Annotated in this window: 97 protein-coding genes and 1 pseudogene (2 of these 98 running past the window's edge); 74 read left to right on the plus strand and 24 right to left on the minus strand. The window is 43.3% G+C overall.

Going from position 1 to position 115343, the window contains the following annotated elements; translation table 11 throughout:
- A protein-coding gene (folK, locus tag RHO15_02880) for a 2-amino-4-hydroxy-6-hydroxymethyldihydropteridine diphosphokinase (GenBank protein ID WVD64473.1) crosses the window boundary here: on the minus strand, positions 1–285 show its 5' portion. The gene continues 201 nt to the left of window position 1, outside the view; the window shows 285 of its 486 coding nt (coding positions 1–285); it begins with the start codon at positions 283–285; its stop codon lies beyond the left edge, outside the window.
- A 190-nt stretch (positions 286–475) separates the two neighbouring features.
- On the opposite strand from folK, the gene RHO15_02885 reads away from it, so the two are divergent.
- The 5 genes from RHO15_02885 (at position 476) to thrC (ending at position 6767) form a co-directional block, all read left to right on the plus strand.
- Positions 476–1228 (plus strand): SDR family NAD(P)-dependent oxidoreductase, encoded by a 753-nt coding sequence (locus RHO15_02885; GenBank protein WVD64474.1) that lies wholly within the window; start codon positions 476–478, stop codon positions 1226–1228.
- Positions 1229–1359: 131 nt separating this feature from the next.
- A complete protein-coding gene (locus tag RHO15_02890) occupies positions 1360–1689 on the plus strand; it encodes a hypothetical protein (protein ID WVD64475.1) in 330 nt (109 codons plus the stop codon).
- A gap of 361 nt (positions 1690–2050) precedes the next feature.
- Complete coding sequence (gene thrA / locus RHO15_02895; GenBank protein ID WVD64476.1) at positions 2051–4507, plus strand: bifunctional aspartate kinase/homoserine dehydrogenase I; 2457 nt, start codon at positions 2051–2053, stop codon at positions 4505–4507.
- Positions 4507–5466 carry a homoserine kinase gene (gene thrB, locus RHO15_02900; protein ID WVD64477.1) on the plus strand — a complete coding sequence of 320 codons (960 nt, stop codon included), beginning with the start codon at positions 4507–4509 and terminating at the stop codon, positions 5464–5466. The genes thrA and thrB overlap by 1 nt, the downstream gene beginning before the upstream one ends.
- An 11-nt stretch (positions 5467–5477) precedes the next feature.
- On the plus strand, positions 5478–6767 hold the full coding sequence (thrC, locus tag RHO15_02905; protein ID WVD64478.1) for a threonine synthase: 1290 nt from the start codon (positions 5478–5480) through the stop codon (positions 6765–6767).
- Between the two features lie 227 nt (positions 6768–6994).
- Here the strand turns inward: thrC and RHO15_02910 are convergent, their stop codons facing one another.
- Together RHO15_02910 and RHO15_02915 are read right to left on the minus strand one after the other, a co-directional pair.
- Positions 6995–7363 (minus strand): hypothetical protein, encoded by a 369-nt coding sequence (locus RHO15_02910; protein WVD64479.1) that lies wholly within the window; start codon positions 7361–7363, stop codon positions 6995–6997.
- 95 nt (positions 7364–7458) lie between these two features.
- Positions 7459–8340 carry a DMT family transporter gene (locus tag RHO15_02915; GenBank protein ID WVD64480.1) on the minus strand — a complete coding sequence of 294 codons (882 nt, stop codon included), beginning with the start codon at positions 8338–8340 and terminating at the stop codon, positions 7459–7461.
- 315 nt (positions 8341–8655) lie between these two features.
- On the opposite strand from RHO15_02915, the gene nfsA reads away from it, so the two are divergent.
- The 4 genes from nfsA to RHO15_02935 all read left to right on the plus strand — a co-directional run bounded on the left by nfsA (position 8656) and on the right by RHO15_02935 (position 13644).
- The gene (gene nfsA, locus RHO15_02920; GenBank protein ID WVD64481.1) at positions 8656–9381 is read left to right on the plus strand and encodes an oxygen-insensitive NADPH nitroreductase; all 726 of its coding nucleotides are present in this window, start codon (positions 8656–8658) and stop codon (positions 9379–9381) included.
- Positions 9382–9602: 221 nt separating this feature from the next.
- Complete coding sequence (locus RHO15_02925; protein WVD64482.1) at positions 9603–10511, plus strand: SPFH domain-containing protein; 909 nt, start codon at positions 9603–9605, stop codon at positions 10509–10511.
- Positions 10512–10519: 8 nt separating this feature from the next.
- Complete coding sequence (locus RHO15_02930; protein ID WVD64483.1) at positions 10520–10984, plus strand: NfeD family protein; 465 nt, start codon at positions 10520–10522, stop codon at positions 10982–10984.
- A gap of 281 nt (positions 10985–11265) precedes the next feature.
- The gene (locus RHO15_02935) at positions 11266–13644 is read left to right on the plus strand and encodes a glucose/quinate/shikimate family membrane-bound PQQ-dependent dehydrogenase (protein ID WVD64484.1); all 2379 of its coding nucleotides are present in this window, start codon (positions 11266–11268) and stop codon (positions 13642–13644) included.
- Positions 13645–13927: 283 nt separating this feature from the next.
- Here RHO15_02935 and RHO15_02940 read toward each other — a convergent pair whose 3' ends face one another.
- Entirely contained in the window at positions 13928–14419 is a 492-nt protein-coding gene (locus RHO15_02940) for a YajQ family cyclic di-GMP-binding protein (protein WVD64485.1), read from the minus strand.
- A gap of 83 nt (positions 14420–14502) precedes the next feature.
- A complete protein-coding gene (gene dapD, locus RHO15_02945) occupies positions 14503–15327 on the minus strand; it encodes a 2,3,4,5-tetrahydropyridine-2,6-dicarboxylate N-succinyltransferase (protein WVD64486.1) in 825 nt (274 codons plus the stop codon).
- A gap of 172 nt (positions 15328–15499) precedes the next feature.
- On the opposite strand from dapD, the gene prmB reads away from it, so the two are divergent.
- The 4 genes from prmB (at position 15500) to RHO15_02965 (ending at position 18905) form a co-directional block, all read left to right on the plus strand.
- On the plus strand, positions 15500–16420 hold the full coding sequence (prmB, locus tag RHO15_02950) for a 50S ribosomal protein L3 N(5)-glutamine methyltransferase (GenBank protein WVD64487.1): 921 nt from the start codon (positions 15500–15502) through the stop codon (positions 16418–16420).
- A 112-nt stretch (positions 16421–16532) separates the two neighbouring features.
- On the plus strand, positions 16533–17624 hold the full coding sequence (gene aroC, locus RHO15_02955; GenBank protein ID WVD64488.1) for a chorismate synthase: 1092 nt from the start codon (positions 16533–16535) through the stop codon (positions 17622–17624).
- A 24-nt stretch (positions 17625–17648) separates the two neighbouring features.
- The gene (locus RHO15_02960; protein ID WVD64489.1) at positions 17649–18404 is read left to right on the plus strand and encodes a TSUP family transporter; all 756 of its coding nucleotides are present in this window, start codon (positions 17649–17651) and stop codon (positions 18402–18404) included.
- Between the two features lie 72 nt (positions 18405–18476).
- A complete protein-coding gene (locus tag RHO15_02965; GenBank protein ID WVD64490.1) occupies positions 18477–18905 on the plus strand; it encodes a universal stress protein in 429 nt (142 codons plus the stop codon).
- Positions 18906–19203: 298 nt separating this feature from the next.
- Here RHO15_02965 and RHO15_02970 read toward each other — a convergent pair whose 3' ends face one another.
- Positions 19204–19896 carry a pirin family protein gene (locus RHO15_02970; GenBank protein WVD64961.1) on the minus strand — a complete coding sequence of 231 codons (693 nt, stop codon included), beginning with the start codon at positions 19894–19896 and terminating at the stop codon, positions 19204–19206.
- A gap of 528 nt (positions 19897–20424) precedes the next feature.
- On the opposite strand from RHO15_02970, the gene glyA reads away from it, so the two are divergent.
- The 24 genes and pseudogenes from glyA (at position 20425) to ispH (ending at position 47652) form a co-directional block, all read left to right on the plus strand.
- Positions 20425–21678 (plus strand): serine hydroxymethyltransferase, encoded by a 1254-nt coding sequence (gene glyA, locus RHO15_02975; protein WVD64491.1) that lies wholly within the window; start codon positions 20425–20427, stop codon positions 21676–21678.
- 234 nt (positions 21679–21912) lie between these two features.
- Positions 21913–22869, plus strand: a complete 957-nt coding sequence (locus tag RHO15_02980) for a CYTH domain-containing protein (GenBank protein WVD64492.1) — start codon at positions 21913–21915, stop codon at positions 22867–22869.
- 84 nt (positions 22870–22953) lie between these two features.
- A complete protein-coding gene (gene glnE, locus RHO15_02985; protein ID WVD64493.1) occupies positions 22954–25761 on the plus strand; it encodes a bifunctional [glutamate--ammonia ligase]-adenylyl-L-tyrosine phosphorylase/[glutamate--ammonia-ligase] adenylyltransferase in 2808 nt (935 codons plus the stop codon).
- A 233-nt stretch (positions 25762–25994) separates the two neighbouring features.
- Entirely contained in the window at positions 25995–26237 is a 243-nt protein-coding gene (locus RHO15_02990; protein ID WVD64494.1) for a FeoA family protein, read from the plus strand.
- Positions 26234–28555, plus strand: a complete 2322-nt coding sequence (feoB, locus tag RHO15_02995; protein ID WVD64495.1) for a Fe(2+) transporter permease subunit FeoB — start codon at positions 26234–26236, stop codon at positions 28553–28555. Before RHO15_02990 ends, feoB begins: the two co-directional genes overlap by 4 nt.
- Before the next feature lie 59 nt (positions 28556–28614).
- Entirely contained in the window at positions 28615–28851 is a 237-nt protein-coding gene (locus RHO15_03000) for a FeoC-like transcriptional regulator (GenBank protein ID WVD64496.1), read from the plus strand.
- A gap of 126 nt (positions 28852–28977) precedes the next feature.
- Positions 28978–29442 (plus strand): transcriptional regulator NrdR, encoded by a 465-nt coding sequence (gene nrdR, locus RHO15_03005; protein WVD64497.1) that lies wholly within the window; start codon positions 28978–28980, stop codon positions 29440–29442.
- 42 nt (positions 29443–29484) lie between these two features.
- Positions 29485–30606, plus strand: coding sequence for a bifunctional diaminohydroxyphosphoribosylaminopyrimidine deaminase/5-amino-6-(5-phosphoribosylamino)uracil reductase RibD (gene ribD, locus RHO15_03010; GenBank protein WVD64498.1), 1122 nt, complete (start codon positions 29485–29487; stop codon positions 30604–30606).
- A 252-nt stretch (positions 30607–30858) separates the two neighbouring features.
- Entirely contained in the window at positions 30859–31335 is a 477-nt protein-coding gene (ribE, locus tag RHO15_03015; GenBank protein ID WVD64962.1) for a 6,7-dimethyl-8-ribityllumazine synthase, read from the plus strand.
- Between the two features lie 3 nt (positions 31336–31338).
- On the plus strand, positions 31339–31755 hold the full coding sequence (gene nusB / locus RHO15_03020) for a transcription antitermination factor NusB (protein ID WVD64499.1): 417 nt from the start codon (positions 31339–31341) through the stop codon (positions 31753–31755).
- Between the two features lie 240 nt (positions 31756–31995).
- Positions 31996–33102 carry a tRNA/rRNA methyltransferase gene (locus RHO15_03025; protein WVD64500.1) on the plus strand — a complete coding sequence of 369 codons (1107 nt, stop codon included), beginning with the start codon at positions 31996–31998 and terminating at the stop codon, positions 33100–33102.
- Between the two features lie 239 nt (positions 33103–33341).
- Positions 33342–34310, plus strand: coding sequence for a multifunctional transcriptional regulator/nicotinamide-nucleotide adenylyltransferase/ribosylnicotinamide kinase NadR (gene nadR, locus RHO15_03030; GenBank protein ID WVD64963.1), 969 nt, complete (start codon positions 33342–33344; stop codon positions 34308–34310).
- 254 nt (positions 34311–34564) lie between these two features.
- On the plus strand, positions 34565–35332 hold the full coding sequence (gene ubiE, locus RHO15_03035; GenBank protein ID WVD64501.1) for a bifunctional demethylmenaquinone methyltransferase/2-methoxy-6-polyprenyl-1,4-benzoquinol methylase UbiE: 768 nt from the start codon (positions 34565–34567) through the stop codon (positions 35330–35332).
- 12 nt (positions 35333–35344) lie between these two features.
- Complete coding sequence (gene ubiB, locus RHO15_03040; GenBank protein WVD64502.1) at positions 35345–36886, plus strand: ubiquinone biosynthesis regulatory protein kinase UbiB; 1542 nt, start codon at positions 35345–35347, stop codon at positions 36884–36886.
- Between the two features lie 18 nt (positions 36887–36904).
- Positions 36905–37108, plus strand: a complete 204-nt coding sequence (tatA, locus tag RHO15_03045) for a twin-arginine translocase TatA/TatE family subunit (GenBank protein WVD64503.1) — start codon at positions 36905–36907, stop codon at positions 37106–37108.
- A 3-nt stretch (positions 37109–37111) separates the two neighbouring features.
- Positions 37112–37399: pseudogene (gene tatB, locus RHO15_03050) on the plus strand (Sec-independent protein translocase protein TatB).
- A gap of 98 nt (positions 37400–37497) precedes the next feature.
- Positions 37498–38253 (plus strand): twin-arginine translocase subunit TatC, encoded by a 756-nt coding sequence (tatC, locus tag RHO15_03055; GenBank protein ID WVD64504.1) that lies wholly within the window; start codon positions 37498–37500, stop codon positions 38251–38253.
- A gap of 202 nt (positions 38254–38455) precedes the next feature.
- On the plus strand, positions 38456–39883 hold the full coding sequence (gene hldE / locus RHO15_03060; protein ID WVD64505.1) for a bifunctional D-glycero-beta-D-manno-heptose-7-phosphate kinase/D-glycero-beta-D-manno-heptose 1-phosphate adenylyltransferase HldE: 1428 nt from the start codon (positions 38456–38458) through the stop codon (positions 39881–39883).
- A gap of 130 nt (positions 39884–40013) precedes the next feature.
- The gene (gene yjeH / locus RHO15_03065; protein WVD64506.1) at positions 40014–41255 is read left to right on the plus strand and encodes an L-methionine/branched-chain amino acid transporter; all 1242 of its coding nucleotides are present in this window, start codon (positions 40014–40016) and stop codon (positions 41253–41255) included.
- A gap of 84 nt (positions 41256–41339) precedes the next feature.
- The gene (folE, locus tag RHO15_03070; GenBank protein ID WVD64507.1) at positions 41340–41996 is read left to right on the plus strand and encodes a GTP cyclohydrolase I FolE; all 657 of its coding nucleotides are present in this window, start codon (positions 41340–41342) and stop codon (positions 41994–41996) included.
- Positions 41997–42198: 202 nt separating this feature from the next.
- Positions 42199–43131, plus strand: coding sequence for a bifunctional riboflavin kinase/FAD synthetase (gene ribF, locus RHO15_03075; GenBank protein ID WVD64508.1), 933 nt, complete (start codon positions 42199–42201; stop codon positions 43129–43131).
- 246 nt (positions 43132–43377) lie between these two features.
- The gene (gene ileS / locus RHO15_03080; GenBank protein WVD64509.1) at positions 43378–46179 is read left to right on the plus strand and encodes an isoleucine--tRNA ligase; all 2802 of its coding nucleotides are present in this window, start codon (positions 43378–43380) and stop codon (positions 46177–46179) included.
- Between the two features lie 27 nt (positions 46180–46206).
- The gene (lspA, locus tag RHO15_03085) at positions 46207–46689 is read left to right on the plus strand and encodes a signal peptidase II (GenBank protein ID WVD64510.1); all 483 of its coding nucleotides are present in this window, start codon (positions 46207–46209) and stop codon (positions 46687–46689) included.
- Between the two features lie 9 nt (positions 46690–46698).
- On the plus strand, positions 46699–47652 hold the full coding sequence (gene ispH / locus RHO15_03090; GenBank protein ID WVD64511.1) for a 4-hydroxy-3-methylbut-2-enyl diphosphate reductase: 954 nt from the start codon (positions 46699–46701) through the stop codon (positions 47650–47652).
- Here ispH and RHO15_03095 read toward each other — a convergent pair whose 3' ends face one another.
- Positions 47653–47907, minus strand: coding sequence for a YfhL family 4Fe-4S dicluster ferredoxin (locus tag RHO15_03095; GenBank protein WVD64512.1), 255 nt, complete (start codon positions 47905–47907; stop codon positions 47653–47655).
- 397 nt (positions 47908–48304) lie between these two features.
- Here RHO15_03095 and tadA point away from each other — a divergent pair, with 397 nt between their 5' ends.
- The gene (tadA, locus tag RHO15_03100) at positions 48305–48802 is read left to right on the plus strand and encodes a tRNA adenosine(34) deaminase TadA (GenBank protein ID WVD64964.1); all 498 of its coding nucleotides are present in this window, start codon (positions 48305–48307) and stop codon (positions 48800–48802) included.
- A gap of 19 nt (positions 48803–48821) precedes the next feature.
- Here tadA and mltF read toward each other — a convergent pair whose 3' ends face one another.
- The 4 genes from mltF to RHO15_03120 all read right to left on the minus strand — a co-directional run bounded on the left by mltF (position 48822) and on the right by RHO15_03120 (position 55791).
- On the minus strand, positions 48822–50357 hold the full coding sequence (gene mltF / locus RHO15_03105) for a membrane-bound lytic murein transglycosylase MltF (GenBank protein WVD64513.1): 1536 nt from the start codon (positions 50355–50357) through the stop codon (positions 48822–48824).
- 221 nt (positions 50358–50578) lie between these two features.
- Positions 50579–51334: a MipA/OmpV family protein gene (locus tag RHO15_03110; protein ID WVD64514.1), complete on the minus strand. Its 756-nt coding sequence runs from the start codon at positions 51332–51334 to the stop codon at positions 50579–50581.
- Positions 51335–51423: 89 nt separating this feature from the next.
- The gene (locus RHO15_03115; protein WVD64515.1) at positions 51424–52881 is read right to left on the minus strand and encodes a hypothetical protein; all 1458 of its coding nucleotides are present in this window, start codon (positions 52879–52881) and stop codon (positions 51424–51426) included.
- A gap of 342 nt (positions 52882–53223) precedes the next feature.
- On the minus strand, positions 53224–55791 hold the full coding sequence (locus RHO15_03120) for a heavy metal translocating P-type ATPase (GenBank protein WVD64516.1): 2568 nt from the start codon (positions 55789–55791) through the stop codon (positions 53224–53226).
- Positions 55792–56255: 464 nt separating this feature from the next.
- Here RHO15_03120 and RHO15_03125 point away from each other — a divergent pair, with 464 nt between their 5' ends.
- From RHO15_03125 to RHO15_03185, 13 genes are all read left to right on the plus strand, one after another.
- Positions 56256–57533 (plus strand): MFS transporter, encoded by a 1278-nt coding sequence (locus RHO15_03125; protein ID WVD64517.1) that lies wholly within the window; start codon positions 56256–56258, stop codon positions 57531–57533.
- A gap of 270 nt (positions 57534–57803) precedes the next feature.
- Entirely contained in the window at positions 57804–58724 is a 921-nt protein-coding gene (locus RHO15_03130) for a GntR family transcriptional regulator (GenBank protein WVD64518.1), read from the plus strand.
- A 160-nt stretch (positions 58725–58884) separates the two neighbouring features.
- Complete coding sequence (locus tag RHO15_03135; protein WVD64519.1) at positions 58885–60327, plus strand: tagaturonate reductase; 1443 nt, start codon at positions 58885–58887, stop codon at positions 60325–60327.
- A 17-nt stretch (positions 60328–60344) separates the two neighbouring features.
- Entirely contained in the window at positions 60345–61364 is a 1020-nt protein-coding gene (locus RHO15_03140; GenBank protein WVD64520.1) for a zinc-binding alcohol dehydrogenase family protein, read from the plus strand.
- Between the two features lie 112 nt (positions 61365–61476).
- Positions 61477–62970: an altronate dehydratase family protein gene (locus RHO15_03145; GenBank protein WVD64521.1), complete on the plus strand. Its 1494-nt coding sequence runs from the start codon at positions 61477–61479 to the stop codon at positions 62968–62970.
- 89 nt (positions 62971–63059) lie between these two features.
- Positions 63060–64007 carry a sugar kinase gene (locus tag RHO15_03150; GenBank protein ID WVD64522.1) on the plus strand — a complete coding sequence of 316 codons (948 nt, stop codon included), beginning with the start codon at positions 63060–63062 and terminating at the stop codon, positions 64005–64007.
- 669 nt (positions 64008–64676) lie between these two features.
- The gene (locus RHO15_03155; protein ID WVD64523.1) at positions 64677–66332 is read left to right on the plus strand and encodes a ShlB/FhaC/HecB family hemolysin secretion/activation protein; all 1656 of its coding nucleotides are present in this window, start codon (positions 64677–64679) and stop codon (positions 66330–66332) included.
- Positions 66333–66334: 2 nt separating this feature from the next.
- Positions 66335–66850, plus strand: coding sequence for a toxin-activating lysine-acyltransferase (locus RHO15_03160; protein WVD64524.1), 516 nt, complete (start codon positions 66335–66337; stop codon positions 66848–66850).
- A gap of 140 nt (positions 66851–66990) precedes the next feature.
- A complete protein-coding gene (locus RHO15_03165) occupies positions 66991–73548 on the plus strand; it encodes a hemagglutinin repeat-containing protein (protein ID WVD64525.1) in 6558 nt (2185 codons plus the stop codon).
- Positions 73549–73556: 8 nt separating this feature from the next.
- Entirely contained in the window at positions 73557–73811 is a 255-nt protein-coding gene (locus tag RHO15_03170; GenBank protein ID WVD64526.1) for a MafI family immunity protein, read from the plus strand.
- A gap of 639 nt (positions 73812–74450) precedes the next feature.
- Positions 74451–76046 carry a VENN motif pre-toxin domain-containing protein gene (locus tag RHO15_03175; GenBank protein WVD64527.1) on the plus strand — a complete coding sequence of 532 codons (1596 nt, stop codon included), beginning with the start codon at positions 74451–74453 and terminating at the stop codon, positions 76044–76046.
- The gene (locus RHO15_03180) at positions 76046–76309 is read left to right on the plus strand and encodes a hypothetical protein (protein ID WVD64528.1); all 264 of its coding nucleotides are present in this window, start codon (positions 76046–76048) and stop codon (positions 76307–76309) included. Before RHO15_03175 ends, RHO15_03180 begins: the two co-directional genes overlap by 1 nt.
- Before the next feature lie 756 nt (positions 76310–77065).
- A complete protein-coding gene (locus RHO15_03185; protein WVD64529.1) occupies positions 77066–77518 on the plus strand; it encodes a hypothetical protein in 453 nt (150 codons plus the stop codon).
- Between the two features lie 127 nt (positions 77519–77645).
- On the opposite strand, the gene RHO15_03190 is transcribed toward RHO15_03185, so the two are convergent.
- Together RHO15_03190 and RHO15_03195 are read right to left on the minus strand one after the other, a co-directional pair.
- Positions 77646–77804 (minus strand): hypothetical protein, encoded by a 159-nt coding sequence (locus tag RHO15_03190; GenBank protein WVD64530.1) that lies wholly within the window; start codon positions 77802–77804, stop codon positions 77646–77648.
- Between the two features lie 714 nt (positions 77805–78518).
- Positions 78519–79217, minus strand: a complete 699-nt coding sequence (locus RHO15_03195; protein ID WVD64531.1) for an outer membrane beta-barrel protein — start codon at positions 79215–79217, stop codon at positions 78519–78521.
- 604 nt (positions 79218–79821) lie between these two features.
- On the opposite strand from RHO15_03195, the gene RHO15_03200 reads away from it, so the two are divergent.
- From RHO15_03200 to RHO15_03240, 9 genes are all read left to right on the plus strand, one after another.
- Positions 79822–80211, plus strand: a complete 390-nt coding sequence (locus RHO15_03200) for an alkaline phosphatase (GenBank protein WVD64965.1) — start codon at positions 79822–79824, stop codon at positions 80209–80211.
- A 325-nt stretch (positions 80212–80536) separates the two neighbouring features.
- Entirely contained in the window at positions 80537–80686 is a 150-nt protein-coding gene (locus RHO15_03205; protein ID WVD64532.1) for a hypothetical protein, read from the plus strand.
- Positions 80687–81636: 950 nt separating this feature from the next.
- Positions 81637–82164 carry a fimbrial protein gene (locus tag RHO15_03210; GenBank protein ID WVD64533.1) on the plus strand — a complete coding sequence of 176 codons (528 nt, stop codon included), beginning with the start codon at positions 81637–81639 and terminating at the stop codon, positions 82162–82164.
- Positions 82165–82440: 276 nt separating this feature from the next.
- Complete coding sequence (locus RHO15_03215; GenBank protein ID WVD64534.1) at positions 82441–83109, plus strand: molecular chaperone; 669 nt, start codon at positions 82441–82443, stop codon at positions 83107–83109.
- Positions 83110–83132: 23 nt separating this feature from the next.
- Entirely contained in the window at positions 83133–85751 is a 2619-nt protein-coding gene (locus RHO15_03220; protein ID WVD64535.1) for a fimbria/pilus outer membrane usher protein, read from the plus strand.
- 29 nt (positions 85752–85780) lie between these two features.
- The gene (locus RHO15_03225) at positions 85781–87109 is read left to right on the plus strand and encodes a fimbrial protein (protein WVD64536.1); all 1329 of its coding nucleotides are present in this window, start codon (positions 85781–85783) and stop codon (positions 87107–87109) included.
- A gap of 23 nt (positions 87110–87132) precedes the next feature.
- On the plus strand, positions 87133–87888 hold the full coding sequence (locus tag RHO15_03230) for a molecular chaperone (GenBank protein WVD64537.1): 756 nt from the start codon (positions 87133–87135) through the stop codon (positions 87886–87888).
- 237 nt (positions 87889–88125) lie between these two features.
- A complete protein-coding gene (locus RHO15_03235; protein ID WVD64538.1) occupies positions 88126–89442 on the plus strand; it encodes a fimbrial protein in 1317 nt (438 codons plus the stop codon).
- A gap of 17 nt (positions 89443–89459) precedes the next feature.
- Entirely contained in the window at positions 89460–90218 is a 759-nt protein-coding gene (locus RHO15_03240) for a molecular chaperone (GenBank protein WVD64539.1), read from the plus strand.
- 284 nt (positions 90219–90502) lie between these two features.
- Here the strand turns inward: RHO15_03240 and RHO15_03245 are convergent, their stop codons facing one another.
- Positions 90503–91603 carry a hypothetical protein gene (locus RHO15_03245; protein ID WVD64540.1) on the minus strand — a complete coding sequence of 367 codons (1101 nt, stop codon included), beginning with the start codon at positions 91601–91603 and terminating at the stop codon, positions 90503–90505.
- Positions 91604–92064: 461 nt separating this feature from the next.
- Between RHO15_03245 and RHO15_03250 the strand changes: the two genes are divergently transcribed.
- Positions 92065–92997: a LysR family transcriptional regulator gene (locus RHO15_03250; protein WVD64541.1), complete on the plus strand. Its 933-nt coding sequence runs from the start codon at positions 92065–92067 to the stop codon at positions 92995–92997.
- Here the strand turns inward: RHO15_03250 and mdcH are convergent.
- From mdcH to mdcA, 8 genes are all read right to left on the minus strand, one after another.
- On the minus strand, positions 92981–93913 hold the full coding sequence (gene mdcH / locus RHO15_03255; protein WVD64542.1) for a malonate decarboxylase subunit epsilon: 933 nt from the start codon (positions 93911–93913) through the stop codon (positions 92981–92983). The genes RHO15_03250 and mdcH overlap by 17 nt on opposite strands.
- 10 nt (positions 93914–93923) lie before the next feature.
- A complete protein-coding gene (locus tag RHO15_03260) occupies positions 93924–94529 on the minus strand; it encodes a malonate decarboxylase holo-ACP synthase (protein ID WVD64543.1) in 606 nt (201 codons plus the stop codon).
- A 9-nt stretch (positions 94530–94538) separates the two neighbouring features.
- Positions 94539–95498: an AEC family transporter gene (locus RHO15_03265; protein WVD64544.1), complete on the minus strand. Its 960-nt coding sequence runs from the start codon at positions 95496–95498 to the stop codon at positions 94539–94541.
- Positions 95499–95617: 119 nt separating this feature from the next.
- Positions 95618–96424 carry a biotin-independent malonate decarboxylase subunit gamma gene (gene mdcE, locus RHO15_03270; protein WVD64545.1) on the minus strand — a complete coding sequence of 269 codons (807 nt, stop codon included), beginning with the start codon at positions 96422–96424 and terminating at the stop codon, positions 95618–95620.
- Positions 96421–97260, minus strand: a complete 840-nt coding sequence (locus RHO15_03275; GenBank protein ID WVD64546.1) for a biotin-independent malonate decarboxylase subunit beta — start codon at positions 97258–97260, stop codon at positions 96421–96423. Before RHO15_03275 ends, mdcE begins: the two co-directional genes overlap by 4 nt.
- The gene (gene mdcC, locus RHO15_03280; GenBank protein WVD64547.1) at positions 97250–97552 is read right to left on the minus strand and encodes a malonate decarboxylase acyl carrier protein; all 303 of its coding nucleotides are present in this window, start codon (positions 97550–97552) and stop codon (positions 97250–97252) included. The genes RHO15_03275 and mdcC overlap by 11 nt, the downstream gene beginning before the upstream one ends.
- Positions 97553–97581: 29 nt before the next feature.
- Positions 97582–98442, minus strand: a complete 861-nt coding sequence (locus RHO15_03285) for a triphosphoribosyl-dephospho-CoA synthase (protein ID WVD64548.1) — start codon at positions 98440–98442, stop codon at positions 97582–97584.
- A complete protein-coding gene (gene mdcA / locus RHO15_03290) occupies positions 98442–100103 on the minus strand; it encodes a malonate decarboxylase subunit alpha (GenBank protein ID WVD64549.1) in 1662 nt (553 codons plus the stop codon). The genes RHO15_03285 and mdcA overlap by 1 nt, the downstream gene beginning before the upstream one ends.
- Before the next feature lie 278 nt (positions 100104–100381).
- Between mdcA and RHO15_03295 the strand changes: the two genes are divergently transcribed.
- The 7 genes from RHO15_03295 (at position 100382) to RHO15_03325 (ending at position 108777) form a co-directional block, all read left to right on the plus strand.
- Positions 100382–100810, plus strand: a complete 429-nt coding sequence (locus RHO15_03295; protein ID WVD64550.1) for an EamA family transporter — start codon at positions 100382–100384, stop codon at positions 100808–100810.
- A gap of 281 nt (positions 100811–101091) precedes the next feature.
- Positions 101092–103116 (plus strand): protease modulator HflK, encoded by a 2025-nt coding sequence (locus tag RHO15_03300; protein WVD64551.1) that lies wholly within the window; start codon positions 101092–101094, stop codon positions 103114–103116.
- A gap of 2 nt (positions 103117–103118) precedes the next feature.
- The gene (locus RHO15_03305) at positions 103119–104153 is read left to right on the plus strand and encodes a protease modulator HflC (GenBank protein WVD64552.1); all 1035 of its coding nucleotides are present in this window, start codon (positions 103119–103121) and stop codon (positions 104151–104153) included.
- A complete protein-coding gene (locus tag RHO15_03310; GenBank protein WVD64553.1) occupies positions 104146–105195 on the plus strand; it encodes a protease modulator HflK in 1050 nt (349 codons plus the stop codon). The genes RHO15_03305 and RHO15_03310 overlap by 8 nt, the downstream gene beginning before the upstream one ends.
- Positions 105195–107165 carry a cation-translocating P-type ATPase gene (locus RHO15_03315; GenBank protein ID WVD64554.1) on the plus strand — a complete coding sequence of 657 codons (1971 nt, stop codon included), beginning with the start codon at positions 105195–105197 and terminating at the stop codon, positions 107163–107165. The genes RHO15_03310 and RHO15_03315 overlap by 1 nt, the downstream gene beginning before the upstream one ends.
- A 110-nt stretch (positions 107166–107275) precedes the next feature.
- Complete coding sequence (locus tag RHO15_03320) at positions 107276–108325, plus strand: hypothetical protein (protein WVD64555.1); 1050 nt, start codon at positions 107276–107278, stop codon at positions 108323–108325.
- A 266-nt stretch (positions 108326–108591) separates the two neighbouring features.
- Positions 108592–108777 carry a hypothetical protein gene (locus RHO15_03325; protein ID WVD64556.1) on the plus strand — a complete coding sequence of 62 codons (186 nt, stop codon included), beginning with the start codon at positions 108592–108594 and terminating at the stop codon, positions 108775–108777.
- Positions 108778–108859: 82 nt separating this feature from the next.
- On the opposite strand, the gene RHO15_03330 is transcribed toward RHO15_03325, so the two are convergent.
- Together RHO15_03330 and RHO15_03335 are read right to left on the minus strand one after the other, a co-directional pair.
- Positions 108860–109096 (minus strand): hypothetical protein, encoded by a 237-nt coding sequence (locus tag RHO15_03330; GenBank protein WVD64557.1) that lies wholly within the window; start codon positions 109094–109096, stop codon positions 108860–108862.
- A 4-nt stretch (positions 109097–109100) separates the two neighbouring features.
- Positions 109101–109817 carry a 4'-phosphopantetheinyl transferase superfamily protein gene (locus RHO15_03335; protein WVD64558.1) on the minus strand — a complete coding sequence of 239 codons (717 nt, stop codon included), beginning with the start codon at positions 109815–109817 and terminating at the stop codon, positions 109101–109103.
- A 163-nt stretch (positions 109818–109980) separates the two neighbouring features.
- On the opposite strand from RHO15_03335, the gene RHO15_03340 reads away from it, so the two are divergent.
- The 6 genes in view from RHO15_03340 to RHO15_03365 are tightly spaced (at most 54 nt apart) and all read left to right on the plus strand, a layout consistent with a single transcriptional unit that may run on beyond the window.
- On the plus strand, positions 109981–110265 hold the full coding sequence (locus RHO15_03340; protein ID WVD64559.1) for an acyl carrier protein: 285 nt from the start codon (positions 109981–109983) through the stop codon (positions 110263–110265).
- The gene (locus RHO15_03345; protein ID WVD64560.1) at positions 110265–111518 is read left to right on the plus strand and encodes a beta-ketoacyl-[acyl-carrier-protein] synthase family protein; all 1254 of its coding nucleotides are present in this window, start codon (positions 110265–110267) and stop codon (positions 111516–111518) included. The genes RHO15_03340 and RHO15_03345 overlap by 1 nt, the downstream gene beginning before the upstream one ends.
- Positions 111515–112276, plus strand: a complete 762-nt coding sequence (locus RHO15_03350; protein ID WVD64561.1) for a MaoC/PaaZ C-terminal domain-containing protein — start codon at positions 111515–111517, stop codon at positions 112274–112276. The genes RHO15_03345 and RHO15_03350 overlap by 4 nt, the downstream gene beginning before the upstream one ends.
- A gap of 23 nt (positions 112277–112299) precedes the next feature.
- On the plus strand, positions 112300–113037 hold the full coding sequence (locus tag RHO15_03355; GenBank protein ID WVD64562.1) for an SDR family NAD(P)-dependent oxidoreductase: 738 nt from the start codon (positions 112300–112302) through the stop codon (positions 113035–113037).
- Positions 113038–113074: 37 nt separating this feature from the next.
- On the plus strand, positions 113075–114004 hold the full coding sequence (locus tag RHO15_03360; GenBank protein ID WVD64563.1) for a metal-dependent hydrolase: 930 nt from the start codon (positions 113075–113077) through the stop codon (positions 114002–114004).
- 54 nt (positions 114005–114058) lie between these two features.
- On the plus strand, positions 114059–115343 hold the 5' portion of the coding sequence (locus RHO15_03365; GenBank protein ID WVD64564.1) for a class I SAM-dependent methyltransferase family protein. 404 nt of this gene lie beyond the right edge of the window; only the first 1285 of its 1689 coding nucleotides appear in the window; its start codon is at positions 114059–114061; the stop codon falls past the right edge of the window.

Below are 115343 nucleotides of genomic sequence, written 5' to 3' on the forward strand. Positions count from 1 at the left end.
TAACGTTCTTGGCCCCCAGCGATGCGCTTTTCTCTCTCGTCCTTGCTCTTGTTCAATTTGCTGGGTGATATTGAGCAGCGCCTCAGGCGATAAACTGGTCTCGACAGCAATAACCGCATTGAGATAATCGGGTTGATCTGCCGGTCCCAAAGGTTTGCTTCTATAAAAAGGTGAAACTGCAGTCACCTGGACTTCGTTCATTTGCGAAAGTGCCAGTATAGCGGCATTGGCTTGTTGAAGTGGATGTTTTAAATTACTACCGATTGCAATATAAACTTTAGCCATCTATTTTTCCTTATGATCATCCTAATTAATATAGTCTCAAATTCTATTTTACAAGTCTATTTTAATCAGACTTTGAAAACGCTTTTTTGCTAAAAAGCTGACATTTAGGTTAAAAGAATGACTTGATATCTCAATATCTTTGCAGTAAAACAGTAGATAAGCGAGATTCACAAGAACAAAGGAGATGAAAATGAAGATTGTATTAGTCACTGGCGCATCATCTGGGTTTGGTGAAGCTATCTGCCAAAAGCTGGTTGCTGATGGGTTTAAAGTTATTGGCACGGCGAGACGTTTTGACAAATTAAAACAGTTACAACAAACGTTGGGCGACGCATTTTTACCGATCCAGTTAGATGTGACAGATAAAAGCGCGATTGATCATCTTAATCAACTCATTCCAGATAACTTTAAACCCATTGACGTTTTAATCAATAATGCTGGACTGGCATTAGGGTTAGAGCCTGCTTATGCTGCCGATTTTTCCGATTGGGAGATGATGGTAAATACCAACGTGATGGGGCTTATTTATTTAACTAGACAGGTTTTACCTGAAATGGTGACAAGAAATAGTGGTTATATTATCAATATTGGTTCGATAGCGGGGACTTATGCTTATAAAGGCGGTAATGTTTATGGTGCGACCAAAGCCTTTGTAAGGCAATTTAGCCTTAACTTACGAACCGATTTAGCTGGAAAAGCGGTTAGGGTGACTAATCTTGAACCTGGCCTATGTGGTGGGACAGAGTTTTCGAATGTTCGTTTTCATGGTGACAATGATAAAGCGTCCAGTGTTTATCAAGATATAAACTATATTACACCGCAGGATATTGCCAATACGATCAGTTGGTTATTGAGTATGCCGGCACATTTTAATGTGAATACGATGGAGATGATGCCGGTCGCACAAACACCTGCGGGGCTTAGTGTGGCAAAGCATGTTTAGTTTATATTGCGAATCGTTAACAAGATGATTCGCGATTTAAGGCTATTTATCATTTTAACATAAATTACACTTGCACTTCTCTTTTTCCATTGTTATGCTTCTTGCTTGTAATTTTACGAGGACTGATGGACATGACATTTTCAAATGCAATGACGGAATTTGCGGGAAGTTTACCCGGCACTGATGCTTATGTGAAGCTTCGTCAAGCGATGCAATTACTGATTAAGGAAGATGCAGAGAATGCAGTCGTTTATTTCTTAATTTTTGGTTTTGCGCGTGCTTATGTCATGTTATATGAAGACCAAGAGGTGAGTCCTCAGTTTGCTGAAGACAATCAAAAAGTGATGCTCGGTTATTTAAACATTCTGGGCGACGCGCTGAAGCAACATGATAAAGCCCATGTTTACAATGCGATGAATCTAGTTGTAAACCAGTATGAAAATAGTAAGAAAGTATTTTGATTTTATTCAGCCTGACTTTATGTTGGGCTGAATTGTTTTTAAGCTAACAAAAATAAAGACGGTTTATGAATGAGGTTGACTTTATACCCGATTTCATTTAAAACCATAGGCAATATAGGTTAATTTGAGTTAAGCCAATGAGAGCAAATTTCGATTTAGGGACAACGATTACCACCACCTCTAGCATTATTAGGCGTAGAGCGGGTTAGTATTCTCTGATATAGAATCGAAAACAGAACCCGCCAAATAAGCGGGTTTTTTTGTGTTTAACTTTTATTATTTCGTCAATTGATTAACGGTAATTTTAATTAGATAACTGTTATTAAATAATTGTTATTAAATAACTACAGAAAGGTGCAATATGAGAGTACTAAAGTTTGGAGGAACCTCTGTCGCTAATGCCGAACGTTTTCTTCGGGTAGCTGATATTATTGAAAGCAATCTAACACAAGAGCAAACGGCAACAGTGCTCTCTGCACCAGCAAAAATTACCAATCACTTAGTGGCTATGGTCGAGAAGACGGTTGCTGGTTTGGATGTTGAGAGTAATATCTTGGATGCCGAGCGAATCTTTGCCGATCTGCTACATGGCTTAGCCCAGTGCCAACCCGGTTTTGCTTATGACGAAATGAAAAAATTTGCTTTAAATGAGCTCGCTCACTTAAAACAGTTATTACATGGTATTCGGTTATTAGGTCAGTGCCCAGATAGTGTTAATGCTGCGATTATCTGCCGTGGTGAAAAATTATCGATTGAGATTATGGCTGCAGTATTGAATGCACGAGGTCATGATGTGACGGTGATTAACCCGGTGAGTATGCTGCTTGCACATGGTGATTATTTAGAATCGACAGTTGATATTACTGAATCGACTAAACGTATTGCGAATATGCAGATTCCGCCACATCATGTGATTTTGATGGCCGGATTTACCGCTGGTAATGAGAAAGGTGAGTTAGTTGTGCTTGGGCGTAATGGTTCTGACTATTCAGCGGCTGTTTTAGCAGCTTGTTTACGTGCTGACTGCTGTGAAATTTGGACTGATGTCGATGGTGTTTATACCTGTGATCCACGTATTGTGCCTGATGCTAAGCTCTTAAAATCAATGTCTTATCAGGAGGCGATGGAGCTCTCTTATTTTGGTGCGAAAGTGTTACATCCTCGAACCATCTCCCCGATTGCTCAGTTTCAAATTCCATGCTTAATCAAAAATACGACTAATCCTCAAGCGCCTGGAACACTGATTGGCGGTGATAATTTCGATACGCAGTATCCAGTAAAAGGGATCACTAATCTGAATAATATGGCGATGATTAATGTTTCCGGGCCGGGATTAAAAGGGATGGTTGGTATGTCGGCACGCGTATTTTCAGCCATGAGTTATGCGGGCGTGTCTGTTGTTCTGATCACCCAATCCTCTTCTGAATATAGTATCAGTTTTTGTGTACCACAATCAGAATTATCTTGTGCAGAGCAAGCATTAAACGATGAGTTCTATCTTGAACTGAAAGATGGTCTATTGGAGCCAGTTGATGTGATCTCTGGCTTAGCGATTATCTCTGTTGTTGGCGACGGCATGCGGACTTATAAAGGCTTATCGGCGCGATTTTTTACAGCATTAGCCAGTGCCAATATTAATATTATTGCTATTGCTCAAGGTTCTTCTGAACGCTCTATTTCAGTGGTTGTTGAGAATGATATTGCAGTGATGGGGGTACGGGTTGCACATCAGATGTTATTTGGTACGGATCAAGTCATGGATGTATTTGTGGTTGGTTCTGGTGGTGTGGGCGGTGCTTTGATTGATCAAATCCATCGTCAACAGGCTTGGTTAAGAAATAAACAAATTGATTTACGTGTTTGCGGTCTGGCAAATTCTCGCCATCTTTTACTCAATATGGATGGTCTACATTTAGATGCGTGGCGTGATCAGTTAGCCTCATCTCAAATACCCTTCGATCTTGATAGTATTATCCGGTTTGCGAAAGATAATCGTTTACTCAATCCTATTCTGGTTGATTGTACTTCAAGTGAAAATGTGGCGGAAAAATACGCCGATTTTTTAGCGCATGGTTTTCATGTGGTGACACCGAACAAAAAGGCCAACACGAGCTCGATGGCCTATTATCATCGTTTACGCCAAGAAGCGACTAAAAACAAACGTAAATTCTTATATGATACTAATGTCGGTGCAGGTTTACCGGTGATTGAAAATTTACAAAATTTATTTAGTGCGGGTGATGAACTCATTCGTTTCAATGGAATTTTATCCGGATCATTATCTTTTATTTTCGGTAAGCTCGATGAAGGTCTGTCTCTATCACAGGCGACGATATTAGCCAAGGAAAAAGGTTTTACTGAACCCGATCCGCGCGATGATTTATCGGGTATGGATGTCGCGCGTAAATTATTGATTCTCGCTCGTGAAGCTGAATATCAGCTTGAGCTTGATCAAATCGACGTTGAATCTGTCTTACCGGCAAGCTACAGTGACGGAGATGTCGCCTCGTTTATGCAACGTTTACCTGAACTCGATAGTGAATTTGCAATGCGCGTTGCACTGGCACAGAAAGAGGGTAAAGTATTACGATATGTTGGCTCAATTGAAGATAATCGCTGTGTGGTAAAAATCATGGCTGTTGATAGCGACAATCCACTCTATAAAGTCAAAAACGGTGAAAATGCATTAGCATTCTATACTCGTTATTATCAGCCGATTCCACTGGTACTACGTGGGTATGGTGCCGGTAATGACGTGACTGCTGCGGGTGTATTTGCTGATATTTTACGGACTAATTCAGGAAAAGTGAGTAGCTAATGGCAAACAAACAAGTAAAAATCTATGCGCCAGCCTCGATGGCGAATATCAGTGTCGGCTTTGATATTTTAGGGGCCGCAGTCAGTCCGATTGATGGTCAGTTACTCGGTGACTGTATTACAGTGACATCGGCAACTGAATTTAATCTAGAGAGCACCGGCCATTTTGTTAAAAAATTACCACAAAATCCAAAATACAATATCGTATATCAATGTTGGCAACGTTTTTGTCTAGCGATGCGCAAAACATTACCGGTTGCGATGACGCTTGAGAAAAATATGCCGATTGGCTCCGGATTAGGCTCAAGTGCCTGCTCGGTTGTGGGGGCTTTTGTTGCGCTGAATGAGTTTTTTGAACAACCTTTTAATCAAACAGAATTATTACTCATGATGGGAGAAATGGAAGGGCGCATTTCTGGTAGTGTGCATTATGATAATGTTGCGCCATGTTATTTGGGGGGGATGCAGCTTATTCTTGATGAAGCGGGTATTGTCAGCCAGTCACTGCCTTGTTTCGATAATTGGTATTGGGTTATGGCCTATCCGGGCATTAAAGTCTCTACGGCAGAAGCTCGTGCTATTTTACCTGCGCAGTATAAGAAGCAAGATTGTGTTGATCATGGTCGTCATGTTGGTGGTTTTATCCATGCTTGCTATACTAAACAGCCCGCGCTGGCGGCTCTCTTCATGCAAGATGTGGTTGCAGAGCCTTATCGACAACAGTTGCTTCCTGGTTTTGCACACGCCAGAGCTTCATTAGCGCAGTTAGGGGTGATTGCTAGTGGTATTTCTGGTTCAGGTCCAACGATGTTTGCTGTCGCAGATAATCTGGATATTGCAAAACAGGCTGCTGACTGGCTACAAAGTCACTATGTTCAAAATAGTGAAGGATTTGTGCATATTTGTAAAATTGATATGCAAGGTGCCAGACAGATTGATAACGCATTAATACAAAGGTAATGGAAAAAATTATGAGATTATATAACCTGAAAGATCACACTGAAGTGGTTAATTTTGGCCAAGCTGTTCGACAGGGCTTAGGTCGTGAACAAGGACTATTTTTTCCTGGTACGATTCCAGCATTCAGCGCATCAGAGATTGATGAACTACTGAAACTTGATTTTGTTTCACGGAGTGCCAAACTATTATCCGCATTTATTGGCAGTGAGATTGCCTCAGAAGATGTGCTGCGCTGTGTGCGCAATGCTTTTCAGTTTCCGGCACCGGTCAAGGCAGTTGAGGATGATATTGGTACCTTAGAACTTTTTCATGGTCCAACGCTAGCCTTTAAAGACTTTGGTGGCCGTTTTATGGCTCAAGCGTTAGTCCAGGTCGCCGCAAATGATCGTATTACTATTTTGACGGCGACCTCGGGCGATACCGGGGCGGCTGTCGCACACGCTTTTTATCACTTGCCGAATATTCGCGTGGTTATTTTATATCCCAAAGGTAAGATTAGTCCGTTACAAGAAAAACTCTTTTGTACGTTAGGCGATAATATTCATACCATTGCCATTGAGGGTGATTTTGATGACTGTCAGTCATTAGTCAAAAAGGCTTTTGATGATGAGTTATTGAAAAAGACAATTGGTTTAAACTCAGCAAACTCGATTAATATCAGCCGGTTACTCGCGCAAATTTGTTATTATTTTGAAGCTTTTGCTCAGCTTAATGAAGCGCAGCGTCGCGAATTAGTTATTTCCGTGCCGAGTGGTAATTTTGGTGATTTGACAGCTGGCTTACTGGCTAAAGCGATGGGACTGCCGATTAAACGCTTTATTGCCGCAACCAACAGTAATGATACCGTACCTCGCTATTTAGATAGTGGTTTATGGCAGCCACATACTACTGTTGCAACCATATCGAATGCAATGGATGTAAGTCAGCCTAATAACTGGCCGCGTATTGAAGAGATCTTTAAACGTGAAAATTGGCCATTAACCTCATTAGCACACGGCGCGGTAAGTGATGAAGTGACTAAACAAACGGTTTTAGCGCTTAATCAAAAAGGTTATTTATCCGAGCCACATGGTGCGATTGCTTATCGTGTTTTACGTGATCAGTTACAGTCAGGTGAATATGGCCTATTTTTAGGTACGGCGCATCCTGCTAAATTCCGTGAAGTGGTTGAGGGTATTTTAGGTCATGACATTACTTTACCGAAAGAGTTAGCCGAAAGAGCGGATATGACATTACTCTCTCACAACATGAAATCTGATTTTACGGTGTTGCGTGATTTCTTAATGACACTTCAGTGGTAACTCAGGTTTTATTCGATCTAAACCGTCTTTAAGGCGGTTTTTTTATAACGATGGTGAGCGATAAAGGATAAAAATGGTCTGATTTTATCTGCAGTGCAGATTTTGCCGCGCTTGATTGAATAAATATGGCTTATGCTGCATCAAAAAAACCGCCGGACTAGGGCGGTTTGAGATGAATGTAAGACAACTGAATTTTAAAGGCTTGTCCGTCGAGCGCTAAATTAACATTATTTCGGGGATTGTATGCTTGTTTTATCCATCGCAGGATGTTCGATGGATGGTTTTCCTTGTGGAATCGGATAGACTTTTACTTCAACATTATATTTTTCATATTTACCGGCGGGCATTAATGAAGAAATATCGTTAATGGTTTTGACCGGATCATCGGTCACCATTTTGATTTCGAAATAGGCCGGTTTACCGGCGTGTGGTTGCATAAAATGGGCACCATTTTTGTCTTGCACTGGTTTTACGCGTAACATCTGCGCTGATGGTGTTGGCTGAACATTTTGTGGGGCTTGTGTGATCGAATTTGCCGCTGCTAGTGTTGAGTAGGATAAAAGGAATCCAGACACAATCACAATAAACTTTTTCATCATTAATCTCCTTCAAATTAAATAGTATGATGCTATTAAACGCGAAGAAGATTAAGACAATATTAATTTGGCGCTTTTTTAATTAAATTAATCCATTACGACTGATGACTCTCTGTTTTAGCAAAACGAGTCAAGATAACCGCCAGAATAATGATGCTCACGCCAAGCAGTTGCGCGAGATTGATCTGTTCATTTAAGAATATGAGTGCAAACAAAATAGCAGCGGGTAGCTCTAGTGATGAAATAATTTCACCGATACCGGGTGCCGTTTTGGGCATACCTATCGAGAGACAGGCAAGTGGTAACACCATTGCAAAGATAGATATCAACGCCCCCCATTTGAGTTCAATCACTATATGGGCGGTAGAAACCTCTCTTCCCCAAATAATCGCAATAAAAATAAAGGCACCAATACTCATTAAGCTGGCTCTTTTTATCGCGGGTAATTCGGTACATAATTTGCTGGTAAACTGAATCGTCAAGGCATAACAAAACGCCGCCAGAAAGCCTAGTGTTAAACCGATAATTGAAACAGATTGATTAATATTCAGGACGTCAGTAGCCAGTACCGTACCAAACAGAATTAAGATAACAATACCTAATTGCAGTTTAGAAGGATAACGACGATTGATTAAACAGCCTAGCAAGATAGCGAGCCAAACTGATTGCATTAACATCACCGCGGCAACGGCGACAGGCACATAAGAGAGAGATAAAAAATAACAGGTATTGGTTAAGGCAATGGAGGTGCCAGATAAGATCATTAATCCTTTTTTTGTCCATGGTAGCGTGACTGGCTTTGCTTTGGCTGAAGTGATCAAACTCAATATCTGTAAGAATAACATGGAACAGAGAAACAGAAAAAAGAGTACGCTGGCGATATAACTGGTTTGTTGATTGGCTAATTTCATTAATGTTGCCGGCATACCATAACTAATAGCGCCAATTGCAACGAACAGGGGACCGTACGATTTCATCATTACCTTTATTTTTAAATTAAGTCAGTGCAGATGCCTGTCTACGACACGACACGGCGATAATTATTTTGGTCGCTTCACGTGATAATATTTTATGCGATGCTCATTATCATACTGAACCGACTTTGTTTTTGGCTATTATATGGGAATTCTTTGAATATGGGTATGATAAACATCATCTCTTTGATCCGGTAAATACATGTCAAATGCAGGATCAATTATCAGTGATATAAATGGCAACAATAGCTTGAATTTTTTCAGGCAAAGCGTAACCTTAGTAGGTTAGATTTTAAAATAAATATAAAGGTACAAACTATGACAACTTCGACAATTGATCTTTTATGTCAACATCGTTCAATTCGTGCTTATACTGATCAGCTAGTTTCAAATGAGCAGATTAATGCTATTTTACAGTCTGCTCAAGCCGTTTCAAGTTCGAATTTCCTGCAATGTTCAACGATTATTCGTATTACCGATCCCGATTTACGTAAAAAGTTAGCCGAATTATCGGGCGGTCAACCTTATATTTTTGGCGCGCCTGAGTTCTGGGTTTTTTGTGCCGATTTAAATCGTCATAAACAAATAGCGCCAGAGCTGGAGCTGGGTAAAGCCGAGCATCTCTTATTAGGCGCTGTAGATACCTCAATTATGGCACAAAATGCCGTTGTTGCAGCTGAATCTTTAGGACTGGGCTGTGTTTATATCGGAGGTATTCGTAACAAAATTGATGAAGTCACGACATTATTAGGTTTACCTCAATTTGTATTACCGCTGTTTGGTCTGTGCATTGGTTATCCTGCGCAAGATCCTGAATTAAAACCGCGTTTACCGAAAGCGCTGGTGTTTTTTGAGAATCACTATCAACCTATCGATAAGCCTTTATTGGCGCAGTATGACGAAACAATGGCGCACTATTATCAAGCCCGTTCTAGCAATCAAAAATTCAATGGCTGGAGTGATAACGTCGCCAATATCCTCAGCGCTGAAAATCGCGACTTTATGCTGGACTATTTGCATAAGCAAGGTTGGATCAAAAAATAGCATTAACGCTATCATTCACGCTAATCAACCAGAAATGCTACTCGGCTTTTCTGGTTTTTTATGCTCGCTATATTTGAACTGCGCATTAAACAGCGACGAGGCTGTCTTTAATTTAAATCACAATCAGATATCGATAAAATAACATTAGGTAATTTGGTCTTTTCTGCATAATATACTGGTACATAAAAAAATAGATAAAACAAATCATTACGGAGTTTAAAATGGAACTTATTGTCATCGGTGTTATTGTTCTTTTAGCTTTAGTTACTTTAATTAAAAGTATCTCAATTATCCCACAAGGTTATGAATATACCGTTGAACGTTTTGGACGATATACCAAAACATTAAGACCGGGTCTGAATTTAATCGTTCCTTATATGGATAGTATTGGCCGTAAAATTAATATGATGGAACAAGTCTTAGATATTCCATCACAAGAGGTGATTTCGAAAGATAATGCGAATGTCACAATTGATGCTATCTGTTTTATTCAAGTACAAGACGCCGCTAAAGCTGCTTATCAAGTCAATAATCTTGAACGTTCAGTCGTTAATTTGACCATGACCAATATCCGTACGGTACTGGGTTCGATGGAGCTTGATGAGATGTTATCTCAGCGCGATCATATTAACTCTAGATTGTTAGGCATTGTGGATGAAGCAACCGGAGTTTGGGGATTGAAAATTACCCGTATTGAAATTCGTGATGTTCGTCCACCAGCAGAACTGATTGCGGCGATGAATGCGCAAATGAAAGCTGAACGTAATAAGCGTGCGGATATCCTTGAAGCTGAAGGGGTACGTCAGGCCGCGATTTTACGCGCAGAAGGTGAAAAACAGTCTGAAATTTTGAAAGCGGAAGGGGACCGACAATCCGCTTTCTTACAAGCCGAAGCGCGAGAACGTGCTGCTGAAGCGGAAGCCAGAGCAACGCAAATGGTTTCTGATGCAATTGCCAGTGGTAATATCAATGCGATTAACTATTTTGTGGCGCAAAAATATACTGATGCATTACAACAGATTGGCTCGGCCGACAATAGTAAGGTGATAATGATGCCATTAGATGCGACTAGCTTAATGGGCAGCATTGGTGGGATTACTTCACTGATTAATGAAATTAAGAAGAATTGAGATAGAAAATGAGTGAATTAATGTCATCTTTCTTATTTACGCCAGGCTGGGCGTTTATTACTATGGGATCAGTTTTACTGATCGTTGAACTGTTAGGTGTCGGTGGTTATGCGTTATGGTGTGGTATTTCAGCCATTATTGTTGGACTGGTTGCGTTAATTTTGCCTTTTATTCCCTGGCCAGCACTTTGGATTTTGTTTGCGATTTTTGCTTTAGTGACCGTCTATTTATGGTCATTATGGCTTAAAAAACGACATCAAGATGTCTCTGATGCCACTGAACTTAATGTTCCACAAAATGAGCTGCTTGGTGTGAGAACGGTGATTATTGAATCTATTATTAATGGTCATGGTCGGGTAAAAATTAAAGATGGTAGTTGGCGCGCGACTTGTCATGAGGATTTGCCGCTTGGCACTAAAGTAAAAGTTGTAGGGGTGGACGGCTTAGTTTTAACGGTTGAGAAAATTCATTAAATCCGATTATTGCTAATAGTTAATTCAAAAAGGGACATGAGTCCCTTTTTTTATAAAGAGATAGTCTATTGTTTATTTATTCTGCTAGTAAAATTGATCGTGTCTTCAGTTTGTTTCAGCGGTATTTATCGGTAACGATAATACTGTTATGTCAACAATGTAAGTGAATTATTACTTAGGTTATTGAGATTAAATAATTTTTACTCTTGATGTACTGTTTATTTTATGATGTTTATGCAAAACTAAATAGCGTAATACTTTCATTAAAAAGGAATATTTTTATGGATAAAAATAACAAGTTATTTAGAGTAACTGCAATCATTATGGGATTAATAGGACTATTTTTTCTCGTCGGTGGTTTCTGGCTCGTGACGCTAAATGGTTCATGGTATTATCTGATTTTGAGCTGGTTTTTACTGCTAACTGCGCTATTTTTATGGAACCAAGATGGTTTTGCTTATCTCATTTTTGCTTGTATTTTAGTGGCCTCAGGGCTCTGGTCATTATGGGAAGTTGGCCTAAGATGGTGGTTATTGGTACCGCGTTTATGGGTATGGTTTGTGATTGGCCTGATCCTATTGCTGCCTTACTGGCGTAAAGCGATATCGAAACCGATTACTGCTTATTTTCTGATGTTTTCACTGCTTTTTGTTGCGATTATTGGTTTTACGTCGCTGTTTTTTTCTCCCGATTCAAAGCAAGGTAAAATTGCTAATACGGTTAAACTGGATATTGATCTTGATGATGTTGCAGGTGCTGATTGGACTGCTTATGGGGGGAGTAACGCCGGTTTACATTACTCATCGCTGACCCAAATTACGCCTGATAATATTAATCAATTACAAGAAGTCTGGCGCGTACGGACTGGTGATATGCCCACATCAGGCGATCCGGTTGAATTAACCAATGAAAATACGCCATTAAAAGTCAATAACAGGTTATATACCTGTACCGCCCACGGTTGGGTTTTAGCATTAAAACCCGAAACCGGTGAAACGCTGTGGAAATTTGAACCACAAATCAGCCTTGAAGGTGCGGCCGATTTTCGTGGCTGGGCACATATGACCTGTCGAGGCGTGTCCTATTATGATGCTGATCACTATCTTGCGCGGGATGCTAAGGCGAGCGCAGCCCAGAGAGTGAAAGCAAGCGAATGTCCAAGACGTCTTTACTTACCTACTGCAGATGCGCGTCTTATTGCGTTAAATGCTGATACTGGACAGTTATGTGAAGATTTTGGTGAACATGGTGCAGTTGATCTTAAAAGAGGACTCGGTGAGTTTGCGCCAGGGGGCTATTACTCGACTTCACCCGCGCTAATTACCCAGAATCTGGTTATTGTCGGTGGGCATGTTACTGATGACGCTTCAACTAATGAACCTTCTGGTGTTGTACGTGCTTTTGATATTCAAAATGGACGATTAATCTGGAACTGGGATAGTGGTAATCCTGAGCAGACTACGCCGTTACCGGAAGGGAAGACCTACACCCGCAACTCACCAAACGTCTGGTCAATCATGAGTGCCGATGAAGATTTAGGGCTTATCTATCTGCCGCTGGGTAACCAAACCCCCGATCAATATGGTGCAGATAGGACACTGGCTTCTGAGAAATACTCAGCCGGTATTGTCGCTTTAGCCATTGATTCGGGCAAAGTTCGTTGGCATTATCAGTTAACCCACCATGATCTTTGGGATATGGATGTACCAAGTCAACCTATTTTAGTCGATTTAAACACGGCTAGTGGTATGCAGCCCGCAGTGATTCAGCCGACCAAACAAGGAAGCTTGTATGTGCTCAATCGTGAGACCGGCCAGCCGATTATTGCCATCGATGAAGTCGCGGCACCACAAGACGTTATTAAGGGGGATTGGGTTTCCAAAACACAGCCGCGTTCACAACTGAATCTATTACCTCAGCCCCTGACTGAGCAGAGTATGTGGGGAGCGACACCATTTGATCAGCTCGTCTGTCGTATTAATTTTAAATCATTACGCTATGAGGGCCAATATACCGCGCCGTCGTTACAAGGTAGTCTTATCTATCCTGGCAACGTGGGAGTGATGAACTGGGGCGGGGTTGCTGTCGATCCGCAGAAACAACTGATTTTTGCCAGTCCAAACTATATGGCGTTTGTCTCAAAATTAGTCCCTCAAGAGGAGGCCGCTAAAATGAGTACCCATGCATCAGAAGGGCAAGGATTGCAGCCAAATAAAGGTGCATCTTACGCGGTTGAATTGCATCCATTCTTATCTTTTGTGGGTTTCCCTTGTCAGGCTCCATCATGGGGCGATATAGCCGGTATTGATTTGCGTGATGCTAACGTTGTCTGGCAACACCCTAATGGTACTTCGTATGATAGTACACCGATAGTCCATCTGCCATTCCCTGTCGGTGTCCCGGCAATGGGCGGGCCGATGATAACAGCCGGCGGAGTCGCCTTTTTAAGTGGCACATTAGATCAGTATATTCGCGGTTATGATGTTACCACTGGTCAGGAGATTTGGAAAACCCGCTTACCCGCTGGGGGACAGGCTACGCCGATGACTTTCGCTGGTGATGATGGACGACAATATGTTGTTTTAGTGGTGGGTGGCCACGGCTCTTTTGGTACTAAGATGGGCGATTATATTATTGGCTATGCATTGCCTGATCAATAAACGAGTTTTAATCAATAAAAAGTGCGGCTTTGACCGCGCTTTTTTATGATGTAATCAATGAGCCAAACGGGGCATATTAATGCCGAATTGACGGCGCTTTAGCTAAGCTGACCGAGATAATTAAGTGAAAATGAGCTTATTTAGGCATTGAATTGATTTATATAGAAGATTCACTGTATTTAAACAAGCAGAACACACTACGGCGGGTTATCAATGTGAGATAAATATCCTGTTATGTTTGTCGCCAGCATAGCAACACGTAGCATAGCAGGATATTGAATCTCTAATCACGAAAGTTATTAAACTGGAATGGCTGACCGAGTTCAGCATTTCGTACTAGTGCCATTGTCGCTTGTAAATCATCGCGAGATTTCGCCGTGACACGAACTTGTTCGCCTTGAATTTGTGCTTGTACTTTTAGCTTGGCATCTTTGATCAATTTAACGATTTTTTTCGCCATCTCTTTGTCAATACCTTGCTTCAATTTCACTAAGATACTGTAGGTTTTACCGGTATGCTCAAACTCTTTGGGAATCTCGAGTGCGCTACCATCGATACCGCGTTTAGCCAGTTTATCGCGCAAGATGTCGAGAAGTTGGTTAACCTGGAAATCAGATTCACTGGCTACTTTTATGGTTTCATTCTTCTCATTCAGTTCAAACTCAGCCGGAATATTACGAAAGTCAAATCGTGTCGCAAGCTCACGTGTGGCGTTTTCAACACTGTTGCGTACTTCTGGCATATCAATTTCAGACACTATGTCAAATGAAGGCATCGTCTATGTTCCTTTATTCAGTAAAATAAAAAGCGGAGCTAGGCTCCGCTTCATAGTATAACTTAGAATCGCTATACAGGGAATTAGTCGATAGTACGCAGTAGTTCATTGATCCCGACTTTTCCACGTGTCTTAGCATCGACTTTTTTCACAATCACCGCACAATATAAACTGTAACTACCATCTTTGGATGGCAAGTTGCCCGATACGACAACGGAACCCGCTGGCACGCGGCCATAATGAATTTCGCCCGTGGCGCGATCATAAATTCGGGTACTTTGGCCAATAAATACCCCCATAGAGATCACACTGCCTTCTTCAACAATCACCCCTTCGACAATCTCACTGCGCGCACCAATAAAGCAATTATCCTCAATAATAGTTGGATTCGCTTGTAATGGTTCAAGTACTCCACCAATGCCCACGCCACCGGATAAATGAACGTTTTTACCAATTTGCGCACAAGATCCTACGGTAACCCAGGTATCCACCATGGTGCCTTCATCAACGTAAGCGCCGATATTGACATAAGAGGGCATTAATACCGTATTACGTGCGATATAAGCACCTTGGCGTGCGATGGCAGAAGGGACAACGCGAAAACCTTCTTGGGCAAAGCGAGCTTCATCATAATCGGCAAATTTTAACGGCACTTTATCATAATATTTTGCTTCACCGGCATCGATGAGACGATTTTCATTAATACGGAAAGAGAGTAACACCGCTTTTTTCAACCACTGGTGAGTAATCCATTGACCATTGATCTTTTCTGCCACGCGCATCTTACCGCTATCGAGCAAAGCGATAACCTGATTAACGGCATCGCGCGTGACTTTATCAGCATTCGCTGGCGTGATTTCGGCACGACGCTCAAATGCCGTCTCAATAATGGTTTGTAATTGTTGCATTGTTAAATCCTTATATTAATTGTATTTTATCTTGAAATAGAACAATTTGTGTAATGAGTATAATATAAAGTTTAGCGAGTTTTAAGGGATTAATTGCGGTTATAACGTTGTTTTCTAACTGCAATCAACCTAAAATAAATACTTATATTTCTTTACAATAATTGGAGAGACCATGGATAGATTAATAAGCGCGCAAGTCATTACCGAATTAAAGACGATTCAGGATTTTATTCGTTGGACTGTTTCGGAGTTCAATCGATCTGATATCTACTATGGTCATGGCACCGACAATCCTTGGGATGAGGCTATTCAATTAGTCTTACCTTCTCTCTATTTACCGATTGATATTCCGGTAGAGTTTTATAACACCAATTTGACGACACAAGAGAAACAGTGTTTGTTAGAGCGTGTGATAGCGAGAGTCGAACAGCATATTCCAACCCCCTATTTAACTAACCGAGCTTGGTTTTGTGAGCATGAATTTTTTGTTGATGAGCGTGTATTGATTCCACGTTCACCGATTGGTGAACTCATCTCATCGCATTTTGCTGACGTGATTGATTTTGAACCCGAGAATATTTTAGACCTCTGTACTGGTAGTGGTTGCATTGGGATTGCTTGCGCTTATGCATTTCCTGATGCCGAGGTCGATATTGCCGATATCTCCGTTGAAGCCTTAGAGGTCGCTGAAATCAATATCGAAATGCACCAGATGCAGCAGCAAGTATTGCCAGTCTGCTCAGACGTTTTCAATGATATTCCAGAAGTGAAATATGACTTAATCATCTCAAACCCACCTTATGTTGATGCCGAAGATATGGGAGATTTACCGGCAGAATATACCGTCGAGCCTGCAATGGCGTTAGCGGCGGGTTTTGATGGACTCGATATTGTCAAACGTATTCTAAACCAAGCGGCTGATTATCTTTCTGATCGCGGCGTGCTGGTTTGTGAAGTCGGCAATAGCAGCGTTGCGCTGATTGAACAGTATCCGCATTTACCTTTTAACTGGCTTAGTTTTGAACACGGTGGAGATGGAGTATTTACACTGACTAAAGCTGATCTATTAGCATGGCGAAATACGCAGGTTTAACTGATATCAGGACCCTATCATTGATGGCGATATTGATCTACATTGGGGTATGATGATGAGTCATGATAAGATGAAAGATAAACAAATATAAATGAGATGAATAGGAATAAACATGGCGGGGAATAGTATAGGGCAACTGTTTAGGGTCACTACTTTTGGCGAATCACACGGAATTGCGTTAGGCTGTATTGTTGATGGTGTGCCACCTGGACTGGCATTAACTGAAGCTGATTTACAGCATGATCTCGATCGTCGTCGTCCTGGCGCTTCTCGTTATACTACGCCTCGTCGTGAAGCGGATGAAGTTAAAATTTTATCCGGCGTATTTGAGGGTGTGACCACCGGAACCAGTATTGGACTGATGATTGAGAATACCGATCAACGCTCAAAAGATTATGGTTCTATTCAGGATATTTTTAGACCGGGTCATGCTGATTATACTTATCAACAAAAATATGGTATTCGTGATTATCGTGGTGGTGGCCGGTCATCGGCCCGCGAAACCGCGATGCGTGTTGCCGCGGGTGGCATTGCAAAAAAATTTCTTAAACAACATTTAGGGATTGAGATTCGTGGCTATTTAGCGCAAATGGGCTCAGTCACTTGTGAACTAAAAGATTGGCGGCAGGTTGAACAAAATCCCTTCTTCTGTCCTGATGAAGCCAAATTATCGGCACTTGATGAATTGATGCGAACGCTAAAGAAACAGGGTGATTCGGTTGGCGCAAAAGTGACCCTCGTTGCTGAACACGTACCAGTCGGATTCGGTGAACCGGTTTTTGATCGCTTAGATGCAGATCTGGCCCATGCACTGATGAGCATCAATGCCGTCAAAGGGGTTGAAATTGGCGATGGTTTTGCTGTTGTCAGTAAATTAGGCAGTGAAAATCGTGACGAGATGGATCAGCAAGGTTTCTTATCTAATCATGCCGGCGGGATTTTAGGTGGTATCAGTTCAGGTCAATCCATCATTGCCAATATTGCCTTAAAACCCACCCCCAGTATTGCAACTGCAGGACAGACCGTCAATAAGTACGGTGAAGCAGTGACGATTGAAACACATGGTCGTCATGATCCTTGTGTCGGTATTCGCGCGGTGCCAATTGCCGAGGCGATGATGGCGATAGTTCTGATGGATCACTATCTGCGTTATCGAGCTCAGTGTGCTGATATCAAGCCAACATTAACCTTTAATCCACGTTAAACAGGGACGCCTCCTATGGATTGGATGAATACTTATTATCTGCTGATAATGCTTTTTGGTATTGCAATCTTGGCCGGATTTATTGATTCGATTGCCGGTGGTGGCGGTTTACTGACATTACCGATGCTTCTCGCCGTCGGCTTGCCGCCGGCGCAAGCGCTGGCCACCAATAAATTACAGAGTTGTGGCGGTTCATTTTCAGCCAGCCTCTATTTTGTGCAAAAGCGGGTGGTCAAGTTGAGTGAACATAAGTTTTCCATTTTGATGACCTTTATCGGCGCCAGTCTCGGCTCTCTGTTAATCTTATTTCTGCAAGCTGACTTCTTACGTTTATTACTTCCGATCTTAACGATTTGTGTTGGACTCTATTTTTTATTAACGCCAACCGTTGGAGAACAAGATCGTGAACGTCGTTTGTCGGCTAAGAAGTTTGCGATTTTCGCCGCGATGGGCATTGGCTTTTATGATGGTTTTTTTGGTCCCGGTGCCGGCTCTTTTTATGCGCTTATTTATGTGACGTTAGCTGGATTTAATCTGGCCAAAGCAACGGCGCATGCAAAGGTATTAAATTTCACTTCAAATCTGGCTTCTTTAATCTTTTTTATTATCGGCGGTAAAGTTATTTGGAGTATTGGTTTTGTGATGTTAATCGGCCAGTTTATTGGCGCGCGTATCGGCGCCCGATTGGTTATCTCAAAAGGAAAAAAATTGATCCGTCCAATGCTGATCATTGTCTCAATGATCATGAGCACTAAACTCATTATAGAGAACTACTTTTAATCAAATCGTCCTATGATGGACAATCTGGTTAGCGAGTCAGTGATATACACCAATGAATCTCAGAGGGATGCTATGTATAAGTCTATTTTAGTACCTATTGATATATTAGAAAAAGTGTTAACCGCTAAAGTGATCCCACATATTGAATATTTGGCTAAGCAGTCTAATGCCAAAGTCCATTTTTTTCATGTATTACCGGTTGCATCTGCTATCGTCAATGCTTATTCATTTGGTTTTGAAGAGTTTGAAGATCAGGCAACCAAAAAAACTGAGCAGTGGCTCGCTGAGATTATTGCTTCTGTCAACATTCCCAAAGAACAACTCTCCTATTCGGTCGCTTTTGGTAGTCCGCGTGATGAGATTATCAATATTGCCCAGGAGCTAGATGTTGATTTGATTGTGATTGGTTCTCGTCGTCCCAATATCAGCACACATTTGCTGGGTTCAAATGCGGCCAGTGTCGTCCGTTATGCCAAAATGTCAGTTTTAGTGGTCAGGTAATCCGATTTAACAGACAGAACTGAACCGCAAAAGTGGCATAATAAAAATCAATCATTGATCACTACAGATATAAGATGAATTATCAGTATCAAATGTAACTGAACTTAACGCTTGTATTGCATGTGAGTACTATGACATAAATGAATATTCTAAAGCGCTTTCGACCGGGCAGCTCGATTGTGTAGGAAAAGCGATAGCCACGGTTGTGGCTAACGATCAGATCTGTCTGATTCAGTCATAACAGATTATGATGAAGCGTTTAATCAGAACTGTTTAGTTCGATATTTTAATAAAATATTTATAATAGTTCGAACAGGAGCAATTCTGTTGCTTGGCTTGCTTCAATCGTTATCTTTTGTTTTCCAGTAATAGCGATACCGTCACTGGTTTTTGCTTGAATATCATTGACCGTCATCTCACCAGAGACAACCTGTATCCAAACATGATGATATTGTTCTGGGATAATATATTCTTGCAGCTCACCTTGCGCTAATGTCCAATTCCATAATTGCATATCTTGGAAAACTTTAAGCGACCCCTCTCTGGCATCTGGAGATAAAATAAGCTGTTTACCTGTTTTTTTAGCAAATGTTCGACTCTCATAGCGAGGTGGTAAATTTTTTCGATCTGGCATAATCCAGATTTGATAAAAATGCAATAATTGATCATTTTGCGGATTATATTCTGAATGCCTTATACCTGTCCCTGCACTCATGATCTGAAACTCTCCCGCTTTAACTCGCTCTGTATGCCCCATACTGTCTTTATGTTCAATCGTACCGGATAAAACATAAGAAAGAATTTCCATATCTTTATGAGGATGTTCCCCAAAGCCTTGACCCGCTTGTACACGATCTTCATTAATGACTCTTAATGATGAAAGCCCCATAAAGTCAGGATCATAATAATCAGCAAATGAGAAAGTATGGTAAGATTCTAACCATCCGTGATTAGCGAATCCTCTATCCTCGGCCTTGCGTAAATAAATCATCATTGTTTCCTCTTGTATTTTTAACAGATTAAGATTCATTGATTGATTCTAACAGAGGGAAAAGTTGATTAATATCCTACTTTTATAAGATAGATTGTTCCAATTTTAACGACTAATTCAATATGAAAAGCGTCTTTATGCCTGACTTGTGCCGAGAGAACTTGTTAAATATTACATAATAATGTGTCACTAATTATTCATGATAAATATAAATCTCATTGCGCACAGTGACGCTATTTATGTCAAATGTTTAGCCGGTTTTTGTTCTTTTCATTCATATAAATAATATTTTATGGAGGCTAAGTTTAGTACTGAAAGAGAAGATGTTTACTCATCAAGGTACTGTATTTATCTTCTACTCTGTGTTGTCTTACCGCTGATTGGGATTGATTTTATGGGGATTCATGCTCACCCAAAAGAGACAGCAATGATTAAAAAAAATCATTTTGAACTTGAAATAACTGACTAATTAGATAGGATATAAGAAAACGATTTGATCAATAACATTGTGCGTGAGTGAGGATGAGTATGTTTGAAAAACAGATGAATATTGCTGATTACGATCCGGCGTTATGGGATGCTATTCAGGGTGAAGTGAAGCGACAGGAAGATCATATTGAATTAATTGCTTCGGAAAATTATACCAGTCCTCGCGTTATGCAAGCACAAGGTTCGCAGCTGACCAATAAATATGCGGAAGGTTATCCAGGCAAACGTTATTATGGTGGTTGCGAGTATGTCGATATTGTCGAACAGTTGGCGATTGACCGCGCTAAAGCGCTATTTGGGGCTGATTTTGCCAATGTTCAGCCGCATTCAGGCTCACAGGCTAATTTCGCCGTTTATACCGCTTTATTGAAACCAGGTGATACGGTGCTGGGCATGAATCTATCACAAGGTGGACATTTAACCCATGGTTCACCGGTTAACTTCTCCGGGAAGCTCTATAATGTTGTGCCTTACGGTTTAGATGAAACCGGCCATATTGATTACAATGATATCAAAGCCCAGGCGGAAAAGTATCGACCTAAAATGATTATCGGCGGTTTTTCTGCTTACTCTGGTGTGGTTGACTGGGCGAAAATGCGCGAAATCGCCGATAGTATTGGCGCTTACTTAATGGTTGATATGGCGCATGTTGCCGGTCTGGTTGCCGCAGGTGTCTATCCTAATCCCGTACCTCATGCGCATGTCACCACCACCACCACTCATAAAACCTTAGGTGGACCGCGTGGTGGTCTGATTATGGCTAAAGATGGCAGTGAAGATCTGTATAAAAAAATCAATTCTGCTGTTTTCCCAGGCGCTCAGGGCGGACCATTAATGCATGTGATTGCAGCTAAAGCGGTCGCTTTAAAAGAAGCGATGGAGCCCTCTTTTAAAACCTATCAGCAGCAAGTGGTTAAAAATGCTCAGGCCATGGTCGAGGTGATGAAGCAAAGAGGCTATAACATTGTATCGGGCAGCACAGAAAATCATCTATTTTTAGTCGATTTAGTCAATAAAGGCATTACCGGTAAACAGGCAGATGCTGCACTCGGTTTAGCCAATATTACCGTCAATAAAAATAGTGTACCTAACGATCCGCAAAGTCCATTTATCACTTCTGGTATTCGAATTGGTTCGCCGGCGATTACTCGTCGAGGCTTTAAAGAAACAGAGGCGCGTGAGTTAGCGGGCTGGATTTGTGATATTTTAGATGATGTTGAGAATCAACAAAATATTCAGGATATTAAACAAAAAGTCTTAGCAATTACGCGTACTTTCCCTGTTTACCAATAGCGATAATTAGATTTCTTTCATGAAAGGCGGATTTATCCGCCTGTTTTCGGTTAATTTTACGGTTTTTTCCTGCTGGTTCATCTGTTTCTCATCGTCGGGCATAAATTGATGATTTCGTTTATTGTGCCGATGATCATTCCTCTATATCATAGATTATAAGTGTAGAAGCATTAACGACGATTCATCTTCGTATTGATATCGTGTTAATCGAATTATTGATGGATAGGCAAAATCATGGCAATAGAAATTGAATTAAAATTTGGGCTAACGCCTGACGGGGTCAACCGGTTGGCTAACTTTCTCACCAATTATACGATTCTGGAACAAAAGAAATTAGATTTAACCAATACTTATTATGATACCCCCGATTTCCAGTTGCAGAAAAATCATTGTGGACTGCGTGTACGAGGGATTCAGGAAACCGACCAGTTAGCGCAATATGAGATCACGGTAAAGCATAGTAGTACTGGTGTCGCAGGATTACATGCTCGTCAAGAGTTTAATGTCACGGTTGATACGCCAACACTGGATTTACAGCTGCTCCCGAAAGATGCCCTATCGCCACAATGTGATCGTCAACAACTCGCCTTACAGATTAAGCCACAATTTACCACCCATTTTTTAAGACACGCCTATTTGATCCGGTACCATGATAGCGAAATTGAGCTGGCTTTCGATCAAGGGTCGATTAGCCATGATACGCACCAAATGCCGATTGATGAGCTTGAATTAGAACTAAAACAAGGTGATGTTAGCCGGCTGTTTGAATTTGCCGCAGAGCTATCGATACTGGGATTAAGATTATTGTCACAAAGTAAAGCGGCACGTGGCTATCGCTTGATGAATCAAACGCCTTTACTGCCGCCCTTGGTACCAGAGCTGAAGACAAAACACGCACCACATAAGACATTATCAGCCATGTTGAAATATTGGCAAAAGTGTGAAGAATTTGCTGATGAACAGCAGCAAGTGACATTATTATATGATAGTTTAGCAAGATTATTGCCGATGCTGACGTTGCTGCTCGATTCGTTGACACCAACATCATTAATGCAAACGGCACAAGCTGAACTCAGTAAGGTCAATAACTTGCTCAAGTCTCGCCCTGACTGGTCAGTCTGGCTTTATGATGCAAGAGTGACCAAACTCAAGTTGCACTTAACGCAGATCGTGCTCGACCTTCAGGATTGATGGGATACACTAGGGCAGATTAAGCGGCGTGTGTTAAGTTTCTCCGTTTTGGATAGAAAAAGGCATAATGATAGAGGTGAGGGGATGTTAGTACTTGAGCAGCAGAAACAGAAAATTCGTGCAAATGCCCCTTTGATGCGGCCATCATCTATTGATATTCTAGCTCAGAGTGATTTTATCTATGAAGCGGTGACACGCTACCCTGACTGGCTGGTTGAAATCGAAACCGCACCGCCTAACGTGAATGAGTACTTACAATATCAAGTCTGGCTTGATGACGCACTCAGCCAGATTACTGATGAGCGTGAATTGATGCGCGTGCTGCGTATTTTTCGGCGTAAAATGCTCTGCCGTATTGCCTGGTTACATCTACAATCTTCTCCGGCTGAGACCGATATCTTAAAGCTGCTGAGTATGTTGGCGGAAGTCATTATCGTGAATGCCAATCACTGGTTATACGAATCGGCTTGCCGTGAGTTTGGTGTGCCGAGTGATGGACAGGGTAATCCACAACCTTTGCTGGTATTAGGGATGGGTAAACTGGGTGGTGGTGAGCTCAATTTTTCATCCGATATTGATCTTATTTTTACCTACCCGGAGCATGGTGTGACGCGCGGTGGGCGGCGAGAGCTAGCGAATGAAGTATTTTTCACCCGTTTGGGTCAACGTTTAATTAAAGTGTTAGATCAAGCCAGTGTGGATGGTTTTGTTTATCGGGTGGATATGCGTTTAAGACCATTGGGCGATGGTGGGCCTTTGGTGCTGAGTTTTTCAGCCATGGAGGATTATTATCAAGAACAGGGGCGAGACTGGGAGCGTTACGCGATGGTCAAGGCTAAGGTGCTGGGTGACGATAACCAGCCTTACGCCCAAATACTCTATAAAATGCTGAAACCTTTTGTTTACCGGCGTTATATCGATTTTAGTGTTTTACAGTCTCTGCGTAATATGAAAGGCATGATTGAACGTGAAGTTCGGCGCCGTAATTTAAACAATAATATTAAACTCGGTGCCGGTGGTATTCGGGAAATCGAATTTATTGTTCAGGTCTTTCAATTGATTCGTGGTGGCCGCGAAATTATGTTGCAAACCAGCTCGCTGCTTAGCGGACTAAACTATATTGATAGATTAGGTTTGCTACCCCATGATGCGGTCAATACGTTACGTGAAAATTATCTCTTTTTAAGACGACTGGAAAATCTACTGCAAGCCATTAACGACGAGCAAACCCAGACCTTACCAGAAGATGCCCTGAATCAAGCGCGACTTGTGGTAGCGATGAATTTTCCTGATTGGCATGAACTCGATAGTGATTTACAGCGACGGCTGCGTGATAATCGGCAGATTTTTAACGCCTTGATCGGTGAGGTCGATGAATCTAGTCAATCGGATAATAAGGCAACGCGATTGGATGATCTCTGGGTGGATAACTTAGAACTGGTTGATATTCAGAGTGTACTCCCCACGCTGTCTACTGAGATATCTCAAGCCTTACACGCGATTATCACACAATTTCAACTGGATATGAGTAAAAAAACCATTGGTGTGCGTGGTCGCGATATCCTTGATCAACTGATGCCCCGACTGTTTGCCGATATTTGCGAACATTACGATATTACTGTGGTGCTGCCTCGTTTAACCCGTCTATTGCTACATATTGTCAGTCGAACCACCTATCTTGAGTTATTGATTGAGTATCCGGTCGCCTTAAAACAGTTAGTTAAATTGTGCAGTGTCTCGCCGATGATTAGTGAACAGCTTTCGCGTTATCCGATTTTGCTTGATGAACTGATTGATCTTAACTCACTCTATCAGACGACCGCCCTGGCTAACTATAAAAGTGAGCTCTATCAATATCTACTTCGAGTACAAACTGATGATGAGGAGCAGCAGCTTGAGGCACTCAGACAATTTAAACAGATGCAGCTGTTACATATTGCCGCTGCCGATGTTGCGGGCGTTTTGCCGATTATGAAAGTGAGTGATCACTTAACATTTTTAGCCGAAGCGATGATTGAGATGGTGGTGCAGCTGGCCTGGAATCAGATGACTGCACGTTATGGTAAACCCGATTATTTAACTGATGAGCAGCAAAAAGGCTTTGTTGTTATCGGTTACGGTAAATTAGGTGGCTGGGAGCTCGGTTATAGCTCGGATTTAGATCTGATTTTTTTACATGATTGTTCTGCTGATAGTATGACTAATGGCCTAAAATCGATAGATAGCCGACAATTTTATTTAAGATTAGTCCAGCGCATTATTCATCTCTTTAGTGTGCATACCAGCTCAGGCGTTTTGTATGAGGTGGACGTTCGTTTACGACCCCAAGGCAATGCCGGCTTACTGGCGGTTACGCTGGCGGCATTTGCTGATTATCAACGCAATGAGGCTTGGACTTGGGAACATCAAGCGCTGGTTCGCGCCCGTCCGGTCAGTGGCGATGTATCGCTTTATCACCGTTTTAATGCGATTCGCCATGGCACGCTTTGTCAACCTCGAGATGAGCTGGAACTTAAAACAGTTGTCCGCGAAATGCGTGAGAAGATGCGAGCACATCTCGGCAATAAGCATCAGGCTCAATTTGATTTAAAAATCGATGAAGGCAGTATTGGCGATATTGAATTTATTTCACAATATCTGGTCTTGAATTATGCGCATACACAACCTAAATTAACCCAGTGGTCAGATAATGTGAGAATTTTAGCGTTGATGGCCGACTATGACATCATGCCCTTAACTGAAGCCCAATTATTAACGGATGCTTATACGCAAATGCGTGAAGAGATGCATCGTTTATCCTTACAGCTGCTTCCGGCGGTGGTTGCCGATGATCGCTTTGTCATCCAGCGTGAGCGGGTGAAACAGAGCTGGCAAAAGTGGTTAGCAACCTGAAAGTAAGTCATGTTGTTCAACCAAATCATACTGATTTCATCGACCTGATCAATCTCTTGTCGTGACTATTATTCACGCCTATAAACTAAAATTCAGCTATTGTTTTTCACCTCTACAACTAAAATTTTATATTTAGGCCTGTTCACATTATGGATTAACTGTAATAATATTGATAATCATTATTATTAACAATAATATCACACTATCTATTCATCATATTGGGGTGACAAAATATGTCTATGCTGACATTAGATAAATTGGCTTTTGGGCAAGAGGCTGTGATTACCAAGCTATTACCTGCCGCACTGCCATTTCGCCGTCGTTTACTGGCCATGGGCATCACGCCAGGTTGTAAGGTTTCTGTCGTCAGGGTAGCACCATTGGGTGATCCGATGGAAATCAAAACGCGCGGATTTTTGCTCTGTTTACGCCGAAGTGAAGCTGCAGCCATTGGCGTTGTCGGGGTAGCCGAATGAATATCTCTTTAATTGGTAATCCGAATAGTGGCAAAAGTACACTCTTTAATGCTTTAACCGGAGCCCGTCAGCATGTGGGTAACTGGCCTGGTGTCACTGTTGAACGAAAAACCGGGATCCTTAATATTGATGGTCACAGTTTTGAAATTGTTGATTTACCTGGTACTTATGCGATAGAGAATCTCGATGTCTCGGTGTCTCAGGATGAGATGATTGCCCGTGAGTTTGTTATCAATGAAAAAGATAATTTAATCATTAATATTATTGATGCCACGAATTTACAACGAAGCTTATATCTCACTTTTCAGCTGATTGATTTAAAACGTCCGATGATCGTGGTACTCAATATGATGGATGCTTTACATGAAATGGGTGAGCACATCAATATTGAACAGTTATCGGTACTGCTCGGTTGTCCGGTCGTCGGCGTTTCTGCGGCTAAAAAAACCGGTTTAGCACCGCTGCGTGAGCAGATTATTGAGTCAATGCAGCAGGTACAATTACCACAACCTAAGATATCGACCTTAGGCACGTCCCAAGAACAGATTATTGCCGAGTATTTATTATCTTTGGATGAGAGTAGTCGGCTAAAACAGTTAGATCGTTGGTCATTGATTGAGTTATTACTCGATGACAGTAAAGCCCAATTGAGTGAGCCTGAAAAAGTAGCCTTAAGTCAATGTAGAGAACAGTTGTCGGCATGGTGTGATTACGAAATTGACGTCGCTATTGCCAGTGCACGATATGATGCGATTGATCAATTGACTACCGAAGTGATTGAAAAGCCGCGCGAAGCGACAGCCTCGTTATCAGATAAACTCGATAATATTACCTTAGGACGAATAACCGGTATTCCACTATTTTTATTGGTGATGTATTTGATGTTTATTGTTGCCGTTAAATTTGGCTCAGTTTTCATTGATTTCTTTGATCAATTGTTTGATACCATTTTTGTTCAAGGTCTCACCCATGTGCTTGATAGTTTAGGATCACCAGCGTGGTTAACGGTTATTTTAGCGGATGGGATTGGCAGTGGTATCCAAACGGTGGCAACCTTCATTCCAGTGATTGCCGCCATGTTTTTCTGTTTATCCTTCTTAGAAGACTCTGGCTATTTAGCGAGAGCGGCGATGGTGGTTGATCGCGGTATGCGTGCAATTGGTTTACCCGGTAAGGCATTTGTGCCGATGTTAGTGGGGTTTGGATGTGGTGTTCCAGCTATTATGGGCACGCGAACCTTAGACAGTGCAAGGGATAGATTAATGTCTATCTGTATGATTCCTTTTATGTCTTGTGGCGCCAGACTACCGGTTTATGCACTATTTGCCGTCATTTTTTTCCCACACCATGCTTCAACGGTGGTGTTTATTCTCTATCTGTTAGGCATTTTGGTGGCTATTATCACCGGTTTAGTCCTGAAATATACACTATTACCGGGAAAAATTACGCCATTTATTATGGAGTTACCCGCTTACCGCATACCCACAGTGCGCGGTATGCTACATTTGACCTGGTCGCGTTTAAAGTTATTTATTATTAGAGCGGGTAAAGCCATTGTTTTGATGGTGACGGTATTGAGTTTATTGAATTCACTTGGTACTGATGGTTCATTTGGGCATAGCGATTCCAATGAATCGGTCCTATCCGTCGCCAGTCAGAAGATCACCCCGGTATTTGAACCGATGGGGATTACCGAGCAGAATTGGCCAGCCACAGTCGGTATTTTTACCGGGATTTTTGCCAAAGAGGCGGTGATTGCTACGCTCAATTCACTGTATTCGATGGAAGAAGATAGTCAGGATGATGAGGCGTTTGATTTTGTCGGTGGCATTATTGGTGCTTTTGACACTATTCCTGAGAATCTAATCGCGCTAAAAGATTCATTCCTTGATCCTTTAGGGCTCAGCGCAGTAGATGAGGATATTGATGCATTACAAACTGAGCTTGATGTGTCAGCGAAAGCGGTCTCAACAATTCAAGTCTCGTTTGGTAGTGCTGCCGCGGCAATGGCTTATCTGATCTTTATTCTACTTTATACACCTTGCGCAGCAGCATTGGGCTCAATCTATCGTGAAGCCGGTTGGCGTTGGGCACTGTTTGTCGCACTTTGGACATTCTTTATTGGTTGGGTTTGTGCCACCGTTTATTATCAATATGCAACGATAGCCCAATCAGAGCACGCTGCCGGCTGGTTAATTGGTGTCGGAGTGGCTTTTGTTATGGTTATCATCGCCATGAAGATTGTCGGGAAAACCTGTAATATGGCGCATTTACAGATGAAAAAACCGCAGGCGTGTAGTAAAGATTGTTGTCATTAGGATTGAACCGATAGTGGATAGCTCCGCTATCGGACTACAATGACTGAAACAGGAGTACGATGATGCTGATGACCGATATTCGTGATTATTTACAGCTAGTAGGTCGCGCTAATTTACAGGATCTTTCCCGGCATTTTGGTATTCAAGAGAGTGCGATGCAACATATGCTCTCTTTTTGGGTAAAAAAAGGCCAGATTAGCTTTTATTATCTCGACAATCAAGGGTGTGGCAGCGGTAAATGCAGTGACTGTTTTGAGTGCAGTGAAAGCACCAAACAAATTTATGTCTGGCGTTAACTTTATCGACATAACCGTTTATAATCGTCAAATAGTTGACTATCTGTACGAATAAAATAGGATAAGTTGAGTTTTTAGGTTGGTATATGATAAGACCAATTAAATAATGCCGCAGCTGGAGAGTTTATGCATTGCCCATTTTGTAATACTGAAGATACTAAAGTCATCGACTCACGCTTAGTGGGTGATGGTTTGCAGGTGCGCCGCCGTCGTCAGTGTACGGTCTGTAATGAACGTTTTACGACGTTTGAAGTGGCTGAGTTAATTATGCCTGGCGTGATTAAAAATGGCCATCTTAGAGAGCCATTTAACGAAGACAAACTGCGTAGAGGCTTACAAAAAGCGCTAGAAAAAAGGCCTGTCAGCACCGATGATATCGAAATGGCGATCAGTCAGATTAAATCGAGAATCAGAGCGACTGGCGAACGTGAGATACCTTCAAAAATGATTGGCAACTTAGTGATGGATGAGTTAAAAAAATTAGATAAAGTCGCCTATATTCGCTTTGCCTCAGTCTATTTCAGCTTTGATGATATTGAACAGTTCGGTTCAGAAATTGCCAAGTTACAGGCCAAAGAGACACAGAATTAAGCCATCCTTCTGGTATGAAGTTAACAATATAAGATAGAGACTATGATGTTTGAATCCGATGATATCGGTTATATGCAGCGAGCCATTATGCTGGCTAAGCGCGGGATATATACTACAACACCGAATCCTAATGTGGGCTGTGTGATTGTGCAGCACGGCAATATTGTCGGTGAAGGTTTTCATTATCAGGCCGGATTACCGCACGCGGAGGTCTATGCTCTCGATATGGCAGGGCAACAAGCCAAGGGTGCAACGGCCTATGTGACGTTGGAACCTTGTAGTCATCATGGTAAAACACCGCCTTGTGCGGATGCATTGATTCGTGCTGGTATTGCACGTGTGGTCATAGCGATGCTCGACCCTAATCCGCTGGTTGCCGGCCAAGGGGTTGCCCGTTTAATGTCTGCAGGTATTGCGGTTGAATCAGGTCTCTTAGCCGAGCAAGCCGAGGAGATTAATCGCGGTTTTTTAAAAAGAATGCGCACGGGTCTGCCTTATGTCCGTTTGAAAATGGCAGCTTCCCTCGATGGGCGGACCGCGATGGCTTCGGGTGAAAGCAAATGGATTACTTCGGCACTATCACGCCAAGATGTGCAACAATTTCGGGCACAAAGCAGTGCTATTTTGAGTAGTAGTGCGACCATCCTTGCTGATGATCCGAGCTTAACTGTAAGGTGGTCAGAGCTTGCTGATGAGGTTAAACAGAACTATCCTCAAACAGAAGTCAGACAACCGATTCGTGTGGTACTCGATAGTCAACATCGTTTGACCTTACAGGAACAGGTTTTTAAACAGCCTGGTTGTACCTGGCTGGTACGTAAAATAGGGGCGAAGTTGCCCGCAGATGTGGCGCCGCAGATTGAACTGTTGATTGATGACGCCACCACCGGGCCACAGGTCGATCTTCAATATCTGTTACAGCGGTTAGGCCAAAAACAGATTAACACGTTGTGGGTTGAGGCCGGTGCGACACTAGCGGGTGCGCTGATCGCGCAAGATCTGGTCGATGAGTTAATTATTTATATGGCGCCGAAAATATTGGGTGATAAGGCGCGTGCATTATGTATGATACCTGAATTGATGACGTTATCACAAGTCCCGCAATTTCAATTTTCTGATATCACCTCAATCGGTTCAGATATTCGGATGATTTTAAAAAAATAGCTTCAGTTAAATAGCTAATTTTATCCTCGTTTGATATCGTTATGAAAAGCGATATCAAACGATAATTTCTGGATAATTCATACAAAGAGATAACACGATTTATCTCATCGTCACTGATCAGGCAGAAGGATCTATAGGCTATTTTGGTATTTTTATCGCCAAGACTATTTTTCGCTATTCGCCATGTTTTGCATAGATTCAATCAGCCCATTATGATAAAATCCCCGCCTATTTATCCGATTTATCTGAGGAATTTCCATGAGAACGATTGAAGGTTCGGTTGCTGCACCTGCTGCACGCGTTGCAATTATTGTTGCTCGTTTTAACCACTTTATTAATGATAGCTTAGTAACGGGTGCTGTTGATGCATTAAAACGTATTGGCCAGGTAAAAGATGACAATATTTCGGTTATTTGGGTACCGGGTGCTTATGAAATTCCTTTAGCCGCACAAGCAGCAGCGAAAAGTGGTAAATATGATGGGGTTGTGGCATTAGGTACGGTTATTCGTGGCAGCACAGCCCATTTTGATTTTGTTGCTGGCGAGTCAAGTTCAGGCCTGTTAGGGACTTCTCTTGCTTTTGATATTCCGGTTGGTTTTGGTATTTTAACAACAGAGAACCTTGAACAGTCTATCGAACGCGCAGGGACTAAAGCGGGTAATAAAGGTTCAGAAGCCGCCTTAACGGTGCTTGAAATGTTAAATGTTCTTAAAGCGATCAAGGAGTAGTGTGTGAAGCCAAATGCAAGGCGCCGAGCACGTGAATGTGCTGTACAAGCAATTTATTCATGGCAGTTATCACAAAATAGTATCACAGATATTGAAGCAGAGTTTTTAGCTGAACAAGATATGAAAGGGGTAGACACTAAATATTTTCGTGAATTAATTCATGGTGTTGTGCGTAATCATACGCAGTTAGATGAATTAATGACTCCATATTTAACCGAGCGTTCTATCGATGAGCTTGGCCCCATTGAACGATCGATTCTCAGAATTGCGCTTTACGAGCTGACTAAGCGTGAAGATGTGCCTTACAAAGTTGTGATTAATGAAGCGATTGAACTCACCAAAGCCTTTGGTGCTGAAGATAGTCACAAATTTGTTAATGGTGTGGTTGATAAAATCGCACCGACCATCCGAACTCGTTAAACGTTGAAAGCTTAAGCGAATTTGCTTGAGCTTTTTTCTGCTGAAAATACAACACTCTTTTCTTAATCTTGCGTCTGGTAATCAGTATTAAATTGAATAATATTAATGAGTTAATTTAATCTTTGTACTGATTATTTTGAGTATGATTTATTCTATACAGTGATATACTAGACGGAATTATCTATGCGTATATTAAAATGATTTAATATACAGATTCCGCTTATTCGATACGAGAACATCATGAACGACAACGAGAATACGACTAAAAATAAACCCTCTGTTTATTATGCACAAAAGAAAGCTGAACCAGAACGTCGCACCGATCATAAGCGAAGTGGTGATTCAAGAAAAGGCGACGGTTTTGCTTATAAAAAGGATGGCTATAAAAAAGAGGCTTATAAAGATAAACCTACCGCAAGAGGCCGTTCTGATGAACGTACAAGTCGAATTGAAACCTTTGAGCCTAAAAAAGGGCGCGTGGCGGTAAGAAAACCGACCGAAAATAGCGATTCGCCATGGCAAACCAAAATCCGTAAAGAGCCTCAGCAACCCTCTTATGCTCAAAAAGAGAGCGAGCCTGCTTTGGCTGCGCCGCAACGAAAACTGGCTCACGATGAGGTTTTTGTTTATAGTGAAAACAGCTGTAAGGCCGTATTTAAACAGCGTGCAAGCTCGATTATCAAAGCTTTTTTAACTGAAGAGATGACCACTAAATTTCGTGATCTAGTCATGAGTTTAGCTGAAAAACATCTTGGTTATGATGTCGTTTCCGATGAATACATGACCAAGTTAACCGGTACACCTCATCATGGTGGTGTCTGTTTGATCGTTAAGAAACGAACGCCCTTAACTGCACTCGATTATCTCGACCAAACTAAAAAACAGGCTCATGATTGTGTACTGGCGATTGATGATATTAATAATCCACATAATCTCGGTGCACTCATCCGCTCAGCGGCGTTTTTCTCTGCTCAAGGGGTGATATTGCGCCACGTGGATACATTGGAATCGGGGGCAGCGCTGCGTGTTGCTGAGGGCGGTGCTGAGTATGTCCAGCCTATTCGCGCTGATGATATGGCGGCAACATTATCGCAATTTAAACAACAAGGATATCGCGTCGTGGCTTTATTGCCTTGTAAAATGAAAAATGTGCCAGCACAATCACTTTTTGATGTCAAATTTGCCGATAAAACGGTGGTTGTTTTGTTCCAACAAATGAATAAAGCGTTGATTCAGGTTGCTGATCAAATTGTGTATGTGTCTGGATCTGACGTGATGCCGGCACTGAATATTTCTGTGGCAACCGGCCTTATTTTGGCTCAGTGGCAGCAGCGTAATCAAGAATAATCACAATGTCGCTTAATTATTGCGCATATCATTCACTCTTTTGTCTGGCGTTTTAATGGATGAAGTCGTTCATTAAAACGCCGATATCACGATTCCCTTTTGTAGCTTGTCATCTCTCAATTCTGATTTTCATCATCCGGTTTTCGTTATATTAACTGTTTTTAAAACAAAATTTTAGATATCAAAACGATTAACTGCGTAATAGCATCTTTTGATTAGAAAAATTCTACCAAATGATTATGTTAGTAAAAAATCATAAAGAGAGCAGAATCACGATGAAATCGAAACCGACTCGCCAGATAGGCCTTATTTTTGGAAAATTCTATCCACTTCATCGTGGACATCTTTATATGATTGAAAAAGCCAGTAGTGAAGTCGATGAACTTCATGTGATGCTTGGCTGTGAATCTTCTCGCGATGCTGCGTTATTTGAGCAAAGTCAGATGCCCAAACAGCCACAAGTTAAAGATCGTTTAGCGTGGCTTAAAAATAGTTTTGAGGGCAGGCCAAATATTCATTTTCATGTATTAGATGAATCTGGCATTGCTTCTTATCCAAATGGCTGGAAAGACTGGAGTGACCGAGTTAAATCGATTTTATCCTTACAAGCGATTGCGCCAACGCTGATTTTTACCAGTGAACTGCAAGATGTTGCGTTACATCAGGAATATTTCGGTTGTCAGGTACGCTTAATTGACGAAACGCGGCATTTTATGAATATCAGTGCGACACAAATTCGTCAGAATCCTTACCTCCATTGGTCTTATATTGCCAAAGCAGCGCAACCTTTTTTTGTTAAAAGAGTGTATATCATCAGTAATTCAAGATCCGGCAATCTGGCCAAACAGTTTGCCAATATTTACAACACCTCATTTGTCAGTAATGGTTATATCAACTACATTGAACGAGAGGTGTGTAAAAAACTATCTAAATTACAAGAGCAAAATTATATTGATATTGCTTTATTGCACGCTAAACGTATTGAACAGGCATCATTACATGCCGATCGCTATATTTTTACTGATTTAGATTTTTGTGCACTCTGCGATCATTTTGAGCGTGCTTTTGGTCATCCGCATCGAACACTTGAAGAGTTATGCGAAATCTATCCTTTTGATATCATGATTAATGTGAATGATTTTAAAGATGCTGAAACAGCCGCGGATTATTTTGCTCAAGCATTAACGTTACTTAAAGCGCAGCTTTAAAGATAACCGTCTATTATTAGGCTTTATCCATCACCTCTGCCAAAATATAGATGAAAAGCCCCTGTCTGTTACGCTTTTCATTTATTGCCATCAGCCATCTCTTTTGACCTTTTTGGCTTAATCGCTTCATAACCTGACCGATGATAAAATTGAAGTGATGCTTTGTTATCGAAGGTTTTTAATAATATCTTTTGTCTTTCTTATAAATATTTATGCTAGAATAACTCAAAATTCGATAACATGACGGTATGATTATGTCCAACTCAGATAATAAAAATAATCGAGAGACGATTGATTTTGGTTTTGAACAGATTCCGACACAAGAGAAAGAGCAGCGAGTTGCTGGTGTGTTCCACTCTGTGGCAGATAAATACGATGTAATGAATGATTTAATGTCGTTTGGTATCCATCGGTTATGGAAGAAGTTCACTATCGATCACTGTCATGTACGTAAAGGTCAAAAAATTCTCGATCTTGCTGGTGGTACCGGTGATTTAACCGCAAAATTTTCTCAGTTAGTTGGTGAAACAGGTCAGGTGATATTAGCCGACATCAATGATTCGATGCTCAAAGTTGGTCGTAGCAAATTAAGAGACAAAGGGCTAATCAATAATATTGAATACGTACAAGCTAACGCTGAAGCCTTACCTTTCCCTGATAACTATTTTGACTGCATTACCATCTCATTTGGTCTACGCAATGTGACCGATAAAGCGAAAGCACTACGTTCTATGTGGCGTGTGCTCAAGCCAGGTGGACGTTTGCTAGTTCTAGAGTTCTCAAAACCTCAGCATCAAATTCTCAATAAAGCCTATGATCTTTACTCTTTCCATGTTTTACCCCTGATGGGTAAAGTCGTGGCTAATGATTCCGAGAGTTATCGTTATTTAGCTGAATCAATCCGCATGCATCCTGATCAGGATAAGCTGAAACAGATGATGTTTGACGCTGGTTTTGGTGATGTCAAATATTACAATATGACCGGTGGTATTGTTGCACTGCATCGTGGATTTAAATTTTAGTTTTGGTATAGCATGAAATATACACGGATCTATAAAATATTGGCGGTGATGCGCGCCTACAGGCTCAGTGAGTTATTACCTCATCATCGCCTCTCATTTTGGTTAAAAGTGGTTATCGCCAGCCTGTTTTGGGTCAAAAATCGTGCCAAAGGTCAACTTCCCGAAGAGCGGTTACGTTTAGCCCTGCAAGCACTCGGTCCAATCTGGATTAAACTTGGCCAGATGCTGTCTACGCGCCGTGACTTGCTACCTGCCGATATCGCCAATCAATTAGCACTATTACAAGATAAAGTGGCCCCTTTTGAGGGGAAATTAGCCATTGAAATGATTGAGGACGCCTTAGGGCAGCCGATTAGTGAACATTTTGATGAGTTTGATATTATCCCACTCGCTTCAGCCTCTATCGCTCAGGTCCATACTGCCACGATGAAAGGTAGTCGAATTCCGGTTGTCATTAAAGTGCTCAGGCCTAATTTATTTCCCACCATACAAGCCGATCTTAGTCTGATGTATTTTGTGGCCGATAAACTACCGAATTGGATACAAGATGGTGAACGTCTCAAAGCCCGAGATATTGTTCGGGACTACGAAAATACGATTTTAAAAGAGCTCAATTTACAGCAAGAAGCGGATAATACGCTACGTTTGCGGGCAAACTTTATCGATAGTGATATTTTATATATTCCTTATGTTTATCGAGATTTATGTCGTAAAAATATCTTAGTTGAAGAACGTATATATGGTATTCCGATTGCCAATATCGATGCGTTAAAACGTGCCAATGTCAATTTAAAATTACTGGCAGAGAGAGGGGTTGAAGCCTTTTTTACGCAGGTTTTTCGTGATAATTTTTTCCACGCAGATATGCATCCTGGCAATATTTTTGTCGATATCCGGCAGCCTCATGATCCGCGTTATATCGGTATCGATTGTGCGATTGTCGGTGAGCTGACGCAAGATGATCAATATTATCTGGCGGAAAATTTCATCGCTTTTTTTAATCGTGATTATCATAAAATTGCTCAGCTATACATTGAATCTGGTTGGGTTAGCGAAGAGACCGATATTTATGAATTTGAACAAGCGATGCGGCAGGTGTGTGATCCCATCTTTGCTAAACCGTTAGGTGAAATCTCGTTTGCACAAGTACTGTTTAATTTATTCAGTGTTGCCAGGCAGTTTAATATGGAAGTGCAACCGCAATTAATTCTATTAGAAAAAACACTATTTTATATTGAGGGACTCGGTCGACAGCTCTATCCTGAGCTCGATTTATGGAAGACGGCAAAACCCTTTTTAGAAGCGTGGTATGCCGAGAAAATCAGTGTAAAATCAGTTGCAAAGCAGATCGTTGAAACGTTACCGGCCATGACGAAACTATTTCCACAATTACCGGCCAAAATAAAACAGCAAGAGCGCGCTAACCGAAGACTAAAATCAAAATTGGATCATTTGAGTTCGCAGCTGTATACTTTGCAAAAAAGACAGCGACGACAGTTCTGTCTATTTTCTGGCGTCGTGATTACCGTCGCTTTATTATTGATCATTTTATAGAATTTCAGGAGTGTTATCATGATGCCAAGTTGGACAAAACTACTCATTCTTATTGCTGTCATCGTACTCATTTTTGGTACTAAAAAATTGCGTACCTTAGGCTCTGATTTAGGTGAGGCGATTAAAGGTTTTAAGAAAGCTATGAACGATGATGATGATAAAAAAATATCAGATGAAAAATTAGAACAGCCTAATCAGCTTGACTCAGATAAAAAAGAGTAAATTGTGTTTGATATCGGTTTTACCCAGCTTCTGCTGGTCATGCTGATTGGTCTGGTGGTATTAGGTCCAAAGCGTTTACCGGTTGCCATTAAAACGGTGATGGGGTGGATTCGAGCATTACGCGCTATTTCTGCCTCGGTGCAATTAGAACTCAGTAAAGAACTCAAATTGCAAGAGTTGCAGGACAGCTTAAAGAAAGCAGAAGAGAGTGGCTTGAAAAATATCTCACCGGAAATTCAAGCGTCGATTGATGATCTGAAACGTGTCACCGCTTCAATGCAGGAGACTTATCAGCAAGATATCAAAGGACCTATCAAGCAAGGCCTGACACTGGATGATAAAGATCCGGCTAAATTAGATAAAACTGATCAAACATCATGACAAGTAAGATGGCTAATAACGCACAACCTTTAATTGAACACCTGATAGAATTGCGTACGCGGATTTTACGTTCACTGGTCTGCATTGTCGTGATTTTTATTGGTCTGCTCTATTTTTCCAATGATATTTATTCGATTGTCGCCAATCCACTTATCCGGCAGCTGCCAGAGGGTAGTAGCATGATCGCAACGGATATCGCCGCGCCATTTTTTGCGCCGATAAAGTTGACCGCAGTGGTTGCACTGGTGTTCTCTGCACCCTATATTTTGTATCAAATCTGGGGCTTTATTGCGCCCGCTTTATATAACAAAGAAAGACGCTTAGTGATGCCGTTATTAGTGTCAAGTACGGTACTCTTCTATTTAGGGTTAGCATTTGCTTACTTCTTAGTCTTCCCCTTAGCCTTTTACTTCTTTATTCATACCGCGCCGGCCGATATTGCGATTAATACGGATATTACTAAATATCTCGATTTTGTTATCGTCCTTTTTATGGTGTTTGGCTTTGCTTTTGAAGTGCCAATCGCGATTGTTCTGCTCTGTTGGACAGGGGTTACCTCGCCAGAGAGCTTAAAACGCAAACGTCCTTATATCATTGTCGCGGTATTTGCCATTAGTATGTTTTTAACGCCGCCGGATGTTTTTTCTCAGACCTTGCTGGCGGTGCCTATGTGCATTTTATTTGAGATTGGTCTGTTTTGTGCGCGTTTTTATCGCCCTCGTACTGAACAAGAGGTGCACGAAGAGGATGATGAACAGGCGTAGTATTGCGCCTGTTTTTCGATTGAATGATAAAATGAGCCAGACGGCTCATTTTATTCATCAGTAAGTTGATTAATTGATTATTTTTTTTGACTATCCATCCTCTGAACGTGATGTAGTCGATATATTTCAAATTATCTCATTATGTTAGACTGACGCGCAATAATGACGATGATAACATTGTTTAAAATAAGAGGCTTTATCTGTGAAGACTGAATTACCTGATTATACTCAATCCAACGTGCTAGTGGTGGGTGATATTATGTTGGATCGTTATTGGTATGGTTCAACAACCCGTATCTCTCCTGAAGCACCCGTGCCGATAGTAAAAATTGACGCGTTAGAAGAGAGACCTGGTGGTGCGGCCAATGTGGCGATGAATGTGACATCCCTAGGCGGTAATGTCCGCTTAATCGGTTTAACGGGTACTGATGAAGTCGCCAATATTCTTGACCAACAGCTGGTTAAACAGAAAGTGGATTGCGATTTTGTTGCTTTACCGACGCATCCCACTATCACTAAACTCAGAATCTTGTCTCGACATCAACAGCTGATTCGCCTCGATTTTGAAGAGGCTTTCACTCAGGTTGATCCTGAGCCCTTACTCGATAAATTGAAACGGGCATTACATACCTCACAAGTCGTCATTCTGTCTGATTACGCAAAAGGCGTACTTAATCATGTTCAGGATATGATTAAGCTCGCTAAGCAAGCGAATGTACCGGTTTTAATTGATCCCAAAGGGACTGATTTTGAACGGTACCGCGGCGCGACTATCTTAACCCCAAATATGTCAGAGTTCGAAGCCGTCGTTGGCCATTGTCCAACAGAAGAAGAAATTATCAGTAAAGGATGTGCGCTTATTACGCGTTATGATTTACAGGCGCTATTAATCACACGTTCTGAAAAAGGGATGACGCTATTACAGCTTGATAAAGCGCCGCTCTATTTACCCACTCAAGCCAAAGAAGTTTATGATGTGACGGGCGCAGGCGACACGGTTATTGCGACCTTAGCTACCTCTTTAGCTGCCGGTGCCGGTTTAGAAGAGGCGTGTTTTTTAGCTAATGCTGCCGCCGGTGTCGTGGTCGGCAAATTAGGGACCTCCACGGTATCACAGGTTGAGCTACAAGACGCGCTTAGAGCTAGAACCCATGATGGCTTTGGTGTGATGACCGAGGATGAGCTGAAAGAAGCGGTACGCACAGCGCGTTTGCGTGGTGAAAAAGTGGTGATGACTAATGGCTGCTTTGATATTTTACATGCCGGCCATGTCTCCTATTTAGCCAACGCGCGTAAACTCGGTAACCGATTGATTGTGGCGGTGAATAGTGATGCCTCAGTAAAAATGCTCAAAGGAGAATCAAGACCGATTAATCCTTTGATTCAACGTATGATTGTATTAGGTGCGCTTGATGCCGTTGATTGGGTGGTGCCTTTCGAGGAAGAGACGCCGCAGCGTCTTATCAGCGAAATTTTACCAGATATTTTAGTTAAGGGTGGCGATTATAAACTTGAGCAGATTGCCGGTGGCGCAGAAGTTATTGCAGCTGGTGGTGAGGTTAAAGTGCTCAATTTTGAAGATGGCTGCTCAACGACGAATATTATTAATGCGATTAAAAAACAGTCATAAATCGTTTGGACTCATCACCAGACTCGGCGTTCATCGCGAGACTGAAAATAAAAAAAGGTGCATGATCCATGCACTTTTTTATTTGTTATGATAAACATCAGATATCATTTTTAACACTGACTATAATAATATGAATGAATTAAAAAAAGCCTTAAATTTATGGCAGGGAATCGGTTTATTATCGACATCATTACTGGGTACTGGCATTTTTGCGGTTCCCGCAATTGTTGCACTATCAGCAGGGAGTGCGGGTTTATGGGCTTGGCCATTATTGCTGTTTTGTGTATTGCCGATAGCCATCTGTTTCGCCAAATTGGGCAAATATTATCCCCATGCCGGTGGTGTCGCTTACTTTATTAGTCGTGCTTTTAATCCTCAGCTTGGTCGAATAACAGGTTGGGTCTTTTTATCGGTCATCCCGTTTGGTTTACCGGCAGCACTCTATATTGCCACCGGATTTTTACATGCACTGTTTTTATTCTCGCCGCATGTCGAATTACTCATCCAGGTGATTACGTTATTACTGATTTGGTGCGTTGGACTCTTTGGTGCGGGCGCTAGCGGCTGGATTCAATCGTTGATTGCGGTGTTAATCATTGGTTTGGTCTTAGTGATCTGTTTTGCCGCTTCTCCACCGGTTCTGGCCGTAACTTGGCCGGCATTATCGGGGGTTTCCTCATCAGTTATTTTATCGGCTTTTGCTGTGATGTTTTGGTGTTTCGTTGGTCTGGAGGCATTTGTTCATCTCGCTTCGGAATTTAAACGTCCTGAACGTGACTTTTCGCCGGCACTATTGATTGGTCTTTTGATTGCCGGTTTTATCTATTGGGCCGCGACGGCGGCCGTGGTTTATTATGCGCCAAGTGATGCGACGGCGACCACCGCTTTACCTAAAATCGTGCAACAACTATTTGGTCAAAAGGCACTGTGGACCTTCTGTATTATTGGTTATTTAGCTTGCTTTGCTTCCATTAATATCTATATGCAAAGTTTCGCACGCTTAATCTGGTCACAAATGTCACTAGATTATCCGCAGAGTATTTTGGCGCGGTTATCAAAACAGCAAAGTCCAATCAATGCCTTATCGCTGGTGATATTACTCTGCCTGTGTTCATTAACTTTATTACATTTTTTAAATATTCCCTTGGGTCATCTATTGGCCTATGCCAATGGCGTATTTGTATTAATTTACTTACTGGCTATGCTCTCGGCGATCAAATTACTCAAACACACCTCAAAATTACTGGCTATCTTGAGTGCTTTCATTTGTCTCGGATTATTAGTCGTGATTGGTTATAAGAGTTTGTATGCCTTATTTATTTTTACCGTATTATGGATGTTGACACTAAAAAAATCACGTGCACAAAAATAATTGAGCGATAGATTGAAAAACAGTTTTGTTTCATGCTAATTCAGCGTAAATTAATCACAAAAATCATTCCTTAAGTGAGAGACAATGACGGCATTAAGTAACGAAGCCCTGATAGTGAAAGCGGCACTGGAAGAGAAGGGTCTTGAGACGCCACTCAAACGCGTTCCTTTGACGATGCATGAGCGTAAAGAGAAAATAAAACAGCATTTCACTGAGATTATGCAGTTAATGGAACTCGATTTGAGTGACGATAGCTTATGTGAAACACCACATCGTATTGCGAAAATGTATGTGGATGAAATTTTCTCTGGTTTAAATTACGAAAATTTTCCTAAAATTACCTTAATCGAAAATAAGATGCAGTTTGATGAGATGGTGACTGTACGTGATATCACCTTAACCAGTATTTGTGAACATCACTTTGTCACCATTGATGGTAAAGCGACCGTCTCTTATATTCCCAAAGATTATGTGATTGGTTTATCTAAAATTAATCGTATTGTTGAATTTTTCTCTCAGCGCCCCCAAATACAAGAGCGGCTCACGCAACAAATTTTAGTGGCTTTACAGACGTTACTGGACACTAAACATGTCGCGGTCTCTATTGATGCGGTGCACTACTGTGTGAAAGCGCGCGGTATTAAGGACGCAACCAGCATGACCACCACCACGGCATTAGGGGGTGGTTTTAAAACTAACCCAAGTACGCGGCAAGAGTTTTTGCGTTCGATTAAGCATTAATGTTATGTTGAATCGGTGACTAGCGGTCTGATTAGATTGACGGCCGATGATTGGTTAAATGTAAGTCGGGGATTTTTTATCAACGGCTCGCATCATCGAAAATGACTGAATGCGTAAAGACATGCTATCTGCCTCTACAACAATGGCTAACATCCTGATATAATCAGCCAATTAATTCGTTATGTGTATAACCTGATATTTGATGAAAATTATCCGCGGTATTGCTAATCTTCATGCTCAGTTTGCCCAGTGTGTTTTGACTATGGGTAACTTTGATGGTGTTCATTTAGGACACCGTTCGCTATTGGCTCGATTACGTGAAGTGGGGCGTCAATATGATTTACCGACGGTTGTGATGATTTTTGAACCCCAGCCATTGGAGTTTTTTTCACCGGATCGTGCGCCGGCGCGTCTAACCTCTTTTCAGGAAAAATATCATCAGTTCTGTCAGTTAGGGATCGATTACTTACTCTGTATTCCCTTTAATGAGCATGTTGGCTCACTTTCAGCGACCCTGTTTGTCCAAGAGTGGTTAGTGAAACAGCTTGGCGCTCAGTATGTGATTGTAGGCGACGACTTTGCTTTTGGTGCCCGGCGACAAGGCAATAAGCAGCTGCTTGATCATTACGCGCAGCAAGGCTGTTTTCGGTTTGAAAGTTTACAGGCCTTTGAATATCAAAGTCTGCGAGTGAGTAGCACCGCGATTCGTGATGCTTTAGCACAAGCTGATTTTGTGTTAGCTGAAAAGTTATTGGGTCGACCTTATGCTATTTGTGGCAAAGTGATCCATGGTAATGCGTTAGCACGTCAGCTAGGTTTTCCAACTGCGAATGTGCATCTGCAGCGTAACAAAGCGGCTTTGCAGGGCGTCTTTGCTGTAGAGGTGATACGTATTGCAACGGGTTTAACTTATCACGGCATCGCCAATATCGGTATAAAGCCGACGGTTGAGGGTAAGAAAACCACGCTGGAAGTGAATATTTTTGAGTTTAATCAGGATATTTATGGTGAAGATTTGCAGGTGCTCTTTCGACAAAAAATACGCGATGAGCAAAAGTTTACTTCACTCGATGCACTGCAAAAACAAATTGCACAAGATGTTTGCATCGCAAGAGAGATTAAGGCAAAATTCTAATCATCATTTGATCGTTTCGTCGTTTAATCATCAACTCTATTGAACAGACGAAAGCCGTACAAGTACGGCTAAAAGTAGTTAATTTATACCTAGCTTATTCTGTTTTTTAAGCACTATAGATAAGGTGTCTGACGCGCTTGTCAGCTGCTGATAATCATCTATTTTGCAAAACAATCGCCGCTTAGAGCTGCATGGTTTTGCATTTTAACATTGTATGTAATATTTAAGATAACTGGAACAACAAGCATGACAGACTATAAAAATACCTTAAACCTGCCTGAAACAGGTTTTCCGATGCGCGGCGATCTGGCAAAGCGAGAGCCGGCAATGTTACAAAATTGGTATGATAAAGAGTTATATCGTCATATTCGTAATGCGAAGAAAGGCAAAAAATCCTTTATCCTACATGATGGTCCTCCCTATGCGAATGGTAGCCTTCATATCGGTCATGCTGTAAATAAAATTATTAAAGATATTATTATCAAGTCTAAAACCCTCATGGATTACGACTCGCCGTATATTCCTGGCTGGGATTGTCACGGTTTACCGATTGAATTAAAAGTGGAAGAGCAGGTTGGTAAGCCTGGGGAACAGGTGACAGCGGCTGATTTTCGCCAGATTTGCCGTGACTATGCCGGTACCCAAATCGAACAGCAGAAGAAAGATTTTATTCGTATGGGTGTGATGGGGGATTGGCAAAATCCTTACCGTACAATGGACTATTCGACTGAAGCCAATATTATTCGTGCATTAGGTAAAGTTATCGGTAATGGCCATTTATTAAAAGGCGCCAAACCGGTGCATTGGTGTACGGCTTGTGGCTCCTCTTTAGCGGAAGCTGAAGTAGAATATTATGATAAAACGTCGCCGGCGATTGATGTCAAATTTAAAGCGGTAGATCCGAAAGCGGTGATGTCACGATTTGGTGTACACACTGATTTACCGATTTATGCAGTCATCTGGACGACAACGCCGTGGACCTTACCGGCCAGCCGAGGTATTGCTTTAAATGCTGAATTTGACTATCAGCTGATCGCGGTCAATCAACATGAGTGCCTTATTTTAGCCGCTGATCTGGTTGAAGCGGTGATGAAACGTGCCGATATCAGTGACTGGACGGTTTTAGGAAGCTGTAAAGGGAGCGATTTAGAGCTGCTGCGCTTTGCGCATCCGTTTCTGGCTTTTGATGAGCCGATTGTCTTAGGTGACCATGTGACGCTCGATGCTGGTACCGGCGCCGTACATACTGCGCCAGGCCATGGCCCGGAAGACTTTTTAGTCGGACAAAAATATCAGTTAGAAGTAGCCAATCCGGTCAATAGCAAAGGTCATTTTGTGGATGGTACGGGCGCAGGTTTAGATGGCCTGTTTGTGTTTAAAGCTAATGATGTGATTGTTGAACTATTGCAAGAGAAAGGTGCATTACTGCATGTTGAAAAATTACAGCACAGTTATCCATGCTGCTGGCGCCATAAAACGCCGATTATTTTCCGTGCCACCCCACAGTGGTTTATTAGCATGGATCAAAAAGGCTTACGTGCCCAGTCATTAAAAGAGATTAAACAGGTTCGCTGGATCCCTGAATGGGGTCAAGCACGTATCGACACGATGGTCGCAAACCGTCCTGATTGGTGTATCTCGCGTCAACGTACCTGGGGTGTGCCGATGGCACTGTTTGTGCATAAAGATACGCAGGAATTGCATCCAGATACGCTGATGTTGATTGAAAAGGTGGCGCAATTAGTTGAAAAATCAGGGATTCAGGCATGGTGGGATGCCGATATTAAAGATCTTCTCGGTCCAGACGCGGATGACTATATGAAAGTGCCCGATACCTTGGATGTTTGGTTTGACTCAGGTTCAACCTTCTATTCCGTGGTGCAGGCACGTCCAGAATTCAATGGCCATGGTCCTGATCTTTATCTTGAAGGGTCGGATCAGCATCGTGGTTGGTTTATGTCCTCACTGATGCTATCAACTGCTATTGATAATCAAGCCCCTTATAAGCAAGTGCTGACACATGGTTTTGTTGTCGATGGTCAAGGCCGTAAGATGTCTAAATCCATTGGTAATATCGTCACTCCGCAAGAGGTGATGAATAAGCTGGGTGCGGATATTTTACGTTTATGGATTGCGTCAACGGACTACTCTGGGGAAATCGCTTTTTCAGACGAGATCATAAAACGTTCTGCCGATGCTTATCGTCGTATTCGAAATACCGCGCGTTTCTTACTGGCTAACTTAAATGGTTTTGATCCGCAAAAAGATATGGTCGCACCAGAAGATATGGTGGTCCTCGATCGCTGGGCGGTGGGGGCGGCTAAAGCGGCACAAGATGAAATCATTGCGGCTTATGATAACTATGATTTCCATCACGTCGTGCAGCGTCTGATGCAGTTCTGCTCGATTGAAATGGGCTCGTTCTATCTTGATATTATCAAAGATCGTCAATATACCGCGAAAGGGGATAGCCTTGCGCGCCATAGTTGCCAAACGGCCTTATATCATATCGCCCAAGCGCTGGTTCGCTGGATGGCGCCGATTATGTCATTTACTGCTGATGAGATTTGGCAGTACTTACCGGGTGAGCGAAGCGAGTTTGTCTTTACCGAGCAGTTCTACTCAGGTCTGTTTACCTTAGCCGATAATGAGACGATGAGCGACGATTACTGGAAAACAATTTTACGGGTTCGTGGTGAAGTGAATCGTGTGCTTGAACAAGCGCGCAATGATAAAGTGATCGGTGGTTCACTCGAAGCGAATGTGACGCTATACGCGAAACCTGAGCTGGCTGCACAGTTAGGCCAGTTACACAATGAGCTTCGCTTTGTCTTATTGACTTCGCAGGCCAGTGTGGCGCCGTTTGAAAAAGGTGAGCAAGCTATAGCGACCGAGATGAGCGATCTGAAGATCGGTTTTGCAAAAGCGGCCGGTGAAAAATGTCCGCGCTGCTGGCACTATACGGTGGATAATGATCCAACCACGCATCTTTGTCAGCGTTGCCAGACCAATGTCAATGGTCAAGGCGAAACACGTCATTTTGCTTAAGATAAAACAAGGGGCGTTTGCCGTCATATGAATATGGATGTAAAAAAGAAAAACGGCCTATGTTTTTTATGGTTAGCGTTGATTGTCTTTATTGCCGATATCGCCAGCAAGTTTGTCTTGCTGGCCCATTTCCAGTTGTACGAATCGGTGCCGCTGCTCTCTTTCTTCTCCATTACGTATATTCGTAATTATGGTGCAGCATTTGGTTTCTTTTTAGGACAGCGCTGGATTTTGGCAATTATTGCTTTAACTATCAGTCTGTTTATCATTCGCTTTCTCTATAAATCACAGAAAAACGATTATCTCAATAATATCGGTTTTGCACTGGTACTGGGCGGTGCGCTAGGGAATCTATTTGATCGTCTTTATCATGGCTTTGTGGTTGATTTTTTAGATTTTTATCTGGGTAGCTGGCACTATCCTGCCTTTAATCTGGCAGATAGCGCTATCTGTATTGGTGTTATTTTACTGCTGTATAGTAGTTTTAGGCCGACCAAAAAAGCAGACTAAAGGTATCCAATGAAAATTTTGCTTGCAAACCCGCGTGGATTTTGTGCCGGTGTTGATCGTGCCATTAGTATTGTCGAGCGAGCACTGGAGATATTTGGTGCGCCTGTGTATGTTCGCCATGAAGTGGTCCATAACTTATTCGTGGTTAATCGTCTGATTGCTTTGGGTGCACGGTTTATTGAGGAGCTTGATGAAGTGCCGGATGGGGCGGTATTGATATTCTCGGCGCATGGCGTGTCTAAAGCCATTCGGGAAGAAGCCCGGGCCAGACCCCTCAAAGTTTTCGATGCCACCTGCCCTTTGGTGACCAAAGTCCATATGGAAGTGGCGCGTTCTAGTTATCGGGGGGAAGAGGTTATCTTAATTGGTCATGCCGGACATATTGAAGTCGAAGGCACGATGGGCCAATATAGCAATCCTCAGGGGGGTATCTATTTAGTCGAGTCTACCGAAGATGTGCAAACGTTAGTGGTTAAAAATGAGCATAATCTCTGTTTCACCACACAAACGACCCTGTCAGTCGATGATACCAGTGAGATTATTCAAGCTTTAACGACGCGATTCCCGCTGATAAAAGGGCCGCGTAAAAATGATATCTGTTATGCTACCACCAATCGGCAGCAGGCGGTGCGCGGACTGGCGCATGAGGCGGATCTGGTATTGGTGGTGGGTTCAAAAACCTCATCTAACTCAAATCGCCTGGCTGAGCTGGCACGCCGTGCAGGTAAAAAATCTTATCTCATCGATTTTAAATCTGACATTCAGTCAGCATGGCTGGAAGGGGTGAAGGTGGTTGGCGTAACCGCAGGCGCTTCTGCACCTGAGGTCTTAGTCAATGAAGTAGTCGAACACTTAACCTCATTAGGGTGTAATCAGGTTATCGAAATGCAAGGCATTTCAGAAAACGTAATATTTGAAATCCCCAAAGAGTTAAGAGTCAATATTTGTCAGATTGAAGATTGATTATTTCTCAGTTTTTAATTTTTCAAATTTCACTTGTAGTGCTTGCGGTGATTCGATATGTGCCGGATCAAGAATAATCACATTATTGATTGGGCACACGTTTTGGCAAGTTGAATAGCTATAGTATCCCACACATTCCGTGCAGCGATCCGGATCAATCTGGTAAGTTTCAAATCCCATTGAAATAGCATCATTGGGGCATTCAGGTTCACACATATCGCAATTAATGCAGCGATCAGTTATCAGTAAAGCCATAATATTACGGTTTATCCAGGTTATTGAGTTAGGTCTTAATATGTCGTCTATTTTTTCACGCACACTATAGCAGATTTATTGTGCGATGATATCACATAAAATGCAGTCAGCTGCGCAGACTGTATCAGATAAGATGAGATAGGGCATCAAGATAATCATCATATAGCTATGCCAAATCAACTGTCACAAGATGTCTGGTTGTATTAAGGCTAATCTCTGAGACCTCGGCATGGCGAAATAACAAATCACCGTAAGTAAGACTTAAATGAAGCGTTGGCGAGAATAGAGCAAAATAGTTGATTAAACGGTATGTTATTAGCGGTTCTAGGCCAAAGTTGGTTATAATAATCGAATTAACGATATTGAAAATATGATAGTAAAAGAGATAAATGGCGTGATGTTATATTCAGATGAGTATTGGATGACACAAGCACTAGCAAGGGCTTATCAGGCAAAATCCCAAGGTGAAGTGCCGGTGGGAGCCGTATTAGTATTAGATAATCAAATTATTGGCGAGGGTTGGAATCAACCGATTACTCAGCATAATCCGACAGCCCATGCTGAAATGATGGCACTGCGTCAGGGTGGCATTGCATTACAAAATTATCGCCTGATCAATACCACGCTGTATGTCACTTTAGAACCCTGTATGATGTGTGCAGGGGCGATGATTCACAGCCGCATTGCGCGTTTAGTATTTGGTGCTAGTGAACATAAAACCGGCGCCGCAGGTTCATTGATTGATTTACTTGGCTTGCCAGGTATTAATCATCAGGTAGCCGTTACGGGTGGCATTTTGCAGCAAACCTGTGCTGATCTATTAAGTGAATTTTTTCAGCAACGCCGGTTAGCTATCAAGCAGGCCAAACAACAAAAATCGCTGTCTGATAACTAATCGACTCAGTCATCCACATTTAATTTCTGACGGCACGGCGATTGATATTTTTACCTGAGCGGATATTTTTCAATTTGTCATCTATCTGCTTTTGCCGATAGGCTTTCTCTAACTGATAGCCCACTAAACTGACATAGTATTGCTGAATACTATTGACGAAATGCAGCGCCTGATAACCTTTTGCTCGGCCATATTTAAGGTAGGGTTGATATTTATCCAAACTCACCAGCGGGAGAACCTGTTTTAAATCAGTCCAGTTATCTGGATTCTTACCTAAATGTCTGGCCAGACGCCTGACATCAAGTAGATGACCATAGCCCATATTATAGGCCACTAAAGCATGCCAGACGCGCTCCTCTTCCGGCACATTGGTTGAGATACGTTTTACTAAATTACCTAAATATTGGGTGCCACCACGTATGCTCTGCTGAGCATTTAAACGATCGGACACACCGAGATCGTCAGCGGTGTTTTGGGTTAGCATCATGATGCCACGAACCCCGGTTGATGAGGTGGCGTGTGGATTCCAGTGTGACTCTTGATAAGACATCGCTGCGATTAAGCGCCAGTCAAAATGGTACTGCTGAGCATACTCTTTAAAATAAGCTTCAAATTGTGGCAGCGTATTTTCAATAGCACGCAAAAACTGCCGGGTATCGACATAATCAAAGTCATCAATATAACTAAAATAACGATTTTCTAAGCGTTCAATCGTCCCATTTTGCTGTGACTGCTTAATAAATTGATTGATACTACTGAGTAACGAACGATCGGATGATTTGGTAAAATAGAAATGTAATGGTTGTGCTTCATCGGTACTAAACGCAACGGTTAAAGCGGGATAGATTCTACGCATAACGGAAATAGTTAACGCATCAGCAATGGTATAATCAATCTCTTTTGTTGCTACTAATTTTAATAACTCTTCCTGATTAAATACCGCAGATTGTTCCCATTTAAGATGAGTATATTCATTGCTTAATTTTGACAGCATATGACTTTGTGGTGAATTTACCGCGACCAGCAGTTTGCCATTAATGTCATTAAAAGAGTAAGGTTTGATCTGCTCTTTTAAGTAAACCAATTGTTGAACAGCAGAATAGTAGGGCATGCTGGCGATGACTTTCTCTTTATAATTGGTATGACCTTGCAACTCTTCAGCAATCAGATCAATATTATTCTCTTCCAGCTGGGTGAGCAGTTCAGTCAGGGTATCGGCAAACACCACCTTTAAATCAACCTCTTCTAAACGGGCATAACGGCTGAGTAAAGAGTATTCAAAGCCACTTAATTTATTCGGTGCTCGTGAGTTGATATAAAAGGGTGTGAGTGAACGCAACATGCCGATACGCAGTTCGCGACGGAAATGAACTTGTTCTAATTTAGGCTTACTATCAATGAGTGTTTTTAACGCTTGTTTTTGAATGAGTACGGCTTGTTGTAATGCTTGATACTCTATTTGTTGTTGATAGTATTTGATGGCGATATAGCCTAGATATCCTATTAAACAAATAATGATAATACCGCCACAAACTATCGCTCTTTTAAATAACATGCCTGTTTTCTTATCCTCGATAATGGGGCGAATTATAGCAGTTTTATGATTTAGAGAAAAATAGAATTATTGGTGGATCTATTGATATAGCTTTTTAAGGTAAAGTTATCCATTTGATTATATAGATTTTTATGTTTGAATTGTTTGATAAGTGTGCGCACTTTTGATGGCACGGACACTTATCGGATAGCGATTTTTGCCGATTATTTCATCGCGCATGCTTAGAATCGATAGGTTACGCCTGCACCCACGAGTACCGCTGATGAGCGGTCAGTCATTGGACTGTCTTTGATTTGACTACTTAAGTAAGTGTAGCGGGCTAATACAAAAGCTTGCCAGTTCTTACTGAATTTATAATAACTGTTAACCGCGATATAAGGATTGACGCCATTATCTGCATCATATTTGTTCAAACCACTGCGTGCTGATTCGCTATCACTAACGCCATAGTAGTAGTTATTATACTTATGATCTTGCCACTCAAGACCGACTTTGGGTTCGATATAGAGCTGAGCAAAATGCAGACCGTAACCATAACCTAGATCTGCGATCGTCCCTTTGCTATTGCCTGAAACATCTGTCATGACATTGAGATTGATATTCCCCCAGTCCGCACGGTGGCTGTAGCTGGCGCCAGCCATAAAAGAGAGTTTACGGTTGTTGAGTTGCTTGAGCGCATAATCATCGGTGTGTGAGGTTTTGAATCTACCGGGTAGATAGGCAACTTGTAAGGCAACCTGATCCGATTCGGTTTTATAGGCATACAGTCCGGCGGCTGAGCCACGCACAAACAGATAGCCATTATCATAGTTGATAACCGGCAACGGATAGACTTTGGTATCATAACCACGATAAGCCGAGCGATCAACCAATGCACCCGCACCGATGGAAAAACTGCTCGCCTGGGCAAGCTGGCTGATGGCTATGCCACTTAATAGTGTGCAGCTAATCGCCACTGTTTTTTTCATTTTACTCATTATTTCATCCTTATTGAACAGCCATGACTGTTTTTTGTTTTTGATTAACTCAATCTCATTCGCCCTGTCCGGCGAACGGGTTTATGTTTTTATTTTATCAACAGCGATAATAAATTGAATAAGGGGGCTTTTGCCTCACCATTTACCCAGACAATGCCATTTTTGACCTCAAAATTAAGGCCGATATTCTGACCATCATAGTTAAGCATACCATCTAAATTGAGGGCGTTTATCTGCTCAATGTGTTGTTTGATCGCTTGATCTAAACTGGCTTTATCATTGAAAATCTTAAAGGTCAGAAACCACTGGGCGGGGATGATCATTTTTGCTTGCAGATTCATGTTACTGATTTGTTGCAATAGGCCCAGATTGGGTATTAGCGTATTTTGACTCGCGATAACGGGCATCGCACTTAAGGCGATATTAAAGAAACCTTTTTGGCCTTCAATATCGAGTATACTATTTTCTAATTCCAGAGTTGGACTCGAATTGAGTAACTGAGTCAGCATCGCCATGAGCAATGTTTGATCATAAGCGGGGGTTTGAGCATATTGATTGGCCAGCAACTTAAACTGCTTGAAAGCGTTAATATCGATTTTCTCAATATTTAAATTCGCCGCCAGATCGAAATTAACTCGAGTCTGCGTCGCTTTGGCATCGAACAGACCGTGTAACGTAATCTGATTTTTTTGGCTCAATAATAGCTGATCATTGAGCTGCTTTTGCACGTTGATAACAATATCTTTCAGCCACCATGATTCATCTAATTTATCAATCACAACACTGGCCGCGGTCAGTTGTTGGCTACCGGTGTAAGCAAGATTAGCATCAAACTGGTTACTATTTTGTTGAATATTGAGATCAGTCGCAATGACCGCTGCTTCACGACTATTCAGATTTAACCGCGGTATCTGCAGATTGCTACTTAGAGTCTGCATCCTATCACTGGTCTGATAATTAAAAGTGGCGTCGGCAATACTGATTTGCGTCGTCTGTTTTTGTGGATTAATCCACTGATAATTCAAGGGATCCGCTAATTTTACGGCGGCGACTATATCACCTGATGCGGTAAAGTAACCAATCTGAATCAGGTTAAGCTGAGCAGCTAACTGTGATAACGAGGACTGATCAGCATCATCTGAATCATCTGCATCAGTCGGTAATATGGTCGTTTCTGCCGTGAATTTAGCAATATAGTGCTGATTGTTTTCGACCTGATTGTCAGGGGTAATATTATAGAATGTATTGAACTGGCCTGAACCGTTGAGCGCCTGGCTAACCACCAACGCCTGTAGTGTCCCATCAGCTGTCTGGTCTAATTTAACGAGTGCACTTTTAACGGCTGGATAACTGGTGTTCGTTCTGTTAATCAGATTAGTCAGTGATGATTCGATTGATTGGTTAAACATCGCAATCGAGGTGGCCGTGCCAGATTCTGTCATCTCAGTGGGTGCGGCAAGCTCAACTGCCTGAATTGAACTGATAGAGAAACTACTCATCATAAGTGCTATATGAAGAGCAATCTGCTTGAGTGATAAGTGTTTCATCGCCATTCCTTGTCTATTTATTATTATGGTAAGGTGCCTTACCACACATTCCTGCCGCACCAGCCATGCTATCTATTTTATCTAAAATAACCGGTATGATGTTTGGATACCCAATCCGTGGTGGAATATATTTTTACACTAATTTTACCTTAAAGGTGAGTGATATTGCAGCATTAATTTTATCGATAGCAAATTATGCTTAGGATGTACTGATTGCGTTTCGATTGTCCTTTGCGTTACTTGAAAGGACAATCGAGGTAAAGAGAAAAAGCTAAATGACGTCGGTATGTGATTGATTATCGAATAACCCGATAATGTCACTATCGCCGAGTCAGCGCAGGTTTATTTAATCTCGACCACTTGATAACCAGCATCGCTGACGGCTTTGGTGAGTGCTTCATTGCTGACCGAGGCATCGGCTTTTAAGTGTGCGCTTTTATTGGCTAAATCAACACTGACTTCGGTTACGCCAGGTACCGCTTGCAGGGCTTTTTCTACATGACTGCGACAATGTCCGCAAGTCATGCCGTCGATAGTTAACTGTTTTTCCATTGAGAGACTCCTGTTATCTTGTTGAGTAATATTATTTGATAGGGTGGACTTTACTGATAGATTTGCATGTTTCACTTGACCGGTTCTGGTCGGATTAAAAAAACGCAGACGTAATGCATTAGAGACGACACTGACCGAGCTTAAGCTCATTGCTGCGGCCGCAATCATCGGATTGAGCGTGAGCTGCCAGACGGCATAAAATAGCCCGGCGGCAACCGGAATCCCAGCGGCATTATAGATGAATGCCCAAAACAGGTTCTCTTTGATATTACGCATCACCGCCTGACTTAACTCGATAGCGGTCACTACATCGAGTAAGTCACTTTTCATCAGTACAATATCGGCCGACTCGATGGCGATATCGGTACCTGCGCCAATCGCCAGACCAACATCCGCTTGGGCTAGCGCCGGTGCATCGTTAATACCATCGCCGACCATGGCGACTTTTTTGCCCTGTTCTTGCAGCTGGCGAACTTGCTGCGCTTTATCTTGTGGCAGCACTTCGGCCAGGATATGTTCAATGCCGGCTTGCTGCTGGATTGCCGCAGCCGTTTTAGCGTTATCACCGGTCATCATGATCACGTTAATGCCCATACGCTCGAGCGCGGCTACCGCTGACTGGCTGGTCGGTTTAATTTGATCCGCGACGGTAATCAGGCCTAATAAGGTTTGGCTATTGGCGAAAAATAGCGGCGTTTTTCCCGCTGCTGCATAGCTTTCCGCTGTGGCTAAGATATCGCCACTTAGCGGAATATGCTGGGCTTGCATTAACTGGCGATTACCGGCAAAGTAACGTTGCTCGCCGATTTGACCACTAATACCTTGTCCACGCGTTTGAGTAAATTGAGTCACCGGACTGAGCGTCAGGGCCTGTTTTTCACTCTCCTTGACGATAGCCAGGCCCAGTGGATGCTCCGATTGATTTTCAAGCGAGGCGGCAATGCGAAGTAAATCTTGCTCGGTAACGCCTTGTGTCACAATATCAGTAACCACCGGTTTACCTTCAGTGATTGTCCCTGTTTTATCTAATACAATGGTATTAATCTGCTGCATGGTCTCAATTGCTTGCGCTGATTTGAATAAGATACCGTTGGCGGCGCCGCGGCCAGTACCGACCATGATTGCTGTCGGCGTTGCTAGTCCGAGCGCACAAGGGCAAGAGATAACTAGCACCGAAATACCAATGGAAAGCGCGAATTCTAAGTCATGGCCAAGCAGCAACCAAATTATCGTTGCCAGTACCGCGATAGTTATCACCACCGGTACAAATATTCCGCTGATTTTATCGGCCAGTTTGGCGATCGGCGCTTTCGAGGAGGTCGCTTCATCCACCAGTTTTACAATTTGTGATAGTGTTGTATCTTCACCCACGCGGGTGGCTTGCATTAAAAAGTAGCCGGATTGGTTGATTGTCGCGCCGGTGATTTTATCGCCTACCTGCTTTTCGGTCGGTAAGCTTTCACCTGTAATCGTCGACTCATCAATAAATCCCTGCCCTTCCGTGATGATGCCATCGACGGGAATACTCTCACCCGCTTTGACTATCAGGATATCACCGACATGGACCTCATCAGTACTAATGACCTGAACATTGCCATTTTGTTGCTGCCGGGTCGCGGTTTTCGGCGCTAAATTCATCAACTTGGTTATCGCATCCGATGTTTTTCCTTTCGCGCGGGTTTCAAAGTACTTGCCGAGGGTAATCAGGGTTAAAATCATGGCCGCCGATTCAAAATAGAGTTGCATCGAAAAATGGCTGGCTTGTGCCAGTTCACCCGCGCCTAAGGCAAAACTGATTTTGTAGATAATATAGATACCATAGACGATGGCTGCACCCGCACCGAGGCCGATGAGTGAGTCCATATTGGGGGCGCCGCTGAATAACGCTTTAAAGCCGGCACGAAAATAGTGAAAATTGACCACAAATACCGGGAGTGTCAGCAAGAATTGTGTAAAAGCATAGGCTAAAGCATGGTCTGGCTGGGTAAAAAATGACGGTATAGGGAGTCCAACCATGTGTCCCATCGCCAGATAAAAGAGCGGAATGGTAAACAGTAATGAAATCGCTAAACGGTTTTTCATCTGTTTCAGCGCATCATGCATTGGATTACCGGAGGGATTGGACGCTGCAGAGGTAGGATTGCTGCGGTGAGGGGTGGCACCATAACCGGTTTTGTCTACCGCGTGAATGATATCTTGCGTCACAATGCGCTGCTCATCAAAGGTCACCGTCATACTATTTTTGAGTAGATTGACACTAGCCTGCGAGACACCATCAAGCTGAGAAACCACTTTTTCTATTCTTGCTTGGCAAGCCGAGCACGTCATTCCGGTAATATCAAACTGTTCTTTCTTCATGTCATAAGCCTTTGCTGATTATATTATTAAGTAATATATCGTGTTAGATAACAGGATATCAACGGCATTATTATATTTTTACTTTATCGCTTACAGTGAAAAATGTGTGCACTAAAGTTTTACTTTTTATTGTCAAATTTCCTGCGACATCACCCGTTTTAATCTGTCTTTATTATCCGGTGATTATCTCGAAAAGAAACGTCTTTTATCGATACATCTAATCTGTCTATCGCATTATCTTGCTGCTGTGGCGTCATTAAAAACAGATTAAAAACAAAAAATCATTAACCCAACCACATTAAAAAAACTATTTTATCTGCCGTCTTGGTGGCTGAGTTAAAATTTTGCTTAACCTGATTCGGGTTTGTTAATTGTTTGATTTATTTTAATTTATAACTTAATGATTGATCTTTGTACCTATTATCAATTGCCCAAGCTTTAATTTTGCCATCATGAGGGATTGTATGCCTAGACAAAGTCATTGTGTGCGGATTCATATCGCTATCTTAATGTTGTTTGCTATTGTGATTAATTATCTTGATAGAACTGTGATGTCGGCGGCTGCGCCGATGATATCAAGAGATCTACAGATCTCGCCGCAGGCCATGGGATGGATCATGTCCGCTTTTTTTCTCAGTTATGCATTATGTCAGATTCCGGCGGGTTTTATCGCTGACCGATTTGGGCAGCGAAAAACCTTAGCGGGTTCGGTGGGCTGGTGGTCGGTGGCGACTGGCGCGACAGCGCTGGCCACTTCGCCAGCCGGTTTTATTTTTGCTCGTATTTTTATGGGTATGGGAGAAGCGGCCGCTTATCCTTGTAATGGCGGCGTAACCGCAAAATGGTTTCCCGATAAAGAGCGTGGTCGGGTGACGGCCCTGTTTGATAGTGGCTCTCGTTTCGGTACCGCGTTTGCTATGCCTTTAGTTGTCTGGATTATTGCTTCGCTTGGCTGGCATGCGGCATTTTATATTTGTGGAGCGTTAGGCTTACTTTGGGTGGTATGGTGGCTAAAGGTTTATCATGATCCAGAGCAGCATCCCCGCATCACGCAGGCTGAATTAAAGTATATTCGCGATGGTCAGGCTAAAAAAGAGGGCATTGATAATATCCAACCGATGAAGTGGTATCAACTATTAAAATACCGTAACGTGATTGCCATGTGCCTGGGCTTTTTTATGTTGAACTATGCGGTCTATTTTTTTATTACTTGGTTTCCCAGTTATTTGATGACTGAACGCGGCTTAAGCCTGAAAGAGATGGGTTTTATGGCGATGTTACCGCCGTTATGTGGGATTTTGGGTCAGTGGTTTGGTGGTTGGTTTACCGATTTTGTCTATATTCGCACCCATAATCTCAGTCTGGCACGTAAGATCAATTTAGTCGGTGGCATGTTGATAGCCACCAGTATCTCTTTTGCCGGTTTAGTCGACTCTTTAGCGGTGATGATGTTGCTGCTGTGTATCTCCTATGTTGGTCTGGCCTTTGCCGGATCGGCTATCTGGTGCCTGCCTGGCGATATTGCGCCCAGAAATATGACCTCAGTTCTCGGTGGTATTCAAAATACCGTATCTAATTGTGGGGGAATCTTAGGGCCGATTGTCACGGGCTATATTATTGCGGCTAATGGCGGCTCATTTACTTATGCGCTGATTATCTCAGGTTCTGCATGTGGCGTGGGTGCGCTGGTCTATCTACTACTGTTAAAAGAGATTAAACCCATTATGCCAGAAACGCATTAACCGCCAATAAAGTCTATCTTGTCAGGCGTTTACTTTACCGATAAAACGATACGTGCTGTCGTTTTATCGATTTGGTTCGGTTTATCCGGCTGCCACTTTGTCCAGTGGCTGGCATGAAAAAACGGGCTGATCTGCTATTTTGTGAGCCATATCAGCGTCGATGAGATGAAAATATTATATAGTGTTTTAGCCTACTTATCACAATGACTTCGGCTTATGACGTTGATGCCGATATTGACGATGATAATCACAAAGCTGATCAAGGATGATATGAGTCGAAGCCAAATTTTACGCCAAAACACGATTAATCAATTTATCACGTGTATCAATAACCAGATTATTACGTTTCCGTTACCTTCGCTGTCTATTTTAGCGGACACCTTTAATATCAGTCGAACAACCGTTCGGGCGGTATTAAGCTATTTAATTGAACGCGGCGTATTAATCTATCAGCAGCAGCAATATTTCTTAATTCGTCAGCCCACTGAACAAGATAAAATTAACGGCGTCTTAGAAAAACGCGAGCGGCAAGATCAGCAGATCGAACACTATTTTTATGCCCTGATTAACAGTCGTCAGTTATTACCCGGCGATAAATTTAATGAAATAGAGATAGCGCGTGATGCCCGGGTAACGCCGCTGGTTGTACGCGAATTCCTATTGCGCTTTTTGCATTATGGGTTGATTGAAAATATCAGTAAAGGCGAGTGGCAACTGGTCATCTTTGGCCGGGATTATGCTGAAAAGCTCTATGAATTTCGCAGTGTACTGGAAATTTTTGCTTTACAATCCCTAATGAAGCAGCTGGATAACAAGATGATCTGGACTAAAGCGAAGGAGCTCTTACAGCATCATGAAAAATTGGCCCAGAATATTAGCCATGATTATAAACAGTTCTCCACACTCGATCGCGATTTTCATCGCTTAATCTTATCTGCCAATGATAATCCCTTCTTTGTACAATCTTTTGAGCTGATTTCGGTGATCTTTCATTTTCATTATCAATGGGATGAGCGCGATCTCAAAGAGCGTAACAGTATTGCAGTGAGCGAACATATTGCTGTACTTAAAGCGATTTTACAAAGACAGGAAGCCTTAGCCATTAAGGCGCTGTGTAAGCATCTCAACACGGCAAAATGTTCGATGCGGCGCGCTTTAGGCAGGATTGATGATAAGGCGATTCAAGCCTAAATCGGTTCATCTTTAAGCATTGCGGCTAGGCATAAAAAACAGATAAAAAACAGATAAATTTAATCTCAGGCACAAAATCAAGTCCCAATTGCGGCACGATTTTATCCATCGGTTATATTCACAGTGACCTACTTCATTCATTAGCTTAAAGAGAGTCGCTATGTATAAAGAATTAAATCGTACCAACTATCCCGGACCTGTCTACCCAGAGCGAATACTGCAATTTGGGGAAGGTAACTTTTTAAGAGCGTTTATCGATTGGATCATTGATCATCTGAATGAACAAATCGATTTTAATCATGGTGTGACGATTGTGCGGCCGATTGATAGCCAGCATCCCACACTCAATGAACAAGAGGGTTTGTATACGACAATCATTCGCGGTATTAATGAGCAGGGGCAAGCGGTGGCCAAGCCGCGCATCATCTACTCGGTGAATCGTGAAATCTCGGTGTATCAAGACTTCCAGCAGTATCTTAAGTGCGCTGAAAATCCGGCACTGACGTTTATCTTCTCCAATACCACCGAGGCCGGCATTGCTTTCAGTGATAAAGATAAATTGACTGACGCCCCGCCAGCGACCTTTCCGGCTAAATTGACGCTGTTTTTGTACCATCGCTTCCAGTTTTTTCAGGGCGCCAAGGATCGCGGTTTAATTATTGTGCCTTGTGAATTGATTGATTATAACGGCGAACAACTCAAAACGTATGTGATGCGTTATGCCGAGTTATGGCATTTAGAGCCGGCTTTTTGCGAGTGGTTAACGCAAGCCAATACCTTCTGTTCAACCTTAGTCGATCGGATTGTAACGGGTTATCCCAAAACCGAAGTGACGGCATTAACCGCCGAGTTAGGTTATCAGGATCAGTTTTTAGATACGGCTGAATACTTCTATCTGTTTGTGATACAGGGCCCGGCATGGCTGAAACAGACACTTAAACTCGATCAAGTGAATCTCAATATTAGGGTCGTTGACGATATAAAACCTTATAAAGAACGAAAAGTCGGCATTCTTAACGGCGCCCATACCGCATTGGTCCCCGTCGCATATCTGGCCGGTATTCGCACGGTGGGCGAGGCAATGGCTGATCCGGTTATTGCCGGGTTTGTGCAAAACTTACTCAATCAAGAGGTGATTCCGACCCTCGCTTTGGATAAACCGGCCCTTACCGCTTTTGCTGATGATGTCTTAAAACGGTTTAAAAATCCGTTTATTCGTCACGAGCTGATGGCGATTTCGCTCAATTCGTTAACTAAATTTAAAACCCGGTTACTGCCGCAGTTACTCACTTATAGCCAAAAATTTAAGCATCCACCGCGCTATATCTCGTTCGCTTTGGCGGCGTTAATCGCTTTTTATCGTGGTGAATATCAGGGGGAAGTGATTGCCTTACATGATGAAAAGCTGCTACTCGATAAATTTAAAACCTGGCAGCCGCTTTATGTGAGTGATGTGCATCAGTTAGTGGTCAATGTATTGGGGATGCAGTCACATTGGGAGTGCGATCTCAATCAGGTCAGCGGATTGACTGAGCTAGTTACAGCACACTTACAGCGTATTTTAACCCAAGAGATAAAATCAGTGATTCCACAGCAGGAGTGAGGATAAAGATGATGAGCATGATGAAATATATGGTGATTCCAGAGCCGGGTAAAGTGATGATAAAGGAGATGGAAAAACCGGTTTTAAAGCCGGGTGAAGCGATCTTAAAAATTCTTTATGGCGGCATTTGTGGTTCCGATTTAGGCACCTATAAAGGTACTTTTTTATACGCCAGCTATCCGCGAATTCCGGGACATGAGTTTTCCGCCGAGGTGGTTGACGTGGGTGAAAATAGCTTGGGTATTGAAAAAGGCATGATTGTCACGGCCAATCCGTACTTCAACTGTGGCCAGTGTTATTCGTGCCGACGTGGTTTTGTCAACTGCTGCACCAGTAATCAAACACTGGGTGCGCAGCGTGACGGTATTTTTAGACAATACTTCAGTATGCCGCTTGAGCGTATTTATCCCGGGCAGGGGCTCGATGCTTTGACGCTGTCGATGATTGAGCCGTTCTGTATTAGTTATCATGCCACGGAACGTACGTCAGTCAAAGCCGGTGATCGGGTGCTGGTTGTCGGTGCCGGGCCGATTGGGCTGTTTGCGCTGATGGCAGCCAAACTCAAAGGTGCCACAGTGTATGTCAGCGATATGATGGAGAATCGTTTAACGAAGGCGCTGGAAATGGGCGCTGACGGCATCATTCGAACCAATAAAGAGGATTTTGCTGCCCGCGTTAAAGAGATTACCCAAGGCGATGGTTTTGATGTCTGTATTGAGTGTGTCGGTTTACCGCAGACCTTTCAAAACTGTATTGATGCGGCGGCTTTTCGCGGGCGCGTTGGGCTGGTTGGCGTGAGTAAACAGAAACATGACTTTGCCTTTACCCAAATCCAGACCAAGGAGCTCGATGTATTTGGTTCGCGCAATGCACTGAAAAAGGATTTTATCGACCTCATTGCGCTGGTGAAAACCGGTCAATGTCAGGTGAAGCAAATTATCACCGATGTCTATGAACTCGATGAGGCAGAAAAAGCCTTTGCTGATTTGGCGCATGATCCACAAAGCCGCTTAAAATCGGTGATAAAAATTGGCTAAGCAGGTATCAGCATCGGTTGCAGCGCGGGATGATAACCTATGCTCATGCCGCTTTCGCGTAGCCGCTTGTCTCATTGGCTGTTACACAACATCGGCTTTTTAAGGGATAGCGATGAAAAATTTTATTCAAATCAATCCGAATGATAATGTGTTGATTGCACTAGAACCGCTGATGATTGGCGATAAGCTGACACTCAATGGTGAAACACTGATTATGCGTGATGAGATTCCGGCTGGTCATAAAGTAGCTATCCGGCCAATCCCGGTCGGGCAAGATATTATTAAATATGGTTTTCCGATTGGACATACCGCACAAATGATTGAAGCGGGTGCTCATGTCCATACCCATAATGTCAAAACCAATCTTAATCAGCATAATGACTATCAATATCAATCCGTCACTTATCCTCAGGATTGCACGATTGCCGACCGGCAGATTGAGGTTTATCGCCGCCAGCAAGGTGGCGTCGGCATCCGTAATGAGCTCTGGATTATCCCAACGGTTGGCTGTGTGAATGGTATTGCCCAGCAAATCGCCAAACAGTTTATTACGCAATTGTCAAAAGTCGGTGACAGCTATGATCAGGTGTTTGTGTTAACCCATCCCTACGGCTGTTCCCAGCTCGGCAAAGATCATCAAGATACCCGGACCATATTACAAGATATGGTTAAACACCCCAATGCTGGTGGCGTGTTGGTGGTTGGACTGGGCTGTGAGAATAATCAACTGGCGATATTTCGTCAGACGCTGGGCGAATATGATACTGCGCGCACCCGTTTTATGATTTTACAAGAAGAAGCGGATGAGATCGCTACCGGCATCGCACATTTGGCGGCACTTTACCAACAAATCAAACAGGATAAGCGCCAACCGGGTTGGTTGAGTGAGTTAAAATTTGGTCTTGAGTGTGGCGGCTCTGATGGTTTATCGGGGATTACCGCTAATCCACTGCTGGGGCAGTTTTCCGATTATGTGATTGCCCATGGTGGCACAAGTGTGCTGACTGAAGTGCCGGAAATGTTTGGGGCTGAAACGATTTTAATGTCTCACTGCCGCGATCAGGTCGTATTTGATAAAACCGTCAATATGGTCAACCGTTTCAAACACTATTTTATTGAACACGGTCAGCCGATTGATGAGAATCCCTCGCCGGGTAATAAAGCCGGCGGCATTACCACGCTGGAGGATAAATCGTTAGGCTGCACGCAAAAAGCCGGCCGTAGTCAGGTGGTCGATGTGCTCGAGTATGGTGAACGGTTATCGAAAGCCGGACTTAACCTGCTATCGGCACCGGGTAACGATGCGGTGGCCACCAGTGCACTGATTGCGGCCGGTTGCCATATGGTGCTGTTTTCCACTGGTCGCGGCACCCCTTATGGCGGGTTTGTCCCCACCGTCAAACTATCGACCAATACGCTACTGGCCACCAAAAAACCGACCTGGATTGATTTTGATGCCGGCCCGTTAATTAATGGCGTTTCTATGGCAGAGCTCTTGTCGCAATTTATTGATTTAATTGTTAATATTGCTAATGGAGAGCCCGCTTGTAATGAGAAAAACAGCTTTAAAGAGCTGGCTATCTTTAAAAATGGGGTAACGGAATAACCCGGCAGTCTGGCAGTGCATTGGCCGGCGTATGACAAAAACTATTTTGATCAATTTGACTTTTATCTCTATCATCCGCAGGAGGTGCAATGAGTAAGCAAATCGCCATTATTGGTGAATGTATGATTGAATTTTCCGTGACCGGCAAAACCTGTCAGACGGGCTTTGGTGGTGATACCTTAAATACCGCCATCTATCTCGCGCGACTATCCGGCAGCCAGACGCAGATTCATTATGTGACTGCATTAGGGATCGATCCGTTTAGTCAGCAGATGCTGACAAGCTGGCAACAAGAGCAAATTGACACCGATTTAGTCCAGCAGCTCACCGATAAAATGCCCGGCCTGTATACGATTGTAACGGATGGGCAGGGCGAACGTGCTTTTTACTATTGGCGCAGCAATTCGGCGGCTAAATTTTGGTTACAGACCCCCGATACCCCAGCCATTTGCCAGCACATTGCCGAGACGGATTATGTCTATTTAAGTGGCATTAGTTTAGCTATTCTCGATCCCAGCAGCCTCGCCGCGCTGATGGCGTTACTCGCTGAGGTAAAACGCCGCGGTGGACAGCTTATTTTTGATAATAACTATCGGCCAGCCTTGTGGGCGGATAAGCCGTCGGCAAAGCAGGCTTATGCGCAGATACTGGCGCTGACCGATATCGCCTTTTTAACTCTGGATGATGAGATGGCGCTGTGGGATGACTTATCCTATGAAAGCGCGCTTGAGCGTACCCAGCATTTTGGGGTGCCGGAAATTGTCATTAAACGCGGGGCGGATTGCTGTTTGATTCAATCTGGCGATGACTTTTTTGCGGTGCCAGCGCTGCGCGTGCCAGCGGAACGTATTATTGATACCACCGCCGCCGGCGACTCCTTTAGTGCCGGCTATCTGGCCGCCAGACTGGCCGGACAAACGCCGGTAAAGGCGGCAGAGTTGGGGCATTTATTGGCCAGTACCGTGATTCAGTTTCGTGGCGCGATTATTCCCTTGCACAATATGCCGATAATAGAGTATCAACTTGATGAGTGTTAAGTGTTGTGATTATGGGGATTGAGCCGGATATATGTGCTGTAAGAATCGCATCTTAATACCTGCTCGACGCATCTCTCGTCATCGAAGTAAATCTGCTGATTAAGGTAGCTTGACTCCTTTACTTACTAAGTGATACCGCGTTCGTGTATCCTCATCTAATCGCGATAAATCGCCCGTGATTAGCTTATCACTGTTGACTCAATAGATTACTGTTACTGTTGATTGTTCATTGATGAATATTGTGGTGTTTTCCCATTCAATGCAACCTCGTTAGCTTGAGAAAATAGCCGTTTTAATAGGCCTGTTAATGGTATGTTTTTTGTGTTTGATGATTGATTAATTTGAATTAATTATTCATGCTCAACGCGGTGATAAAACTGTTTACAAAACAGGCAAAATAACGCTGGATTTCTATCATCAATATGATTAATATGACACAAAAAGCTAACTTTAATGGCTGCGTTGGCTGTTCATTTCTCATAAAAATAAAAACGACATAATCAGATAAAAAGAGATTCTTTTCCATTTATTGGACTGATTTTGGATATATCAATCAGTCTTTTTTAATGATCTCTCCTTTATCCAGATCGGTATGTGATTCTGATTATGCGTATAACTAAGATGATTGGATTGATGATAAAAAAACTAACCATAATAATAGCTGTTAGCGTGACTTCCTTGATGGTCATGGCCGCTGATGATCTTTCTAATTTAAATCAGATCAGTGATCAACGCTTGATTTATCAGCAAGAGCGCCAAAAAGCGTTAGAGACTGCTTTAAAACCAGAGGCGGCAGATATTCGTTTGTTGCCGCCGATGCAGGTTTCGGGGCAAATAGATTTCCCAACAGAGACAATCTGCTTTCCTATCCATAAAGTGAACTTGCTGGAAAGAGATAAAATCTCTTATCTCATCCCACTTGATCGCTTAGCCAAGCAGGCGCAAGGCCGCTGTATTGGCGGACAAGGGATTAACTTGTTGATGAAAGCGTTACAAAACAAGCTGATCAGTCGCGGTTATATCACCACACGGATTGTGGCACCCGCACAGGACCTGACCAAGGGTGAATTAACCTTAGTACTGGTGAAAGGGGTCACCCGGCATATTGACTATAGCGCGGACAGTGATCATTATGCCTCACTCTATACTGCGATGCCGGTCCGCAGCGGGCAAATATTAGATCTCAGAGAGATTGAACAGGGGTTGGAGAACTTACAGCGTTTACCGACAGTGCAGGCTGATATGCAAATCGTGCCCGGTGATCAGCCCGGTGAAAGTGATATAGTCATTCATCGCACGCAATCACGTTTTTGGCGAATCGGCGCTTCATTGGATAACTCAGGCACGCGCGAGACCGGCCGTTATCAGGGCGGTTTAACCTTCTATTTAGATAATCCCTTCCAGTTGAGCGATGCGTTCTATGTCTCTGCTGGTCGTAATTTAGAGGGCGAAAAAGACCGCTATGGTTCGCATAACTCCCTGATATCATACTCAGTGCCCTTTGGTTTCTGGCAATTTAGCGCCTCATTGAGTGACAATAAATATTTTCAGACGGTAGCCGGTATACCTGAAAACTATCAATATAGTGGTCGCAGTCGCAATATTAATCTACAGTTAAGCCGGGTATTACATCGTAATGAGTCACAAAAAACCACCTTAAGTTACGGCATTAACTTACGCCGCTCACATAACTATATCGATGATGAAGAGATCGATGTTCAGCAGCGCAAAACTACCAGTTGGCAGATAGGCCTACAGCATCGCCACTATATCGGTCAAAATACCTTAAATCTGGATTTCAACTATCAAAAAGGGGTGCGCTGGTTTGGCGCGATGCAAGCCCCGGAAGAGTATATTCATGAAGGTACGGCGTTATCGGATATTTTCCATTATAACCTGAGTCTTTCGGTGCCGTTTAGTTTAGCCAGGCAGTCACTGCGTTATGATGTCGCCTTAAAAGGCCAATATAGCCGGCAAAGCCTGCTCACGCCGCAAGACCGTTTTTCAATTGGCGGACGCTGGAGTGTACGCGGTTTTGACGGTGAGTTAACGCTATCGGCTGACCGGGGCTACACGATCAGTAATGAGCTCTCGTTATCGTTACCGAACAGTCAGGAGCTGTATGCCGGGATTGATTATGGCCGGGTTTATGGTGCATCGTCCGATTATTTACAAGGTCACTATTTAAGTGGTGGCGGCGGCGGTCTGCGCGGCGGCCTGTGGGGATTCTATTATGACTTATTTGTTGGTGCGCCAATTTATAAGCCAGAAGCCTTTAAAACCGACCGTGTCACCATGAGCTTTAATCTCAACTGGAGTTACTAATCATGTCTGAATATCAGATTATTGCGCCACTGCTGTTTGAGACCAAACAGAGTGAAGCCGAGTGCCTTGGCATTGCTGTCTGGCTATGGATGCACTCTGAGAATCATAAATATACACCGCTGTATGCGTTACCAACGCTGATCCTACCGGCGATTAAACGTCAGCAATTTTTAATCTTAATCAAAGACAATAAGCCGGTCTGTTATATGAGCTGGGCGAATCTGAGTGAAGTGGTCGAACGTAAATATTTACAACAGGCCTCGGCCTTATCGCTCACTGAAGCGGATTGGTATAGTGGCAAACGAATGTGGGCGATTGATTGGATCTCGCCTTTTGGCGAAACCGGTAAGCTTGCCAAACTTGTACTGAAAGAGATTCTGGCTGATTTCTGTTTTCGGGCGCTCTCCCATCAGGGCAGTATACGTGGCAAACAGATTAAGTTTTTTAAAGGCCGGCATGTGACTCGCCGTCAAGCTGAGCAATGGTTAGCCGATCATCCCTTGCGGATAGATCGGTAACATCGCCAAAATTAATGATAATCAGCCTGTATAACCATAGAAATCAGCATCCAAACACGTGATGAAAGCACGTTATAAAAGATAACTATAAAAAATAGTAACCCAATATGATGGGTTGCAAGAAAGAGAGGAAAGTAGCGATGAATAAGCATTTTTACCGAGTGATTTTTAATCGTGCCCGCGGTATGTTAATGGTCGTGTCTGAGTTAGCCGATAGCCACAGTACGGCATCTCACCGTTGCCAAAAAACGCGAGCGAGAGCGGATCATCGCTATATTGCCAAACTCTCCACCGTCAGTTTCTTAACTAGTCTATCCTTGGGCGTTTTTGCGCTGGTTTCACCCGCAGAGGCAACCACCATTCGGGTCGATCCCAATGCCGATAAAACCCAGCGCCCAACGGTGATAGCCAGTGCTAACGGCACTACGCAAGTGAATATTCAGACGCCCAATAGTCAGGGCTTATCCCATAATCGCTATACCCAATTTGATGTCTCAAAGCAGGGCGTTATCTTAAATAATAGTAATCACGCCTCGCAAACCGAGATTGGCGGCTATATTAAAGGCAATGAGTTTTTAACCTCAACCGGTGGCGCCAAAATCATCCTCAATGAAGTGAACTCAACTAATCCCAGCCAAATTGCCGGTTTTATCGAAGTCGCGGGCCAACGGGCGCAGGTGATTATTGCTAATGGCGCCGGCATTACCTGTAATGGTTGTGGTTTTATTAATGCCAGTCGCGGCACACTCACCACTGGTAAGCCGATCATCGACAACGGTCAACTGCAAGGTTATCAGGTTGAACAGGGCCATATCTCTATTGAGGGCAATGGCCTCGACAGTACCCGGCAGGACTATACCGATATTATTGCCCGAACGGTCTCGATTAATGCCGAAATCCATGCCCAAGACTTAACTGTCGTCACCGGCCGCAATAAAGTCAGTGCTGATGCGCAGCAGGCCACCAAATTGGCCGACGATGGCTCGCGCTCACCGCAAGTCGCCTTAGATGTTTCGGCGATTGGTGGGATGTTTGCCGGTAAAATTAAGCTTATGGGCACTGAAGGTGGCGTCGGCGTGCATAATGCGGGCAGTATTGGTGCCAGCGTCGGTAGTGTGGTGGTCAGTGCCGATGGCCGTATTGAGAACACCGGTAACATCGTCGCGCAGGATCAGCTGGTGATGAGCGCCGGCAATGATATCCTCAATACCGGCACGATCGGCGCGATAGCCGGCACGGCCAGCATCACCAGCCAAACCAATATTACCAATCAAGGCCAGCTCTCTTCCGAAAAAGCTGCTGCGGTGATCCACGCGGATAACACTATCACCAATACCGGTAAAGTGTTTGCTAATAATCAACTTAAAGTGACCGCTGGTCAGACACTGAATAATCTGGGCAGTGGCTCGCTGATGGCCGATCATATTCGTCTGCAAACCACCACGCTGAATAATCTTAACCAAGGTGGCACTGCGCCAGCCATTGTCGCCCACAAGCAGATTGATATCGCCGCGCAAACCATTAATAATCAAGAGCATGCCCTTATCTATAGTGACGGCGATATCAATATCGGTGGGCAATTGGCCACCGAAAGTGGCGTGACCGGTCAGGCCAATGAGCTAAATAACCATAGTAGTAATATTGAGGCGACCAATAATATTCATCTATTGATTAATCAGATTAATAATATTAACGATCACTTTGCCACCGAGCTACAAGAGGTGTCACGCGAGCATATCGTTGAGTATCAGTTAGGCAGCTCTTATCAGCGTTATCAGCCCGATGAAGTCTCCTTTTTTATTAGTGAAGTTAGTCATATGCGGGTTAATAAAACCGGTCAGACCGAAGATAGCTACTATAAATATGACTATGAACGCGTGATTCAAGAGACTGTTGTGACCGAAACCGATCCGGCTAAGATTATCGCCGGTAAAGATATCACGATTGTGGCCGATCATCTGCTCAATGATAAGAGTCAAATTGTGGCCGGCGGTGGCCTGAGTATCAGCGCCAATCAGATTGATAATATCGATGTGCCCGGTGAACGCCATATTATCGATAACGGTACCGCCATTCACTATTATCGTATTCATGAAAAGAAAACCGATAGACAAGGTACGGGTTACACTGCCTATCAACCGACTAAAGTCGAAAATATTACCCTCACGCCATCTGACTTAAAATCGACCACCACGGTGTCAGACAGCGGTAAAGATCGCAAGGATAATGTGATTTCCCAAGATAATCCTGAGGTGACGTTACCGCCACCGAATAGTCTGTTTCAGGTCAATCCAAATGGCGATAAAGGTTATTTAATTGAAACCGATCCGCAATTTGTCGATAAAAATAAGTGGCTCGGTAGTGACTATATGATTACCCAGCTTAAACAAGACCCTGAGAATGTGATGAAACGGCTGGGGGATGGCTATTATGAACAAAAATTAGTTCGTGATCAGATTATCGCCTTAACTGGTCAGCGCTATCTGGATGGTTATAGTTCTGATTTAGAGCAGTATAAAGCGTTGATGGATGCCGGGGTTGAATTTGCTAATAGTCATCATCTCAGTATTGGCGTGGCGTTAAGTGCGGAGCAGATGCAAGCTTTGACCAGTGATATTGTCTGGTTAGTCGCCAAAACCGTCACCTTACCTGATGGCTCGCAGCAACAAGTGCTGGTGCCGCAGGTGTATAGTGTGGTTAAAGCGGGCGATTTAACCGGCAGTGGCGCGTTACTAGCGGGGCGCGAGATAAACCTTAATGTGACTGGCGATATCAATAACCAAGGTCGTCTGATTGCCGCCAATCAGCTGACGGCTGACGCGCAAAATATCAATAATCAGCAAGGCGGAAATCTGCAGGCGAAGGATATCGCGTTAACTGCCCAGCAAGATATCAATAATATCGGCGGTCATATCAATGCCGAGGATAGCTTGAAGGTCAGCGCCGGCCGCGATATTAATATCAGTTCGACTATCAATGAAACCACCACCACCGCCGGCAATAATACCTTTGTACAAAATACCATAGGCAGTGTCGGGTCGTTATCGGTGGCTAACGACAGTGGTCAACTGAGCCTGAGTGCCGGACATGATGTCAACTTAAAGGCCGCGCAAGTGACCGCCAACGGTCAGCAGAGCCAGATTGGTATTACGGCCGGTCATGATGTGAATGTCGGTGTGGTCACCACCACCACCGGTCAGGCGATCAATTTTGACAGTGATAACTATAATCATCAAACCACCACCAGCGAAGTTGGCAGTCATATTGCCGGTAATGGTAATATGGCGATAACATCAGGCCATGATATCGCCATTAAAGGCGCACAAGTCAATGCGCAAGACAAGCTGACGGTCGATGCGGGTCATGATCTCTCCGTTACTGAGGCCAACCAGCATATTGTTTATCAGGATCATAGCAAGGTCAAAGACCATAGTGGTGGTGGCACATCACAGACCGTTACCACCCAGACGGATCTGGATCACCAACTGGCTAATGGCAGCCAATTAAGTGGCGGTGAAACCCATTTAACCGCCGGCGGCGATATGCTGATTCAGGGCAGTCAGGTGACCGGCAAAACCGCCGCCAATCTGGATGCTGGCGGTGACGTGACGCTGACGGCGGCGCAAGAGCGCTTCTTAGATAACCACTTTGAACAAACCAAAAAATCGGGTTTGATGAGCGGTGGTGGCATCGGTTTTAGCTATGGTCAATTTAAAGAGTCAACCGATCAAAAACAGGCCGAAAACAGTTATTTAGGCAGTACGGTGGGCAGCACTGAAGGTAGTGTCAAGATCAATGCCGGGCGTGATGTAGGCATAGCCGGTAGTGATGTGATCGCCAAACAGGATATCGATATCACTGGTCATAATGTTAAGGTCAGCGCCTTAGATGGTACCACCCATTATCAGGAAGAGTACAAGATGGAGCAAACTGGCTTAACCGTTGGCTTAACGGGTACCGTCGCCGATATCTATCAGGCTAAACAGGCGATAGAGAGCGCCAAAGCGCGCGACAATGACACGCTCACCGCCTTACAGGCGATTAAAGGCGGCTTAACCGTGGCCGGTGGCGCCTTAGATACACAGATTAGTAATCAACAGGGCGATAAACAAGCCTCAATTGGCGTAAGTGCCAGCTTTGGCAGCCAGAAAACCGAGCGTACCACCAATCAAGATAACCATACTGTTGCTGGTGCCGGGATTTCTGCCGGTCAGAATGTCACCATTAACGCGACAGGCAATGCCGCTAAAACCGATGGCGATATTACCGTACAAGGCAGTCAGGTGGCCGGCGGTAAAGATGTGACCCTCACCGCCAATCGCGATGTCAATGTGCTCGGAGCAGTCAATACCCAGCATACCGATAAAACTGAAACCTCGTCGGGCTCGTCAGTTGGGGTTGGCGTGAGTGTAGGGGGGAATCAGCCGGGTATCAGCTATAACGCCAGTGCCAACTATAGCCGTGAGCGGGAAAATGCTGAGGGCAGTAGCTGGACGCAGGGCACGGTGCAGGCGGGTAACCACTTAACCGTGAAAACCGGTCAGGATGCTAATCTGATTGGTGGCCAGTTAACAGGGGATAGCGTGACCGCCGATATCGGTCATAACCTCAATATCCAATCGCTGCAAGATAGTGATAACTATGATTATGAGAAGTTATCCGGCTCGGTCAGCGGCTCGGTGGGTAACAGTGGCTGGAGTGCCAATCTGTCAGAAACCAAAACCGATATGAACAGCAAATGGGCCAGCGTCGTTGAGCAGTCAGGTATTTTTGCTGGTAAAGGTGGCTATGATGTGACTGTTGATAAAAATACCGATTTAACTGGCGCGGTGATTGCTTCTAAAGCCGAAGATAAGGCCAAGAACAAACTTGATACCGGCACGATTAGCTTTAACGATATTGAGAATAAAGCCGATTATCAGGTCAATAGTGAAACGGTCAATATTGGTATGGGCACCGGGCAAATTGCAACGCCGGGCGCGCCATCGATTTACCACAATGGTGATAGTGCTTCCAGTACCACTAAGTCAGCGGTGGAAGCGGGCAAGCTAACCATCCGTGATAAGGCTAATCAGCAGCAGGATGTGGCTGACTTAAGCCGTGATACGGCGGATGCCAATAATCCGCTGGCACACATCTTTGATAAACAGAAAGAGCTCGATAAGATTGAGCAGCAGCAGCTGGTTAATGATATTGCCGCGCAGGCTAAAGATATTGCCAATAAGTATGACCGAATTCAGGCACAAAATGATTTAGCGGATAAAAAAGATACAATTATCAAAGATGCTGAAGATAAGTTTGCGAATATGTCTGACGATGAAAAGAGGCGTTACGGCAGTGCAGAAAATTATGCGAATCAAACTTACTACAATGCGGTGAGCCAGCAGGTTAGTGATAATGCGCGCAAAAATATCGGCGGTATTGGCAGCAGCGTCAATAAAGGCATTGATGCGGCCACATCGGTCATTACTGGACTACTGACCGGCAATATTGCCGGTGGGCTGGCTGGTGCCAGTGCGCCGTATCTGGCTGAGCAGATTAAACTGCATACAGGCCATCAAGAGCGTGATGGCCGCTGGACAATGGATGACCCGAATGCCAATCTGGTTGCGCATGCTATACTTGGCGCGGTAGTTGCGCAGCTACAGGGTAACTCCGCCTTAGCCGGAGCAGCAGGGGCTGCTGGTGGCGAGTTGATTGCAAACAAGATCCGTGAAAATCTGTATGGTGATCGAAAAGTTGAAGATTTAACTGAAACTGAGAAGCAGAACATCAGTAATCTAACGCAGTTAGCGACAGGTCTGGCAACCGCCCTTGCCAGTGGTGGGGATATGGGCGATACAGGGGCTGCGGTTAGTGCGAGTAAGAATGCGGTTGAGAATAATAATATAGAAACGGTATTACCTTTCCCGATTGGTCAGGGTACTGTTGAGGTTGCAAGTGCAACAGGGCAAGTGATGAAAGAGCTTCAGGCTAAGTGCGGCTCGGATTGTTCGGATGCACAATATCTGAAAGCGATGCAAGATGCCGGTATTGTTCCAAGAGATGCACTCATTCCTCCGGAGTTAGGGCGTGCCTTATTTGAAATGATACCGATAATAGGTGATTATGCATCAATTAGAAGAGCGATAGAAAATGATGACTATGAATCACTTCTTTTAACTGTCACGCAGGTAAGCAGAGCCAGGGTCTTAGCCACATTAGGTAAAATGGCCTTGTCGATGGGGAAATCATCTGATAGCCTGCCACCGGAGATTAAAACAGCAGTAAAAGATGAAAATAGTGTATCATTAGGGGCTGGAAAGGGGACGGCATCTAAAATATCCGCTGAAAATCAGAAGTATGTAGACATATTATCACCTGAAGCTAAACAGCATATTTTATATGGCGATAAACCAGGGAGTGGTGGGCACCTTTATCCTGGACAGCCAGGTAAGACACCTTTCCCAGAAAGTTGGTCAGCAGATAAGATCGTGCATGAGGTCGGTGATATAGCTACATCACCAAATACAACGTGGTACGCACAAACTGGAACTGGTGGAATTTATACTAGTAAAGGGGACCCTGCAAAATGGGTGAGTTACGAAATAAAAGACGGAGTTCGTATTAGGGTTGTTTATCAGCCTGCAATAGGAAAGGTTGTAACAGCTTTCCCTGATAAAACACCAATGCCAAATTATAAACAAGTGAATAAATAGGATTGATAATGTTTGGTAAAAGAATTGTAGATTTTGGTAATCATTTTAAAGGTAGGTTAGAGCAAGACCTTTTGAATGGTGCACTTGATTATGTAAAGTTTAATGAAGAGACTTTATCACTAGATATACTTTGTGATCACTTGTCTGAGTATGACATTATAATTTCTCAAAAAGAATACGATGAAGTTAGTTCTTTAATTAAAGATATGGGGTTAGATGAATCAGAAAGCCCATATAAATATCTAAAAGCATTGATTAAATAAAATATTCCCCACCTAACCAGTGGGGAGTTTATTTTTTAATCTCTAGATCTGCATAGCAAGTCTGATAATTAACTTATGGTGTGCTCAACGGTAATGATGACAGGCAGTCCGGGGTAAAAGCCAAGCTGCTCCAGCCAGCGTCCTTTAATGGTTAGCTGCGGTCTGGGGTTGGGCTTTATGCCCTGCGGGGTGTAACCAATGGTATAAAATCGCTCAGTTAGGGATGTTGTGCTGCGTTTGCATGTGGTTGTTTTTAGCTTAGAATGTGCCTTAGTCATAATAACTACTCCGTATAGTTGTTGTGATTAGCAGTGTTAAGGTGTTCGAGCACCTTAATGCTGCGCTATTGTTGTTACTATTTAATGTGTTATTGCTTTATGAGTCATCCTGTTTAACCGCATTACCCAATTAACTGCTTAGCCTGATGCTTCAATATCATGGCGTCTAAAATATCCCTGACCGACTTCTGCTCGTCCGGGTTCATCTGTTTAACCGCCTCAAACTTAAGCTTAAGCTCATCCTACGGCTCGCGTTCACTCTCTTCAAATATCGGCCATCCGTGATAAGGCTAATTAGCAGCAGCTGATTAGTGATATCGCCGCGCAAGCCAAAGATATTGCCAATAAGTATGACCGGATTGTGGCACAGAATGATTTAGCGGATAAAAAAGATACAATTATCAAAGATGCTGAAGATAAGTTTGCGAATATGTCTGACGATGAAAAGAGGCGTTACGGCAGTGCAGAAAATTATGCGAATCAAACTTACTACAATGCGGTGAGCCAGCAGGTTAGTGATAATGCGCGCAAAAATATCGGCGGTATTGGCAGCAGCGTCAATAAAGGCATTGATGCGGCCACATCGGTCATTACTGGACTACTGACCGGCAATATTGCCGGTGGGCTGGCTGGTGCCAGTGCGCCGTATCTGGCTGAGCAGATTAAACTGCATACAGGCCATCAAGAGCGTGATGGCCGCTGGACAATGGATGACCCGAATGTCAATCTGGTTGCGCATGCTATACTTGGCGCGGTAGTTGCGCAGCTACAGGGTAATTCAGCTCTAGCCGGGGCGGTAGGTGCTGCGGGCGGTGAATTAATTGCTAATCAAATCCGTGAAACTCTTTATGGAAACCGGAAAGTTGAAGATTTAACTGAATCAGAAAAACAGAATATCAGTAATCTGGCTCAGCTCGCTGCGGGTCTGGGGACTACACTTGCCAGTGGTGGGGATATGGGCGATACAGGGGCTGCGGTTAGTGTGACTAAGAATGCGGTTGAGAATAATTATTTAAGCGCTGGAGAGGACAAACAAAGAAAAGATGCTGAGGATCAGTTAGCTTTAATTGAAAAAGGTACGATGGTTGTCTCAGATGAAGAGAAACGAATTCTTGAAAGTAAAGTTGCTCTTTTAAATGGACTTGATGCCTATACCAATGAGGTTTTAGCTAAGGCTTGTCAGAATTTAAGTTCAGTTGAGTGTAGTACTGAAAAAGATAAATTAAAAGAAGTTTATCAGTCCTATTTTAATACAATCTCACCAAAAGATGTGGTAGCTTATAATGATGCTTATAATACCTATGCGCAATATTACGACGGTTATAAAGATATTGAAGCCTTAACATTTGGCTTAGATATCGCGCAAGCTCAGGTAGATAGAGATATTTTAGCACAGCGTATCAGTAAAAATTGGGATGTTGATAAAGCCACTGCAGATAAGATTGTTTTGGGTATGCGCATCAGTAATGATGTATTTGGCCTTGCAGCAGCCGTAGTTGGCTCTAAAGTTGTGAATGAAGTAGGCACAGCACCCAAAGTATCTAACAATACTTCAGCAGGTAAAGCTACTACTGGTGGTAGTGCGATTGGTGACGGTACTAGTGCTGGAAAGGGGGCGAGTGGGCAAACGGGGAATACTTTAGAATGGAATTCTTGGCAAAATTATCAAAAAACAACTATTGATGGTAAACAGTACGCCCAAGTTGGTGACAGATTATACTCCCAACATGCAGTTGATAGAATGCAACCGTCAGGATTAGGATCGCCTGCCGGTACAGCCGGAGCTGGACGCAATATTTCCCCTGGCATTGTGGAATATACTATTCAAAATGGAACTAAGACTAATTCTACGGTTAATGGTGTAGAAAGGACAGTACATTGGAGTGGTGACGTGGGAGTTGTTACTGAAAATAATGGTAAAGTTATTGTGACTATTCTAAGACGGAGTGAAAAATAATGAATTGGATATATCCTGATGTTGTTAATGAGTTAAAAAAGAAGTGTGATTCTTTTTTGCATAAAGAAATTAGTGTAGAGGAAATGCAAGCTAGTATCTATGAGGCTGAGCATCAAATTCTAGCATTAGAAGAAAAATGGCTAAGAGAATTACTTTTTGATGCGGAAAATCAAATTGAATTAAACCATTATACAATAGATAGCGATAAATTAGAGCTATCTATTGAATCTATTATTAAGAACATAATAATGAAAATATCATAGCTATTTAATCCTCCTAGAACAGCATTCTAGGAGTTTAATTTGGTTGATATACTGATAAAAAATATAAGGAAGTCATATGATATTATTAATATTAATTATCTTTTTTATCAATCTTATGTTTTTTGTGAAAGATTCTTTATTTAATCAGTGGATAATTTACTCTCAACTTAACGATCCAAAAGAGTTTATGATATGAAAGAGTGATATGTTTAAGCTCGATATGGATAGGTATTATGCTGGCGATGAACTATCAGTGCTGGGCGACAAGATAAAATATCAGTGTATCCGTAACCATACTTTTCAATACAAGATAGATCTATTCTAACTTATCAACAATCAGCAGAGTAACGAGAGTACAGTCGTCTAGATCTGCTTAATCTTTTTTAGTAAATCAGATGCTGGAAAGGGGACGATAGCCCCACAAGGCTATAATGTTGATCCTAATAAATTTGACTATTTCTTTGGTAAGGTAACAACTGGGAACCCTCATAATGTTCAGCGTTTCGCGCAAAACTTAAAAGATTTAAATACACTTGGGATTAAAACGGAACAACAATTAGTTTCTGTATTTAATAAGGCAGCCAGTGAAGGAACTATTGTTTCACAGAAATCAAATAATTTTGGGACAACAATAACTAAGTCAATTAATGTTTCAGATAAAGGAGCTATTCAGGTAAGTTTCTTCTACTCTAATGGCAATTTAAATGCGACACCAAAAGTTACAACCTTAATTCCAAAATTATCGGGGGGTACTAAGTGATTAATTTGATAAAAATAGATGATAAAGAATTTAATAATAGTCAATTACCAATTCTTTTTCATGAACTAGAGTATGCTCGTTATTTTTATTTTTTAGTTTATAACGAATTAAGTGTATTAAGATTTTCTGCTCAAAGTGAAATAGATCCAATAGTCAAAGAAATAGGTAAAGGAATTGCTGTTGGAATAGATCAGTCTGTTGGCTTCTGGGATGTATCAAAAAAGAAAATATCTAGTACGGTATCATTACCATCTTTTTTCTATGATTTTTATTTTTCAGAAAAATATATTTTTATCGTATGTGAGGTAGATGTTGTTATATTGGAAATTAATACATTAGTAGAATATAAGAGCTTATCGTTTAGTGAATATATTGATCATATTGAGTTAAACGATGATAGCCTTGTGATCAATTTTATTAATGATGATATTGAGTCAATTTTAATTTAGAAAACCAAGCTCCCCACCTAACCAGTGGAGAGTTTATTTTAAATCTCTAGATCTGCATAGCAAGTTCAATAATCAACTTATCCTGTTCAACAATAATGACGACGGGCTGCCTGGTAGTAAAGCCGATCTACTCAAGCCAACGGCCTTTAATGGTGAGCTGTAGCCTTGGGTTAGGCGGCTTTCCCCAACCCGTTGGTACATAGCCGATGGTATAAAACCGCTCAGTCAGGGATGTTGTACTGTCTTTGCGTGTCGCTGATTTTAGCTTAGAATATGCCTTAGCCATAGTTAACTCCGTATAAGTGAACGGTGGTAGCAGGGTAACCTGTTACAACTGTGCTTAATTTACATGTTTATTTTCTCTACTCAGATATTCTACAAGCCTATAATTTTAATCTGCTTCTTAAATAAAAACACATCAAAAAATATCTTAAATTATCGTCTTTCTTAATCTCCTGAAATAGCTTTTAAAACCGTCATTAAACTGATATTGGCCATAACCTCAATATTCAAACCCTACAAGATAGTGATAACTATGATTCTGAGGAATTAACCGGCGCAGCAATTACCTAGCAGGCCGAAGTTAAGAGTAACAATAAACTTGATACTGACAACATCAGCTTTAACACTATTGAGAACAAAGCCGATTACCCGGTCAATAGCAAAACCATTCAGCTAGGTACAGATGCAGGCTCAGGAATGATGCCAATGCCAAGTGCGCCGTCTATATATCACAAAAGTGAGAGCATCGATTACCATCCAATCAGCTGTCGAATGTGGATAACTTGAATTGCAATACCATCCTATGACGTATGCTAATAATCCATAAGTGATACATTGGATAAACAACATAACAGAAAGATGATTAAGACCATATAAAAAAATCCCCGTCTATAAACGGGGATTTTATCTTCGCGATTGGCCTCATCGGTCAAGCGTTAGTTTGGTTGGTGATACTGATTACCACTAACCGCGCTAAGCAGAACCTGCGCCAGCTCAATTAGAATGTGTAACGAGCACCAATAAAGAACTCATTTGAATAAAGGTGACCCTTCATTTGCTCATCTTGTAAGCCACGTGCGTTAGCAAATTGGTTCATGCCACTTTCAACTTTACCTAGATCAACAAAACGGTAGCCTAAGTCAAAAGCGATTTGTGACGTTAACGCATAGCTCACACCGGCACCGATTGAATAAGCAAGGTTCGTATCGTTGTTATTGGCATATTCACGTGTTGCATTACCCTGCCAGCCGCCAGTTTTAGTTTTAACCACACCAAGACCAACAGTACCGTAAACAGAAACACCGTAATCTAAGTAGAAGCTTTTATAGACGTTAGCCATAAATCGTTGATTCTCAGTTTTCATATGATTGAAACTGGTTGGGAAGGTGGTTGAACCGCTGGTATATTCAGCTTTTTTCTTGAAGGTATATTCACCTTCAACACGCCAGCCATTACCAAAGTTATAGCCGGCTGCTAATGATGAATTATAGAAATTATCTTTCTCTTCACCAGACACAAAGCTGCCGATACCTGGACGTGCGCTGGTATCCATTGAATCCGCTTTTTGGTAAGCACGAGTCGCTTTAACTGAAACATAATAACCTTCGTTATCTGAAGTTTCGTTAGCTGAAACCGCTGTTGCAGCACCTAAAAGACAAGTACCTGAAAGTAACATAAGCATAACTTGTTTGTTCATAAATTTCTCCATTCAATTCTATCGGGATTATTGTTTTATCTGATATTTACTTTACCGCTGTACCCGCAACACAAAGGGTTTCGTTGAAAAGGCCTGCGTTAAATCAAACATCTTAAAATTATTGTTTTAATCTTACCATAGATAAGTCTGTTGATAATTATATCCCTATGTTTTATATGGAAATTATTATCCTTCTTCACTTATCTACACACTAAGATTCTTGCTGAAAATAACAGAATATTCAGATAAAGTACATTAATATATTAAATGATATGTAAATATTGTGAAAATGCCTTAAATTTTTACGAATATTTAGTGGTCATAAGGAGATAACCGAGTAATTGTCATAGGTTGATTGCCATTAAATATCACCAGTTACCTCAGGCTACAAATTGCAAAAAATATTACAACGCAAATGTCGTCAAATTGCATGATTAATTTTTGCACTGATTACTGTTTAATGATGCAGAGCGCACCGCTGCGTATCATTATATGAAAAGTGTTGGCGATTATTTGGCGGGTCTGAATGCACGATCTTTTAGTTGTTCATATATTTACTACGCTTTGGATAAAGAAACACGCTTACCTAACTATGTGATGGACTCTGCCGGCCTGGAGGACTGGTATGAAAACCTATAATGGGGCATTAAACGTTGATATTGATGAGGTGCCGCATCAAATTTTACCTGAATTAGTCAAAGCACAAGGGAAAGCAACGGGGAATATTACGACGGCTCAAATTCAAGATGCGATACCGGCGGCGCTGTATTCCCCTATAACAGATAGCCAATGTTATGGACCAGAGATGACGAGCCAAACCTGTAAAAGTAATGCGTTAGAAAATAGCGGGCAAGGCCCTATCACGGGACAACTGTTGCAAACTCGAGCTGACTTAATCTTGGATGATGGTGCACAAAACTTTAACGAGTGCGCTAAAGCGGATGATTGGCAGGATAAGACATTGGTGGAACAAGCTGAGTGGCGGGGATATTAAGTCGTCACTGATTGAGCAGCGCTCAATCGCGTCACAAAAGTGGATCAACATCAGCCGATATTGGGGTTGTTTGCGCAGGGTAATATGCCGATGCATTGGCTTGGGGCACAAGTGGTTATCATGGTAATGTGCGTGAGCAGACGTTCACTTGTCAAATAAATATCGAACGGACTACCGCAAAAACGACGTTGACGGAGATGACACAAAAAAGAGATTGTGCAGCCCAAAGCTAATCCACAAGGATTTTTTTGTAGGTAGAAGGCGCTTCTATTGATAAACAGACGCATTATGCCATCCTTGTGGGCAGTTTGGCATAAATGAGCCCGTGCAAGTCGCGCAGGCCATTGCCAAACAAAGGAGGAATACCTTGGTGATTGTGACGGCTGACCACGCGTATGCGGCGCAAATTATTCCTGCCGAAAGCCATGCTTATGGCTTAACCCAAAAACTAATAACGCAAGATGGTTGCCCATGACGATGAGTTACGCAACCAGTGAAAGCGAAAGTCAGGCATATTCAGGCTCACAAGTGAACGTAGCAGCTTATCGACTCTGGACGGCGAATGTAAGTGGATTAATCGATCAAACCGCTCTCTTTTTTATTATAAGTCAAGCATTAGGCTTAAAGATAACCAATGATCGCTTACCTTTAATGATCACTTAAATTTATCTTAGTTGAATCAGTCATTCATCAAGCCCTATTTTTTATGAAATAGCCGCGGAAAGATTTAATGCCGCGGCTCTTTTTTATCGAAATGCCAGACCGATTCATATCATATTTTTTACATTATCAGACAGCAAAGATTTTACATAAATCTGTTTAACGTCATAGTTAAATGCTATTGATTTTATTTTAAATCTTGTTTTGCGATTAAATTAACATCAAATATCTATTAAAAAATAGCTTAATAATGTTATTAATTGTGTTGTTTTTGCTCTTTTTATAATTGCATCCACTTGAAATAAATAAATAAAAGCGATAATTGGTTAATTAAATCAATATGTTAAACGTTAAGAATATGTCTGTTAAATAATTCCCTAAGTTAATTTTCATGATTATTGAAAGTATTATTGTTAAGAAATCGTAATAAAATGCTAGACAAATTAGTAAGCAGTTGTAATAATGACCATATCTATCAGAGTAATCATCGATAACAATATTTATATTGCATAAGATGCTGATGGTAAATAGGTCTTATTTGATTAAAATCTTTTAAAAACAAGATGTTATCATGTATGATTGTATTCATTACAATTAAATTACATTATACTGTCTAAATCTTACAGCTGAATGTTATAATGAGTGAGCAGTAAGCGCTCTAATGCCGTTTAAACTGTAGAAACATCAATAATGTGAATAATAATAAAAAGTATTTTTCCAAAAGATACTTTTGATTTTTAAGTTAAAATAATCTTGGAAATAACAATGAAAAAATTACTATCAACTGCTATTTTAGCAGCAAGCGTTCTTCCAGCTTTCGCTTTCGCTGTACAATCAAACACAGTGACATTCAAAGGCGAAGTCTCTTCTCAAACTTGTGATGTTTCTATCAATGGCGTAAAAGAAACGCCAGTGATTTTACTTCCAACTGTAGCTGCAACGCAGCTTGCCACTAAAGGCTCAACTGCAGCAGAAACTAATTTCACCATCGATATCTCTGGCTGTAACCAAACATTAACTAAAGCAAAAGCTATTTTTGCCGGTAATAACGTGACAACTACAGGTAACCTTGGTAATACCGGTACTGCGACTAAAGTTTCAATTCAAGTTAAAGATGGAGTGGGTAACTCAGTGCTTAACTTTAATGGTACTGACACCGTTTCTGGTATCACGGCTATTTCAACTTCAGGTACTGCAAGCTTACCGTTTAGCGCAAGCTATTTTGCTGAAGATGCTGGTGTGACTGCGGGTACTGTAGTTGCTTCAGCTCAATATGCAATCTCTTACGAGTAATCGACACGAAGCATTAAGTTGTAAGCAAAACGGTACCTATTCTTAAGATAGGTACCGTTATAGATTTGGGCATATTGCCTAGTATAAGATATTTAAATTGCGCTGATATTTCGCTTAAAATCATTTTTCATTCATCGCACAGGTCTCAATAACTGAATAACTATAATAAGCAGGCTTATGAGTATGAATAACAGCTTTTATACAATAATAAAGTTTTCACTACTTGCAAAAATCAGATCACTTGCTCTGTTTCTTGTTACCCTAATGATAACTAACATGGCGTTTGCATCCGTTGTTGTCACTGGTAATCGAATTATATATCCTGCGTCGGCAAGCGAAAAAGTTGTTCAGTTTACCAATGGTGACCAAGCCCCTTATATGGTTCAGATTTGGACCGATATTAATAATCCCAACTCAACGGTTGAAAATGCGGATGGTCCTTTTGTGGCTAATCCGCAAATGTTTCGTATGGCGCCAAATTCGGGACAAGCGGTTCGATTAATATATACCGGTAAAACAGCTTTACCGACCGATAGAGAGTCTGTTTTTTATTTTAATTTTTTGCAAATCCCCTCTTTGAAACAAGCTGATGCGAATAAAAATAAATTAGCCTTGTTAATTACTAACCGTTTAAAAATCTTTTATCGACCGGATGGTTTAGCCGGGTCGCCAGAGAAAGTAGCCGATAACTTAAGCTTTCTACTCAACAATAAGACCATCGAAGTGGCTAACATGAGTGCTTATCATGCCAGTTTTACCGAAGCTGCGATCGTTGATAAAAATGGTAAAGTCCTTTTGACTGTTCCAAAAACAACCATGGTCGCGCCAAAATCAACGGTAAGCTGGTCCTTACCCAAATCGCTTAAGCAAGATAATTTATTGATCGATTACTCGTTAGTCAATGATTATGGTGTGCCCGTCAAACACCAGCAAATACTTAACTAGTCATATAACGGGTAACAGCGAATATGCGATTATTCAAGGGTATCATCACATTTTCACGCTTTATGTCGATAAACATAGGGACGTTGATTATTTATCTGGCGATACATTCACCGGTAATTTATGCGGCAGAGACTGCTCAGTCCAATTCTGCTGACGATGATTATTTGTTTGATAGTTCTTTATTAAGGGGTAACCGATTTAATATTGGTAACCTTAGTCGCTTTAATGATGCAGGGACGGTGGAACCCGGTACCTATAAAGTTGATCTCTACGTCAACAATCTCTTCTCTGAGCAACTGGACGTTAAATTTATTCAATCGGCCTCCGGTAAAATTGTACCGGTTTTTTCTCGTGCGTTCCTGTTAGGATTAGGGATCAAACCGGAGGCGATGACCGCCAGCACAAGTAGCGCTGATGCAAACAGTGATGATACGAACCTGATTCCAGATGAAGTCATCCAGGGGGCTAAAAGTACCTTAACCTTTTCTAACCTGAAGCTCGATCTGGCGATCCCACAAGCCTTAATGAAGACCTTACCAAGAGGTTATGTGGCACCGGATAAACTTGATTCGGGTGAAACCATGTTATTTGTGAACTATATGGCCAATCAGTATCATGTAGGTTATAAAAATAGTACAACCAAAAGTATGGACTCGAGTTATATCAACCTCAATGGCGGCTTTAATTTAGGATTATGGCGTTATCGGCAGCAATCTTATTATACACAACAAAGTGGTGGCGATGGTCAATTTGTCACCACCAATCGATATGTTCAGCGAGCGATTGTGCCATTACAGAGTGAGTTATTAATTGGTGAGGGTTATACCAATGGTAACTATTTTTCCGGTATGGGATTTCGCGGTATTTCATTAAATTCTGATGATCGAATGCTGCCTGATTCTCAGCAAGGTTATGCGCCGATTGTGAATGGTGTGGCGAGAACCAATGCCAAGGTTACGATAACGCAGGGCGGATCGATTATCTATGAAACCACCGTGCCTCCGGGTCCGTTTACTATTAACGATCTCTACAGTACTAATTATTCAGGCGATCTGCAGGTCAGTGTGCAAGAGGCGGATGGTTCTATCAGCTCATTTACGGTGCCGTTTGCCTCAGTGCCTGGTTCATTAAGGGCTGGGACCTTCCGCTATAATATGACAGTCGGTAAATCACGCTTTGTTGGTGATAATAATGGCTTTGCTGAATTAGTATTTAGACGCGGAATCAGTAATGCTGTGACCATCAATATGGGTTCGAGAATAGCCAAAGACTACTATTCAGCCCTGCTTGGTGGCGTTTATACCTCTTGGTTGGGCGCGATAGGTTTTGATACCACCTTCTCAACGGCACAATTACCGACTGGCTCAACCTCAGGTTGGAAAGCGCGGCTCTCTTATAGCAAAGCCTATGAGCCGACCAATACCTCTTTCTCGGTGTCAACCAACTACTACTCAACTTCCGGTTTTAGGGAGCTTAGTGATGTGTTAGGGGTGCGGGAGGCCATGCGCAGTAATGGTTACGATAATTGGCATTCTGAAACCTATAATCAACGTTCGCGATTTGACTTATCCATTAATCAAAGCCTGGGTAAACTGGGTTCACTATTTTTATCTGGCGCAATTCAAAATTACTACGGTAATCACCGGCAAGATAAACAACTGCAATTAAGTTATGGTAAAGTCTTTGCTAATGGTATGTCACTCAATGTCTCGGTTAACCGTACCACGATGGGGGCCACCATTTTTGATGGTAATGGATTGTATGAACCCTCCAATCTGTCTAATAAATCTAGCGATACCAAAGAAACCACCATGCTGGTCTCGTTATCGGTCCCTTTTGGCCGTAGCACGAACTCGCCTATTTTTACTAACAGTGTAAGTCATAGTAATACGAATGGTACCTCGCTATTATCATCACTGTCAGGATCCATCGGTGAGTCACAAAACCTCAATTATAGTGTGAACTATTCAACCGATAGTCATGAGCATATCGACACCTGGAATGGTTCACTACAGTCTCGTTTACCGATTGGTACGGTAGGTCTTTCTGGTGCTACTTCGGATAACTATTGGCAGACTGCTGCAACCATGCAGGGCGCTTTAGTCGTTCATCGTGGCGGCGTCACCTTAGGGCCATATGTTGGGGATACGTTTGCCATTGTTCAGGCTGATGGTGCGAGAGGTGCTAAAATTGTTGGTGGACAGGGATCGTCGATTGACTGGTTAGGTTATGCGCTTGTCCCATCGTTGTCTCCTTATCGTTATAATACCATTATTCTTAGTCCGGAAGGGATGAATTCAACGGTCGAACTTGAGTCAGGTCAGTTCCGGGTTGCCCCTTATGCAGGCGCAGCGGTCAAGGTTAACTTTAGAACCGATAAAGGCTATCCGGTGTTAATTACGGCCATTCGTCCGGATGGTATGGCGATGTTACCAATGGGCGCAGAGGTGTTTAATAGTGACAATCACTCGATCGGGATGGTTGGTCAAGGTGGCCAAATCTATGTTCGCGCCAATCAATTAAAAGATACGCTTACTATTCAATGGGGCAATACCACGGATGAACAGTGTAAGTTGACCTATGATTTGGATGGGCAAGACTTAAAGCAGCCGCTTATTTTATTAAAAGCAACCTGCCAATAATAATAATAAAAATCGTACCGAGAAACTGGATGAAAAAATATTTAAAAATGAATAAACAAGTATGGTCAATTCTCTTGCTAATATTATTTACAGGTTATCACTCTATGGCTAATGCGACCTGTGTACGTGTAGCACCGGCGATTGATGCAGGTTGTGATGCGTGTGGAGTGAGTCCTGGTTTTGGTAAGGTTAATTTGACCAATAGTTATCTACAACCGGTGGGGTCGATACTGGCGACCTCTATTTTCGATTTTACAACAGGTGTTCGTTATCCCGATCCCAACAAAGTACTTTATCAATGTGATGTTAGTGATATTGGACAAATTTATGAACAATTCGTCACTAATGCTGATGATCGTGTTGGGGGTTTCTTTGATCTGGGGGCGACGGATGGTAATCCTAATTTTTTTGCCACTTATTTTCCTTATGTGGGAATTAAATTAACCCATATGCGTTCTGGTACGGTATTTACCCGCAATTACCAGTCGGTTCCGTTGACCAGTTATGAAACCGTCGGCACGAAAATCAATATCCGCGTCAAAGATTTAAGTCCTATCAAAGCTGAATTAATTCGTCTGAGCACGTTGCCGCCAACAACCGGTGCGCTCTCTAATTTCTGTGGTGGGATGGCCTCAACAACGGCACCGGATAGTTATACCTGCATTCAGCCCAATGGTTATGTTATATTTGTTGGTCCAGGTATTGCTGGCGAAGTTGATGGTTCTGATGGCGGTACTAACTACTCGACCTGGTTTACCGGGCGCTGGAATGCGATAGGTATGGGCACCTCACCGCGGCCGGCCATCTCTTATGCCAGTAGCTGTGCCGTGCGTAATGTAACGCCGATTGTGGTTTTTCCAACGGTTTCTGATGTGAGTTTAAATGCAGGTAATACTGTGCAAGGTGACCTGACCATTACCCTGGAGTGTGATGATAAATTATCGCCCAGCGATTTGGGGATGGTTATGCTAGGTTTACAGACCTCTTATCCCACTTATCTGACTGAGCAAAACTTAGGGTTAGTCAATGCCAATGGCGGGATGAAATACCTATTGTCAGATGATTATGATACTGAAACGACAGTTGCCAAAGGGGTGGGTATTACCTTAACCCATACCGCTTCAGGCACGCCAATGAATTTTGTTGGCTGGTCGAACTGTACGACCGCAGGCTGTCCAACCACCACGGAATCAGGTTGGTATCCGGCACTATATGCGGCGACTGCAGCGCCGAGTAAAATGGCCGGTTATGCCATGTGGACAACCCAACTTACCGCCTCACTGACCAAAATCCCGGGAATGACCGTGGTGCCAGGTAAGGTTAAAGCGACGGCTTATGTGTTAGCGCGCGTTCAATAATGGGAAGATTGACATCAATCAGAATGAGAAATTATTTTAGTGTTGGTTCGGTCTTATTCAGTCTGGCACTCAGTCTGGTATTGAGTCAGTCAGTTTGGGCAGGGATTATTGCCGAAAGAAATCGGATTATCTTTCCGGAAGGTGTGGATGAGCAAGATTTAATGATTGCCAACACCAATAAATATCCGATTATTGTGCAGACCTGGATTGATGATGGTGATGTCAATAATACACCGGAAAAAACCGAAGCCCCTTTTGTCGTCTTACCGGCGGTATTTAAGATGAATTCGAACGATGCGAAAGGTCTGCGTATAATTTTTAAACATCAGCCATTGCCCGATGATCGCGAATCGCTTTATTGGCTCAATATTTATGAAATTCCGCCTCAGCATAAATCAACGTCAAATAATACCGCTGAACTAGTTGTGGCGATGAATACACAAATGAAGATCCTCTATCGACCTACCGCACTCATCAATCAAAAAGTGGATCTGCTCAGTAGCTTACAGTTCTCAATTGTGAAAGATAAACAAGATATTATGCTCAACGCCACCAATCCAACTGGTTATTATGCCTCATTTTCCAGCCTAAAATTATTGATTAATGGGCACGAGTATAAGTCAGAGCAAAAGCTCGATATGATGGTTGCACCTAAATCGACTGAGCAGTTTGTATTTAAAAAACTGAGCGCAGTTAGTCAGGGACAAGCGATTAATTTATCGTTTATGTTAATTGATGATTTAGGCCATTCTCACCAAGGGCATCGGAAAAATCTGTAAAATTCTACTCTCTTGATTGAAAGCTTTGTCATCATTGCGCTAATGTGGCAGAATGGTCAACTTTATGTTTTGGCAAGCTATTTTCGATAGCTTAACCATTTAGTGACAAAATGCGGCAATGAATTGCCAAATGATTGTTGAGTTGGATTGATAAAATCCACTACAGCCATCAATTTTATGTAAAGCATCTTGTCAGTCAACATTAATCATATAGCGATAGCGTAAAGGAGAAAGAGTATGAAAATTTACAAATATATCTGGTCTATCCTTCTGTTGATATTATTCACTGGTTATCATACGGTTGCCAATGCAACCTGTGTGCGTGTTGCGCCTGCCATTGATGCTGGTTGCGATGCCTGTGGTGTAAGCCCTGGTTTTGCCAATATCAATCTGACAAATAGCTATTTACAACCGGTTGGCACAATGCTGGCAACGGCTATTTTCGATTTTACTACCGGTGTACGCTATCCTAATCCCGATAAAGTGCTGTATCAATGTGATTTAAGTGATGTCGGTCAGATTTATGAACAGATCGCCACGAATGGTGATGATCGGGTTGGCGGCTTTTTTGACTTAGGTACTCTTGATGGTAATCCCAATTATTTTGCGACCTATTTTCCTTATGTTGGCATCAAATTAACTCATATGCGTTCAGGGACGGTTTTTACCCGTACTTGGCAATCGGTTCCGCTTACCAGTTATCAGACTGTTGGCAATAAAATTAATATTCGGGTGCGGGATTTAAGTCCCATCAAAGCGGAGTTAATTAAACTGAGCACTTTACCGCCAGCAACCGGCGCTGCCTCAAACTATTGTCTCGGTATGGCATCGACGACGGCGCCAGGCAGTTATACCTGTATCCAGCCTAATGGCTATGTACTGTTTGTTGGGCCGGGGATTGGTGGTGAAGTTGATGGTACCGATAGTGCTTATAATTTCGGCACCTGGGGTACTGGTCGCTGGAATGCGATAGGTATGGGCACTGCGCCGCGGCCGTCCATCTCTTACAATGTCAGTTGTGCAATCCGTAATGTCACGCCAGTCGTAATGTTCCCAACCATTTCTGATGTGAGTTTAAACGAAGGTAATATCGTACAGGGACAACTTACCATCACCATGGAGTGTGATGATAAATTATCGCCGAGTGATTTAGGTTCCGTGGTATTAGGTTTACAGACTTCCTATCCAGCGTATCTGACCTCGCAAAATTTAGGTTTAGTGAATGCCAATGGCGGACTAAAATACTTGATCTCTGATGATTATGATACCGATTCAACCGTGGCCAAAGGAGTGGGGATTACTTTAACCCATACCGCATCGGGCATGTCGATGAATTTTGTCGGCTGGGCTAACTGTACCACAGCAGGTTGTCCAACCAGTACTGAGTCGGGTTGGTATCCGGCTTTATATGGTGCCTCTGCTGCTCCGAATAAAGTGGCCGGTTACTCAATGTGGACTACTCAACTTACCGCAACCCTGATCAAGATACCGGGGATGACTATCGTGCCAGGTAAAGTGAAAGCGACCGCCTATGTATTAGCCCGTGTTCAATAAAAGGAAGATGAAAATCAATGAGAAATTATATTAATGTTTGTCTCTTTTTATTCAGTTTCGGACTCAGTCACGGTGTTTTCGCCGGTATCATTGCGGAGAATAGCCGTATTATCTTCGATGAAGGGATGAATCAGCAAAGTTTGATGATAGCCAATACCAATAAATATCCGATTATTGTGCAAACCTGGATTGATAATGGCGATGTCAACAATACGCCAGAAAAAACCGATGCCCCTTTTATTGTATTACCGGCCGTATTTAAAATGAATCCGAATGATACCAAGGGGCTGCGGATTATGTTTAAACATCAGCCATTACCGGATGATCGCGAGTCGCTTTATTGGCTCAATATTTATGAGATTCCGCCTAAACATAAATCGACATCAGACAGTGTGCCAGAGCTGGTTGTGGCGATGAATACCCAAATGAAGATATTTTATCGCCCCAAAGCGCTGGCTAATCAAAAAGTGGATCTGCTCAGTCGTCTGCAGTTTTCAATCACGCAAGATAAGCCAGATATTATTCTCAATGTCACTAACCCAACCGGATATTATGCTTCATTTTCCAGTATTAAATTATTAGTAAATGGGCAGGACTATAAGCCTGAGCAAAAACTCGATGTGATGGTTAGCCCACAATCTTCTGAGCAGTTTGTCTTTAAGCAGCTTGGCAGTATCAGTCAGGGGAAAAATATTGATTTAACCTTTATGCTGATAGACGATCACGGTCGTTCACAGCCAGGCCAACGCCAAAATATCCCATCCTCTTCAGATTAATCGTCCGCCGGGTTTGTCGATACAGCCCGGCCAATAGCTGTTTTATTTTTAGCCATTGATCGTTCTTTTTACACAGATGCGCTAAAACAAATCTCTGTACGACTTATCTTGTCGTCATTTGTCTGGCTCAACATTCAGCACCAATATGCTTGCTCAGCATCGCAACAGGCTTAATCATCAAAATAGCTCACTAAACGACTCACTGAGCATATTGATAAACAGGGATAATCAGATGATTATCCCTTTGAATATCCATAACGATTAATCAGAACCGTCAATATTGACTATATTGACTGACTCGGTTTAAAAACAATCTTGAGTGAAAGTTTATTTGCCACATAGAATATATAGAGTGACAGCGATAGCGCAAACATGATGAGGCCATAAGCATAGCAAATAAAGGTGATAAATTGAGCACCACTGAAATAGCTAGGTAAGTTGGCGAAATAAAAGATAAAGACTAAGGTGCTGATAATATAGAGTACACAATGGGTTATTTTATAGACCTTAAGGCGTGATGCTCGCAGTAACTGAATAAACAGAAAGATAGCCAGAAGATAACTGACGATGATTACCGGAATGATAATAAATTGTGCTTGCTGCCAGGATTGGATTGACGAAAGTAGCGCGAGTACGATGACAGTCAATACGCAAGAGATAATCATGGTAATAAGGAGGGGGAGTGTAAAGGCAACGATCGTTTTTAATGGATAGTGGGCGGCTAGCGTTTTGGTTTGTGCGAAGTTGATTGACCAGCTATAGCAGTAAACATACAGTAGATAGATGCTTATTAGCATAACCAACATAAATGACGTCACCATAGTCATATCTAAGGTGAAATTTCTCAAAAAAGAGATGATGATCGGATATTGGTATGTCATTATCATACTGATAAACAGGCATGAGTAGAGTGCACACAGCAGTTTATGGCTCATCATAGAACAAGTCAGATGATTCATGCGTACGAAGATATAACTGATCAGACCCACGATGAAGATATTGATGATATTGATCAGATAGTAAAGCGGTGGAATCAGATAGATTTTAACGGCTAAACTTAAATCGGACATGGCAATAAAACGCATGAATAAAGGCGTTAACTGATCAATTAGGACTAACGCGAGTGCCGTACAAACAATATAAACGATATTTTTCAAGGTTAATCGGGTGAGTTGATAAGTGATACAAAAAATCAGCGACGGAATAATGATAAATAGTATTTGACCTGGCGCGTAGATGAGCATGTCATCGATGATATCCAGTGCAGTGAGATTGATATTCGTTCCATAAGATTGATAGATCGATAGACCCATTATGATAATTTTATAGACTAAAAATAAGATCACTGGAATGATCAGGTGTTTGATAAAAAACGGTTTCTGCATAGAATTCCCCAATCAATACCTAGCACTAAGTTATCAGTATAAAATAGCGCTAAAGTGATAGTTTTTATGTTCGGTTATGGTGAGTTTTATAATATTGCCACGTCATAGTATCAAAGAATTTTTTTTATTTCGATTTTTAATTCTTAGTTCTTAGTTCTTAGTTCTTAGTTCTGTAATGTTGATATTGCCAGTCAGTGAGAATCATCATGCAGTAAACAACCGACAACCGACAACCGACAACCGACAACCGAGAACGCAAAACCGGGCAGAATAATTGAGCCCTTGATCTCTTCATTATCAATCAACCCCCTCTCAATGCTGTTTAGGTGAAAGCCAAAAGGTGGCTGACAAAGCGTAAAAGGCGATGTTATTCAAATGAGGGGTAAGGGATTCACTTGACAATATCGCCAAAAATAGCCAATCTAATCCCTATTACAATAAGATAACGTTACGAGCTGTTGATGATAAATGGCAATATTACGCTAAAAAAGTTACAGATATTCCTCTCTTTTATGTCCAAAGGTAATATTGCCTTAGTCGCCGAATCGATTGGTCTGAGCACGGTGAGTGTACATCGGGCTTTGCACACCTTAGAAGAGGATATTGCGTGTCCGCTGTTTATTCATAAAGGCCGCATACTGCAGCCGCTCCCTGCCGCACATACCTTAGTCGAATATGCCAAAGAGATTATTGAGCTGACCGAGCGCGCGATCGAAAATACTTGTCAGGCTGCTGGCATGAATAAAGCGCGTTTAAGAATCGGCTGTATGTACTCTTTGACGCTGGAGACGGTGCCGAAACTGATGATGGATTTCAAACGTCGCCAGCCGAATGTGGCGGTCGATTTGATGATGGGATCTAATCAAGATCTGCTTGAACGTCTGGAGAGTGGTCAGTTAGATGCTATCTTAATTGCCATCTCAGAAAGTAGTATCGACAAAAATACCTTTGAAGTGCTGCCGCTGTTCCAAGATGCACTCTATATTGCCGGCCCGATTGACTCACCCTTGTTAGCTGGTGAGTCGGTCTGTTTACAAGACTTTAAACATCAGCACTTTATTGCGCTGAGTGAAGGTTTTGCCACTTATCACAGTTTCCACCAAGCCTTTGCTGATACGGATTTTGATCCCTACATTAGTCTGTATGTGAAAGATATCTTTTCGCTGATCAATCTGGTGCAGGCTGGGGTGGGTTTTAGTTTGTTACCGGGGCGCATAATGCCCGCTTATACCAATACCATTAAAATGCTGCCGTTAAGCCAGGCCAATCCGATTAATCAAACGATCGGTTTGACCTTTCTTAAAACGCGCGAACATGAACCTTACTTACGCGCGTTAGTGGCCAGTAGCCGTATGTATGCCTTAACCCATAATACGGTTACGGCAGCTGAGTGAGGGTTCGGCTTAATGCGACCGTGGCCGCAAGCCCGGTTTGACAGACCGAAACCGCTTCGCCTTGCGGCATCATTTTTTTGGTCAGGCCGGTTAACACAGCGCCAGGCGGTATTTCAATCGCCAGACGAACACCACGCTCATAAGCCGAGATCATCGCATCATGCCAATGTACCGCATGTGACATATTATTGGCTAAATCGGTGGCAATTTTAGCCGGATCGTTAACCATGCGTGCGCTGTTACCACTTAAATAACCGAGCGTTGGTCGCTGAAATGTCACCTGTCTCATCGCTTGCGCTAACTGCTCAGACGCAACCTGTAATAGCGCGCAGTGTGAGGGCACACTCACTGCCAGCCGAGTACTTTTACGGGCGCCGAGTTGGCCGGCAAGCTGCGCAATCTGCTGCATCGCGGCTTCACTACCGGCAATCACAAACTGATCTTCATCATTAAAGTTGGCAATATAGGCCGGGTTGTTATCACGATGCACCTGCGCGACTAAAGCCTCTATCTGCCTTTGATAAAGGCCCTGAATCGAGGTGAGCCCATAGCCGTGCGGATAGGCATGTTGCATTAATTCTCCGCGTAGTGAGACCAATCTGACGGCATCCTCAAAGTTCAGTGCCCCGGCAAAGACAGCTGCTGGAAAAGCGCCAATCGACAAACCGCTGGTAAAATCTGCCTGAATGCCAGCTTGCTTGAGTAAATGAGCATGCACAATACCTGAAATGAGGATACAGAGCTGAACGGCACGGGTATTTTGCAGCGCTTGTTGACTATCGAGGGTTAAGACGTCTTCACTGAGTGCGTCACTGGCGCGCTGTATAAATTGTTGTGTGACCGGATAATCCGGTAACTGATGCAGCATATTGGGTTGCTGTGAACCTTGTCCTGGGAAAGTAAAAATAATTTTCATGGTCATCAACCTATGCTTGCCAGGGCGTGGCGGTGAGGCGCGGGCCGGTGGCGGTTTTCAACAGAACGTTATCCTCTCGTAACCACTCATTTAAGGCAAAACCACCCTGCTTTGTCTCGATTTGGATATCCACGCGGCAGGGTAAGGTTTTGACCAACTCGGCCAACGGCTGGAATTGCGTGCGGCTTACTGGTGCTGGACAACGAATTAACAGATCCAGATCACTTTGCTGGGTGAGTACGTCAATGCCGGTAGCAAGCTGGTATCCGCAGCTGCCGGTGACGCCCCATGACCAACCAAAAGGGTAGTGCTGTAAACGGCTGAGTGCTTGTAATACGGGCGAGGTTGTGGTGTCTGGTCGCGGCTGTGCTATCAGTGACTCGGGCGTGGCAACTTTCACAATGCGATCGGCTGAAATATAACCCGCTAATCTTTGCGAACGGTTGATACCGCGTAATCCAACGGGAATCAGTCCGACGGCTAAATGGTCACGTCTTACCACCAGTGGTAGGCCAACATGCCAATGCGGCGCCACCCAATCGGGTAACACCGCATCGACCTGTAAAGCGGTCTGGTTATCAATCCAAATGAGATCATGAGGATGGACAATCATCATAAACCCCGGCTATAGACCCGCTGTTAAGGTGATAAATAACGGTAGGGTAATGATACAGAGAATAGAGGTAATCAGTAACGTTGCCTCAGCATCCGGAGATTGCACGCCAAATCGGTTACCAAATACCACACCAAAGAAACCGGCAGAAAGCGCAATCATTAAAATCGAGGTGATGGCTAAATTACCCTGCACACCAAAAATAGTCACGATGCCCCAGGCGATAAAGGGTTGGATAATTAGTTTGGTTATTGTGGACAGTGTGACCACGGCATTAAGTTGTAGTTTACGTGCAGACAGAATTAAACCGGTTAAGAATAGTGCCGCTGCAGTCGCCGCTAACCCTAATGGTTTAATGGCTAGCAGGACGATATCGGGCATTTTAATGCCGATAGCAGATAATACCACGCCTAATAACGGTCCCCACACGATCGGTTTAGTGACTGAGCGCCAGATAAGTACCGGTAACATGGCTAATGATGAGCCTTGAACTGTCCCTGCCGCACGGGCTTTTTCACGTTCTAAAATGAGTAAGCAGAATGGGGTTAATAACACTGAACCACAAGCAATCGACACCGCAACGGATAATGAAGTAGTTGAACCTTCACCCACCACGCTACCGAGAATCGGTAAGCCTAATGCCGCATAGTTAGGTAAAGCCACGGTTAAGGTTAATACCGCAGAATCTTGCGCGGATTTCTTAAAGACTTTAGTACAAATAAAATAGATGGCTGCAAAAGTGACCCACATGGATAGCACCAGTACTACAACCAGATGCCACTCTTGTACGATACCGGCCCAAGGCGTTTGCACAGTTGCACTAAATAACGCCGCTGGTAGGGCAAAGTCCATCACAAAAATATTTAATAATGCCACATTTTTGTTATCGACCATTTTTGCTTTACCGGCATAAAAACCCAATAACATGATGACAAAAATGGGTGCTAATGCCTTAATAATGATGTACGCCATAAAAATCCCTATTTAAAAAGTTAATAATAAAGCTAAAAGCCGGTGTTTAATCAGTCTTAATCTTTGCTTGATGAGTCACTGTCTTACTCACCGGCTTTTATGCTCAATGAGGTTATCGGTTACCACTGTTCTCGCATTTTCGCGCGCACTAAGGCGGACGCCTGGCGATCTTTTGCTTGTAATCGATTGCTTAAGTCAACGCCCTGTTTTAGGGTATCATTAATTGCATCGATAAGGGTTTGTTTCACCAAATCTACCTCTAGCGGTGAGGGCTGCTGCACGTTGGTAATATTGAGTAATTGATAGAGTAACCCTAATTTACTGTAACTGCTAATATCATATGCCATCGGTGGAATACTGGCGGCTAAACGCTCTAATGATTCAACAGAGCGGAGCGTGATTCTGGCTGCAGAGGCTTTACCCATTGCATGAATCAGCACACCATCATCATTAAAGGCAATTAGACGATTAGCTTGGTAACCATGGGCCAAAAAGGCGCCTGACATGGCTTTACCAACAATCAGTCCAATGACCGGATGGCCTGCCAGACGGGCCTTAGCATAAGCACCTGCCGCACCAGCGAGCGCCTGATGGATACCAAAGGCCTCTTCACGTCGGCCATAAGCCTGGCTCGGGACATCGATAATCGCAATAATAGCAGTTTTTTCGGTTTTATTTTTATCCGCTTCGACGACCTCATCGACCATTTTGGCTAATGTCCAGCCCTCTAATAAGCCAACCTCACCCTGACTGGCGCGTGGAAATTGATTATCGGCATCCGGCACTACAGCGATAAAGCGCGCTGGTTTGTGACTGATTTTGCCGTCAGCCACTTTCACTGAGGCGCACTGGCCATGACGTAATTTAGCATCAGTAGTTAATAAAGAGAACCAGAAATCACCCCGGCTTAATATTGTTTTACTCATTTGCGATCTCCTCGTCCCAATAGCGCCGTTACATCGGCAGCTTCCACCTGTTTGCGGGTGTCTACGGTATTTAATTTAGTGAGGTAGTAGTCATACTGATCAGAACGGAACTGATTAGGGACACCTTGTTTTAAGCAGTCGTTCATGGCTTGTTTCACTTGATTGACTGAATCTTCAACATAGGCATCGGCAAAACCATTATTATAACGCACTTCACCGCCGGTCATGCTCCAGATAAAAGGACGATTGCGTGAGTTATACTCTTCAATCCCGGCTTCTTGTTCAATTACTTGTGGGCCATTTAAGCCTAAACGAGCTTCGCGCGTCACAATCAGGTAGCTGCACAGTCCAGCGGCAATCGACATCCCGCCAAAGCAACCGACTGTACCGGTACTAATGCCAACCACCGGTACATAACGGCGTAAGTCAGCAATTGCAGCGTGAATATCGGCAATCGCGGCTAAGCCTAAATTGGCTTCTTGTAAACGAACCCCCCCGGTTTCAAAGAGTAATACCGCTTGAGTCGGGATGCCATTACGATTATCTTCTGCGGCAAGCTCTAAGGCGGCTGCCATTTTCGCACCCGAGACTTCCCCCATACTACCGCCTTGGAAAACGCCCTCAATCGCCATCACGACGGCGGGTTTGCCACTGATCGTGCCTTTGGCGACGACCATGCCATCATCAAAAGCCGGCACAATACCTTGTCGCTCGAGCCAGGGTGAGGTGATCTGCTCAAAAGGATCTAATAGTTCGCGAAAGCTGCCTTCATCTAATAAACGACGAGCACGTTCACGGGCACTTAACTCAATAAAGCTCGTATCACTATTTTGCATGATTAGCCTCCTCAAAAACTTGTTCGATGCGGAGTTTTGCCACACCCGGTGTTGCGGCAAAGTCATTGATTTCTAATTGACCCATCGGTAGGGCGTGCAGTAACGCAAAACGTTTGAAAATATTTTCCCAACGGATTTTACTGCCATCCACTGAGGTCTTAATGATAACGGTTAAGGTTTTTTCCTGATGTGGAATAAACATCGCCTCAAGATCACCTGAACCCACCACGCCAGCTAAGGCCTTTTGAGCTCGCTGCTCCGTTGCCGGATAATGTAATTCAATTCGTTCCATAACATCCTCTGTAAAAACTAAAATAGTGATTAAATGACGGTGGCTCTATCTAACAATAAGGTTGCGGCTAACAGGTCAGCGGCGCCACCGGGTGAAATATGGTTGGCTAACATATAAGCTTCCAGTTCGGCAAATAAGGGTTGCCCTTGTTGACTAGCCATTCCCCCTGCGGCTAATATCGCTTGGGCCGTTTGCTGCACCTGGATTAATGCGGGCATGCCGGCTCTCGACAGAATACAGGTATCGGTTAATGAACTCATGATGGCCAGTAGCGCATTAATTTGTGCCAGAGACACCGGGGTGCCAGCTTGGCGGCTGGTTCTTAATGTCGGTAAGGCCAGATTGATAACATGGGGAAAACCGTGTTTTGCTTCTTCTCTGGCGCCGGGAACCCGGTATTGTCTACTGGCACAAAGTCCTTTACTTAGCGTGTTTTCAGCGCTTATCGCAATATCCGGTAAGCTGGCTAAACGACCCGCTAATTGGGCGATCTGCTCGGCGGTTGCCATCCCCGCAACGGAGGCCAAGGCGGTCACTAATAAACCCAGTGACCAAATTGCCCCACGGTGGGTATTGACGCCGCCGGTTACCGCCATCATCTGCGCTTCACCTTCACGACCTATCTTGCCAATCTCTCTTCTTAACGCCATCCCGATCGGTTGTTGCCCGCCTTGTAAGGCCATGGCATAGAACGCGTCGGTTAAACTGTGGGCCGATTTTTCCATTAACGCTAAGGTTAAATCGGTATGGGCGCCGGCGCTGCGGCTATCAACCAAGCCCGGTTTAGGGCTGAGTCTGACCTCATCAATCAACGCTTGGGTTGCTTGATGCGCGAGCTGTCGGGCACGCGTATAGCAAACGTCCATTGAGAGAGTGGCTAAGGCAGTCATTACCAGCTCCTAAATTTTGCCGGTGGATTATATAAACCGCCTGACCACTCAACCAGATCGGCAACGCTATTAGCGGCCAGCAGCGAACGTTTCGCTTCAGTTGGACGAATACCCAAATCTTCCGGGAAGGCAACTTTGCCGTCACGGCGGAACTCAGCCACTCGTTTACTGTCCACCCCTAAACCAATATCAGTGACGCCAGCCACTGCGGCCACCATGGCGCGACGCTCCTCTAATGAGCCCGCTCTGTGCAGATAAGCAATGCCCTCTTCGGTGAGCACATGAGTAATATCATCACCATAGATCATGACTGGTGCGATTGGCATACCAGACTCTTTCGCCACATCAACCGCATCTAACTTCTCAACGAAGGTCGGTTTGGCACCCGCCTGATAAGTTTCCACCATTTGCACAACTAATTTATGCCCACGATCGACCGGATCAGCGGTTTGCATCATATCGAGCCAGGCTTTTGAAGCATGACGACGACCATGTGGGTCATGACCCATATTTGGTGCACCACCAAAACCTGACAGGCGACCTCGGGTGACCGTTGATGAGTTACCTAAGCCATCAACTTGTAAGGTTGAGCCAACAAACATATCCACACCATACTGTCCGGCTAACTGGCAAAGAGTGCGGTTAGATCGCATACTGCCATCATGACCGGTAAAGAAGACATCCGGACGGGCGGCGACATATTTCTCCATTCCCAGCTCACCACCGAAACAGTGCACGGTGTCGACCCAGCCACTTTCAATCGCTGGAATTAAGGTTGGATGTGGATTTAAGGTCCAGTGTTTACAAATTTTACCTTTCAGACCTAGCTGCTCACCATAAGTCGGTAACAGCAGCTCAATCGCCGCGGTATTAAAACCGATACCATGATTGAGTGATTGCACCTGGTGTTTAGCGTAAATGCCTTTAATGGCCATCATGCCCATTAAGATATGAATCGGTTTAATTAAACGGGGATCACGGGTAAACAGCGGTTCAATAAAGAATGGCTTATCGGCCACTACCACAAAATCAACCCATGAACCGGGGATATCCACGCGCGGTAGATCGGTTTCATCATCGACCAGCTCATTGACCTGCGCAATGACAATCCCATTTTTAAACGCCGCCGCTTCAACAATCGAGGGCGTATCTTCGGTACTTGGACCGGTATAGAGATTACCCTTACGGTCGGCTTTATAAGCGGCAACTAAGGCGACATTGGGAATAAGATCGACAAACAGGCGGGCATAAAGCTCAATATAGGTGTGAATTGCACCGATTTCGAGTAAACCATCTTCTAGTAGTTGTGAGATACGTAAACTCTGTGTGCCAGAAAAGGAGAAGTCGAGTTTTTTGGCAATCCCTTTCTCAAACACATCCAGATGCTCAGGTAGACCAATACTTGGCATCAGCATATGTAAATTATTGACTTTGGTAGGATCGATTTGGGTTAACATCCGCGCTAAAAAATCGGCTTGCTTTTGATTGTTTCCCTCTAACGCCACCCGATCCCCTGAGACCAGTAACTGTTCCAGAATTTTCGGAAAATCTTGGGTCGGCAGTACTTTACCTTGGGTGAAGGGTTTTACGGCATCAATGCGTCTTTTTTTCTCATCGAGACGGGTATTCCATTGACGATTCGATGTGTGATTATGCAACATGGATAAACCTCTAAGCGCTCGTTAATGTGTGATTAAGTCACTCTATGAATGGGTGAGGAAATCATATGCCTTTAGCGGCCTGGTTATCAATTAACTGAATTGTTTAATCGTTAGCTTTTTAGTAATGATTACATCGCGAGCACTGGGACGGCTTGAACAAAGTCATCGGCATCGGTTTATCAAATAAATAAGCTGAGTACTTAAGCCAGTCTGGTCAGTTTTATGTTATGCTGAAAAAATCGGCTAACAGGATGATGTCTACAATGAGCGAGGAACAGATGAGCCCTTGGTTAATTTATGCGTTATTATCAGCGATTGCCGCTGCGGCAGTGGCGATTTTCGGCAAAATAGGCTTACAGCAGTTAGATGCCAATACCGCCACCGCTATTCGTGCGGTGATTATGGCGCTATTTTTAGTGGCTGTCGTGGTGGTTCAGGGTAAATTACAATTAGTGCAAGCGATTATTCAAGATAAAAAAGCCATTTTGATGATTGCGCTGAGTGGTATCGCCGGGGCGCTATCCTGGCTATTTTATTTTATGGCGATTAAAGTGGGCAAAGTCTCGCAAGTTGCACCAATTGATAAATTGAGTGTAGTTTTTACGGTCGTGCTGGCGGCCATCTTGTTTGGTGAAAAGGTGTCACTTTGGGGGGGAGTCGGTGTGGCCTTGATCGCAGCTGGGGCTATTTTAGTCGCACTGAATTAGTGATAGCCAACATATTGCTGATCGGAGTTACGATTCGTCTAATTTGACACTGTGACGGCAGATTATTGGCACGCTCGTTGCACGTCATATTAATATCATGAAGCCATCAATCATTGCTTAAATCAGTGAGCTGGCAGTTAACTTTTTGATTTGTTGTGATTTTAGCCATTATCACTGATTGTTTGGCAAGCTATTGGTATGATTATGTTTCCAAAGCGATAAACGAAGTGGCATAATAAAAAAATCGAGTAAAACAGACAATTCAGCTATTTGGGATGGTTATGAGGTTTGATTTAAACAATAATACAGAGCCACTGGACGCCTTACCCCGTTTTCAACGCGCCAAAACGCGCCGGCCTAAATTATCCTTGGCGACGTCAGCCAGTAAGCAGGTCGCTTGTGCTTTATTTATATTGGTGATACTGGTTCATCTGTTCGATAAAAATTCATTATGGCCGGCTTTGCTGTGTAATAACGCCGCTGTATTGCTACTACTGGCTGCCCTGTTGCAGTCGGCATTGCGTATCGATATCTGGCGAGCAACAGCATTGGCCGACAGTGCACCGACACTGGCCGATGATGAGGCCACTTCTTTAACCACTGCTCGCGCTGCAGATGAAAACAGTCCCTTACCAACAGATAAAACCGCGGCGGATAAACCGACCTTTTTTAGTACCAAAATAGTGTCGTTACTCAATCAAATCGGCCTCAACGCTTTATGGATGATCGGGCTGTCAGCATTGGCCTTGGTTATCGTTCATTTTGGCTGGAATCTAGACTTGTCTGCGATTGAGAGTCGTCAAACACACTATGCGGCGGCAGGTTTACTCATTCTGGTGGCTTTTGGTCTGCTGGTGGTTGAGCGGCATTTAGCTAACACGGCCAACAGTGAGTGGCCGGAGGCGCTGAGTATCGCACTGGTTATTCGGGTGGTGATAGCGGTACAGGTGTTATCACTGCTGGCGTTATTATGGGTTGATATTGGCCGAGTCTGGCCATTACGCTGGCTGGTTTTAGTCGGTTTATTGCCGGCACTGCTGGCGATTGAGTTTATTCTGCGTGCCTTGCTGGCGATGTTTAGCCCACAACGCGTAACGATTGAACCGCCGTTAATCGGTGAGAGTTTTATTGCTGCGATGTTTTGCTGGCCACCGAAACCGCTGCAGTTATTACAAGATGAACTGCAATCTCACTTTAATATCGATCTGCGGCAGGTCTGGGCATTTGGTTTTATGCGGCGGGCATTTGGGCCGATATTGATGTTGATGGTGATACTCGGTTGGTTACTCACCAGTGTCAGTGAAATACCACTTAACCAACGTGCTATTTATGAACGTTTTGGTCGCCCAGTTGCGGTGTTACAACCCGGTTTACATCTCGGTTTACCTTGGCCTTTTGGCAAAATGATTGCCGTCGAAAATGGTGTGATACATGAAATTGCCACCGCCAGTGAGCTGAATCTGCCAGATGATGCCACCGGCATAGCAATACCAAAGCAGACTATTGAGATCGACACGGTTGAAGGGCCGGCGCCGGCTAGTGCTAATCGCTTATGGGATGCTGCTCATTTGAGCGAGAAATCACAAGTCATTGCCAGTGCGACAAACGATAAGCAAAGTTTCCAAATTTTAAATATGGATGTCCGGTTTATTTACCGTATCGGATTAACCGATCAGGCCGCTTTAGACGCCACCTATCATAATATTGATATGCCGACGCTGATTCAAAGTGTGGCCAATCGGGTATTAGTCCATGATTTTTCTTCGCGGACCTTAGATGAGGTGTTATCTGGCCAAACTCAGCATCTGACCGACGATATTTTACAGGCACTGCAACAAAATTTAGATCAAATGGCGAGTGGTATTGAGCTGTTGGCCGTGGTGGTCGAGGCGATCCATCCACCAGCCGGCGCCGCCAATGCTTATCATGGTGTGCAAGCGGCGCAAATTACCTCACAAGTACTGATTGCCAAAGAGCGAGCTAATGCCGCGGATAAAATCAGTGAGGCCTATATTAATGTAGCTGGTGTTGTGGATACGGCGAAAGCTACTGCGCATGAAACTATCGCAGCTGCGCAGTCAGATAGCGTACGTTTTCAGGCTGAAAAAACTGCCTTTGCTGATGCGAAGCAGGCTTTCTTGTTAGAGCAGTACTTTGAACAGTTGAATCAGTCGTTGACCAAGGCGCCGTTACTTATCATCGATCACCGGCTCAAAGCCAGCGATTTACCCACCATAGACCTGCGTCAGTTTACGGCGCCACTCGATAGTAAAATGAAATCAAATACACCAGTGATAGGGGATTAAACGTGTCATCTTCTTCTGATATTAAGCAAACACAGCAACATGATGCGTGTCAACATGATGATGGGCATTACCATCCAGCCAAAAAACCGAAAAATGTCGTCTGGAAACGGATGGTTTGTGCCGGTATCATTATCCTGATTGCCATTGCCACCGCCTGTTTAGTACAGGTTCACTCCGGTGAGGCGGTGGTGATTACCCGTTTTGGTCATCCGACGCGGGTACTGCTTGAGCCTGGCTTAAATACTCGCTGGCCAACCCCTTTTGAATCGACCCTGCCAGTTGATCTCAGACTCAGAACCACGTCCAGTGGATTGCAGGATGTGGGCACCAAAGATGGGCTGCGTATTCTGGTGCAGGCGTATATTATTTGGCAGGTTAAAGCCGATTCCGACAGTATTTTGCGCTTTATCCGGGCCATGCCAACCAATTTAGATATTGAAGCAGCCAAACAGATTCGAACCTTTGCCGGATCGGCATTAGAGACCACGGCCAGCCGTTATGATTTAGCCAGTTTAGTCAATACCGATGCCAGTCAGGTACAGTTAGTTGATTTTGAGCAGCGTTTACGTGACCAGCTGGCACAATCTTTATTAAATACCTACGGTATTAATATCGTGCAGGTCGGTATCGAGCGATTAACCTTACCGTCCATTACGCTGACCGCCACTGTCGACAGAATGCGGGCTGAGCGTGAGACGATTGCCACTGAGCGTACTGCTGAGGGGAAACGGCAGGCGGCAGAAATTCGTTCAGCAGCAGAACGCGATGCGCGTATTTTAGTTGCTGATGCCAATGTGAAAGCCGCGGATATCAATGCACAATCTCTGACCGAGGCAGCTAAACTTTATGGTCAAGCCTATGCGCAGTCGCCACAGCTTTATACTTTCTTAAGATCGTTAGATACCTTAAATGCCGTGGTCAATCCCAATACCCGAATTATATTACGTACTGATGCGGCACCGTTTAAGGTGCTGGTTGACGGGCCATTGCCGGTTTTAACTATGCCACAGAAAACACTGGACAGCAGACATGAATAATCAGCAACCGGCCTTGGCACACATCATCATCAGCCCTTGGCAGCAAGCGAGTCGCATCGCTTTTTGGGTTCTGTATGCGGTAGTGATACTGACTGCAGCGGGTTGGTTAGTGAGTAATGTCAGACAGATAGGTCCGGAAAGTCAGGCGGTAGTGTTTCGAATGGGCAAAATGGTTCGGATCCAAGAGTCGGGTCTGTTACTCGCCTGGCCGCAGCCTTTTGAACAGGTGATAATGTTACCGTCAGCCGGTCAAATGATCGAGCGTAAAGGGGTATTATTGGTTCGCACAGACCAAGCGAAAAGGGCCGATAACAACTTTACCGCGCAAGACGATGCCATGGCGGGCTCCGGCTATTTATTAACTGGTGATGCGGGCGTGGTGCAGCTAGATATGCGGGTGTTTTATCAAGTCACTGATGCCGATGATTTTGTCTTACAGGGCGAACACGTCATCCCCGCTTTAGACCGCTTAATTGAGCAAAGTGCGGTTTTAGTCTGCGCCTCACGAGATCTGGATACCATTTTAGTGGCCAGACCTGAACTGATCGATAATAACAGTCAGGTTGCCGAAAGTCGGGAAAAATTACGTCTGGATTTACAAACACAAATCAACCAACGTTTAGCGGCACTTAAGCAGCAACATGCTGGATTAGGTATCCATATTGAGAGAGTTGATGTGCAATCAGCGTTACCACAAAATGCGGTCAGTGCGTTCAATGCGGTATTAACTGCTAGCCAACTGGCCGCGCAGACAATCGCCACGGCGCAAAATGAGGCGGCACAACAATCACAAGAGGCCACCCAAACCGCTGACCATATTTTACAGGTCGCGCGGGCACAGGCCAGTGAGCGTTTAGCTAAAGCCCATGCCGATACGGTGATTGTGAATAATCTCACCAAGGCCAAACAGCAGCATGAAGAGATCGGTCTGTTATTACGCTTGTATCGAGATAAAGTGTCGGCCATACTGGCCAAGGCAAAATCAGTCAATACCACTTCGCAAGATGAGGCTAGTCATTTAATGATCGATGGAGTGAAATAATGACCCTACAGCATCAAACCCACACCGACGAACATGACTGCCATTGCGGACATCAGCATATCGCCTTTACCCGTTCGCTGTTAACCCAGGCTGAGCAGCGCAAAGCATCCCGGCAATTAGTGCTGGCAATGCTGGCCATTGGTATTTTAGTGCTAGGGCTATACTGGCGCTGGTTTATGCCACAAGGTGACGGCATTGCCCAACTGCTATTTGGTTTCTCTTCCATACTGGTTGCCTTTCCGGTACTGCGATCGGCGTGGCAAAGTTTACGCCAGCGCAGTTTACATGGCATCACCGATCAACTGATCGCCTTAGCCATGATCGGCTCGTGGGCGGTCGGTGATTTACTCACCGCGGCGCTGTTGCCGATTATTATGATCTTTGGTCATATTTTAGAAGAGCGCAGCGTAGTCGGTTCACAGCAAGCTATTGAAGCGCTCAGTAAGTTAACCCACAGTCAGGCCAGGAAAATCGACTCAGACGGTAGTGTGGTACTGGTAGATAACCAGCATCTGGTTGTCGGTGATCGGGTGGAAGTGAGGGCCGGCGATAAAATCCCTGCCGATGGTAAAGTACTGACTGGTCAGGCCAGTCTGGATACTGCCTCGATTACCGGCGAGTCCGTCCCTTTAGAGGTCGTTACCGGGATGGATGTCTTTGGCGGCGCGATCAATCTCAATGGTCTGTTACATATCGAAATAACTCATCCCAGTGAGGAGTCTACCTTAGGGAAAATTATCACACTAATGCAGCAGGCCGAGCGATCGAAACCCCCCATTACCCGTTTATTAGAACGTTATGCCGGTAGCTATATGATTTTAGTCTTGCTGATTGCTGCTATTACCTGGTTTATCACCCAGGATGCGCAGGCGATGCTGGCCGTGCTGGTGGCAGCTTGTCCTTGTGCCTTGGTCCTGGCGGCGCCAGCCACGGCGATTGCCGGTATTGCGGTGGCGGCACGTCACGGCATCCTGATTCGTAGCTCAGCCTTTTTAGAGGAGATGGCTGATTTAACCTCACTCGTGATTGATAAAACCGGTACCTTAACGCGTGGTGCTCTGCATTTACAACGGGCTGAGCTTACTGCTGGGCAAGATAAACGCATGCTGTTTCGTTCAGCGGCCAGTTTAGGCGCAGCCAGTAATCATCCGGTGAGTCGGGCATTATCGTTATTGGTGCCTGTAGCCGATTATTACCCGCTAACCAGCGTCACTGAAAAACAGGGTTTCGGCATGATCGCGCAAACACCATTGGGTGACATTGTGCTGGGTAGGCCTGAACTGTTTACTGAGTTAGGTATTGTTGTGCCGACTATTCCAGATCATGATGGACCGATAGCGGGCATCGCGGTGGCGGGCCTCTTTGGGGGCTGGTTATTACTGGCGGATAATTTACGGCCAGAAGCGGCCGAGGCATTAGCTAATTTACGTGAGCTCGGTTTAGGCCGGCAGTTATTACTGACCGGTGACCGCCAGAGTGTAGCGGAGAGGATTGCCGATGAGGTGGGTATCACCGAGATTATCGCCCAAGCCTTGCCTGAAGATAAGCTGCTCTGTGTGAATCGTGAGATTGATAAAGGCTTTCGGCCGATGGTGGTCGGTGACGGGATTAATGATTCTCTCGCCCTTAAAGCCGGCGTAGTCGGGGTAGCGATGGGCGCCGGGAGCGCGGATATTGCTATGTCGTCGGCTGATGTGGTTTTAATTGGCAGTGATTTACGCCGCCTTGGCACCAGTATCCGTTTAAGTCGGCGTTGTCGCCATACACTGCAAACCAATGTGATTATTGGTCTGGGTTGGACTTGTGCGATTGTGATTGCCGCCGCTTTTGGGCTGCTTGGGATGGCAGGTGCCATGATAGCCGCGATTTTACATAATCTGAGTACGCTACTTGTGCTGGGCAATGCGGGTCGATTACTGCGTTTTGATGAGAGTCTGTCAGCCATCGATAAAACGGATAAAAAGCCGTAATGGCTAGTTTATTGGTGCTTGCTCAGGAGGGCTCGATCGCTACGTGATGGCTTGACGTTGAGTTAGCGGTTATTAGCTTAATGCAACTTTTTATCTATAAGGCGGGACAAATGCGCGCTGTAATGGGATTGAGTCTGGGTCTGTTCCTCTGTTTATCGGCGGTATTGAGTTTCGCCTGCCGTGCAGCGGCGGATATGCTGACCGATCAACAGCTTAATCCGATGATGAAAACCCTGGCAGTTGATGCATCCGGTAAAGTGATGCACTATAGTGTTGCTTTGCTTTCACCGCAAGCGCCGCCAGAAACAGCTTTAATCGTGATTCACGGTTATCCCCATGACGTGAATAAAACCTTAGCTGCGGCAGTATTAGCGGCAGAAAAAGCTCAGCAAACTCATCTCGTTATCGTCGCGCCGTTATTTCAAGCTGATGCGCAAGCCGCCAAAAAGTGCCATCGTCACGGCAGGCCTCCCTCAGCAGACGAGTTACAGTGGACCTGTGGCAGCTGGACGCAAGGCGGTCTGGCGGTGAATGCTGCAGTCAGTACCTATCAAGCGCTAGATGCTTTAATTATGTCGCTAAAAATAGCCTATCCAACCGTAAACTCTGTCACGGTAGCAGGTTTTTCTGCTAGCGCGCAAATGATTCAGCACTATATTGGTTTCTCGGCTTTACCCGCCAATTTATCACTGCACCTGCGTTATGTGATTGCCGATCCCGGTTCGTGGCTCTATTTTGATGATAGTCATAGCCGATTACCTTTTATCCAGTCCAAGCTTGGTAAGATGGGTATCACAGCTTTAGCGACTTGTCCAACGGTGAACGATTGGAAATATGGTCTGAACAAGATGCCTACGCATTTAGCCGCTCAGGTTTCACGCGCTAAAGCCCAGTACCGTCAAGCGGATATCCACTATTTAGAAGGAGCACGCGATCAAGGGGATTGGCCGAGGGCACATCAGGCTATTTTGGATAAATCCTGCGCCGCCAATGCGCAGGGCGATTCAAGGCTGCAGCGGGGCATCGTCTATATGGCTTACGCACGTGCCATGCTCAAGATGCCATCCGCGTTCTCTGTCGTACCAAATTGTGCCCATGATGTGACTTGTGTATTTACCTCAGCAGAGGGACAACAGGCGCTGTTTGGTACTGTAAATTAATGATAGCATCAGTCCAAAACAGTATTGACATGATACAGAGAGGTATCAATCGTATGAAATGCGTTTTATTGAGCCTAGTGACTTTACATAGCCCTTTTTGGCAAATGGTACTGATCAAGCAGATAAAACAGTGACCTGATGATCACGGCTTTATCTTGATAGTGATGATTGACAGAGACGACTTAACTGCCCTGTTTTTGACTACGGTCAATATAGTCTAATAACGTATGTATATAATTATTTCCTGTGATGCGGCTTAATCCGCCTTGCCACGAACATTATATGGCGTGGTGGCTGAACTTAGTCAATTAATGGTTAACCATGAACAGGCGTATTACTACATTATTATTGAGCCACGGCTCATCTTACTCGTCATCATAAAGCCAGCGCTATCGACCAAAACCAGCGTGTCGAGAGTGTTGCTGAAGCAGTACTGTACGGCCACCGATTGACTGGTGTTGATTATCGTCTGCTACTGAAAGACACCTATCCCACGCGAATTGATTGCCCAGTGGCAGGCGAGTGATCTGGCCTTTATCCAACGTATTTTATTTGATGTCGGTATTTGGTTTCTTTTTGAAAATCATGGTGAACATGCTTGTGATGTGCTAGTAATAAGTGACTATGAACAGGGCAGTGCCTAGCGGTACGATAGATGGTCAGGTAGATAGTGCGTGACACTGAAAATGCATAGCCAGACTGTTGTGGTGTCGCTATTGGTGCAAGATTATCATTATCGTCAGGCACAAACGGATATGCAGACGTTGGCACATGCTCATCCTAAATTCTCTGTTTGATCAATCATAGCCAGCGTTAAGCAAGTATTCTGATCATTTTTATAATGAATAACAAAGCTATCTTGCGCGAGGTACTCACTGCTTAAATCTTTTAATAATTCGATGGTTAAGCTGCCGGCTTGCTCATCGCCTTGCTGGTGGATTAATCTTGCCTCACTAAAACCAAAAAATTGTCTGACTTGCGGATAAAGCATCTTATATAGCGCTTCTTTGGCGGAAAAAATCAGGGTGACTTTTTGATTCAGGCGCATGCGAGGATCAAAATGCGCTAATTCTTGTGCAGTGCAAATATGATCTTGGATTTGTCTGGCTAATGCTGAAGATAGCCAATGTTCAACATCTAAACCTAAAGCCTTAGTTGTTGTTGTGGGTAATAGCGCACTGGCCGCAATACCTTTGGAATGGCTGATAGAACCGATAAAGCCTGCTGGCCAAATGGGCGCATTATCGCTCACCCCACGTTCGACTGATTGCTGACAACCCTGCGCGAGCAATAGTTGTTTCGCCAATACACGGCCAGCAATAAATTCCACTAATCGTTTAGGGATAGCCTGTTTTAATGAATCCGGTATGTCAACCTGATCAATCTCAGGTGCATTGGGTTGCCATCTTTCCGGATAGTAGTGGCAACGTTTTATTTGAGTCTGTTGAAGGATAATTTCATTAAAGTTATCCAGGAAGAGAAATGCTGTCATGCTCTGTGTCCATACAAATAAATTGCAAAATATAGACAATTTTAACATATTATTATCTTTAGATATAATTTCGTTAAATAAATTAATAGACTTAGTAAAGAGTCAGTATTATGATGTGATTGATGGATAACACTAATCAATTTTTCATAAAAAGGATAATGAAATGAATACATTAACAACGGATGTTATTGAATCTCTTATCAAAGAGCAAGTGGATGAGCTCACCGATTTTGACGTGACAACGATCACGCAGGAAACGCCCGTGAGTGAGTTTGGATTTGTCAGTCTGGATTTTATTTCTATTCAGGTGGCATTAAAGCGGGCATCCGGGGTGACTGTTGATTTAAGCCAGCTTGCCGAGGCGAATGTAACCACTTTTGGTGAATTGATCGCATTTTTAAGTCAAGCCATCAATCAAAAAATCCTGAATAACAACGGAGGTTATTAATGCGTTCTCATCGCGTTGTTGTAACTGGATATGGTGGTATTTGTTCATTAGGGACAAATTTCGATGATATTTGGCGTGCGGTATTAGCTAAAAAAATGGGCTACACAATTTGGGAAAATCCCGGTAAAGAGATTAAAACCACGATCTTTGGTCATATCAGAGATGCATTATCGGTAACACAGTTCTCTAAACGAATCATTAAAAATACGCCAAGATTTGCCAGACTAGGGCTTATCGCGACCGATGAGGCGATGACAATGGCATTTGGCGAGTCACAAAATTTTACCGATTATTATAATGAGTATGATTGTGGCGTTATTTTTGGGACCGGATGGGGAGGATTTGATGATGCAGCCGCAAATTATTATGCCTATCAGGATGTGAAAGCGCCCTCGATCCAAAATTGTTTCCACTCGATGCCGAGTATTGGCACTGCAGCTATTACGGTGAACTGGCAATTTAAAGGCTATCAGAATACCCCGGTGGCTGCCTGTGCGAGTAGCAATATTGCCATTGGCGATGCATATCTGAAAATAAAAAATGGCCAAGCTAAGATGATGATTGCGGGTGGTGGCGAAAGCACGATGGGTTCGTTTGCCATTTGGTCGATTGACGTATTAAGTGCCTTGACCAAAGAAAAAGTCGATTTAACCAAAGCATGTTGTCCTTTTAGTTTGGATCGCAGTGGTTTTATTCTATCCGAGGGCGCCGCGGTAGTCTGTCTGGAAGATCTTGAGACAGCTCAAAAAAGAGGCGCACCGATCTTTGGTGAAATTATTGGCTATGCCAATTATAGTGATGCTTATGTCAACTTAACTGCCCCGGCGCCTGATTTACATAGCCGCACATTAACCACTCAAAAAGCCATTGAATACGCAAATCTTAATGTACAGGATATCGATTATATCAACGCTCACGGCACCTCAACGCCGATGAATGATCTGAATGAAACACAAGTGATTAAGCAGGTGTTTGGCCAGCGTGCTTATCAAATCCCGATTTCGAGTACTAAATCCTATACCGGACATTTAATTGGTGCGGCGGGCGCGATGGAAACCCTTTTTTGCCTGAAAAGTCTCACTGATGGCGTGATCCCTGCCACGATTAATCTTAACCGGCCCGATCCTGATTGTGATTTAAATTATGTCCCAAATGAACACCTGTTTAAGCAAAATTTGAACCATGTCCTAAATGTCAATTACGGCTTTGGTGGTGCGAATAGTTGTTTGGTCATCGAGAGGTATCAACCATGATAAAGTCATATTCACAGCAGGATATTGGGCAGTGGGCTTATTTTTCTGGCGATTATAATCAAGTCCATTTTGATCGGGCTATCGCACACAAAAATGGTTTAGCGGATATTATAGTACAAGGCATGTTGGTGATGATGGCGGCTAAGCTTAAACTGGCCGATCAGATTAAAGGTGATTCACGCCTTAATTTTTACCTTAAACAGCCGGTTTATCTCGATGAGCCGGTGCAGTATCAGTACGGTGAGAAAAATCAGTATTTTTTTAATAAAATTATCAAAACCTCATCGGTCCAAGAGGCAATTACTGCCAAACTAAGCAATCAACAATCGCCTATTTTTGCAACGCCGGCGCATAAAATTGCGATTAGCGCCGATTTTTTTCAGACGCAGAGTACACTTTTTCGACAAACCTATCCGCAAATCCAATCAAACTGGCTATTAATGGATGCGTTACTTTTTAGCGTCTGTTTTAAGTATCAGCATGGTGAACCTTATTATCAAAAGGCCTTGAAAATCACCAGTCAACCGGATAAAAGCAAAGTGGTGACCTATCAAACTGACCAAAAAATCTATATTCCAGCACGGTTGTTATCTGATAGAGAGATTGATGTCTCAAAGCTTTCGGCTTATTTCGAAGACAAAGATATCATTCAGCAAGATGACTCGGTGTATAGCTTGCTCGATTATCAAGTGATGGAAGGCGATCAGCTGCTATATCAGTCCTCTATGGGCAGTATTACCAAAGCGCAGCTGGATTAAATGATGATATCGCGGGGTCATCAATGAGAGATAAAAAATTAGTATTCATTACAGCGGGAAGTCAGGGTATTGGTGCGGCGATAGTGACAAGGCTTGCTCAGTATTATCGCGTTGTTTTTAGTTATCGAAACCATCAAACAGAAGCGCAAGCGTTAGCTCAATCACTCTGTGATAGTGGGGCGGAATGTTATTGCTACCGATGTGATGTGACAAATACCGCAGATGTTCAGCAGTTATGTGAAACATTGCTGCAGGATCATGGTGTCCCCTATGGGGTGATTCATAATGCCGGTATGGCGATTAATCATTTACAGATGAATACCACCATTACACAGTGGCAACAGGTGATAGAGACGAATTTAAATGCCATTTTCTATTTTAACCACTATTTGCTCAATCCGATGATTATTCAGGGGGATGGCTGCATTGTGACGATCAGTTCGATTGCCGGCATCAGAGGTAATATTGGGCAAACGAGTTATTCGGCATCTAAGGCCGCTCAAATAGGTATGACCAAAAGTTTAGCGAAAGAGACGGGCCGGTTCAATATTCGTGTCAACACAGTTGCACCTGGGCTGATTGAGACCGAAATGACTGCCGCCATGCCGGAGAATCATTTACGGCAGCTGATTAAAACGACCCCTTTAGGACGGATTGGCCAGGTGGATGAGGTGGCCAGTATGGTGGCCTATCTGCTCAGCGACAATGGCCGTTTTATCACCGGACAAACGCTGGTGATTGATGGTGGTTTATCGATTTAACTTGTTCACTTTATTTATTTCTAAGGATGGAAAAAATATGCAATTAAAAACCAGAACAGTGCCGAAAGACGTGTTTGCCGTCATGAATTTAAATGATGATTTTAAACACCTTTGGATACCTGATAATGTCATGTCATTGATCGGTTTAGGGACGTCATATCTACTGGAGTTTTTTGAGTTTTATGGTGAAAAAGTCAGTGGTTTTTATGATCGATTTGTTAAAGGCACCGAGTATGAAGATGATCGCTTTCCAGTCTTTATTGCCCAAGAAAGACGACATGCAGCGGCACATAAAAACTTAAATAGGTTTATGGCCAAAAACTACGCCGCACCGTCCCGAGAAAAATATCATCCGCGTGTTTATGACTTTATGTATGTGACCTATAAAGAGTTTGTTGAGCCCAATATTGCCGGTCTAATTCAAGATGAACAGATGGGTAAGACGCTGGATAGTCCCTATTTTAAAGAGGCATTAAGAACCATCGCGACCTTTGAAACGGAAGTGTGTATGGCTAGTTTCTCATTTTATGAGAACTTAATTGATCATGGCAAACTTGATGTGATGATGGATATGTCTGAAAATCTGGGTGTCCTCTATTTACTCGGCTATCACTATGCTGAAGAGATGGAACACTGCAGTGTATCGATTGAAACCTATGAAAAAATCTATCATGAACCGTTGTGGAGCAAGGAACGCATCAAGCAGTACGAAGCTGAAGCTGATCTGTTGACGCATCGCGTCACGGTCGCCACGCTTTATGTGGCCAGAATGCTCGGTATCGAGGTGACGGTAAAACAAATTCGAGCACGACTACCTAATTATCGAGGCTTAGTCAGTGAAGGTTTTAATGCCAAATCAGCCGATATTTTACCCAAAATCAAATATTTTGTTGAACATTGGGATAACCAATGGGAGCCGATGTTGCGGGCCAAAATCAAGCAGACCATCGACGATGCTCAGGCTTAATAATCAGCTAAATCGGTGGCGAAAATAGCGATGAGAATCGAGCAGAGAGCTGTCTTGACGTGTTTTGATGGGACACCATTACATTATCAATACTGGTCAGCCGATGAGGGGAGTCAGCCGCATCCGGCTATTGTGTTACTCCGCCATGCTGGCCAGCCAGAACATTATATGGGCGGATTAGTGGCTGATTTACGGCTACCTTGTCATCAGATTTTTAGCCTGTGTCTAAGGACGTCAGTATCGGCCACCAATCAGGCTTGTCTGCATCCCGCCGTTTGGGTACGCGATATCGATGAGTTTGTGACACAAATCAAACTTATCTATCAGATACCTTTACATCAGATGATTATCGTCGGAGAGGATATTGCCGCCTTAGTCATCGCCGCTTGGTTGCATGATTATGCGCCACAGCTAAAAGCGGCAATATTAGTCAATCCGCTATTGCGCTTTCCGCACTGGTGGCAGTCTGGCGGCGATGCTAAAGGTTATCCTCAACCACATGACCTGTGCAGGTCGGCTTTAATTCGCCCTCGACAACGATTACTGGCCGGTGGTAAAGGGAGCCCGTCGACAATATTGAGCCGAGAGAGCCGGGAGCAACTTAGCGAAATGGTCCGGCGCATACGATTTGACGCCGCAGCAATCTATATGCCAATTGTTATGCTCATCAATGAGCAAGCCTCGTCGTCGGTACTCAAGGCGCAGTATGATTTTTTTAATCAGTTAGGCAGTCGTTATAAACGGATAAACCGGTTTTCGTCTCAGCGGCTTAAGATCAATCGACAGCTGCTCACCGATAGAATCCGGTTGGTTATCGACGAACTGATGCCGACTCACTCGACGCTACCGTTACTGTTCGATGCCGATCAACATGGTATCACTAAACAAGAGTTCGACCAGCTTGTTGCGCCGGAAAGGCATTGGTTGAAACGTCTGCAATGGCGCCTTAGCCGCGCCTTACTCAAGCATGTTGGCGTGTTCTCAACCGGTATTCAAATTGGACTTACTCATGGTTTTGATTCTGGTCTTTCACTGGATTATATTTATCAAAATAGGCCGACAGGTTGTCATTGGCTGGGAAAACGATTAGATAAAATTTATCTCAATCATCGCAGTTGGCAAAGTGTCAGACAGCGTAAAGTCCATCTTGAAGCCTTATTATTGATCGCGATAACGTATTTACAAGCCAATCATCAACCCGTTAAGATACTCGATATTGCAGCGGGTAATGGCCATTATCTGCTTGATTTTATCAAACAACATCGCTGCCATATTGATCATGTATTACTGCGTGATTTTGTAACGGCGAATGTGCAGCAAGGCTTGTCTACCTTAGAGG

Source organism: Orbaceae bacterium lpD01, assembly GCA_036251705.1.
GTDB classification, from domain to species: Bacteria; Pseudomonadota; Gammaproteobacteria; order Enterobacterales; family Orbaceae; genus Utexia; species Utexia brackfieldae.

Bases quoted from the DNA above. Each gene is read 5' to 3' on its own strand.
- RHO15_02885 (WVD64474.1), top strand. From the start codon at position 476: ATGAAGATTGTATTAGTCACTGGCGCATCATCTGGGTTTGGTGAAGCT.
- RHO15_02890 (WVD64475.1), top strand. From the start codon at position 1,360: ATGACATTTTCAAATGCAATGACGGAATTTGCGGGAAGTTTACCCGGC.
- thrA (WVD64476.1), top strand. From the start codon at position 2,051: ATGAGAGTACTAAAGTTTGGAGGAACCTCTGTCGCTAATGCCGAACGT.
- thrB (WVD64477.1), top strand. From the start codon at position 4,507: ATGGCAAACAAACAAGTAAAAATCTATGCGCCAGCCTCGATGGCGAAT.
- thrC (WVD64478.1), top strand. From the start codon at position 5,478: ATGAGATTATATAACCTGAAAGATCACACTGAAGTGGTTAATTTTGGC.
- RHO15_02910 (WVD64479.1), bottom strand. From the start codon at position 7,363: ATGAAAAAGTTTATTGTGATTGTGTCTGGATTCCTTTTATCCTACTCA.
- RHO15_02915 (WVD64480.1), bottom strand. From the start codon at position 8,340: ATGAAATCGTACGGTCCCCTGTTCGTTGCAATTGGCGCTATTAGTTAT.
- nfsA (WVD64481.1), top strand. From the start codon at position 8,656: ATGACAACTTCGACAATTGATCTTTTATGTCAACATCGTTCAATTCGT.
- RHO15_02925 (WVD64482.1), top strand. From the start codon at position 9,603: ATGGAACTTATTGTCATCGGTGTTATTGTTCTTTTAGCTTTAGTTACT.
- RHO15_02930 (WVD64483.1), top strand. From the start codon at position 10,520: ATGAGTGAATTAATGTCATCTTTCTTATTTACGCCAGGCTGGGCGTTT.
- RHO15_02935 (WVD64484.1), top strand. From the start codon at position 11,266: ATGGATAAAAATAACAAGTTATTTAGAGTAACTGCAATCATTATGGGA.
- RHO15_02940 (WVD64485.1), bottom strand. From the start codon at position 14,419: ATGCCTTCATTTGACATAGTGTCTGAAATTGATATGCCAGAAGTACGC.
- dapD (WVD64486.1), bottom strand. From the start codon at position 15,327: ATGCAACAATTACAAACCATTATTGAGACGGCATTTGAGCGTCGTGCC.
- prmB (WVD64487.1), top strand. From the start codon at position 15,500: ATGGATAGATTAATAAGCGCGCAAGTCATTACCGAATTAAAGACGATT.
- aroC (WVD64488.1), top strand. From the start codon at position 16,533: ATGGCGGGGAATAGTATAGGGCAACTGTTTAGGGTCACTACTTTTGGC.
- RHO15_02960 (WVD64489.1), top strand. From the start codon at position 17,649: ATGAATACTTATTATCTGCTGATAATGCTTTTTGGTATTGCAATCTTG.
- RHO15_02965 (WVD64490.1), top strand. From the start codon at position 18,477: ATGTATAAGTCTATTTTAGTACCTATTGATATATTAGAAAAAGTGTTA.
- RHO15_02970 (WVD64961.1), bottom strand. From the start codon at position 19,896: ATGATTTATTTACGCAAGGCCGAGGATAGAGGATTCGCTAATCACGGA.
- glyA (WVD64491.1), top strand. From the start codon at position 20,425: ATGTTTGAAAAACAGATGAATATTGCTGATTACGATCCGGCGTTATGG.
- RHO15_02980 (WVD64492.1), top strand. From the start codon at position 21,913: ATGGCAATAGAAATTGAATTAAAATTTGGGCTAACGCCTGACGGGGTC.
- glnE (WVD64493.1), top strand. From the start codon at position 22,954: ATGTTAGTACTTGAGCAGCAGAAACAGAAAATTCGTGCAAATGCCCCT.
- RHO15_02990 (WVD64494.1), top strand. From the start codon at position 25,995: ATGTCTATGCTGACATTAGATAAATTGGCTTTTGGGCAAGAGGCTGTG.
- feoB (WVD64495.1), top strand. From the start codon at position 26,234: ATGAATATCTCTTTAATTGGTAATCCGAATAGTGGCAAAAGTACACTC.
- RHO15_03000 (WVD64496.1), top strand. From the start codon at position 28,615: ATGATGCTGATGACCGATATTCGTGATTATTTACAGCTAGTAGGTCGC.
- nrdR (WVD64497.1), top strand. From the start codon at position 28,978: ATGCATTGCCCATTTTGTAATACTGAAGATACTAAAGTCATCGACTCA.
- ribD (WVD64498.1), top strand. From the start codon at position 29,485: ATGATGTTTGAATCCGATGATATCGGTTATATGCAGCGAGCCATTATG.
- RHO15_03025 (WVD64500.1), top strand. From the start codon at position 31,996: ATGAACGACAACGAGAATACGACTAAAAATAAACCCTCTGTTTATTAT.
- nadR (WVD64963.1), top strand. From the start codon at position 33,342: ATGTTAGTAAAAAATCATAAAGAGAGCAGAATCACGATGAAATCGAAA.
- ubiE (WVD64501.1), top strand. From the start codon at position 34,565: ATGTCCAACTCAGATAATAAAAATAATCGAGAGACGATTGATTTTGGT.
- ubiB (WVD64502.1), top strand. From the start codon at position 35,345: ATGAAATATACACGGATCTATAAAATATTGGCGGTGATGCGCGCCTAC.
- tatA (WVD64503.1), top strand. From the start codon at position 36,905: ATGATGCCAAGTTGGACAAAACTACTCATTCTTATTGCTGTCATCGTA.
- tatC (WVD64504.1), top strand. From the start codon at position 37,498: ATGGCTAATAACGCACAACCTTTAATTGAACACCTGATAGAATTGCGT.
- yjeH (WVD64506.1), top strand. From the start codon at position 40,014: ATGAATGAATTAAAAAAAGCCTTAAATTTATGGCAGGGAATCGGTTTA.
- folE (WVD64507.1), top strand. From the start codon at position 41,340: ATGACGGCATTAAGTAACGAAGCCCTGATAGTGAAAGCGGCACTGGAA.
- ribF (WVD64508.1), top strand. From the start codon at position 42,199: ATGAAAATTATCCGCGGTATTGCTAATCTTCATGCTCAGTTTGCCCAG.
- ileS (WVD64509.1), top strand. From the start codon at position 43,378: ATGACAGACTATAAAAATACCTTAAACCTGCCTGAAACAGGTTTTCCG.
- lspA (WVD64510.1), top strand. From the start codon at position 46,207: ATGAATATGGATGTAAAAAAGAAAAACGGCCTATGTTTTTTATGGTTA.
- ispH (WVD64511.1), top strand. From the start codon at position 46,699: ATGAAAATTTTGCTTGCAAACCCGCGTGGATTTTGTGCCGGTGTTGAT.
- RHO15_03095 (WVD64512.1), bottom strand. From the start codon at position 47,907: ATGGCTTTACTGATAACTGATCGCTGCATTAATTGCGATATGTGTGAA.
- tadA (WVD64964.1), top strand. From the start codon at position 48,305: ATGTTATATTCAGATGAGTATTGGATGACACAAGCACTAGCAAGGGCT.
- mltF (WVD64513.1), bottom strand. From the start codon at position 50,357: ATGTTATTTAAAAGAGCGATAGTTTGTGGCGGTATTATCATTATTTGT.
- RHO15_03110 (WVD64514.1), bottom strand. From the start codon at position 51,334: ATGAGTAAAATGAAAAAAACAGTGGCGATTAGCTGCACACTATTAAGT.
- RHO15_03115 (WVD64515.1), bottom strand. From the start codon at position 52,881: ATGAAACACTTATCACTCAAGCAGATTGCTCTTCATATAGCACTTATG.
- RHO15_03120 (WVD64516.1), bottom strand. From the start codon at position 55,791: ATGAAGAAAGAACAGTTTGATATTACCGGAATGACGTGCTCGGCTTGC.
- RHO15_03125 (WVD64517.1), top strand. From the start codon at position 56,256: ATGCCTAGACAAAGTCATTGTGTGCGGATTCATATCGCTATCTTAATG.
- RHO15_03130 (WVD64518.1), top strand. From the start codon at position 57,804: ATGAGTCGAAGCCAAATTTTACGCCAAAACACGATTAATCAATTTATC.
- RHO15_03135 (WVD64519.1), top strand. From the start codon at position 58,885: ATGTATAAAGAATTAAATCGTACCAACTATCCCGGACCTGTCTACCCA.
- RHO15_03140 (WVD64520.1), top strand. From the start codon at position 60,345: ATGATGAAATATATGGTGATTCCAGAGCCGGGTAAAGTGATGATAAAG.
- RHO15_03145 (WVD64521.1), top strand. From the start codon at position 61,477: ATGAAAAATTTTATTCAAATCAATCCGAATGATAATGTGTTGATTGCA.
- RHO15_03150 (WVD64522.1), top strand. From the start codon at position 63,060: ATGAGTAAGCAAATCGCCATTATTGGTGAATGTATGATTGAATTTTCC.
- RHO15_03160 (WVD64524.1), top strand. From the start codon at position 66,335: ATGTCTGAATATCAGATTATTGCGCCACTGCTGTTTGAGACCAAACAG.
- RHO15_03165 (WVD64525.1), top strand. From the start codon at position 66,991: ATGAATAAGCATTTTTACCGAGTGATTTTTAATCGTGCCCGCGGTATG.
- RHO15_03170 (WVD64526.1), top strand. From the start codon at position 73,557: ATGTTTGGTAAAAGAATTGTAGATTTTGGTAATCATTTTAAAGGTAGG.
- RHO15_03180 (WVD64528.1), top strand. From the start codon at position 76,046: ATGAATTGGATATATCCTGATGTTGTTAATGAGTTAAAAAAGAAGTGT.
- RHO15_03190 (WVD64530.1), bottom strand. From the start codon at position 77,804: ATGGCTAAGGCATATTCTAAGCTAAAATCAGCGACACGCAAAGACAGT.
- RHO15_03195 (WVD64531.1), bottom strand. From the start codon at position 79,217: ATGAACAAACAAGTTATGCTTATGTTACTTTCAGGTACTTGTCTTTTA.
- RHO15_03210 (WVD64533.1), top strand. From the start codon at position 81,637: ATGAAAAAATTACTATCAACTGCTATTTTAGCAGCAAGCGTTCTTCCA.
- RHO15_03215 (WVD64534.1), top strand. From the start codon at position 82,441: ATGGCGTTTGCATCCGTTGTTGTCACTGGTAATCGAATTATATATCCT.
- RHO15_03220 (WVD64535.1), top strand. From the start codon at position 83,133: ATGCGATTATTCAAGGGTATCATCACATTTTCACGCTTTATGTCGATA.
- RHO15_03225 (WVD64536.1), top strand. From the start codon at position 85,781: ATGAAAAAATATTTAAAAATGAATAAACAAGTATGGTCAATTCTCTTG.
- RHO15_03230 (WVD64537.1), top strand. From the start codon at position 87,133: ATGAGAAATTATTTTAGTGTTGGTTCGGTCTTATTCAGTCTGGCACTC.
- RHO15_03235 (WVD64538.1), top strand. From the start codon at position 88,126: ATGAAAATTTACAAATATATCTGGTCTATCCTTCTGTTGATATTATTC.
- RHO15_03240 (WVD64539.1), top strand. From the start codon at position 89,460: ATGAGAAATTATATTAATGTTTGTCTCTTTTTATTCAGTTTCGGACTC.
- RHO15_03245 (WVD64540.1), bottom strand. From the start codon at position 91,603: ATGCAGAAACCGTTTTTTATCAAACACCTGATCATTCCAGTGATCTTA.
- RHO15_03250 (WVD64541.1), top strand. From the start codon at position 92,065: ATGATAAATGGCAATATTACGCTAAAAAAGTTACAGATATTCCTCTCT.
- mdcH (WVD64542.1), bottom strand. From the start codon at position 93,913: ATGAAAATTATTTTTACTTTCCCAGGACAAGGTTCACAGCAACCCAAT.
- RHO15_03260 (WVD64543.1), bottom strand. From the start codon at position 94,529: ATGATGATTGTCCATCCTCATGATCTCATTTGGATTGATAACCAGACC.
- RHO15_03265 (WVD64544.1), bottom strand. From the start codon at position 95,498: ATGGCGTACATCATTATTAAGGCATTAGCACCCATTTTTGTCATCATG.
- mdcE (WVD64545.1), bottom strand. From the start codon at position 96,424: ATGAGTAAAACAATATTAAGCCGGGGTGATTTCTGGTTCTCTTTATTA.
- RHO15_03275 (WVD64546.1), bottom strand. From the start codon at position 97,260: ATGCAAAATAGTGATACGAGCTTTATTGAGTTAAGTGCCCGTGAACGT.
- mdcC (WVD64547.1), bottom strand. From the start codon at position 97,552: ATGGAACGAATTGAATTACATTATCCGGCAACGGAGCAGCGAGCTCAA.
- RHO15_03285 (WVD64548.1), bottom strand. From the start codon at position 98,442: ATGACTGCCTTAGCCACTCTCTCAATGGACGTTTGCTATACGCGTGCC.
- mdcA (WVD64549.1), bottom strand. From the start codon at position 100,103: ATGTTGCATAATCACACATCGAATCGTCAATGGAATACCCGTCTCGAT.
- RHO15_03295 (WVD64550.1), top strand. From the start codon at position 100,382: ATGAGCCCTTGGTTAATTTATGCGTTATTATCAGCGATTGCCGCTGCG.
- RHO15_03300 (WVD64551.1), top strand. From the start codon at position 101,092: ATGAGGTTTGATTTAAACAATAATACAGAGCCACTGGACGCCTTACCC.
- RHO15_03310 (WVD64553.1), top strand. From the start codon at position 104,146: ATGAATAATCAGCAACCGGCCTTGGCACACATCATCATCAGCCCTTGG.
- RHO15_03315 (WVD64554.1), top strand. From the start codon at position 105,195: ATGACCCTACAGCATCAAACCCACACCGACGAACATGACTGCCATTGC.
- RHO15_03320 (WVD64555.1), top strand. From the start codon at position 107,276: ATGCGCGCTGTAATGGGATTGAGTCTGGGTCTGTTCCTCTGTTTATCG.
- RHO15_03335 (WVD64558.1), bottom strand. From the start codon at position 109,817: ATGACAGCATTTCTCTTCCTGGATAACTTTAATGAAATTATCCTTCAA.
- RHO15_03340 (WVD64559.1), top strand. From the start codon at position 109,981: ATGAATACATTAACAACGGATGTTATTGAATCTCTTATCAAAGAGCAA.
- RHO15_03345 (WVD64560.1), top strand. From the start codon at position 110,265: ATGCGTTCTCATCGCGTTGTTGTAACTGGATATGGTGGTATTTGTTCA.
- RHO15_03350 (WVD64561.1), top strand. From the start codon at position 111,515: ATGATAAAGTCATATTCACAGCAGGATATTGGGCAGTGGGCTTATTTT.
- RHO15_03355 (WVD64562.1), top strand. From the start codon at position 112,300: ATGAGAGATAAAAAATTAGTATTCATTACAGCGGGAAGTCAGGGTATT.
- RHO15_03360 (WVD64563.1), top strand. From the start codon at position 113,075: ATGCAATTAAAAACCAGAACAGTGCCGAAAGACGTGTTTGCCGTCATG.